Raw genomic sequence first — 100,727 nt, 5'->3', positions numbered from 1 at the left:
AAACAACCGCCCCCCACTCGCGTCCTTCCCTTCTGCCCCCCCCCTCCCCTCCCCCCCCCCCCCCCCCCCCCCCCCCCCCCCCCCCCTCCCCCCCCCCCCCACGCCCGTTTTCGCGGCGGCCATTTACTCCAGGCTGGGGGCCAGCCGCTCGGGCCTGTGCGCCGGATGGGCGCGCAGCTTTTCGCGCAGCTGCCGGGTCTCGTCGGTGAGCCGCTGGGGGCCGGCGAGCGGGGGGACCCCCGAGACGCTCGCGCCGGGCGCGATGGGGGGCTCGTACTGCCGGGGCGCGGTCGCGGCGGTGTACGTGGTCGCGACGGCGATCACGGCGCTCAGGCCGAGGACCGCGCGGGTCCACCGCCTGGCGCGGTGCTCGGCGGCGATGCGTACGGTGGCCGCGGCGCGGGGTTCCAGCCGGACGGCCGGCGTGACCGCGCCGAGCCGCTCGCGCAGCAGCGCGGACTGCCTCTCGGGCGGCGCGGCGGCCAGTTCGGGGATCCGGTCGGCGAGGGTGGCGTGCGCGTGCAGGAGCCGGTTGCCGGCGGTGGGGGTGCTGGCCTCGGTCTCGGCGGCGGTGTCCGGGAGGTCGAGGCCCACGCCGTCGTAGAGCAGGACGGTACGGCGGTGGGCCGGCGGGAGCGCCAGCATGGCGTCCATCAGGATCCGGTCGGCGGGGGCGGCCGGGGCCTTGTCGGGGTGCTTGTGGGCGCGGCGGAACCGGTGCCAGGGGGAGAGGGCGTACTCGTACGCGGCTGCGCGCACCCACCCGACGGGGTCGGGATCGGTGGCCACCTCGGGCCACCGCGTCCAGGCGAGCTGGAACGCCCGCTCGACGGCCTCCTGGGAGAGGCGGCGGCGGCCGGTGAGCAGGTACGCCTGCCGCGTGAGGGCGGGGGCGGCGTACCCGTACAGCGCATCGAACACCTCCCGGGGCCCCAACGGCCCGTCCGTCGCCCCGTCCTCCGGATCCTGCGGATCCCCCTCCGCTTCGGGCTGGGGCGGGGTGTCCCCTCCGGGCGCGTGCCCCTCCGTCCCGGCGGCCGCCGGCTCTGCCCCTCCGGGCTCGGTCGCGGCGGGCGACGGCCCGGGCTGCTCGAGCCCCTCCAGGGTGGCTGTCGTGGCTTCGGTCGGTGCCTTCGGGGACTCCTGGGACGCGGCTGCCGTGGCGTCGGCCGGGGTCTGTTCGGGGTCCTGCGCGGTGTCCCCGGCGCCGGCCTCTGACGGGGTGTGGGGCGGGTCCTGCTCGGACGTGGGTGCGGGGGCCTCGTGCTGCGGGGGCTCCGGCGGGCGGCCGGCCGGGCCTGCGATCGCTCGGCCGGGCCTGCCGATGCCGTGGGCCGCGGCCTTGGCGTTGATCTTGGCCTCGTGCCGGGGCATGGCCGCAGGGGGCCGCGCAGCCCGCTTGGCCGCGACCGGGGGCCGGGTCCGCGGTCCCTGCCCACCCCGGATGCCGCCCGCCATCCGTGGCGCGGTCCCGTCGTGTTCGGCCGCGCGGGTGCGCTGCACGTCCGCGTCGGCCCCATGGGAAGGGTCCGGCGAGGCGTCCTGGCCGTCGGCCGATGATGACGTGCCGTCATCCGTGTCCGGCTCCGGGGAGACCGGGGCCGGCGCGGCCGGGGCCGGGGGCTGGAGGGCCGTCAGGAAGCTCGCGTACGCGTCGCGTTTGCGGCCCCGGGGGCCCGTGCGGCCGGTCTCCCAGGAGCGGACCGTGCTGACCGTGACGCCCACCGCCGTCGCGACGTCCTCGTACGTCAGGCCCGCCGCCTCGCGCAGTCTGCGGCGTTCCTTGGGCGAGGGGAGCCTCGGCTCCTCGACGCTCTCTGTCATGCCACACTCCCCGTGACCTGCCGGCAGCCCTGGGCGTAAAAGTACATAAAACGTATATTGAGCGACACCACGGACATTCGCCTGTTACCCGCCCATAGCGCGTGTCGTTGGCACCATGGCGGGGTGACCCAAGTGACCGAACGCGGCACCTCGTTGCCGACGGCGTTGCCGCCCGCCCCGCGGGCCGGCGGGCGACGCCGTTCGCCGGCCGCCGCGGCCTGTGTGCTGGGCGGGGCCGTGGCCGCAGGGCTGGGGCTCGGCTTCCTCGCCGTGCTCGTCATCGTGCTGTGGATCAGCTCCCCCTACCCCGACAGCGGCCCCGGCGGCGCCCTGCACCTGGCCGCCGGGCTCTGGCTGCTCGCCCACGGCACCGAGCTCGTCCGGTACGAGACCCTCTCCGGGGTCCCGGCCCCCGTCGGGGTGACCCCGCTGCTGCTCGTCGCGCTGCCCGCCCTGCTCATGCGCCGCGCCGCCCGCCTCGGCAGCGCCTCGGGCGACGGCAGCGACGGGGACGAGGTCCTGCCCGCCGGCGCCGTCTTCTCTGCCGTGACCTGCGGATACCTCTCCGTCGGATCGCTGGCCACCGTCTACGCGGCCGGCGGCCCCATGCCCGCCGACCCGCTCAGCGCCGCCTGGCACGTCCCGCTGGTCGCCGTGCTCGCCGCCGGCGGCGGGGTGTGGGCGGCCAAAGGGCGTCCGGTCGGGCCGCTGCCGGAGTGGGTGCCGGGGGGCGTACGGAGGGCCGTCGCACGCCCCCGCTACGCCCTCGCGCTGCGGGCCGGAGCCGCCGGGGCCCTGGTCCTCCTGGGCGGCGGCGCACTGCTCGTCGGGGCCTCGCTCGCCTGGCACGCCGCGGAGGTCCAGGGTTCCTTCCTGGCGCTGACCGAGGTCTGGTCCGGCCGCTTCGCGGTCCTGCTCCTCGCCCTCGCGCTGCTCCCGAACGCCGTGGTGTGGGGCGCGGCCTACGCCCTCGGGCCCGGCTTCGCCCTCGGCGCCGGCGCGACCGCGACCCCGCTCGCCTCCGCCGGATCGCCCGCGCTGCCGAGGTTCCCGCTGCTGGCGGCGCTGCCGCCGGAGGGGCCCGGGACGCTGCTGACCTGTGCGACCGCCGGAGTGCCGCTGGTGGCCGGGCTGGCAGTCGGGTGGTTCGCGGTACGCCGGGCGCGTGAAGTCTCGTACAGGGAAACCGCTCTGACGGCGGCTCTGGGCGCCCTCGTGTGCGCGCTGGTGCTGGCCGGGCTCGCGGCGGCATCCTCGGGGCCGCTCGGCTCACGGGGGCTGGCGAGCTTCGGCCCGGTGTGGTGGGCGACCGGCGCGGCGGCCCTTGTGTGGACGCTGCTCCTGGCGGTGCCGGTGGCGGTGGCGGTGCACTCCTGGCGGACCCGGCCCGCCCGGCAGGCGGACGCGAGCCCCATGGAGGGGGAGGACGAGTGGCACGACAGCGGCGTACGGGAGCTGCGCTGGGAGGCCCTGCGGCGGGCCGCGGGCGCGCTGATCCCCGACCTGACCCCCGACGCGCCCCACGCGCCGGCGGAACCGGAGCCGGCCGCCCCGGCACCGGCCGCACCCGTCAAACCGTCGCGCCGGTTCACCGTCGTGACGGGGCTTCACCTGGACCTGACGCCGACTCCGGTCCCGGCGGAGCAGGCCGCTCCACGGGAACCCGAGCCGTCCGGGCCCCTCGTACCGCCCGTGACCGGCGCCCGCGTGCTGGCGCGCCGCAAGCCCCCGGCCTGAACCGGCGGAGCCGCTACGGCCGGACGGTGCCGACGGGCGCTACTGCTGGACCTTGAGGATCTTGCCCAGCACGTTGTCCGGCAGCAGCGTGTTGCACTGCAGCTCCGCCGACTTCGTGAGGGCGTCCTCGCGGCAGATGTAGAAGTCCTTGTACGCCAGCTGCAAGCCGTACGAGCTCAGGGCCAGCAGGATCGCCAGCGAGGCCGTGACCAGGCCGCCGATCGCCGCCGTCCGCTGGGGACGGGCGGCCGGCCCGAGTGCCGCCAGGCCCCCCTGGGCGGCAGGACCCGCCACGGCGTCGACCCGCGCGTCCGACGGGGATCCGGCCGCAGGCCTTCCGCGCAGCCCGCTGACCCCCCAGTACAGGGCGAGCGCACCCAGCAGCAGCCCCACCGACGGGATCCCGAAGATCCCGAAGAAGAAGCCCCACATACCGGCCAGCAGTGCGTACCGGGCGCGCCGCTGGACCGGGTCCGTCGGGTCCCAGCGCACGGGCCCGCCCGGGCCGGGGCCGGGCTCCTCACCGGGGCGGCCGCCATCGCCGTCGCCACCGCTGCGCGGCTGCCACGGCTGGTCGGGCCGGCCTTCCGGGGGAGCCGCGAAGGGGTTGTCGTCGGTGGAGGAGTCGGGCTGGCGGCGATCCGGCATCGAGTGCGTTTCTTCCCCTGTGTCGTGGCCGTATGCGGCTTGTACGCCAGACGCTACCGCCCGCCCGTCCCCCCGTCCCTCGGGGGCTGTCCGGTGTGCCGGTATCGTTGCAGGCGGTCGGCGGCTTCGTAGGGTCCCCCGTATTTCGGGATACCGAAGTTTTGTCTGATCACACAAGATGTACGGAAGCATTCCCGCAGAAAGGGCCTCCCATGGCCGCCTCCCGCCTGGTCGTGCTGGTCTCCGGTTCCGGCACCAACCTCCAGGCCCTGCTCGACGCCATCGACGCCCACCCCGGCGGATCCGAGGGCTTCGGCGCCGAAGTCGTCGCCGTGGGGGCCGACCGCGAGAACATCGTCGGCCTGGAGCGGGCCGAGAAGGCCGGGATCCCCACCTTCGTGTGCCCCGTCAAGGCGTACGGGACCCGTGAGGAGTGGGACGCCGCCCTCACCGAGGCGACCGCCGCCCACGAGCCGGACCTCGTCGTGTCCGCCGGGTTCATGAAGATCGTGGGCGCGTCGTTCATCGGCCGCTTCGGCGGCCGCTTCATCAACACGCACCCCGCCCTCCTCCCGGCCTTCGCGGGCGCCCACGGCGTACGGGACGCCCTCGCCTACGGCGCGAAGGTCACCGGCTGCACGGTCCACTTCGTGGACTCCGGCGTGGACACCGGTCCGATCATCGCCCAGGGTGTGGTCGAGGTCCGGGACGAGGACGACGAAGCCGCTCTGCACGAGCGCATCAAGGAAGTCGAGCGCCAGCTGCTCGTCGACGTCGTGGGGCGCCTGGCCCGGCACGGCTACCGCATTGAGGGACGAAAGGTAACAATCCAGTGACCGCCGTAGAGAGCAGCACCACCTCGTCGAGCTCGTCGAAGCGACCGATCCGGCGCGCGCTCGTCAGTGTCTACGACAAGACGGGACTGGAGGAGCTGGCCCGCGGCCTGCACGAGGCGGGCGTCGCGCTCGTCTCCACCGGCTCCACCGCCTCCAAGATCGCCGGCGCCGGCGTGCCTGTCACCAAGGTCGAGGAGCTCACCGGCTTCCCCGAGTGCCTGGACGGCCGGGTCAAGACCCTGCACCCGCGCGTGCATGCCGGCATCCTCGCCGACCTGCGCCTGGAGGACCACCGGAGCCAGCTCGCCGAGCTCGGCATCGAGCCGTTCGACCTGGTGATCGTCAACCTCTACCCGTTCCGGGAGACCGTCGCCTCCGGCGCCACGCCCGACGAGTGCGTCGAGCAGATCGACATCGGCGGGCCGTCGATGGTCCGCGCCGCCGCCAAGAACCACCCGTCGGTCGCCGTCGTCACCAGCCCCGCCCGGTACGCCGACGTCCTCGCCGCGGCCCAGGGCGGCGGCTTCGACCTCACCGCGCGCAAGCGGCTGGCGGCCGAGGCCTTCCAGCACACCGCCGCGTACGACGTCGCCGTGGCCTCCTGGTTCACGAATGCGTACGCCCCGGAGCCGGAGGCCGTGCTGCCCGAGTTCCTGGCCGGCGCGTGGGACCGCAAGTCCACCCTCCGCTACGGCGAGAACCCGCACCAGGCCGCCGCGCTGTACACCGACGGCCAGCCGGGCGGGCTCGCCAACGCCGAGCAGCTGCACGGCAAGGAGATGTCCTTCAACAACTACGTGGACACCGAGGCCGCCCGCCGCGCCGCGTACGACCACGACGAGCCCTGCGTCGCGATCATCAAGCACGCCAACCCGTGCGGCATCGCCGTCGGCGCGGACGTCGCCGCCGCGCACCGCAAGGCGCACGCCTGCGACCCGCTGTCGGCCTTCGGCGGCGTCATCGCGGTCAACCGCCCGGTGACCGTCGAGCTCGCCGAGCAGGTCGCGGAGATCTTCACCGAGGTCATCGCCGCCCCGGCGTACGAGGACGGCGCGGTCGAGATCCTGGCCAAGAAGAAGAACATCCGCGTCCTGAAGGTCGACGGCACCCCGCACCAGCCCGGCGACCTGAAGCCGATCTCCGGCGGCGCGCTGCTCCAGCAGTCCGACCTCTTCCAGGCCGAGGGCGACGACCCGAAGAACTGGACCCTCGCGACCGGCGACGCCCTCTCCCCGGAGGAGCTCGCCGAGCTCGCCTTCGCGTGGAAGGCCTGCCGTGCCGTCAAGTCCAACGCGATCCTGCTCGCCAAGGACGGCGCCTCGGTCGGCGTCGGCATGGGCCAGGTCAACCGCGTCGACTCGGCGAAGCTCGCCGTCGAGCGGGCGGGCGCCGAGCGCGCGCAGGGCTCGTACGCGGCCTCCGACGCCTTCTTCCCGTTCCCGGACGGGCTGGAGATCCTGACCGCCGCGGGCATCAAGGCCGTGGTCCAGCCGGGCGGTTCGGTCCGTGACGAGCAGGTCGTCGAGGCTGCGAAGGCGGCCGGAGTGACCATGTACTTCACCGGGACCCGGCACTTCTTCCACTGAGCCCCGGTCACCGGTCCCCGGTCATCGGACACCGAGTACGGCGAAGGCCGCCACCCGCAGCGCTGCGGGTGGCGGCCTTCGCCGTACGGACAGGGCCTTGTCCTGCGGCCTCGTGCTTCGGGCCGGTCCTACGGCTCAGTACTGCGGGCGCCGGAAGTACGCGCCGGCGGCCGAGTTGGCCAGGCCGACGAGGACCCACAGGGCCAGTCCGAACTGGATCAGGGCCAGGAGCAGCGAGAACACGACGGCCCCCGCCGCCGTGTCGCTGCCGAGCGCCACGAAGTTGATGATCAGGCTGATCCCGGAGAAGAGGGTCATCAGCGAGCCGTAGATGATGCCGGAGACCCGGACACCGCCACGGCCCTTGCCCAGCTTGGCGGCGGTCAGGATCGGCCACAGCGCCAGGGCGAGGGCGAAGATGCCGGCGACGACGATCACGCCGCCCGCGAGCGCGCCCGCGTCGCTCGCCGAGGAGCCGTAGTCCGAGGAGCTGGAGGAGCCCGAGAACGCCGAGGCGAACAGCGCCCCGCCGAGGAGGACGACGATCCCGCCCAGGGCCTGGAGACCGCCGACGATGAACAGGATGACGCGGGCGGCCTTCACCCCGCCGGGCATGGGCATCTCGGCGCCCGGGTAGCCGCCGGGACCGGACGGGTACGCCTGGTTCGGGTAGCCCATCGGTGCCTGCTGCGGGTAGGCGTAGCCGCCCTGCGGCGGGACGCCGGGCGGAGCCTGCTGCGGGTAGCCGTAGCCGGGCTGCCCCTGCGGGGCCGGCTGCTGCTGCCCGTACGGGTTGTTCGGGTCGCCGAAGCTCATCTTGGGGTGTTCCTCCGTGGAAGTGCGGGGACGCACGGCACGCACGGAGGAAAATACTGCGATTTGCGGTCCGCCCCCCGGCACTGCCCGCGGCACTCTTTCGGTCATCGTGGTCCGATCGGGCCGGAGTTGTCCAGCCGCGGTGCGACCGGCCCGTCACTTGTTGTGCAAGTGCAATGAATGGTTCAAGCCCGTGACGAACCCGCCGCGGCCCCCACGACTGGAACCGGGGGCGCCCCATCCGGGAGGATGGGACCATGACCGCCCAGATTCTCGATGGCAAGGCCACCGCAGCCGCGATCAAGTCCGAACTGACCGCCCGCGTGGCGGAGCTCAAGGCCCGGGGCATCACCCCCGGCCTCGGCACCCTGCTGGTCGGCGACGACCCGGGCAGCCGCTGGTACGTCAACGGCAAGCACAAGGACTGCGCCGAGGTCGGCATCGCGTCCATCCAGCGCGAACTGCCCGCGACGGCCTCCCAGGAGGACATCGAGGCGGTCGTACGGGAACTCAACGCGAACCCGGAGTGCACCGGCTACATCGTCCAACTCCCGCTCCCCAAGGGCATCGACACCAACCGGGTCCTGGAGCTGATGGACCCGGCGAAGGACGCCGACGGCCTGCACCCGATGTCGCTCGGCCGGCTGGTTCTGAACGAGCCGGGCCCGCTGCCCTGCACCCCGTACGGGATCGTCCAGCTGCTGCGCCACCACGGCATCGAGATCAACGGCGCGCACGTGGTGCTCCTCGGCCGCGGCATCACCGTCGGGCGCTCCATGGGCCTGCTGCTGACCCGCAAGTCGGAGAACGCCACCGTGACCCTGTGCCACACCGGCACCCGCGACCTGCCCGCCCAACTGCGCCAGGCGGACATCATCGTCGCGGCGGCCGGCGTCCCCCACCTGGTCAAGCCGGAGGACGTGAAGCCCGGCGCGGCCGTCCTGGACGTGGGCGTCAGCCGCGACGAGCACGGCAAGATCGTCGGCGATGTGCACCCGGGCGTCGCCGAGGTGGCCGGCTGGATCTCCCCGAACCCGGGCGGAGTCGGCCCGATGACCCGCGCGCAGCTGCTCGTGAACGTCGTCGAGGCGGCGGAACGGACGTCGACCAGTGCAGGCTGAGCACGAAGCGGAAGCCGGGACCGGCGCCGACGCAGGGGCCGGGACCGGGGCCGGGACCGGCGCCGAGGGCGCGGCCACCGCGCCCGCGGGCGGCGCGGAGGCCGCGAAGTCGCGCCGCTTCCCCTCCGTCACCCAGGACACGGCCCGCCCCGAGGGCCACGGCCGCGCCGCGCCCGGGGACGCGCTCGCGGCCCGGCAGTGGCCGATGCTCAGCGTGCTCGCCGCGACCGCGGTCGGCCTGCTCCTGACCGCGCTGGGCCGCCCCCGCGTGGGCTGCCTGGTGATCGGCGTGGCCCTGATCGCGGCCGCCGTGCTGCGGCGCGTACTGCCGCAGGTGGGGATGCTCGCGGTGCGCTCCCGCTTCACGGACATGGTCACGTACGGGCTGCTGGGGGTGGCGATCACGCTGCTCGCGCTGGTCATGGAGCCGCACCCGTGGCTGCACATCCCGTTCTTGGAGAGCGCGGTGCGCTTCACGGTCCGCTGAGGCGCCGGCGCCGACCGAGGTCCGGCGAGCCGTTCGCGCGTCTGCTCGACACCCGTCCGGCAGCGCCGGATGGCTGAAAAGCGGGGGGAATTCCGGCTCCGCGCCTTCGAACTCCCGGTCTGTGTGCCCTGCACCACACGGACCGGGGGATTGGGCCGCTCGAAGGTCGGATAGCCTGACGCCGGATGTCTCTTCACGTCAAGATTCGCAGCGAAGCGGCGTCCGCCAGCACATGGGGCGGGGACGCCCCACCGCCAGCTGTCTAACGGAGAAGGCCATGACCCGCACTCCCGTGAATGTCACCGTCACCGGCGCCGCCGGCCAGATCGGCTACGCGCTGCTCTTCCGCATCGCTTCCGGTCACCTGCTCGGCGCGGACGTGCCGGTCAAGCTCCGTCTTCTGGAGATCCCTCAGGGCATGAAGGCCGCCGAGGGCACCGCCATGGAGCTCGACGACTGCGCCTTCCCGCTGCTCAAGGGCATCGACATCTTCGACGACCCGAACGCGGGCTTCGAGGGTGCGAACGTCGCCCTGCTCGTGGGCGCCCGCCCGCGCACCAAGGGCATGGAGCGCGGTGACCTGCTCTCCGCCAACGGCGGCATCTTCAAGCCGCAGGGCGCCGCGATCAACGCGCACGCCGCGGACGACATCAAGGTCCTGGTCGTGGGCAACCCGGCCAACACCAACGCGCTCATCGCGCAGGCCGCCGCCCCGGACGTACCGGCCGAGCGCTTCACCGCGATGACCCGCCTGGACCACAACCGCGCGATCTCGCAGCTCGCCAAGAAGACCGGCGCCGACGTCACCGACATCAAGCGCCTGACCATCTGGGGCAACCACTCGGCCACCCAGTACCCGGACATCTTCCACGCGGAGATCGCCGGCAAGAACGCCGCCGAGGTCGTCAGCGACGAGCTGTGGCTCGCCGACACCTTCATCCCGACCGTCGCCAAGCGCGGCGCCGCGATCATCGAGGCCCGTGGCGCGTCCTCGGCCGCCTCGGCCGCCAACGCCGCCATCGACCACGTCCACACGTGGGTCAACGGCACCGCCGCGGGCGACTGGACCTCCATGGGCATCCCGTCGGACGGCTCCTACGGCGTCCCGGAGGGCATCATCTCCTCCTTCCCCGTCACCACCAAGGACGGCAAGTACGAGATCGTCCAGGGCCTGGACATCAACGAGTTCTCCCGTACGCGCATCGACGCGTCCGTGGCGGAGCTCGTCGAGGAGCGCGACGCGGTCCGCGAGCTCGGCCTGATCTGATCCGGCAGGGTCCGCTCCGGTCCGCTGCGGCCGAGCTGATCCGATCCGATACGCCCGAACAGGCCCCGGCGCACGCGCCGGGGCCTTTTGGCGTGAACCGCCCTGTCCCGCGCGCCCCGGGCGCCGTACGGTTTCCCTCCTCCCGAACGAGGAGAACCCGTGAGCGGCACACCCGACGGCAGGGCCCCGGTGGACCCGGCGGCGACAGAGGCGGGACGCCTCATGTGCGCCGGCACCTACCTCGACGCCGCCTATCGCGACCGGGTGATCGAGGAGCTGTACGTCCACGAGGAGCGGTTCCCCGCCCCCTCCTACGGCTTCGACGCCGCCCGCGTCCTCGCCCACGCCCTGCGCGCCCTGCGCACCGAAGTGGCCTGGTCGGTGGCCATCGTCGCGGTGTGGGGCCTCGGACTGCTGCTCACCCGTACGTTCTTCGTCTTCCTGCTCGTCCCGGCGCTGCTCCTGAGCGGGGCCGGACGCATCAAGAAGCGCCGCGAGCGCATCGGCCGCGGCGGGCGGATCTTCGAATGGATCCTGCGCGGCTACGCCACCTTCGTCCTCGGCCGGCTCCTGTGGGGGGTGCTCCGCGGGTTCTTCGCGGACGACGCGAGCGGCGGGGGGAACCTGGGGCTGAGCGTCCTCGGCACGTACCTGACACAGGCCTTCCAGGCCGACCCGCTCGGCATCTTCCTCGAGGTGCCCCGGATCGGCCAGGTCTACGGAGAGGCCTACTCGTGGACGGTCGTCCTGATCGCCGTGCTGGTCACGGTGCTCGTCGGCTTCCAGCGGGGCCACTTCGCGCAGATCATCCACTCCTCGCTCGGCCGCTCGCACTACGCGGACCGGTCCGCCGACCCGTCCGCCGGCCGGCGCTTCCGGCGGGTCCGCGCCACGATCGAGCGCACCCAGCACGCGCCGGTGGTCCTGTACGCCGTCGACAATCCGTTCTGCGGCGCCGGCCGGGCCCATCTGCCGTGGCAGCTGGCCGTGGAGCTGCGCCCGCGCGCCGGGGCGGGAGCCCGGCGCCTCGACAACGAGCGGATCATCGAGCAGATCCGGCCCAAGCTGGAGGCCCTCCGGGTCCCCTCGCCGCGCGGCTCGCAGGAGGCGGAGGAGGCCGTACTGGACCGGCTGCGCGAACTGGTCGTCGACGAGTGCGTGTTCCTGCCGGCCGCCGGACTGCTCGACGTGGACGCGGTGGACCTGTCCGCGGACGCCTTCGCCGGGCACCGCGCCGCCGCGGTCGAGGAGGGCGGCGAACGGCGCCGGCACTTCCTGCGCGTCCGGATCGGCGGTTGGGACGAGAACCTCGTCATCACCGTCTTCATCCGCGTCCACACGCAGGGCGGCATGCTGATGCTGGAGGTCGCGCCGCACGTGCTGATGCCGGTGCGGCCCGATTTCCAGCGGGCCGACGACATCGCCCGGCGCCACCGCCGCAACACCCCCGTCGCCAAGGTGCTCCTGGCCCTCGCCGGCGCCCCCGGCTCCCTCGGCGTGGCCCTCGCCACCCTGGGCGGGGCCTGCAGGGTCCCGTGGCGGCTGGCGACCGCCGGACACGGCGTCGCGTACGCGGCGGGCCCGGCCGCCTCCGTACGCGAACTGGCCTCGCAGAAGGACGTGTCGCTGTTCCAGCTGATGGACGTGGACCGGTACCTGAAGACGATCCAGGAGCGGATCGTGGGCGGGGTGACGCTGGCGCTGCACGACGCGGGCTGGCACACCGAGGAGTTCGCGGAGCGCGCCGTCAACGTCGCGGAAGGCGGGGTGTTCATCCAGTCGGTGAGCAACAGCGCCTTCGGGATCCACGGCGTGAGCCACAACAGCACGGTGAACCACGGGACGACGCACAAGGCGGAGCGCAAGGACGGGCGCGTGCGCGCGGGCAAGGAGAGCAGAAGTGGCCAGTAGCGCAGAGCCCGGGCAGCCGCTGCCCCCGGTGCGGATCGGCGACGTGCAGGGCAGTGCCTTCAGCATCGGAGGCACGGAGGTCAGCAACAGCACGGTCAACCACGGGGGTGCGGGCACCGGTACGGGTACGGCCGGCCCGACCGCGGAGCAGCTGCTGGAGGCCGTTCGCGACCTCCGCGCCGCCCTCGTACGGCTGCCCCGCAGCGACGGGCGGGCCGCCCTCGACGCGGAACTGGATGCGGTGGCCGAGGAGTTGGAGGGGCCGGGCGAGGAAATCCGGCCGGGCCCGGCCGCCCGGCTGCGCGGGGCGCTGGAGCGGTGGGCCCCGCTGGTGGACTCGGTGAGCGCGGCCACTGCGCTGGCCGCCCTGCTGGCCTCGTTCGGGGGGTGATCCGTGCCCCCGGGGAGCGGCCCCGCACGCTGGAACCCGCAGTCGCAGCAGTGGGAGCAGCCGGATCCGGGGCCCGAGCGCCCGCAGCGCCCGTCGGGCCCGGAGCTGCCGCCGAAGCCCGCCTACCCGCCCGGGGATCCGGGGGATCCGGCGGGTGGGCGGGCTTCGGACGAGGTACCGCCCGCGCAGCGCGGGGCGCGGCGGTGGTGGCCGCGGGTGGCCGTCGCCGGCGGTCTGACGGTGGTCCTCGGCGGGGCCGCGCTGGCGGCCGTGTTCGTACGGGGGGAACCGCCGGGGCTGCCGGCCGGCTACAAGGTGCTGCGCAGCGCCGGCTCGGGCTTCCGGGTCGCGGTCCCCGACGACTGGCAGCTCAGCACGTCCGAGTCCGGGGCCGGAGCCGGCACGGTGTTCCGCCCCGCACAGGGCCGGGGCAGCCTGCTCCAGGTCTTCCCGGTCACCGATGGCCCCGACGACCCCTGCGAGGTGCTGCACGAGGGAACCAGGGAGCTGAGCGCCCGGGACGGCTACCGGCGGCTGGCCCTGGACCCGAAGGACGGCCGCGGCTGCGAGCTCGTCTACGAAGTCCCCGACCCGGACACGAGCGGAACCGCTCGCGGCATCGGCCGGCTGACCGTCGCCTCCGACGGCAGTCGGTGGGTGCTCATGGTGTTCGGCCCGGCCGGCGAGGCCAAGGCCGTGCGCGCGCACATGGCGGCGGCGCTGGGCTCGTTCCGGCCGGACTGACGGCGGGTCCTGAAGGGCGTCACCACGTGGCCGTGGCTACTTGAACATGCCCGGCGTGTAGTGGCCCGGGACCATGCGGGTGGTCACCGCGAAGCGGTTCCAGACGTTGATCGTCGCGATCACGGCGATCAGCTGGGCGAGCTCCTTCTCCTCGAAGTGCTTCGCGGCGTTCTCGTACACGTCGTCGGGAACGAAACCGTCGGTCAGGACGGTCACGGCCTCGGTCAGCTCGAGCGCCGCGGCCTCCTTCTCGGTGTAGAAGTGCCGGGACTCCTCCCAGGCGGCGAGCTGGACGATCCGCTCGACGGTCTCGCCCGCGGCGAGCGCGTCCTTCGCGTGCATGTCCAGGCAGAACGCGCAGTGGTTGAGCTGCGAGGCGCGGATCTTGACCAGCTCGACGAGGACCGGGTCCAGGCCCTTCTTCGAAGCGATCTCCAGGCCGACGACGGCCTTGTAGACATCGGGAACGTGCTGGGCCCAGCCCATGCGCGGGGCGTGCTCGGGGGCGTGTGCGGCGGTGTGTTCGTGCGTGGTGGTCATGTCTCCACCCTAGGCAGCAGGCGGCCCGCCGATATGGTCCATATCCATGACGGAATCATGGGCCACTTTCGGTGCCGACCTGCATCTGGACCTCTCCGCCGGGCGAGGTCTGCGGGCCGGTCTCGTCGACGCGCTGCGCGAGGCCGCGCGCAGCGGGCGGCTGGCGCCCGGGACCCGGCTGCCGTCCTCGCGGTCGTTCGCCGCCGACCTCGGGATCGCGCGGAACACGGTCGCGGAGGCGTACGCCGAGCTCGTCGCCGAGGGCTGGCTGACGGCCCGGCAGGGCTCGGGCACGCGGGTCGCGGAACGGGCCCGGCCGCGGCGGCCCGCGGGCGCCGCCCGGCCCCGGCATCCCGAGCGGCGCAAGCCCTCGTACAACCTGCAGCCCGGCACCCCGGACCTGGGCGGCTTCCCGCGCGCCGCCTGGCTGACGGCGGCCCGGCGGGCGCTGACGGACGCGCCGAACGAGGCCTTCGGGTACGCGGCCGACGCGCGCGGCCGGGTGGAGCTGCGGGAGGCGCTCGCGGGGTACCTGGCGCGGGCGCGCGGGGTGTACGCGGACCCGGAGCGGATCGTGCTGTGCGCCGGATTCGTGCATGCGCTGACGCTGCTGGCGGGGGTGCTGCGGGCGCGGCGCGTACGGGAGGTGGCCGTGGAGGGGTACAGCCTCGACCTGCACCGGGAGCTGCTGACGGGGGCGGGGCTGCGGACCCGGCCGCTGACGGTGGACGCCTCGGGGGCGCGGACGCCGGACCTGTCCGCGGAGTCGGGGGCGGTGCTGCTGACCCCCGCCCACCAGTTCCCCACCGGGGCGGCGCTGACCCCGTCCCGGCGGGCGGCGGCGGTCGACTGGGCCCGGACCACGGGCGGGCTGATCCTGGAGGACGACTACGACGGGGAGTTCCGCTACGACCGCCAGGCGGTGGGGGCGCTGCAGGGACTGGACCCGGACCGGGTGGTGTACCTCGGCACGGCGAGCAAGTCGCTCGCGCCGGGGCTGCGGATGGGGTGGATGGTGGTGCCGCCGGGGCTGCTGGACGAGGTCGTCGAGGCGAAGGGGCGGACCGACTGGACGTCGAGTGCGCTGGACCAGCTGACGCTCGCGGAGTTCATCCGGTCCGGGGCGTACGACCGGCACGTGCGCGGGATGCGGCTGCGGTACCGGAGGCGCCGGGACGAGCTGGTCGCGGCCGTCTCCGGCCGGGTGGCGGTGTCGGGCATCGCGGCGGGCCTGCACGCGGTGCTGGACCTCCCGGCGGGGACGCAGGCCTCGGTGCTCCGGGCTGCCGCCTGGCAGGACCTGGCCGTGGAGACCCTGTCCCGCTACACCCACCCGGAGGCCGGACTCCCGCCGCGCGAGGCGCTGGTGGTCGGCTACGGAACTCCGTCGACCAGCGCGTGGTCGCCGACGCTGGCGGCCCTGCTTTCCGCGCTGCCGTGACGCGGCTTCGGCCGCGGCGCCGTTGTCGGGGGCTCCGCCCCGAACCCCCGCGCCTCAAACGCCGGCGGGGCCGGGTTTGCCTCAAGCGTCGGCGGGGCCGGGTTCTGTCGGCGGTTCGCCGAAGCGGGTCAGGAGGAGGGCTCCGGCGACCGATACGGCGAAGCCGAGGACGGCCAGCCAGGTCAGGCCCTCGCGGGTGCGGTCGCCGAGCCAGGCCACGCCCACCAGCGCCGGGCCGATCGTTTCGCCGATCACCATGCCCGCCGTGGCCGTCGTCACCGAGCCCCGTTGCAGCGCGGAGGTGAGCAGCAGGAACGCGGCGCCCCCGCCCAGCAGCAGTGCGTACAGCGCCGGGTTCGTGAGCGCCGCCGCCGAGATGTCGTCGATGAGGCGGACCGCCACCTCCACCACCCCGAAGCCCGTCCCCGCCGCCAACCCCAGGACCAGCGCCCGGGAGCGGTCGGGGAGTCCGCCCGCCACGGCCCCCACCAGCAGCACCAGCCCGGCCACCACCAGCAGCCCCAGCTTCAGCGCGAACGAACCCGTTCCCGAGCCCTCCTCGCCCGACGCCAGCCCCAGCATCGCCAGCCCCGCGCACACCATCCCCACCGCGCCCCACTCGGCCCCGCTCAGCCGTACGTGCAGCAGCCGCGCCGAGACCACCGCCGTCACCGCGAGGCTCGCCGCCAGCGCCGCCCCCACCGTGTAGATCGGGATGTTCTTCAGCGCCACGATCTGGAGGACGAACCCGGCCGCGTCCAGCCCCAGGCCCAGCACGTACCGCCACTGCCGTGCCGCCCGCAGCAGCAGCGCCGTGTCCACCCCCGACCCGGTTCCCGGCTCCACCGCCCGCGCGGCCATCGCCTGCAGGACCGACGCCGTACCGAAGCAGACCGCCGCACCGAGCGCGCAAACCATCCCAAGAAGCACGAATTGACTCTAGGTCATGGAGGTGACGAGAGGGTTTCGACGGCCGGATTCCATCGCTTCGCCACCCCGTTCTAGTCTGTCCGCCATGGATGGCATGGACGACAGCAGTAGTAGAAGCAGCAGCAGCACCACCCGACGCCGTATGCGCTCCGGCAGCGTCGCCCTCGGCGGCATGGGCCTGCTCGCCGCCGCCCTCGTGGCCTGCGGCAGCAGCAGCGAGCCCGACAAGCGCTGCGTGGACCGCCTCACCATGGAGAAGCTGAACAGCAAGGAGTGCAAGAGCGGCAGCGGAAGCAGCAGCAGCCGCGGCGTGTACTACTACGGCGGCAGCGTCTCCAACAACCGGGTCAGCGGCGGCAGCTTCGACAAGTCCGCCGTCACCCGCGGCGGCATCGGCGGCCACTCCAGCTCCAGCGGCGGCTGAACCGCGTGCGCCGTCACACCATCGAGCCGCGCCCCGACTGGCAGAAGACCGTCGAGGAGCAGGGGCTCATCTACCCGCTCACCCGCTACCCCGACGACTCCCTGCGCCCCTACTGGGACGAGAGCGCGTACTACTCCTTCTCGCTCCCCGAGGTCGAGGCGCTGGAGAACGTCGTCGAGGAGCTGCACGCCATGTGCCTGGCCGCGGCCGCGCACATCGTCGAGCACGACCGCTTCGCGGACCTCGGCATCACCGACCCGCGCCTCGCGGAGCGCATCGCCGAGTCCTGGCGCCGGCGCGCCGAACAGCCCTCCCTGTACGGCCGGTTCGACCTGCGTTACGAAGGCGACGGCAGCCCGGCCAAGATGCTGGAGTACAACGCCGACACCCCCACCTCCCTCGTGGAGGCGGCCAGTCCGCAGTGGTTCTGGATGGAGGAGCGCTTCCCCGGCGCCGACCAGTGGAACTCCCTGCACGAGCGGCTCGTCGAGGCCTGGCGCCGGCAGGCGGAGCTGCTGCCGCCCGGCCCGCTGCACTTCGCGCACTCCGAGACCGACGAGCTCGGCGAGGACCTGATGACGGTCGCCTACCTCCAGGAGACCGCCGAGCAGGCGGGCCTGGACACCGAGGCGCTGTCCGTGGAGCAGATCGGCTGGGACAGCCTGTCCGGCCGGTTCGTGGACCAGAAGCTCGGCTTCATCCGCAGCTGCTTCAAGCTCTACCCGTGGGAATGGCTGGCCACCGACGCGTTCGGCCCGCAGGTCCTCGGCACGTACGACCACGGCGGCGGCTCCGGGACCACCACCTGGATCGAGCCGCTGTGGAAGATGCTGCTGTCCAACAAGGCGCTGCTGGCGATCCTGTGGGAGCTCTTCCCGGAGCACCCGAACCTGCTGCCCGCCTACCTGGACGGCCCGCGCGAGCTCGCGGAGACCACCGGGTTCGCCGCCAAGCCCCTGCTGGGCCGCGAGGGCGCCGGGGTCACCCTGCACCCGGCCGGCGGCGAGCCGTTCGTACCGGACGAGGACGAGACGTACGTCTTCCAGGGCCTGGCCCCGCTGCCCGACTTCGACGGCAACCGCGTGGTGCTCGGCGCGTGGGTCGTCGAGGAGGAGGCGGCCGGCCTCGGCATCCGCGAGTCGGCGGGCCCGGTCACGGACGAGTACGCCCGCTTCCTGCCGCACGTCATCCTGTAGCCGCAAACGCGGCCGGGAGCTGCCCGGCTCCCGGCCGCGCCCGCGGCGCCGGATCCGGGGTCAGCCGGTGGCCAGCACCGTCCGCAGCTGGTCCAGGCCCCAGTCCAGGTCCTCCTTGCTGATCACCAGCGGCGGCGCGATCCGGATCGTCGACCCGTGCGTGTCCTTGACCAGCACGCCCCGCTCCATCAGCGCCTCGGAGATCTCCCGGCCCGTGCCGTGGCCCGGGGCGATGTCGACGCCCGCCCACAGCCCCCGCCCGCGTACGGCGGTCACCGCACCCCCGCCGACCAGCAGGTTCAGCTCCCGGTGCAGGTGGTCGCCGAGCTCGGTGGCGCGCTGCTGGTACTCGCCGGTCCGCAGCATCGCGATCACCTCCAGGGCGACCGCGCAGGCCAGCGGGTTGCCGCCGAAGGTGGAGCCGTGCTCGCCGGGCTGGAACACCCCGAGCACGTCCCGGTCGGCGACGACGGCCGACACCGGGACGACGCCGCCGCCCAGCGCCTTGCCGAGGACGTACACGTCCGGCACGACGTCCTCGTGCTCGCACGCGAACGTCTTCCCGGTCCGGCCCAGCCCCGACTGGATCTCGTCCGCCATGAACAGGACGTTCCGCTCGCGCGTGAGCTCCCGTACGCCCCGCAGGTAGCCGGCGGGCGGCACCAGGACCCCCGCCTCGCCCTGGATCGGCTCCAGCAGCACGGCCACGGTGTTCGCCGTGACGGCCGCGGCCAGCGCGGTGAGGTCCCCGTACGGCACGATCTCGAACCCCGGGGTGTAGGGCCCGTAGTGGTCGCGGGCCTCGTGGTCCGTCGAGAAGCTCACGATCGTCGTCGTGCGGCCGTGGAAGTTGCCGGACGCGACCACGATCTTGGCCTGCCCGTCCGGGACGCCCTTGACCTGGTAGCCCCACTTGCGCGCGGTCTTCACCGCCGTCTCCACGGCCTCCGCGCCCGTGTTCATCGGCAGCACCATCTCCTTGCCGCACAGCGCGGCGAGCTCGGTGCAGAAGTCGGCGAACCTGTCGTGGTGGAAGGCCCGCGAGGTGAGGGTGACCCGCTCCAGCTGCGCCTTGGCGGCGTCGAGCAGACGCCGGTTGCCGTGGCCGAAGTTGAGCGCCGAGTAGCCCGCGAGCATGTCCAGGTAGCGGCGGCCCTCCACGTCGGTCATCCACGCGCCTTCCGCGGACGCCACGACGACGGGCAGCGGGTGGTAGTTGTGCGCGCTGTGGGCCTCGGCGGAACGCATGGCTTCAGCAGTTGTCGACACGGGGTCTCCGATCGTCGGTCAGGCGGGCCGGGTGACAGGGGTGACGAGGGTGGTGCCACCGGCGTCACATCACCTTGTATACGGCTATACGTCGCTCGTATACCGGACGGGGAAACCTTTCCTGTGGACCGCCCGCTAAGGTGGGCGGCACGCACGGCGACTGGCGTACGGAGAACCAACTCCGGGGGAGTCGTGCGCGCACGACCGCATTCAGGGCCGCTCGCCTGGGCCTCGCGGGGACGAGATCTGACATCGACCCCGGAGGAGCCGCCATGAGCGCGAGCCGCCACCCCGCCCTTCTCGCCACCGATCCCGAGCTGGCGTCCTACGTCACCGCCGAGGAATCCCTGCAGGCGGAGACCCTGCGCCTGATCCCCAGTGAGAACTACGTGTCCGCCGCCGTGCTCGAGGCCTCCGGCACGGTGCTGCAGAACAAGTACAGCGAGGGCTACCCGGGCCGCCGCTACTACGAGGGCCAGCAGAACATCGACCGCGTCGAGGCGCTGGCCGTCGAGCGGGCGAAGGGCCTGTTCGGGGTGGACCACGCGAACGTCCAGCCGTACTCCGGCTCGCCGGCGAACCTCGCGGTGTACCTGGCCTTCGCGAAGCCCGGCGACACGGTGATGGGCATGGCCCTGCCGATGGGCGGCCACCTGACGCACGGCTGGGGGGTCTCGGCGACGGGGTCCTGGTTCCGCGGCGTCCAGTACGGCGTCTCCGCCGAGACGGGCCTGATCGACTACGACGCGGTACGCGACCTCGCGCTCGCGGAGCGCCCGAAACTGATCTTCTGCGGCGGCACGGCCCTCCCGCGCACGATCGACTTCGAGGCGTTCGCCTCGATCGCCCAGGAGGCGGGCTCGATCCTGGTCGCGGACGTGGCCCACATCGCGGGCCTGATCGCGGGCGGGGCGCACCCGTCCCCCGTCGGGCACGTGGACGTGGTCTCCACGACCACGCACAAGACGCTGCGCGGCCCGCGGGGCGCGATGCTGATGTGCCGCGAGGAGCACGCGAAGGCCATCGACAAGGCGGTGTTCCCTGGCCTCCAGGGCGGTCCGCACAACCAGACGACGGCGGGCATCGCAGTGGCGCTGCACGAGGCGGCGCAGCCGTCCTTCGTGACGTACGCGCACGCGGTGGTGGCGAACGCGAAGGCGCTGGCCTCGGCTCTGCTGGAACGGGGCTTCGACCTGGTCTCGGGCGGTACGGACAACCACCTGATCCTGATGGACCTGACCTCGCGGGGGGTGCCGGGCAAGATGGCGGCCAAGGCGCTGGACCGCGCGGGGATCGTCGTGAACTACAACACGGTCCCGTTCGACCCGCGCAAGCCGTTCGACCCCTCGGGCATCCGCATCGGCACGCCGTCGCTGACCTCGCGGGGCCTGGGCGTGGAGCACATGCCGGCGGTGGCGGACTGGATCTCCCGGGCCGTGGACGCCGCCGCGAAGTCGGACGAGCCGGCTCTGGCCGCGATCCGCAGCGAGGTGGCGGACCTCCTCGCGGCCCACCCGGCCCCGGGTCTCCCGGTCTCCTGACCGGTTCGGGCCGCTGCGCGGGGCTCGCCCCTCCCCGCCCTTCTCCCGTTCACCGGGCTCCCCCGGACCTGGTCCTCGAACGCCGGACGGCTGGAATCAGCCCCGCCGGCGTTCGAGGCGCCGGGGTCCGGCGCGGAGCCCCGGGAATCGGTCGGGTGCGGCCCGGCAGGGCTTCGGCACCTGAGAGAATGGGGCCATGGCTTCTGATCGTCCTCGCGCGCTCTCCGGTATCCAGCCCACCTCCGGTTCGTTCCACCTCGGGAACTACCTCGGAGCCATCCGCCAGTACGTCGCCCTGCAGGAGACGCACGACGCCTTCTACATGGTGGTCGACCTGCACGCGATCACCATGCCGCAGGATCCGGTCGCGCTCCGCGCCAACACCCGGCTCTCCGCAGCGCAGCTCCTCGCCGCCGGTCTCGACCCCGAGCGCTGCACGCTCTTCATCCAGAGCCACGTCCCCGAGCACGCACAGCTCGGCTGGGTCATGAACTGCATCACCGGCTTCGGCGAGGCCAGCCGGATGACCCAGTTCAAGGACAAGTCCGCCAAGGGCGGCGTCAACAACGCCACCGTCGGCCTGTTCACGTACCCGATCCTCCAGGTCGCCGACATCCTGCTCTACCAGGCGAACGCCGTCCCCGTCGGCGAGGACCAGCGCCAGCACATCGAGCTGACCCGCGACCTGGCCGAGCGCTTCAACCAGCGCTACGGCCAGACGTTCACCCTGCCCGCCGCGCACATCGTCAAGGAGGTCGCGAAGATCTACGATCTCCAGGATCCGTCGATCAAGATGTCGAAGTCCGCGTCGTCCCCCAAGGGCCTGATCAACCTCCTCGACGAGCCCAAGGTCACCGAGAAGAAGATCAAGAGCGCGGTCACCGACACCGAGGCCGAGGTCCGCTTCGACGCCGAGCACAAGCCCGGCGTCAGCAACCTGCTCACGATCTACTCCACCCTCACGGGGGAGTCGATCACCGCCCTCGAGGCCCGGTACGAGGGCAAGGGCTACGGCGCGCTGAAGACGGACCTGGCCGGCGTGATGGTCGATTTCGTCACACCGTTCAAGCAGCGCACCCAGGAATACCTGGACGACCCGGAGACGCTGGACTCCATCCTGGCCAAGGGCGCGGAGAAGGCCCGCGCGGTCGCCGCCGAGACCCTGGCGCAGGCCTACGACCGCCTCGGTCTGGTCCCCGCGAAGCACTGACCCGGGGCTGACGAACCGGTCAGGGAAAGACGCTCTGGCAATCCGGGGGGTGCTGGCCCCACACTGGGTCGGCAGGACCCGTACGCAACCTGTACGCACCAGACGACGGAGGAGACATACGTGGGGACCGTAACGCTCGGCGTTTCGATCGCGGTCCCGGAGCCGTACGGCAGCCAGCTCCAGGAGCTGCGCACCGGCTTCGGGGACGCTGCCGCGCACGGCATCCCCACGCATGTCACCCTCCTGCCGCCCACCGAGGTGGAGGCGGACCGGCTGCCGGAGATCAGGGCCCACCTGTCCGAGGTCGCGGCCGCCTTCGGCCCCTTCGCGATGCGGCTCGCCGGCACCGGCACGTTCCGCCCGCTCTCGCCGGTCGTCTTCGTCCAGGTCGTCGAGGGCGGTACGGGCTGCACCCGGCTCCAGGGCCTGGTCCGCGACCCGGACGGGCCGCTCGACCGGGAGCTGGCGTTCCCGTACCACCCGCACGTCACGGTCGCCCACGGGATCTCCGAGGAGGCGATGGACCTGGCGTTCACGACCCTCGCCGAGTACGCGGCGCAGTGGACCTGCACGGGCTTCGCGCTCTACGAGCAGGGCTCGGACGGGGTCTGGCGCAAGCTGCACGAGTACCCCTTCGGCAGCGGCCCGGTCAACGGCGTCCCGGCGCAGCTCGGGTCACCGGTCGACGAGGCGGCGGGGGCCGCCGGTGCCGCCGAGACCGCCGTACGACGCTCCTGACGACGCGGCCTGAGCGTGTGGCGGGCGTGGAACCGGAGCGTGCGCAGGACCAGGGTGTGAAACGGACGGTCGTCCATCGGACGCACTTCGCGAAAAGTCACAATCGACGACCGTAGTGCCCAAAACCGGCAATCCCGGCTATTTCCTTCAGCTCCTTTACGGTGACCCCATGGACTGGCTGACGAAACTCCCGGTGATCGGGCCACTCGTGGTCCGGCTGATGCGGACGCACGCGTGGCGTGCCTACGAACGCCTCGACCGGGTCCACTGGAGCCGGCTCGCCGCCGCGATCACCTTCATCAGCTTCCTCGCGCTCTTCCCGCTGATCACCGTGGCCGCCGCCATCGGCGCGGCGCTGCTCAGCCAGGAGCAGCTGGACCGGCTCCAGAAGAGCCTCGCCGAGCAGGTCCCCGGCATCTCCGAGCAGCTCGACCTCAACGGCCTCGTCGCCAACGCGGGCACGATCGGACTCGTCGCCGCCGCCCTCCTGCTCGTCACCGGCATCGGATGGGTCGGCTCGATGCGGGACTGCCTGCGCGCGGTGTGGGAGAAGGACGACGAGGACCTGGGGAACCCCGTCGTCCGCAAGGGCAAGGACGCGCTCGTGCTCGTCGGCCTCGGCGGCGTGGGCCTGTGCTCGGCCGCGGCCTCGATCCTCGGCTCGAGCGCGGTCGGCAAGTTCGGCAGCTGGCTGGGCGTGCCGCAGCAGGGCGCGGGCGGCGTGCTCCTGCGGGTCGGCGCCTTCCTCGTCGGCGTCGTGGCGGCCTTCCTGATCCTGCTCTACGTGCTGACCCTGCTGCCGGGCGTCGAACCGCCGCGCCGCCACCTCATCCAGGCCGCCCTCCTCGGCGCGGCCGGCTTCGAACTGCTGAAACTGCTGCTCAGCGGCTATATGCGCGGGGTCGCCGCGAAGAGCATGTACGGGGCCTTCGGCGTGCCGGTCGCCCTGCTGATCTGGATCAACCTGATGGCGAAGCTGCTGCTGTACTGCTCGGCCTGGACGACCACCCGCGCCGCGGACGGCGACGGCGCGCAGGACGCGCAGGAGCCCGAAGCGCCCGCGAACCGGGAGCAGGCGGCGTAGCGGGCCGGGGAGCTCCAGGAGGCCTGGGAGGCCTACGACACCGGGGAGGCCTAGGACGCCTGGTCGCCGCCGTCGCTGCGGCGGCCGCGCGGGCCGCGCGGCCAGCGTCGGTTGACGGCGTACGCCCCGCCCGCGATCACGGCCAGCGCACCGCCCGCGATGCCGAGCGCGGTGCCGACACCGCCTCCCGCGCCCTCGCCGGCCGCCGAGTGGCTGTTCTCGTGCGACTGGGCGGGGGAGCCGATCGAGGAGGTGTCCGCGCTCTTCGGCGGAACCAGCTCGCCCACCGGCTTGACCTTGCCGATGGCCGCGAAGCCCCAGTCGAAGAGGCCGGCGGTCTCCTCGTAGACGGAGTTCAGGCCGCCCGCGCTCGGGTTCATCACCGTGACCAGCAGCTTCTTGTTGCCCTGCTGCGCAGCGCCGGTGAAGGTGGAGCCGGCCATGGTGGTGTTGCCGTTCTTCACCCCGGCGATGCCCTTGTACGGGGAGAGGCCGCCCGAGCCCGTCATCAGCCGGTTGGTGTTCTGGATCTCGAAGTACTCGCGCGGCTTCCCGGGCTCCTGCAGGCCGGGGAACTTCGCTTCCGCCGTCCCGCAGTACTCGCGGAAGTCCTTCTTCTGCAGGCCGGAGCGGGCGATGAGGGTGAGGTCGTACGCGCTCGACACCTGCTCAGGGGCGTCGTACCCGTCGGGGGACACGACGTGGGTGTCGAGGGCCTGCAGCTCCTCGGCGTGCGCCTGCATGTCCTTGACGGTCTTCTCGATGCCGCCGTTCATGGCGGCGAGCACGTGCACGGCGTCGTTCCCGGACCGCAGGAACACCCCGAGCCACAGGTCGTGCACCGAGTACTCGTGGTCCTCCTTGACCCCGACCAGGCTGGAGCCGGCCCCGACGCCGTCCATGTCCTGATCGGTGACCTTGTGGACCTTGTCCTTCGGGAGGCTGGGCAGCACCGTGTCCGCGAAGAGCATCTTCAGGGTGGAGGCCGGGGGCAGCCGCCAGTGCGCGTTGTTGGCGGCCAGCACCTCGCCCGTCTCGGCGTCGGCCACGATCCACGAACGCCCCGTCAGGTTCGTCGGCAGGGCGGGGGCGCCGGCCAGCGGGTTCACCTGGACCCCCGGCTTGCCGAGCAGGGCTCCGCCGACGGTGGACATCGACGCCGGCGGCCCGCCCGCGGCCGGGGCCTTGGGCGGCTGCCCCTTCCCGTCCGGCAGCGGGGTGGGCGCGGCGTGCGCGGGCACCACGAGCATCGCGGGGACCAGCAGCCCGGCGGAAAGGACCGTCAGCGCGGTCTTCTTGGCAGACACGCAGGTGAAAGTACATCCCGATCGGCTGTCTGCAGCCCGGGACCGGCCAACATGGCCGAACCACCGCCGGTACAGCCCACCCCGACGCGGCCGTCCTGGGGACCAAACCGATACTGGGGGCATGAAACTCAGCCGTGCCGTCTCCTGGTTCCTGCTCGCCTTCGGAGTGTGGAGCTGGTTCATCTGGGTAACTTTCGTCCGGAACCTGTGGAAGGACGCCAGCGGTCTGGCTTTCGACGCGGCGGGCGAACCGACGGCCTACTTCTGGGTCCACCTTCTCCTGGCCATCGCCTCCTTTCTCCTGGGGACGGCCGTTGGTGTGATCGGGTTGCGCGGCGTCCTCGCGCTGCGGCGTGCATCACGCCGGGGTCCGAACGCGTGAAGATCGCGATTTTCGTGGTGATCGCAGGGCTGGTCCTGGCCCTGCTGGTGCTGGTCCACCGCTGGCTGTGGATCCGTCTGGTCCGCGATACGACGCGCCCGCGCGGCACGGCCCGCCGGATCGGCACCACCCTCGCGTTCACCCTGCCGATCCTCTCGCTGGCCGCCCTGACCACGGGCCGCGCCGGCGCCCCCTTCTGGCTCCAACAGTCCGTGGCCTGGCCGGGTTACATGTGGCTCGCGGTCCTCCTGTACCTGAGCCTGGCGATGCTGCCGGCCGAACCGGTCCGAGCCCTCCTCCTCCGCGGCCGGGCCGACCGAATCCCACCCCGCCGGCGTTCGAGGCGCGGGGTCTGGGGCGGAGCCCCGGGGAACGGCGGAAGGGCGGATGGGGGAGCAGCCCCGCAGGGCCCCGCGACCGCCCTCGACGACGACCCGCTCCCGCCCGAGCAGAGCCAGGGCCCGGCGGCCCCGGCCCACGAGCCCGCCGGAGCGACCCGCCGCCAGTTCGTCGCCCGGGCGGTCGGCGGCGCAGCCGCCCTCGCGGCAACCGGAACCGTAGCCACCGGCACGTACGGCGTCCTCCGCGGCCCCCGCGTCAAGCGCGTCCAGGTCCCCCTGGCCAAACTGCCCCGCGCCGCGCACGGCTTCCGGATCGCCGTCGTCAGCGACATCCACCTCGGCCCGGTCCTCGGCCGCGCCCACACCACCCGCATCGTCGAGACGATCAACCGCACGCAGCCCGACCTCATCGCCGTCGTCGGCGACCTCGTGGACGGCAACGTCCACGACCTCGGCAGCGCCGCCGAGCCCCTGCGCCGGCTCCGCGCGCGGCACGGCTCGTACTTCGTCACCGGCAACCACGAGTACTTCTCGGGCGCCCAGCAGTGGATCGACCACGTCCGCGAGCTCGGCCTGACCCCCCTGGAGAACGCCCGCCGGGCGCTCCCGTACTTCGACCTCGCCGGCGTCAACGACGTGCAGGGGGAGACCGAGGGCCACGGCCCGGACTTCACCGCCGCCCTCGGCGACCGCGACCGGGCCCGCGCCGCCGTGCTCATGGCCCACCAGCCCGTCGTCATCCACGAGGCCGTCCGCCACGGCGTCGACCTCCAGCTCTCCGGGCACACCCACGGCGGCCAGCTCTGGCCGGGCAACTACCTCGCCGAGCTGGCCAACCCCACCGTCGCCGGCCTCGAGCGCTACGGCGACACCCAGCTCTACGTCTCCCGCGGAGCCGGTGCCTGGGGACCCCCGGTCCGGGTCGGCGCGCCGTCCGACATCACGGTCGTCGAACTCGCCTCATACCAGGCCTGACCGGTCGCAACCGGTAACGACCCGCCGCGAATCGGCCTTCCCGGGGTCCGATTTCCATGAGGGGATGACCGTTAGGGCGTTCGCACGCCCTGGACGGGGTGGGGCGGGGTGGGGTCAAGGATGCAGGCTGTCCGCACGAAGATCATCGCGGTCGGGCTGGTCGTCGGCGTGGCCGGTGTCGGCGCCTGGCAGCTGCTGCCCGAGGAGGGCCGCGGCAGCGGGACCGCCCTGCGGGTCGGGACGAGCGACGCCGTCTCCTCCCTCGACCCCGCCGGGGCGTACGACGCCGGCTCCTCAGGTCCGGCTCCGGCACCCCCGTCCCGGACGCGGCCTCCGCCTGCAAGTTCCTCGGCCAGAAGCTCACCACGTACCAGTGCGAGCTCCGCCCCGGCCTGAAGTTCGCGGGCGGCCGCGCCGTCACGGCCGAGGACGTCAAGCACTCCTTCGACCGGATCAAGGCGATCAACTCCGACCAGGGCCCGGCCCCGCTCTTCAACACCCTGGAGTCGGTCAAGGCCGAGGACCGCACCGTCACCTTCAACCTCTCCGCGCCCGACGCCACGTTCCCCTTCAAGATCGCGACGGGTGCCGGCTCGATCGTCGACAAGGAGAAGTACCCGGCGAAGGCCCTGCGCGAGGACGGCAAGGCCGACGGCTCCGGTCCCTTCACCCTCGGCGCGTACCGGGCCGGCACCAGCGCCGAGCTCAAGCCCAACCCGGGCTACCTGGGCCAGGACAAGCCCGCCGGGACGGCCGTCACGGTCCGGTACTTCAAGGACTCGGCCCAGCTCGACCAGGCCTGGCAGGACCACCAGATCGAGGTCGCCCACCGCGGCATGCCGCCGGACGTGCTCGCCGGCCTCAACCCTGGCCTGAAACCATCGGCTGGATCGCCGACTTCCCGGACGCGGACAACTTCCTCGCCCCGCTCGTCGGCGCCGACTCCAGCATGAACAACGGCTTCTCCGACAAGGCCGTGGGCGAACTGATCGCCCGTACCCAGTCCTTCTCGGACCGCGCCCAGGCCTCCGGCGACTTCCGCGAGCTCCAGAAGCTGGTCGCCCAGCACGTCCCGATCCTGCCCATCTGGCAGAAGAAGGACTACGTCATGTCCCGCGACGCCGTCTCCGGGGCCCAGTACCTCTCCGACGGCACCGGCGTCTGGCGCCTGTGGGAGCTCAACTGGCTCTAGGGGGTGCCCAGGGGGTGGCGGCGGATCAGGCCGGTCCCTACGCCGGGTCCGGGTCGGAGGCCCGCTTCTTCTTCGACACCACCGTCTGCGCCATCCCCGGCAGGAAGTCCGCGAACAGCTCGTGGACCTCGCGCACCAGCGGCCGCAGCACCCGGAACCGGGCCAGGACGATGCCCCGGGTCGTGAGCTGCGCGCCGCGCTCCGCGAGCCGCCGCGTCTTCTCGCTGTTCGGGGACCGGTCGAAGACCCAGTACAGGACGAGCCCCATCTGCGAGAGCCACATCAGCTCCGGCAGTACGTCGGCCAGCTCGTCCGGGACCTTCGTCTTCGCGCCCGCCAGCACCTCGCGGTGCATGTCGATCGCCGCCTTGCGCGCGGGTTCCGATTCGGGGGAGAAGGGGCTGAGCGGGCTCTCCGGGTCCGCCGCGTTCTTGAAGAACTGCGAAGCGAACTCATGGTACGGCGCCGCGATGTCCAGCCAGCTCGTCAGCACGCCCGCGAGCCGCTTCTGCAGATCGGTCTCGCTGTCCAGGATGGGCCGCACCGCCGACTGGTGTGCGGCGCCGATCCGGTCGTAGAACCCCTGGACGAGGTGTTCCTTCGACGCGTAGTAGTAGTACGCGTTGCCGACCGAGACCCCTGCCTCCTTGGCGATGGCCCGCATGGTCGTCTTGTCGAACCCGCGCTCCTGGAAGAGACGGAGCGCGGTTTCGAGGATGAGCGTGCGGGTCTGCTCGCTCTTGGGAGCCTTCTGATCAGTCACGGTGTACGAGCCTATCCGGGTACGGCGCAGTGGTCGTCACAGGCCGGTGCCTCCGGCTCCACTTCACCCTCCGGCCCGGGCCCGGTCCGTACTGCCTGCCGCCATGCCGAGGCCGTGTACATGGCGGCCCGGGCGAAGGGCCGGCCCGCCGGTGTGGCGAGCCAGTTCGCCTTCGGCCGGTGCTCCACCAGCGCCCACAGGCACACGATGAAGGCGTCGGTACCGGTCCACACCTGCCCCGAGTCCCCGATGACGGTGATCTCGCGGAGCGTCGCCGCATGGTCGAGCTGCGGGTAGCGCCGCTGCGCCTCGTAGGACCCGGCCGGGATCAGCCGGAGCGGTACGAGCCAGCGCTGCCCGAGGAGCCAGTGCCGGATGTGCACGCAGAGCGGGCAGTCGGCGTCGTACAGGACGGTCAGGTGGTGCGTGGCCGTCGTTGCCGTGGCCATCGGTCAGGCCCCGGCCGGAGCGGTCCACGTCTGCGGGGCGACCGGCGGGGTCTGCTGGCGCTCCATGATCCCGCGACGGCGCATCTTGTTCAGCACCCAGACGTTGCCGAGGTGCATGACGCCGAGGACGAGCAGGACGACACCGAGCTTGACCGACAGTGCCTCGAAGAGCTGGCGGGCCGTGTCGATGGCGACGTCCGAGCGCAGGTAGAGCGTCACGAAGCCGATGTTGACGAGGTAGAACCCGACCACCAGCAGGTGGTTCACGGCGTCCGCGAGCTTCTCGTTCCCGTGCAGGACGTCGGCGATGAAGATGCGCCCGTTGCGGCTGAGCGTACGGGCCACCCAGACGGTCAGCGCGATGCTGATGAGCAGGTAGATGACGTATGCGACGACGGTGAGGTCCATGCCCTCGCCCCCCTTGAACGTGTTCAACTTGTTGGCAGGACTGACTGTAGACCTCTTTTTGAACAGGTTCAAGCCGTCGGGGGAGCGTGATCCACGAGATCGGCGGCGCAGCGGCAACCGAGGTCCGGGGGCGTGCTCTTGGAGTGCGCGTGCGAGTGCCGCGTCAGGGGGGAAGGGCCCCGCCGGGCCGTACGCCTGCGACGGCGCCCGGATGGCGGGGCGACGGGGCGGGTGGCAGCCTGAAGGGGCGGGGGCGTGAAAGGGGAGGTGGATCTCCTTGAGCAGGCCCGTTTCACTCGTCTCGAGAACAGCACGGACCCTGGCCGTGGCCGGAATCCTGTCGGCCGCGCTCGTACCCGTCTCGGCGGCGCCGGCGACGGCCGTCACATGTGACGCCGCGGCCGCTGCCCGGGCGCCGACCAGCAGCAACGACAGCGCCGCGCGGAACGCGGTGATCTGCCTCATCAACAACCAGCGCACGCAGCGGGGGCTGCCGGCGCTCACCGTGAACCAGGCCCTGACGAACGCGGCGCAGCAGCACTCGGCCGCGGCCGTGCAGCAGAAGTGGTGGGGCCCGGGCAGGGATTCCCACACCAACCCCCAGACCGGTTCGACACCGGGGACCCGGATCAAGGCCGCGGGCTACTGCCCGAACCCCAGGTCGTGGGGCTACGCCGAGATCACGTACACGGGCTGGGGCGGCTCGGGAACCCCGAACGCCGCGGTCAACTGGTGGGTGAACGTGAGCACGTACGGCCACCGGCAGATCGTCCTCGACCCGTCGATGCGGGAGATCGGCGCCTGGGCCCAGCCGGGCTCGGCGGACCGCGCCGGAGCCGGCGCGAGCCAGGCCGGCACCTACGTGGTGACGTTCGGCCGCTGCCAGCAGTGACCGGTCACTCGGCCTCGGGACCCTGCGGGGCGCGCTTCTTGGGCTGCGGCCGGCCGGCGGCCAGCAGCTCCTCGACATCGAGCGTGACCTTGGCGCCGAGGCTGTCGGGCAGGGTGGCCGGCTCGCCCGGCGCGTAGAAGGTGGCCGGCCCGCCGTGGCCGAGGTCGCGGACCCGGGTGCCGAGCGCGGCGGCGGTGCGCTCGAAGGCGGCCGTCACCTCCCCGGCGGAGAGGGACCGGTCATCGGGCCCGGGGCCCGGTGGCCACCTCGGCGATCCAGGCCGGCATCACTGCAGGAAGTCGAGCAGCAGGGCCGTCGTGTCTTGCGGGCGTTCCAGGGACGGGAGGTGGCCGGCCCAGGGGAGTTCGAGGTGGCGGGCGCCGGGGATGCGGTGCGCGAGGTCGGCGGCGATGTCGCGGAAGTCCTCGACGTCGTGGGCGCCGCCGATCGCGAGGGTCGGGGCGGCCACGGCCCCGAGGTCGACCTCGCGCTCCGGGAGCTCGTGGCCGTCCTCCACGGTCCGCGCGACGTCGTAGATGCGGCCCTGCATGGTCCGTACGAGCGCCCGGACCGCCTCGTCCGCCGACGGGCCGAGCCAGGTGTCCACCATCAGCTCCACCGCCCCCGCGACGTCCCCCGCCTCGAGCAGCGCGTCCTCCGCGTCGGCGACCTTCTGGAGGGCCGGGCCGCGCGTCTGGGCAGGGACGGCGGAGCAGAGCAGGGCCAGTGCGGACACCCGCTCCGGGTGCCGGGCCGCGATCCCCAGGGCGACGCGGCCGCCGTACGAGGACCCGGCGAAGGCGGCCCGTTCGATGCCGAGGGAGTCCAGCAGGTCCAGTACGTCGTCGACGTCGCGGTAGGGCGCGACGGCCGGCGGCGAGTCCCCGCAGGTACGGAAGTCGGCCCGGACGACCCGGAACCCGGCCTCGGCCAGCGGGCCCCACTGCGGCTCCCACATCCGGCGGTCGCAGACGGAGGAGTGCAGGAGGACCAGCGCCGGGCCGTCCGTCGGGCCGGCGACGTCGTGGGCGAGGAGGGGGTTCACGGGGTTCATGGGGTTCGCGGGGCTCACAGGGCTCATGGGGTTCGTGGAAGTCATGGGGGCATCCTGTCCGAGTCGCGGGCCAACCGCCCCTGGATATCGGGCAGCCGATGCGCTGTCAGAGGGCCCCCTTACGCTCCTGGTCTCCCGTCGACCGCGAGCCGGCCGAGGTGGACGCCTGGCAGGACTGGCTCGAACGGCAGGGCATCACGCAGCCGTTCAAGCAGGCCCACCGCGAGGTCTACCCGCTCACCGACGCCGAGCTGCGCACCGGGCCGTACTCCAACCGGTTCGCCGCGCACTTCCTGCGCCAGCACCAGTTCCACTCGCCGGCCGCGGTCCGCGGCCGGCGCAACAAGTTGCGCCTCGCCGTGGACGACAGCACGCCGCCCGCCGTGCGCGAGCTGCCGCAGTGGGGGCTGCGCGCCGAGTACTGGATCGAGGGAGACAGCGGGGACGGCACGTACGAGGACATCACCGACTCGGGCAGCTTCCTGCGGCTGCGCACCGACCAGGTCCGCTTCTACCCGATCGACGCCCCGCAGAACGTGGCGCACGCATGCGGCGGCGACTACACGATGTGGCTGCGGGGCGGCGAGGCGCCGGTCGACCCGGTGCCGCCGGCCGAGGTCCCCGCGCTGGTGCTCAGCGAAGTCCTGCGCGACGTCGACCTGTTCGTCGGAGTGGCGGACGACACCGGCATCACCGACCCGACCGTCACCCGTCAGATACTCAGGGAACGGGCGTAGTTGATCTGGTTCATCACCCAGGGGAACGTTCCCGCGTCGACCGCAGGGATCATCGTGGAGTGGTGGCGGCCGCCGCTGGTGACGGTGACCTGGATGTAGCCGGTGGTGGTCTTCTCCTTCATGAGGAGGAAGAGCAGGCCCAGCAGGCAGAACAGGAAGAAGATGATCGCGAGCACGACCGCGTGCGTCGGGATCTTCGTCTCGGTGCGGGAGAAGTCCGAGGCGTTCCACATCGCGCCCTTGAGCGGCATCGCGCCCGAGGGGGTGATGATCTGGTCCCCGGCGATGGTGATGTCGCCGAGGGACAGGCCGGAACCGCCGGCGCCCTGCGGGGCGGCCGGGTAGGCCGGGGGCTGCATCGGCGGCTGCGCCTGGGCGGGGATGCCCGCGCCGCCGACGGTCGGCTGGTAGCCCGGTGCGGGCGGAGTGGCGGGGTACCCGTACCCGGCGCCCCCGGGGGCCGCGGGATACGGCGGCGGATAGCCATAACCGGGGCTCCCCGGAGCCCCGTTGTCACTCGCGTACGGATTCGGCTGCTGCTCGCTCATGCGCTCGATCTTTCCACAGCCACCCCCGGCCGAGTACCCCGGTCGGGGGAGCCGTCTATTCGCTTTCGGGCTTGCGCTGCGCGGCGGCCAGGACGGCGGCGACGTCCAGGGTCACCTTGGCGCCGATCGACTCGGGCAGGGTGACGAGCTCACCGGGAGCGTGGATGCGGTGGGTGGCGTACTCGTCCGCCGCCGGCTCGGTGAGGACGTGCAGGCGGTTGTGCCTGCGGTCGACGATCACGTACACCGGGACCTTGGCGTTGGCGTACGCGGTGACCTTCGTCCGCAGGTCGGCCTGGTAATTGCTGGAGGTGACCTCCAGCACCAGGCGGAAGACGACGGGGTCGTAGCAGTTGTTCTCGACGTAGTGGTCGTCGGCGTCCGCATCCACCACGGCGAGATCGGGAATGACGTAACCCTCGCGACCGTCCGGGAGCCAGAGGCCGACCCCCTGGAGCACGTCGGTTTCCTCCTCGTCAAGGCCGGCGGCGATGAAGGGGCGCATGAGCTTGGTGAGGGCCCGGGCGTGGCCGCGGTCCGGGGGTGGCGTCACAAGCATGTGCTCTTCGACGATCTCGACGCGGTAGCCGGGATTCCGCTCCATGAGCGCATTGGCCGCATCGAGCAGTGGCCACGTACCGGTGGGGTGCTCAGCGGGTGCTGCGGACATCACGTGCCTCCCGTGGGCTGCTGTCGAGAGCATCATCGTAGGACGGGAACGGGCACCGCGGCGGGAAACCGGGCCCTCACCCGAACGGGCGAGGGCCCCGCCCCGGAACGGATTCCGGGGCGGGGCCCTCGTACAGCTGACTGCCGGGCGGTCAGAAGCGGCGCGTGATCAGGGCGCGCTTGACTTCCTGGATCGCCTTCGTGACCTCGATGCCGCGGGGGCACGCGTCGGTGCAGTTGAACGTCGTGCGGCAGCGCCACACGCCGTCCTTGTCGTTCAGGATCTCCAGCCGCTGCTCGCCGGCCTCGTCACGCGAGTCGAAGATGAAGCGGTGGGCGTTGACGATCGCCGCCGGGCCGAAGTACTGCCCGTCGTTCCAGAACACCGGGCACGACGAGGTGCACGCCGCGCACAGGATGCACTTCGTGGTGTCGTCGAACCGCTCGCGGTCCTCCGCCGACTGCAGACGCTCACGCGTCGGCTCGTTGCCCTTGGTGACCAGGAACGGCATGACGTCGCGGTACGCCTGGAAGAAGGGGTCCATGTCGACGACGAGGTCCTTCATCACCGTGAGGCCCTTGATGGCCTCGACGGTGATCGGCTTCTCCGGGTTGATGTCCTTGATCAGCGTCTTGCAGGCGAGCCTGTTCTTGCCGTTGATCCGCATCGCGTCGGAGCCGCAGATGCCGTGCGCGCACGACCGGCGGAAGGTCAGCGTGCCGTCGAGGTCCCACTTGATCTTGTGGAGACCGTCGAGCACGCGCTCCTTCGGGTCGATCTCGATCTGGAAGTCCTGCCACTGCGCCTCGTCCGAGATCTCGGGGTTGAAGCGGCGGATCCGGAACGTGACCGTGATGTACGGGGAGGCCGCGGCCGCCTCTTCCATCTTGTCCGTCTTGGACAGGGTCGGGGTAGCCATCAGTACTTACGCTCCATCGGCTGGTAGCGGGTCGTCACGACCGGCTTGTAGTCGAGCCGGACCGAGTCCGAGCCATCGGCTCCGACCTCGCGGTACGCCATGGTGTGGCGCATGAAGTTGACGTCGTCGCGGTTCGGGTAGTCCTCGCGGTAGTGACCGCCGCGGGACTCCTTGCGCGCCAGCGCGGACACGGCCATGACCTCGGCCAGGTCGAGCAGGTTGCCCAGCTCGATGGCCTCCAGCAGGTCCGTGTTGAAGCGCTTGCCCTTGTCCTGGACGGACACGTTCTTGTAGCGCTCCCGCAGCTCCGCGATCTTCTCGACCGCGGTCTTGATGGTCTGCTCCGTACGGAACACCATCACGCAGGCGTCCATCGTCTCCTGGAGCTCCAGGCGCAGGTCGGCGACCCGCTCCTTGCCCGTGGAGTTGCGCAGCTGCTCGACCTGGGCGATGACCTGCTGCGCCGGGTTCTCGGGGAGCTCGACGTAGTCGTTCTCCTGCGAGTACTTCGCCGCGGCGATACCGGAGCGCTTGCCGAACACGTTGATGTCCAGCAGCGAGTTGGTGCCGAGGCGGTTGGCTCCGTGCACGGAGACGCAGGCGACCTCGCCGGCCGCGTACAGGCCCGGGACGACGGTGGTGTTGTCCGCCAGGACCTCACCCTCGACGTTCGTCGGGATGCCGCCCATGGCGTAGTGCGCGGTGGGCTGGATCGGGATCGGGTCCGTGTACGGCTCGATGCCCAGGTACGTGCGCGCGAACTCGGTGATGTCCGGGAGCTTCGCGTCGAGCTGCTCCGGCGGCAGGTGCGTCAGGTCCAGGTACACGTGGTCACCGGCCGGACCGCAGCCGCGGCCCTCACGGATCTCGGTGTAGATGGAGCGCGAGACGACGTCACGGGACGCGAGGTCCTTCATGACCGGCGCGTACTTCTCCATGAAGCGCTCGCCGTCCTTGTTGCGGAGGATGCCGCCCTCACCGCGGGCGCCCTCCGTCAGCAGGATGCCCATGCGCCAGATGCCCGTCGGGTGGAACTGGAAGAACTCCATGTCCTCGAGCGGCAGGCCGCGGCGGTAGCAGGCCGCCTGGCCGTCACCCGTGAGGGTGTGCGCGTTGGAGGTCACCTTGAAGAACTTGCCGGTGCCGCCGGAGGCGTAGATGACGGCCTTCGCCTGGAACACGTGGATCTCGCCGGTGGCGAGCTCGTACGCGACCACGCCGGCCGACTTCTTGACACCGTCCTCCTCGACCAGCAGCTGGTCCAGGACGTAGAACTCGTTGAAGAACTCCACGCCCTCCTTGACGCAGTTCTGGTACAGCGTCTGGAGGATCATGTGGCCGGTGCGGTCCGCGGCGTAGCAGGACCGGCGGACCGGCGCCTCGCCGTGGTTGCGCGAGTGGCCGCCGAAGCGGCGCTGGTCGATGGTGCCGTCCGGGGTGCGGTTGAACGGCAGGCCCATCTTCTCGAGGTCGAGGACCGCGTCGATGGCCTCCTTCGCCAGGATCTCGGCGGCGTCCTGGTCGACCAGGTAGTCACCGCCCTTGACCGTGTCGAAGGTGTGCCACTCCCAGTTGTCCTCTTCCACGTTCGCCAGCGCGGCGGCCATGCCGCCCTGCGCGGCACCCGTGTGGGAGCGGGTGGGGTAGAGCTTCGTCAGCACCGCGGTGCGGCTGCGCTTCGTCGATTCGATCGCGGCGCGCATGCCGGCGCCACCTGCGCCGACGATGACGGTGTCGTACTTGTGGATCTTCATTGGATTCGCCTCAGCCCCGTTGCCTAGCGGATGTTCGGGTCGAAGGTGAAGATCACCAGCGTGCCCAGAAGGATGGTGAACACCGTGGCGGTGTAGAGCAGGCCCTTCAGCCACAGCCGCGTGTTGGCACGCTCCGCGTAGTCGTTGATGACGGTACGCAGGCCGTTGGCGCCGTGCAGCATGGCCAGCCACAGCATCAGCAGGTCCCAGACCTGCCAGAACGGGGACGCCCAGCGGCCGGCCACGAAGGCGAAGCCGACCTTGGAGACGCCGCCGTCCAGCACCAGCTGGATGACGAGGTGGCCGATGACCAGGACGACGAGGACGATGCCCGAGAGGCGCATGAAGAGCCACGCGGCCATCTCGAAGTTGCCGCGGGTCGAGCGCGGGGTCTTGCCCGTGCGCTTGCGCGGGGCCTCGATGTACGGCGCCGGGTTGTCGACGTCGTAGAGGCTCACGCCCTCCACGTCGCCGATGGCCTGGGCGGAAGAAGCGTCAGAAACCGTGTTGTTCGAAGACATGGCGCGTGTCACTTCCCGAACAGTTCAGCAGCTGCGTGACCGAGGACGGGGTACAGGGCCCCGGCCATCAGGATGATCCAGACGATCATCACGCCCCAGAGCATCTGCTTCTGGAGACGGGGGCCCTTGGACCAGAAGTCCACGGCGATCACACGGAGACCGTTCAGCGCGTGGAAAAGGATGGCGGCCACGAGGCCGTACTCCATCAGCGCGACGATCGGAGTCTTGTAGGTAGCCACGACATCGTCGTACGCCTCGGGGGAGACGCGGACGAGAGCGGTGTCGAGGACGTGTACGAACAGGAAGAAGAAGATGAGGACGCCGGTGACTCGATGAGCCACCCAGGACCACATTCCTTCCCGGCCGCGGTACAACGTTCCAGCCGGCACGGAAAACCCTCCGGAAGCGGGGCGGGGGCCAGCCGGCTTCTTTGTCGGTCGGGCCCGGCCGGGTACGGTCCTCCGGCCCCGGACATCGTAGCGACGCTTTGTCGGTTCCCTCGCGCCGGGTCCATCGGTGTGATCAAACAGGCACGGACGGACTATCCCACAGGGGCGAATAGCCCTGAATCCGCGGCAGAAACCCCGTCCCGCGAGGTCAGCCAATGTGTCAGATCCGCCAGCCGGACCTGGGCGAGGCGGCGCAGCTCGTCCGCCGAGATCGACCGCTCCTCGTCCGCCTCGAGCTCCATCCGGCGTCGGACCGCGGTCAGCAGCTGGTCCGCCTGCTCCTCCGGCGGATGCCCGTCCAGGCAGATCACGAAGGCGTGACCGAACTTGCGCTCGTACTCCGCATGGGCCGCGTCGAGCGCCAGCAGCGCGGCGTACGGGGCCCCGTGGTCCAGCTCCACCGGGACCTCCGACGCCAGTGCCTCGCTCAGATCCGCCTGGGAGAGGTCGTACGAGGCCTCGTCGGCGGCGGCCAGCAGCGTGTCGGGATCCGGGTAGGGGCGGTGGGTCGCCACCCGCTGGGCCCAGCGACGGCTCCCGCAGCAGTGCAGCAGGACGGCCTCGGCGGCTTCGGGGGAGAGGGCGTTGAACCGCGCCAGCCCGGAGCCGTGAGAAGGATCGGAGCTGCCGCGGGCCTGTGCCGGAAGGTGGCTGGACAGCGGGGGGCTCCTCGGGGCGCGGCGCGGGTGTACCGCCACGCTAGCGACGCGGGGCCGGGTGTGTCGTACCCATCCGAGGTTTTCACCCGGAAGTGAGCCGAAAGGATGACGTGATGAGGGGCGACGCGCCGGAAAGCCGGGATCAACGGCGGTGCACAGAGGGGCGCAGGGGGAGGAGGAAGACGACCGAGGCCGCCACCCCCCACAGGAGAGGCCCCGGTCGCCGTCCGTACGGGCTCGTGCGACAAGCCCGTACCCCTGTCAGCGCCGCGAGTGCGTTTTGTGTCACACCCCGCTTCGCGCACGAATGGTTGCTCCCCGTACACCGCGTGGACGAAGGTACTTGAAAGCCGTAACGTGCTGATTTGCGCCACACGTACAGGACAGTGAACGGGTTGGGGACTTTGCTGGGGGACGACGCGGAGCTGACCGCCGCGGTGCTCGCGGCACAGGGCGGCGACGAGAGCGGGTTCCGTGCTGTGTACCGCGCCGTGCACCCACGCCTGCTCGGTTACGTCCGCACGCTCGTCGGGGACGCCGACGCGGAAGACGTGACCTCCGAGGCCTGGCTGCAGATCGCCCGCGACCTCGACTCCTTCACCGGCGACGCCGACCGCTTCCGCGGCTGGGCCGCCCGGATCGGCCGCAACCGGGCCCTCGACCACATCCGCATGCGCGGGCGCCGCCCCGCCATAGGCGGCGACGAGACCGAACTAACGGGCCGTGCCGCCGACAGCGACACCGCCGGCGAGGCGATGGAGGCCCTGTCGACCGGCCGGACCATGGCGCTGATCGCACAGCTTCCGCAGGACCAGGCCGAGGCCGTGGTGCTCCGCGTCGTCGTCGGCCTGGACGCCAAGAGTGCGGCCGAGACCCTGGGCAAGCGGCCCGGAGCGGTACGCACCGCAGCCCACCGGGGCCTGAAGAAACTGGCCGAGCTGCTCGGCCAGGAGGGCGGCTTCGGGCCGGACCTGGATCCGGGCTCGGATTCGGCGGGGCCGGTCGGCCATAATGCCGGTGGCCAGGCGCAGGACGGCAGGGGCGGGAGGGATCTCGACGCCGTACCCGCTCAGCGCGGCCGGGGCGGTGGCCTCGTGGAGCAAACCGGTGTGACGCATTCACGTTGGCGGACGCAGAAGGACATGTGATGGCCGACGAGCGCAACAGGTGGCTGGACAAGGCCGCGGCGGAACGAGTGCTGCGCGGCGGCCAGGCCGCACCTGGCGCCGACCGGCGCGCCCATGAAGCGGAGGCCCGGCTGCGGGCCGCTCTCGACATGCTGGCCGCGCCCCAGCCGCCCACCGGGGTGGAACTGCCCGGCGAGGCCGCCGCAGTGGCCGCCTTCCGCGCGGCGCGCGGCGGGGCCCTCGCGGGCGGGACGTCCGGGGCGGCTTCGGCGTCGGGGGCGTCCGAGGCGGCTCCGGCGCCCGGGGTGTCCGCGATATCCGCCGTGCCCGCGATGTCCGTACCGGCCGGCGCCGACACCGCGCCCCTCGTGGAACTGGGCACGGCCGCCGTACCCCTCACCGTCGCCGCGTCCCGGCGCGGCCGCCCGGCGCGCTTCGCCCTGGTCGCCGCACTGGCGGGCGTCGCCGTCGGCAGCCTGGCGGTCGCCGCCGGGGCCGGCCTGCTGGACCGGGCCACGAACGACACGGCGGGCCCCGCACCGGCGGTGTCCCTCAGCGCCGACGAGAATCCGACGACGGCCGGCGACACCGCGGGCCCGACCCTCGCACCCCAGCTGCGGCCCACCCCGCTCCGCGGCACGGACGGCTCGGCGCCGAGCCCGGGCACGGCACAGACGCCGGGCGCCGACGCGGGCACGGGCGCGGTCCAGGGATTCGGAACCGGAACGGGAACCGGCCCCGGCACCTCGTCCGGCGGCAGCGCCGGCACGGACGACGCGGGTGGCAAGGACGCGAGGGACGGCAAGGACGCCTTCGCCGGCGGGACCACCTCGCTGAAGGACGCGGACAAGCAGAGCCGCCTCAAGGCGGTGGACCTGTGCGAGGCCTACCGGTCGGGGCACATGACCTCCGACCGCCGCGAGCGGCTCTCGAAGCTGGCGCAGGGCCTGGCGCGCATCCCGCACTTCTGCGAGGCGCTGCTCGACGGGCCCGTCCGGAGCGACGCGCCGACCGTTCCGCGCACGGCCGACGACGGGAGCTCCGTCCTCAAGGCCCCGACGCTCGCCCCGGCGAGCCCGGTCGCACCCGCGTCTTCCGGGGCGCCCCTCAAGCTGCGCTGACGGCTGCGGCCACGGCGGCCGTCGGCTGTCAGGCGTTCCTTCGGGTGGTCCGCGAGCACGCCTCGAGCGGGTCCCGAGCGGCGGGGTGAGCCGGCTGTAACACTTTTCGAACCTGCGGCGCAGTACATAACGAGCCGACTGGTCATCGGCCGCGCATGAGCCGGGGTTCCCCCCGTACCCCTGGGCTCTGCGCACCCGGCGCGGGCGGGGTTCGTTCCCCCGGCCCTGCCCGCGCCTCTACTTCTTCGACCGGATCACCGGGATCCCCGGGATCGCCCGGGGACCATCGGAATCACGCGGATCACGCGGATCATGCGGATCGCCCGGGATCACCAGTAGACGACGACCTTGTCGCCCACGTGCACCTGCTCGAACAGCGACGCGAGCTTGCCCTTGTCCCGGACGTTCACGCAGCCGTGCGAGGCGCCGGCGTAGCCGCGGGCCGCGAAGTCGGCGGAGTAGTGCACCGCCTGACCCTGGCTGAAGAACATCGAGTACGGCATCGGCGTGTGGTAGATGGTCGACGTCCAGTCCTTGGCCTTCCACTCCACCTTGAACTCGCCCTCACGGGTCGGGGTGTTCTCGGAGCCGAAGCGGACGTCCATGGAGGAGACGACCTTGCCGTCGATCATCCAGGCGAGCGTGCGGCTCTCCTTGCTGATGCACATGACGCGGCCCGTCATGCAGCGCGGGTCCGGCGCGTCGACCTCGTTGACGGTCGGCGGGCGCAGCTCGTCGGCGGTGGGCTTCTTGCTCAGGCTCTGGATCTTCTTCCAGGTGGCCTCGTCGACGGCGCCGGATGCCGTCAGGCCGTTCTTCGCCTGGAAGGCCTTGACCGCGGCGGTCGTCTTCGAACCGTAGAAACCGGTGGGCGCGACCGTCATGTACTTGAGCTGCTTCAGGCGGGCCTGGAGCTCGCGCACCTGCTCGCTCTCGTCGCCGTTCGCCATGACGGCCTTGACCGTCGGCGAGGCAGACGCGGACGGCGAGGCCGACTGCGAGGCGGACGGCGAGGGCGAGGCGTCGGCGGGCTTGTTGTCCGTCGACGGGGAGCTCTCGGGGGTGGAACCCGCCGCGGACGCGGACGGAACCGAAGAGGCGGAGCCGGCCGGCTCCGTCTTCTGGGGCCCGCAGGCGGTCGCGGCGAGCGCGACGGCGGTGGCCACCCCGAGCGTGCGGACTATGAATCTCTGGCGGTGCATTGCAGTCCCCCGATTTCTACGTCGTGTATCTAGGTGATGCCTGGCGGGCGTGGAGAGTTGCAGACGGTCCAGGGATGTTGCGCCATTGTGACCAGCGGCCGTCAGGGGACGGCCGAGCCGTCGCGGGGAGGTTGTATCAGCCCCGGGGCCGTTTGCTCCATGGAGGGCTTGGTCACATGGCGAGTACTGAGAGCGGATTTCCGATCGAACCCGTTTACGGGCCGGGCGATCTGACGGGGTGGGATCCCGAGGGCAAACTGGGTGAACCAGGGGCGTATCCGTACACGCGAGGGGTCTACCCGACGATGTACACCGGCAAGCCGTGGACGATGCGGCAGTACGCCGGGTTCGGGACGGCGGCCGAATCCAACGCGCGCTACCGGCAGCTCATCGCCGGCGGCGGCACCGGGCTGTCCGTCGCCTTCGACCTGCCGACGCAGATGGGGCACGACTCCGACGCGCCGCTCGCGCACGGGGAGGTCGGGAAGGTCGGCGTCGCGATCGACTCGGTCGAGGACATGCGGGTGCTGTTCGACGGGATCCCGCTCGACCGGGTCTCCACGTCCATGACGATCAACGCCCCCGCGGCGCTGCTGCTGCTGATGTACCAGCTGGTGGCCGAGGAGCACGGGATCGACGGCGGGCAGCTGACCGGGACCGTCCAGAACGACGTGCTCAAGGAGTACATCGCGCGGGGCACGTACATCTTCCCGCCCGAGCCCTCGCTGCGGCTGACGGCCGACACCTTCCGCTACTGCAAGGCCGAGATCCCCCGCTGGAACACCATCTCCATCTCCGGCTACCACATGGCCGAGGCCGGGGCCTCGCCCGCGCAGGAGATCGGCTTCACTCTCGCGGACGGGATCGCGTACGTACGGACGGCGCTGGCCGCCGGGATGGAGGTCGACGAGTTCGCCCCGCGCCTCTCCTTCTTCTTCGTCGCCCGCACCACGCTGCTCGAGGAGGTCGCGAAGTTCCGGGCCGCACGGCGGATCTGGGCCCGGGTCATGCGCGAGGAGTTCGGGGCCCGGAACCCGAAGTCGCTGATGCTGCGCTTCCACACCCAGACCGCCGGGGTCCAGCTGACGGCGCAGCAGCCGGAGCTGAATCTCGTACGGGTGGCCGTGCAGGCGCTCGGGGCGGTGCTGGGCGGCACGCAGTCGCTGCACACCAACTCCTTCGACGAGGCGATCGCCCTGCCGACGGAGAAATCGGCCCGGCTGGCGCTGCGGACGCAGCAGGTGCTGGCGTACGAGACGGACGTGCCGCACACCGTCGACCCCTTCGCCGGCTCGTACGCGGTGGAGCGGATGACCGACGAGGTCGAGGCGGCGGCGCTCGCACTGATGCGGCGGGTCGAGGACCTGGGCGGGGCGGTGGCCGCGATCGAGGCCGGCTTCCAGAAGGGGGAGATCGAGCGGAACGCGTACCGCATCGCGCGGGAGACGGACGAGGGCGAGCGCGTGGTGGTCGGGGTCAACCGGTTCGCGCTGGAGCAGGAGGAGCGGTACGAGCCGCTCCGCGTCGACCCGGCGATCGAGGACCGACAGCGGGAGGCGCTGGCGGTCCTGCGCGCGAGCCGCGACGCCGGGGCGGTGTCGGCGGCGCTGGCCGCGCTCCGCGAGGCGGCGGCGGGTACGGCGAACGTCCTCCCTCCGATGAAGGAGGCCCTGCGCGCCCGCGCCACGGTGGGCGAGGTCTGCAACGCCCTGCGGGAGGTGTGGGGGACGTACGAACCGACTGATTCCACATGGTGATATCCACATGGTGAAATCCAGCCACGACAGGTGCATGCCTATGGGACACTCCTGCGCATGCTGGGTGTCATCGATCTGCCGACCTACCTCGTCGGGCTCATACTGATCATTTTGTTGCCGGGGCCGAACTCGCTGTACGTGCTCTCCGTCGCGGCGCGACGCGGCGTGCGCACCGGGTACAAGGCCGCCGCCGGCGTGTTCACCGGGGATGCGGTCCTGATGGTGCTCGCCGCCGCCGGGGCGGGGGCGCTGCTCCAGGCCAGTCCGGTGGCCTTCGGCGTCGTCAAGCTGCTCGGTGCCGGGTACCTGACCTGGCTCGCCGTCGGGATGATGCGCGGTGCGTGGGCGCTGTGGCGCTCTCGCGCCGAGCGGGCCGAGCGGGACGAGGCCCCGGACGCAGCCCCGGCCGAGGGGGAGCGGCCGTACCGGCGGGCGCTGCTGATCAGCCTGTTCAACCCGAAGGCGATCCTGTTCCTCGTCTCCTTCTTCGTGCAGTTCGTGGATCCCTCGTACGCCTACCCGGCGCTCTCGTTCCTCCTGCTGGGCACGCTGCTCCAGCTCGGCAGCTTCCTGTACCTGACCCTGCTGATCTTCGGCGGCACCCGGCTGTCCGCGGCCTTCCGCCGCCGCAAGCGGCTCTCGGCCGGGGCCACCTCGGCGGCGGGCGTGCTGTTCCTCGGCTTCGCCGCCAAGCTCGCCGTCAGCTGAGCCGGCTGCCGCGGGCCGCGCGCAGCCGCCGGAGCCGACGGACCACGCGGCGGACGGCCGGGTTGTGCGGCAGGAAGGACAGCTGGGCCGGGATGCCGCCGGGCAGCCCGAGGGTGGTCAGCCGGCGGCGTTTGAAGTAGCGCCAGGTGCGGTCGTCGAGATGCGCGGCCAGATAGCGTTCGGCGTCCGTGCGGCGCGGGGCCAGGATCTGCGGCTGCATGGAGAACCCGACCGCGGTGAGCAGCCCGGCCAGGCCGTCGCGGACCTCGTCGGGGCCGGGCGCGGTCCAGTCGGCCACGGCCCCGGCGTCCGCGAGGGCGGGGAGCAGCGCGTCGACCACCGTGAGCGGGATCCGGTTGCTGTTCTGGTACGGGGCGAGGCGGGCCAGTATGGCCTCGGTCCCGGTGCGCGCGACCGGCAGCCCGTACAGGGTGGCGGCGGTCAGCAGCCCGGTGGAGAAGCAGCCGACGACCAGGGCGGGGCGCAGCCGCTGGTAGAGCGTCTCGGCCAGGACCGGGGTGGCCATGACGGTGAGGCGGACGCCGAGTCGCTCGGCTTCGGCCTCGGCGCGGCGGGAGTACGCGGCGGGGGCGCTGGGGTGGGGCTTGAAGACGAGCTCGCGGTGGCCGAGGGCGTGCGCGCCCCGGACCATCTCCGCGTGGAGGTCTTCCTCCTCGTGCGGGGAGAGGAGTTCGAGGGCCGAGAGGTATTGGCCCAGAAGCAGCGCCGGCGCCTCGCCGATCCCGTCCAACTCGGGTCCGTGCGAGGGGAGTTCGCCGAGCACCTTGAGGAACTCCGGAGTAGGGACCAGCTCCGGCGGTACGTCGAACTCGGTGAGCAGCAGCGGTTCCAGACCCGGCACCAGGTCCAGGTGCAGGACGCGGCGCACGCGCATGCCGAGCTGCGGGTCGAGGCGGAAGCGGGTGGGGCCGTAGCTCATCAGCCCGTCGGCGTAGACGTCGACGGCGGCGCCGGGGAACAGCGTGCACAGGGTCCGGGCGGGCGGGACCTGGATCGACTCCACGATGATCTCGATGCGGTCCTCGCCCAGTCCCCAGATCGCCCGGAGCTGGCGCTCCCACAGGGGGACGTCCTCGGGGCGCGGGGCCCAGGCGCTGGGGTGCTGCGGGGCGATGGCGGCGTTCCAGTCGAGCACCTCGTCGAAGCGGGTGCGCAGCGCGGCGAAGCCCGGCATGTCGGCGAGGCCGGGGGAGACCTCGGCGGTGAGGGCGTGGTTGCTGGTGAGCAGGATGCGGCGGCCGGCCGGCGGGAAGCTGCCCGCGTCGATGCCGGCGGCGAGCGTGGCCGTCCCGTAGAGCGTGGAGGCGAGGAAGATCTGCGTGCAGGGAGGGGTGTCGTGAGGGGCCATCAGAGCGCGGCTCCCGCTCGTGCGGGCCGGCGGCGCAGTCGGCGCAGCACTCCGGCGCGGTCGGCGTCCATTGCGTTCAGGGCCTGGTCGAGTACGTCCTGGGGCATGCGTCCGAGCGCGGCCGTGCTCATCGAACGGAGTTTCTTGGCCACGGCCGGTTCGTACCTTTCGATGGTCCCGATATGGTGCGCGATAATTGCACAATATGTTCGGACGGCTTTCGGGAGAAGAAGATCGCTTTCCCGGTCTTCTGCCGTATCGGCCAGAACCTGGTCGAAAGCCCTGATGAAATCGAGCTGGCGCTCGTCCTTGATCTGCGTGAGCGAGGTCGCGACCCCGCGCCGGTAGAAGATCCCCGGTAGTCCGACCGCCGCGAACGAATCCGCCCCCCGGTGCAGCCGCCAGATCCACGGCCGGTCCTCCGCCGTCCGCAGTCCGTCGGTGAAGTGCAGCAGCCCGCGGTCGAGCAGCCGTCGGTGGTACATGCCGGCCCAGGCGTACGGGTAGTCGACCGAGGTGGCCCGCGAGGCGGGCAGGATCCCGCCCCGCGGATCGCCGACGACCAGCTGCGGACCGTACGGGACGCGCTGCACGGAGCGGGTGCGGCCGGTCACCTGGACATGGTCGTTGCGGACGAAATCGCAGCTCAGCGCCTCTATGGCGGCCAGAGTTCGGGCCAGGTGGCCGGGCGCCAGCCAGTCGTCGCCGTCCAGGAACGTCACGTACTCGCCGCGGGCCGCGTCCAGGCCGGTGTTCCGGGCGGTGGCCAGGCCGCCGTTCCGTTCATGTCTGAGGAGCACCGCCCCCGGCAGCTCGCGCGCCGCCCGCTCCAGGAGTTCGGGCGTCCCGTCCGTCGAACAGTCGTCGACGAGCAGGAACTCGAAATCGTCCCGGGCGTTCAGTTCGAGGCTTTTCAGGGCATCCGGCGCGTATGTCTGCACGTTGTAGAACGGCACGACAACAGAGAGCTTGAGCACCCGCGAGACGTTAAGGCGCCGTCCGGCATTCACCGTGGCCCGTGTGCGGATTCCATGTGAACGAAGAAGGGCGGGCGCGTTAACCCGTGCGGTTTCGCGTGACGTAGACGGGTTGTTAACCCGCTGTTGTACGTTCGTTGGGCCGATCACCGAAATTGCGGAATAGCTTCTGCCGGGTGCCAGCCAGTCATCGTGCCGCCACTCGTACTCGTACTGCCCTTCGCGTCGCCGTACTCGCCGATTCCGATACGCGATGGAAATGGGGCGCACTCACCGCCCGCCGCCTCGCGGCGGAGGCATCCCCGGCGGTGGCCGGGGGAGAGCCGCATCTCACCGGATACCTGCTCCGCGGCCGGGCCACCCCGACCGCGCGCCAGCTCGGCGAGGTGGGCGTCCGCGCCGACCGGCTCTCCGAGGTGACCTGCGCGCAGTTCCTCGCGGAGCTCGAGCGCGAGCGGTACGACGTCGTCGTCCTCGCCCTCGTCGGCGGAGCCGTCCAGGCCGTCCTGCACGGGGTCCGCGCCCTGTGGCCCGAGCCCGCCGCCCGCCCCGTCCTCGTCACCGGGTACGTGGGCGTCGTATACGAGAAGCTCGCCGACGGGCTGCTGCTGCGACACGGGGCCGACCTCGTCCTCGCCAACTCCCGGTACGACGCAGGACGCTTCCGCGCGGTGTACGAGGGCGTCGGCGCGGACGCCGGCGCCGTCACGGAGACGGCCCTGCCGTTCCTGGACGGAGCGGCGTACGAAAGGGCCGGCAGCAGCGCCCGCACCGTGGTCTTCGCCGTCCAGCCGTCCGTCCCCGAGCGCCGCTCCGACCGTGCGTACCTGCTGGAGCGGGCCGCCCGGCACGCCCGGCTGCACCCGGAGCGCGAGGTGCTGATCAAGCTGCGCAGCCGGCCCGGGGAGCACACCACGCACCTGGAGGAGCAGCCCTACCAGCGGCTCGCCGAGCGGATCCCCGGCGGACTGCCCGCCAACTGCCGGCTGGTGTACGGGAACATGGGCGAGGTCTTGGACGGCACGGACCTGCTGGTCACGGTGTCCTCCACGGCCGCGCTGGAATCCCTGCACCGCGGGATCCCGACGGCCGTCCTCACCGACCTCGGCATCCGCGAGGTGCTCGGCAACCACCACTTCCTCGGCTCGGGCTGCCTGGCTTCCTGGGACCAGCTCGACGCCGGACTGCTGCCGCAGGGCGACCCGGACTGGCTGGCCGACCAGGGCGTGACGGGTGCGTCCGGCGCCCCGGACCCCTTCGCCGCCGCCCGTGCCCGGCTCGGCGAACTGCTGGACCTCCCGGTCCTCCCCGCCGTCGCCCCCTACTACACGCAGGTCACCGCGCCCGGGTACCTGCCCGGGATCCTGGCCCGGCACCATCTCGCCCCCGACGGAACCCCGCTGCCCGGCGCCGTCCGGGAGAGCGGCGGGGAGTCCCGGCTGCGCCGCCGGCTCCGCTCGCACCTGCGCGAGGCCGCCCGCGGGGCGTACCGGCACGGGGTCCAGCGCGTGGCTCCGATGATCCGCCGGATGGGGGAGCTGTGAGCCCCACCGCGCGGACCGCCGTGAGCCCAGCCGTGCGTACCGCCGTGAGCCCCGCCGCGCGGACCGCCGTGAGCCCAGCCGTGCGTACCGCCGTGAGCCCCGCCGCGCGTACCGCCGCGGACCCTGGCGTGCGTACCGCCGCGAGCCCTGGCGTGCGTACCGCCGCGGACCCTGCCGTGGGCCCTGCCGATGCCTCCGCCGCGGACCCCGCGAGGCGCCCCCGCGTCCTGGCCGTGATCCCGGCCCGCGGCGGCTCCAAGGGCGTCCCGGGGAAGAACCTCGCCGAGGTGGCCGGAGTCCCGCTCGTCGTCCGGGCCGTCCAGGCCTGCCGGGGCGCGGCCACCGTCACCGACGTCGTGGTCTCCACCGACGCAGGCCCCATCGCCGACGCCGCCCGCACCGCCGGGGCCGACGCGATCCGCCGGCCCGCGGCGATCTCCGGGGACACCGCGAGCAGCGAAGCCGCCGTGCTGCACGCGCTCGACGCCTTCGAGGAACTGCACTCCCTCACCGTGGACGTCGTCCTCCTCGTCCAGTGCACCAGCCCCTTCCTGACCTCCTCCGACGTCGAGTCCGTCGCCGCAGCCGTCGCATCCGGCGCGGCCGACTCGGCCCTGACCGTCGCCCCCTTCCACGGCTTCCTCTGGCGGGAGGCCGCCGACGGCGCCGGCAACGGCGTCAACCACGACAAGGCCGTACGCCCCCGCCGGCAGGACCGCCCCCAGGACCTGCTGGAGACCGGCGCCGCCTACGCCATGGACGCCACCGGCTTCCGCACCGCCCGGCACCGCTTCTTCGGGCGCACCCTCCCCGTCGCCACCGACCCCGCGCGGGTCCTGGAGATCGACGACCCGCACGACCTGGCCCGCGCCCGCCTCCTCGCCCCCCTGTTCGCACCCCCTCCGCACCCCCACGCACCGAACGAAGGACCTGAGCTGCCATGACCGTCGCCACCCCCAACTCCCGCCTGCGCCCCTTCGGCTCGCGCACCGCCGGCCCCGGCCGCCCCGTCTACGTCGTCGGCGAGATCGGCATCAACCACAACGGCGACCTCGGCAACGCGTTCGCCCTCATCGACGCCGCCGCCGAAGCGGGCTGCGACGCCGTGAAGTTCCAGAAGCGCACCCCGGAGATCTGCACCCCGCGCGACCAGTGGGACATCGAGCGCGACACCCCCTGGGGCCGGATGACGTACATCGACTACCGCCACCGCGTGGAGTTCGGCGAGGCCGAGTACCGCTCCATCGACGAGCACTGCGCCAAGCGCGGCATCGACTGGTTCGCCTCCCCGTGGGACACCGAGGCCGTCGCCTTCCTGGAGAAGTTCGACGTGCCCGCCCACAAGGTGGCCTCCGCCTCCCTCACCGACGACGAGCTGCTGCGCGCCCTGCGCGCCACCGGCCGTACGGTCGTCCTGTCCACCGGCATGTCCACCCCGCAGCAGATCCGGCACGCGGTGGAGGTGCTCGGCAGCGACAACATCCTGCTCTGCCACGCCACTTCGACGTACCCGGCCAAGGCCGAGGAGCTCAACCTGCGGGTGATCAACACCCTCCAGGAGGAGTACCCCAACGTCCCGATCGGCTACTCCGGCCACGAGACGGGCCTGCAGACCACCCTCGCGGCCGTCGCCCTCGGCGCCACCTTCGTCGAGCGGCACATCACCCTCGACCGCGCCATGTGGGGCTCCGACCAGGCCGCCTCCGTGGAGCCTGGCGGCCTCGCCCGCCTCGTCCGCGACATCCGCACCATCGAGACCGCCCTCGGCGACGGCGTCAAGCGCGTCTACGAATCCGAGCTCGGCCCCATGAAGAAGCTCCGCCGGGTCCAGGGCGCACTCGCCTCCGTCTGAGCTGCGGTCTTCCGCTCTTCGGCCTCTCCGCCGTCCCGCCCGGTGTCCGTCCGGCATGACGCTCCGCCCCCGCCCCTGACGAGGAGTACGTGGTGACCCCCTCAGCCTCCACCCTGGCTTTCGTCGAGAGTCCGGTCCAGCTCCTGAACGTGCTGGAGTGGGCGTACGCCGAAGCCGTGGCCACACCGGGCGGCGCCGTCCGGCTGGCCGGCGTCCCCCGCCAGCCGGGCCCGCTCGCCTCCCGCGGACCCGAAGAGGGCGGCTCTCCCCGCCCCGCCCCGGGCCGGCCCGGCCGGTTCACCGCCGCAAGCCCGGCCTCGGAAACCGAACGGTCTGCGCTCGGCTCCGGTTCGGCGAGCGCGGGGTCCTGGCTGCGGATCGTCGTACTGCCCCCCACCGACCCCATGTCCCGCGGCCAGCTCCGCCGGATGGCGGGCCTCGCGCGGGACGAGGGGCACGAGGTCGCCTGGCAGGAGGCCCGCGGCGGCCGGCTCGCGCCCTTCAGGGCGCTCGCCGCGCTCGCCCGGGACGTGCGCGCGGCCCGCCGGGTCGTCGTCGGCGACCCCTTCTCCCGGTACGTGCAGCTCCTGCTCACCCTCGTACGGGCCGAAGAGCTCGTGGTGGTCGACGACGGGACCGCCACCATGGAGTTCGTCGCCCAGACCGGCCGCGGCGAGCGCCTCGTGCGCTGGCACCGGGTCGGCGGCGGCGGCCTGCCCGGCCGCGTCCGCGAGCTCGCGTACGCGCCGGTCTCGGCCACCGCCCGGCGCCGCTTCACCCCGGCCGCCGGCAAGGGGCGCCGCGTCGAGGTGTTCAGCTCGATGCCCGTCACCGTCCACGGCGCGATGACGCTGCGGGTCAACGAGTTCGCCTGGACCCGCTCCCGGTTCGGCCCGCCGCGCCTGACCAAGGGCACCGACCTGGTGGGCACGTCCCTCGTGGAGACCGGCGTGGTCGACCCGGCCCGCTACCTGGACGCCGTACGCGCCCTGACCCTGGAGCACGGAGCCACCCGCTACTTCGCGCACCGCCGGGAGTCCGCGGAGAAGCTGCGCGCGCTCGGCGAGGCGACCGGGCTCGAGATCGTCCGTCCGGACCTGCCGCTGGAGCTGATCGCCCGGCGCGGACCGGTCGGCCGAACGATCGTCAGCTTTCCGTCCACCGTCGTCCACACCCTGCCGTACGCGCTGACCGGAACCGGTGTGACCGTCGCCGTATGCAATGTCGACCCGGCCTGGCTCACCGGCTCCGCCTCGCCGCGGGCCCGCAGCTTCCTCGCCGGAGTCACCGAGACCGCCCGCGATGTGCACAGACTCCCTGCCCAGACGGCCTCTGCGGCCGGATGAGCGGGCGAGTGTACCCCCAGGTGCATCCGGTCATGCGTCCAGAGGTCTGGTTTTTTTCCCCTAACGGCATGAACTTTTGGTGATCTCCAGCCACTTGGCCCATAGGTGGGCCTACCCTTCAACGGGTGAACCAGTTGATGTCCCGCGAGTCCCAGACCGCCCTGCCCGGCACGCCCGACCGGCCCGAGCTGCCCGGCAAGCTTCCGGACCACCTGCGTGCCGAACTGATCGCCTTCCGCCGGGACTTGCACATGCACCCCGAGCTAGGACACCAGGAGTTCCGCACCACGGCGGCGCTCAAGGCCCGGTTGGAGAAAGCCGGCCTGCGCCCCCGCGTGCTGAAGTCCGGAACAGGCCTGATCTGTGACGTGGGCACCTGGGACGGGGGCCGGCCGATGCTGGCCCTCCGCGCGGACATCGACGCCCTGCCCATTCCGGACACCAAGACCCACGTGGCGTACCGCTCGACCTTCCCCGACCGCGCCCACGCCTGCGGCCACGACGTGCACACCGCCGTCGTCCTCGGCGCGGGGCTGGTCCTCGCCGACCTCGACCGGCAGGGCCTGCTGCCCCGCCCCGTGCGGCTGCTGTTCCAGCCCGCCGAGGAGGTGCTGCCCGGCGGGGCCACCGACGCCATCGAGTCCGGTGTCCTGGACGGCGTGGGCCGGATCGTCGCGGTGCACTGCGACCCGCGGGTCGACGCCGGGAAGATCGGACTGCGGACCGGGCCCATCACGTCCGCCTGCGACCGGCTGGAGATCACGTTGGCCGGCCCCGGCGGGCACACGGCCCGCCCGCACCTGACCACCGACCTGGTGACGGCCGCCGCGCGCGTCGCCGTCGACCTGCCGGCCGTGATGTCCCGCCGGATGGACGCCCGCTCGGGGATGTCGATCACCTGGGGCCGGATCGAGGCCGGGCACGCCTGCAACGTGATCCCGATGCACGCCGAGCTGTCCGGGACCATCCGCTGCCTGGACATCAACGCCTGGCACGAGGCACCCGACCAGATCCACGCCGCGATCGACGAGATCGCCGGGATGCACCGGGCCAAGTCGGAGATCACCTACGTCCGCGGGGTCCCGCCGGTCGTCAACGACCCGGTGGTCACCGAGCTGCTGCGCGAGTCGATGGCGGCCCGGCTCGGGAAGGACTCCGTCGAGGACACCGAGCAGAGCCTCGGCGGCGAGGACTTCTCCTGGTACCTCGAGCACGTGCCCGGAGCCATGGCCCGGCTCGGCGTGCACACTCCCGGCGCGAGCGCCAAGAGGGACCTGCACCGGGGCGACTTCGACGTCGACGAGTCCGCGATCGGCGTCGGCGTGGAGTTCTTCACGGCCGCCGCACTGCTCGACGGGCGGCGTTCCAGGCCGATCGGGTAAAAATTTCTACAACATCTGAGCGCCTGCCGTCACACCTGTCCAGCCCTTGGTACACAAGGGCTGGACGTCCGGGCAGTTACCAATCGGTCACTGTCCGATTCGCGACGATCCGATAACGACTCATGAACGGCCTCTTAACTGACATCTACGCGCGTTACGATCGCCGCGAAACCAGCGCCGGTCGTGGCGCTTCGGTCAGGTTTTGAAGGAGCCTCCCCTTGCGCCGGATCACCAGGATCGCCACCGTGGGCATCGCGTCCGCGGCGCTGGCCCTCTCGGCCACCGCCTGTGGCGGAAAGAAGTCGTCCGACTCCTCCGCGTCCTCGTCGGAGTCGTCGTCGGGCCAGAAGTCCGCAGCCATCGCGTACGACATCGGCGGCCGCGGTGACCAGTCCTTCAACGACGCCGCGTTCGCGGGTCTGGAGAAGGCCGAGAAGGACCTCAAGATCAAGGGCGCCGAGGCCGAGCCCACCGAGGGCGAGAGCGAGGCCGACAAGGTCCAGCGCCTCACCGAGCTCGCGCGCAAGGGTAACAACCCGGTCATCGGTGTCGGCTTCGCCTACGCGCCGGCCATCAAGAAGGTCGCCGCGAAGTTCCCGAACACCACGTTCGGCCTCATCGACGACACCTCGGTGACCGACAAGAACATCGCCAACCTGGTCTTCAACGAGGAGCAGGGCTCCTACCTGGCCGGCGTCGCCGCCGCCAAGGCGTCGAAGACCGGCAAGGTCGGCTTCATCGGCGGTGTCGAGGTTCCGCTGATCAAGAAGTTCGAGGCGGGCTTCGCGCAGGGCGTCAAGGACACCAACCCCAACGCCGAGGTGCTGTCGACCTACCTGACGCAGCCCCCGGACTTCTCCGGTTTCGCCAAGCCCGACCTCGGCAAGGCCGCCGCCCAGGGCCAGCTGGCCAAGGGTGCCGACGTGATCTACTCCGCCGCCGGTCTTGCCGGTTCGGGTGCGATCGAGGCCACCGCCGCCGCCGGCAAGTGGGCCATCGGCGTCGACTCCGACCAGTACAACCAGGCCGGTCTGGCGAAGTACAAGGACCACATCCTGACCTCGGTCACGAAGGACGTCCCGGACGCGGTCTTCAACCTGATCAAGTCGGTCGAGGACGGCCAGCCGCAGAACGGTGAGATCCGTTACGGTCTCGACAAGGACGGCGTCGGCCTGGCCGACTCCAACCCCGAGTACAAGAAGATGACGGACGTCACCGCCGCGGTCGAGAAGGCGAAGGCCGAGATCATCGCCAAGAAGATCAACGTCAAGATCGCCCCGTAAGGCAGTCTCTGACATGCAGTAATGGTCTCCGGGGTCCGGGAAGCGGTCTCTATCGCTCCCGGGCCCCGAGCCGTGTTCCGTGATCCTTGTGGCCAGTTGGCCGCAAGTTTTCACTTTCGACAGTGCTACGCGCGTAGAGGCATCGTGGACGCGATACCTTCTCTCCCCGCCCTGTCCCCCTGCCAACTTGGCTTTCCAGCTCCTTCCGCGCCAAGGAGAGTGCGTCATCAACGCGTCCAGCCCCCCCGCCGTAGAACTGCACGGCATCACCAAGCGTTTCCCCGGCGTCGTCGCCAACAAGGACATCGCCATCACCGTCCGCAAGGGCACGGTCCACGCCCTGATCGGTGAGAACGGTGCCGGCAAGTCGACCCTGATGAAGATCCTCTACGGCATGCAGAAGCCGGACGAGGGCACCATCGCCATCGACGGGGAGCAGGTCACCTTCGCCAACCCCGGCGAGGCCATCGCACGCGGCATCGGCATGGTGCACCAGCACTTCATGCTCGCCGACAACCTCACCGTCCTGGAGAACGTGGTTCTCGGCGGCGAGAAGCTGTACGGCATCGGCGCCAAGGCCCGCAAGAAGATCCTGGAGATCTCGGACGCGTACGGCCTCGGCGTGCGCCCCGACGCCCTGGTCGAGGACCTCGGTGTCGCCGACCGGCAGCGCGTGGAGATCCTCAAGGTCCTCTACCGCGGTGCCCGCACCCTCATCCTCGACGAGCCCACCGCGGTGCTCGTGCCGCAGGAGGTGGACGCACTCTTCGACAACCTGCGCGGGCTCAAGGCCGAGGGCCTGACCGTCATCTTCATCTCGCACAAGCTGGGCGAGGTGCTGAAGGTCGCGGACGACATCACCGTCATCCGCCGCGGCACCACGGTCGGCACCGCCGACCCCAAGACCGCGACGACCAAGCAGCTCGCCGAGCTGATGGTCGGCAGCGAGCTGCCCTCACCGGAGACGCGCGAGTCGACGGTCACCGACGTCCCGATGCTGCAGGTCCAGGACCTGCGCCTGGCCGCCACCGACCCCGACGGCGTCGTGCGCGAGGTGCTGGCCGGTATCGGCTTCACCATCCACAAGGGTGAGGTGCTCGGCATCGCCGGCGTCGAGGGCAACGGCCAGACCGAGCTCATCGAGGCGCTCATGGGCATGAGCATCCCGGACGGCGGTGTCATCTCCCTCGACGGCGACGACATCTCCACCACGCCGACGCGCAAGCGCCGCGAGGGCGGCATCGGCTACATCCCCGAGGACCGCCACCGCCACGGGCTTCTGCTGGAGTCCCCGCTCTGGGAGAACCGCATCCTCGGCCACGTGACCGAGCAGCCCAACTCCAAGCGCGGCATCCTCGACCCCAAGGCCGCCCGCAAGGACACCGAGCGGATCGTGCGCGAGTACGACGTCCGCACCCCGGGCATCGAGGTCACCGCGGCCTCCCTCTCCGGCGGCAACCAGCAGAAGCTGATCGTCGGCCGCGAGATGAGCCACAACCCGAAGTTCCTCATCGCCGCCCACCCCACCCGCGGTGTGGACGTCGGCGCGCAGGCCCAGATCTGGGACGCCATCCGCGAGGCCCGCCGCGAGGGCCTCGCCGTGCTCCTGATCTCCGCCGACCTGGACGAGCTGATCGGCCTGTCCGACACCCTGCGCGTCATCTACCGCGGCCGCCTGGTCGCGGACGCCGACCCGGCGACCATCACGCCCGAGGAACTCGGCACCGCCATGACGGGTGCCGCCCGCGGCCACCTGGAAGCCACCGACAACCCTTCCGACGCTGCCGACGGTGACACGACGGAGGACGAGGCCCGATGAAGAAATTCGACAAGGACCGGCTGCTCCTCGCGGTCGCCGGACCGGCGCTCGCTCTGGTCAGCGCCTTCCTCCTGACCATGATCGTGCTGGCCGCCTCGGGCGTCGACCCGATCGACCCGCTGCGCGTGATGATCGACCAGGCCAGCTATGAGGACGTCCAGGTCCTCATCGTCAACCAGGCCGGCATCTACTTCCTGGCTGCCCTGGCCGTCGCCATCGGCTTCCGGATGAACCTCTTCAACATCGGCGTCGACGGCCAGTACCGGCTCGCGGCGATGCTCTCCGCCGTGGTCGGTGCCTCGATCTCGCTGCCCGGTCCGCTGCACATCCTCGTGATCGTGCTCGTGGCCATGGCCACCGGTGCCTTCTGGGCCGGCATCGCCGGCGTCCTCAAGGCCAAGCGCGGCGTGAGCGAGGTCGTCTCCACGATCATGCTCAACGCCATCGCCACCGCCGTGATCGCCTGGCTGATCCTGCCGAAGAACCTCGGCGTCCAGCCGCCCGGCTCGAACAACCTGACCACCGGCGACATCCCGGAGTCCGGCTGGTTCCCGGCCCTGACCATCGGTGACGGCCTGCAGGTCTACGGCTTCACCTTCGTGGCGTTCGCCCTCGGCGTCGTCTACTGGTTCGTGCTCAACCGGACCCGCTTCGGCTTCGACCTGCGTGCCACCGGCGCCAGCGAGTCCGCCGCTCAGGCCTCCGGCGTGGACGCCAAGAAGATGATCATGACCTCCATGCTCATCTCGGGCGCGGTCGCCGGTCTGACCGGTATGCCGCTGCTGCTCGGCGAGTCCTACACGTACAACCTGTCCTTCCCCCTGGGCATCGGCTTCACCGGCATCACCATCGCGCTGCTCGGCCGCAACAGTCCGATCGGCATCTTCTTCTCCGCGTTCCTGATCGCCTTCATCGACAAGGCCGCCGCCGGTCTCGACACCGCCGGTTACGCCAAGGAGATCGGCACGATCATGCAGGGCCTGATCGTGATCGCGGTCGTCGTCAGCTACGAGCTCGTCCGCCGCTACGGCATCCGCCGCCAGCAGCAGAAGGTCGGCCGGGAGCTGGCCGCCGGGCACGCCCTCAAGACCGACAACAAGGAGGTCGCGGCGTGAGCACCAGCACCGTTTCCGCGACGAGCGCCGCGCCCAAGAAGGACGGCGGCCGACGCAAGCTCACCCTGCCCTGGATCCTCCTGCTGATCGCGGGCGGTCTCGCCCTGATCTCGCTGGTCCGGGTCATCTCCGGCGCCGACGACCTGACCTCCGCGGGCCAGATCTCCGGCGCGCTCCAGCTCGCCGTCCCGATCGGCCTCGCCGGCCTCGGCGGTCTGTGGGCCGAGCGTGCGGGCGTCGTCAACATCGGCCTCGAGGGCATGATGATCCTCGGCACCTGGTTCGGTGCCTGGGCCGGATACCAGTGGGGTCCGTGGACCGGTGTCCTCATGGGCATCGTCGGCGGCGCCATCGGCGGCCTGCTGCACGCGATCATCACCGTGACGTTCAACGTCAACCACATCGTCTCCGGTGTGGCGGTCAACATCCTGGCCGTCGGCTTCACCCAGTACCTGTCGAACTTCACCTTCGACAAGGCCCCGGGCGGCTCCTCCAAGCAGTCCCCGCGCATCGACCCGATCACGGAGATCACCGTGCCGGGGTTGTCGGACTGGATGGCCACACTGCAGGGCAAGCACTGGTTCCTGATCTCGGACATCGCCGGTGTGATCGGCGGCCTGGTCACCAACCTCTCGCCGCTGACCATCATCGCCGTCCTGCTGGTCCCCGCCACCTGGTGGGTGCTGTGGCGGACCGCCTTCGGCCTGCGCCTGCGCTCCTGCGGTGAGAACCCGGTCGCCGCCGAGTCCCTCGGCGTCAACGTCTACAAGTACAAGTACATCGCCGTGATCATCTCCGGCGCGATGGCCGGTCTCGGCGGCGCGTTCCTCGCGATCGTCTCCACGGGCATCTACCAGGAGGGCCAGACCGGCGGCCGCGGCTACATCGGCCTCGCCGCGATGATCTTCGGTAACTGGATGCCCGGCGGCACGGCCCTCGGTGCCGGCCTCTTCGGCTTCACCTACAGCCTCAAGCTGCGCGGTGGCGCCGAGAACGTCCACGCGATGCTGCTGCTCCTGGCGATCCTGCTCGTCGTGGCCTTCGGCTGGTACCTGTACAAGAAGAAGCACGTCCAGGCCGGCGTCGCGGCGGTCTGCTCGGCCGGTCTGTTCCTCTGGTACGTCCTGACCGACGCCGTCCCGAGCCAGTTCGTCGAGGCGGCCCCGTACGTCACGACGCTGCTGGTGCTCGCCCTGTCGGCGCAGCGCCTGCGCATGCCCAAGGCCGACGGCATGCCCTACCGCAAGGGCCAGGGCAAGTGACCGACGTGGACTGGGAGGCCCTGCGGGCCGCCGCCCGGGAGGCCATGTCCCGGGCGTACGCCCCGTACTCCGGCTTCGCGGTCGGGGTCGCCGCCCGCGTCGACGACGGCCGCACCGTGGTCGGCTGCAACGTGGAGAACGCCAGCTACGGGCTCAGCCTGTGCGCCGAATGCGGGCTGGTGTCCGCGCTCCAGGCCACGGGCGGCGGCCGCCTGACGCACTTCACGTGCGTGGACGGCAAGGGCGAGAGCCTCGTCCCGTGCGGGCGCTGCCGCCAGCTGCTCTTCGAGTTCGGCGGGCCGGAACTGCTGGTGGAGACCCCGACGGGGATCCTCCCGCTGGCCGAGATGCTGCCCCAGGCCTTCGGGCCGGACCACCTGAGATAGCCGTGCCGACGGCCCTTCGCCCTGCCGGGCGGAGGGCCGTCTCCCTTCCGTCTTTCTTTCCCCTCATCTCTATGCGCGTAGAAGGAAGCACCACATGGACGTCATCTCCGTCATCCGCACCAAGCGGGACCGCGGCGAGCTGAGCCCCGAGCAGATCGACTGGGTCATCGACGCGTACACGCGCGGTGTCGTCGCCGACGAGCAGATGTCGGCGCTGGCGATGGCCATCCTGCTGAACGGCATGAACCGGTCCGAGATCAAGCGCTGGACCGCCGCGATGATCGCCTCGGGCGAGCGGATGAACTTCGACTCCCTGTCCCGCCCGACCGCGGACAAGCACTCCACGGGCGGCGTCGGCGACAAGATCACCCTCCCGCTGGCCCCGCTCGTCGCCGCGTGCGGCGCGGCCGTGCCGCAGCTGTCGGGCCGCGGCCTCGGCCACACCGGCGGCACCCTGGACAAGCTGGAGTCGATCCCCGGCTGGCGCGCGCTGCTCTCCAACGAGGAGATGCTGCACGTCCTCGACACCACCGGCGCGGTCATCTGCGCGGCGGGCGACGGCCTGGCCCCCGCCGACAAGAAGCTCTACGCCCTGCGCGACGTGACGGGCACCGTCGAGGCCATCCCGCTGATCGCCTCCTCGATCATGTCGAAGAAGATCGCCGAGGGCACCGGCTCGCTCGTCCTCGACGTGAAGGTCGGCACCGGCGCGTTCATGAAGAACATCGAGGACGCGCGCGAGCTCGCCTCGACGATGGTCGCCCTCGGTACGGACAGCGGCGTCAAGACGATCGCCCTGCTGACCGACATGTCCACCCCGCTCGGCCTGACGGCCGGCAACGCGCTGGAGATCCGCGAGTCGGTCGAGGTCCTGGCCGGCGGCGGCCCCTCCGACGTCGTCGAGCTGACCCTGGCGCTGGCCCGCGAGATGCTGGAAGCGGCGGGCATCAAGGACGCCGACCCGGCCAAGGCGCTGGCCGACGGCTCCGCGATGGACGTCTGGCGCCGGATGATCGCGGCCCAGGGCGGCGACCCGGACGCGGCCCTCCCGGTGGCCCGCGAGCAGCACGTCGTCACCGCCCCGTCCTCGGGCGTCCTGACCCGCCTGGACGCGTACGGCGTCGGCGTGGGCGCCTGGCGCCTGGGCGCCGGCCGCGCGCGCAAGGAGGACCCGGTGCAGGCGGGCGCGGGCATCGAGCTCCACGCGAAGCCGGGCGACACCGTGACCGCGGGCCAGCCCCTGATGACCCTGCACACGGACACCCCGGAGAAGTTCGAGTACGCCCTGGCCTCCCTGGAGGGCACGTACGACATCGCCCCGGCCGGCACGGCGTTCTCCGCCACGCCGATCGTCCTGGACCGCATCGCGTAGCACCGCACGCTCACCCGTACGGCTGAACGGGACCGGTGGACCCCCGCCGGTCCCGTTCGGCATGCTGGGATCGGTGACGACGGATTGAGGAGCACACCATGAGCGCACTCACCGTCCAGCAGGAGCCGTACGGCGAGAGCTGGGACGCGCTTGTCCGCCTCAGGGAGGAGACGGACACGCGGAAGGGCTGCAAGGTGGAGATCATCGAGGGGATCATCACCGTGGCGCCCACGCCGTCGAACAGGCACAACGCCATCACTGAGGCTGTACAGCGCAAGCTGTACACGGTCATCCCGGATGGCTGGGGCATCTACCAGGTGCAGAGCGTGGCCGTTCCTTCCCGCAAGGGAATGTTCATCCCGGATCTTCTGGTCATGCCCGTGGACGTCCTCTCGGAGTCCGAGCAGTACGTGCCCGCCGCAGCGGCGGAACTCGTCGTCGAGGTGACTTCGCCCTCGAACGCCTCGCACGACCGCATTGCGAAGGCTGCCGGATACGCGCAGGCCGGGGTGCCGCTCTATCTCCTCATCGACGCCTTCGCCCCGGGCGGGCCGACCGTCACGCTCTACGGAGAGCCCGTCGGCGGCGTCTACCGGGTGCTCCAGGCCGGCAAGTTCGGCGAGACCTTCCAGCTGCCCGCGCCGTTCGACTTCAAGCTGGACACCTCCGTTTTCCCCACGCCGTGACGTGATCGTCCGGAACCGATGAGTTCCGGGCCGCCGGGCGGTCAACCCCTCGTGGAGATCACCCGACTCGTGCTGCCCGGACCCAGCCTCACCGAGCGGGACGCGGCCGTGCTGTGCGTGTGCCTGGCGCGGCTGTACGAGGACGGCGCGCGCGAGGTGGAGTGCGACATCGGCGCCGTCACCGTGCCGGACCTCGGCGCCGTCGAGGCCCTGGCCCGGCTGCGGCTCACCGCGCGGGGGCGGCCGTTCCGGGTGACCGGGGCCGGGCCGCCGCTACGGGCGCTCCTGCACCTCGTCGGACTCCTCGAGCTGCTCGGGGAGGCCGAAGAGGGGGAACCAGCGGGAGGTGTCCAGGAAGGCGTTCAGGCCGGTGATGCGGCCCCCTGAGATCTCCAGGACCTGGAGCGCCCACGGCGTCCAGCCCGGCTTCCCGTCCTCCCGGGGCCGGTACTGGCCGAAGGCCGGCAGGCCGTTCGCCGTGGTCGGGATCAGCCGGGAGCCCTTGCAGCCGATGCCCTGGTTCAGATGCCACGCCGCGATGTCCGCATGCCCCTGCAGCCACAGGTCGAACGGCGGCATCGACAGCACCGCGTCCTCGTGCAGCAGGGTGGTCAGCCGCGAGATGTCGTACGCCTCGAAGGCCGAGAGGTACTGCTCCAGCAGCTTCACCTGCTCCGCGTCCAGCGGGTCCGCCGCCTCGCTCTCGCGCATGCGCGTGGCCGACATCGTGGCCCGGGCCCGCTGCAGGGCGCTGTTCACCGAGGCCACCGTCGTGTCGAGCAGGGTCGCGACCTCGTCCGCCTTCCACGCCAGCACCTCGCGCAGGATCAGCACCGCCCGCTGCTTCGCCGGCAGGTGCTGCAGCGCCGCCACGAACGCGAGCCGTACGGATTCCTTCGCCAGCGCCATCTCCGCCGGATCGGCGGTCTGCGGCAGCACCCGCCCGTCCGGGACCGGCTCCAGCCACGTCGCCTCCGGCGACCGGCTCAGCACCGCGGACGCCTGGTGCTGCGGGGCGCTGAGGTCCATCGGGCGGGCCCGCTTGTTCCCCGCGCTCAGCAGGTCCAGGCAGACGTTGGTGGCGATCCGGTACAGCCACGAGCGCAGCGAGGACCGGCCCTCGAACTTCTCGAAGCTGCGCCAGGCGCGGACGTACGTGTCCTGCACCGCGTCCTCGGCGTCGAAGGAGGAGCCGAGCATGCGGTAGCAGTAGCCGGTGAGCTCGACCCGGTAGCGGTCCATCGCCGCATCGAGGTCGGAGTCGATGCCGGTTCCGGTGCCGGTCGCGAGGTCACTCATGGCTGTCTTCCCCCAGTCGTTCCGATACCTCGAAAACTACCGGAGGGGTCTGACAACGGCAGCCGGAAAGCCCGGCTAGGTACCGGGCTTGCGGCCGTACACGTACACGTCGTCGCCCTTGACCAGCAGGTTCCAGTAGGCCTTCGCATCCGCGGGCGTCATGTTCACGCAGCCGCCGGATCCCGGCGGGTTCCACATGCTCTTCTCGACGGAGTGGAAGGCGATCCCGCCGTCGAAGAACTGCGCGTACGGCATCGACACGTCGTAGATCGTCGACCAGTGGTCGATGCTGCGGTAGTAGATCCGGTTCAGCCCGGTCCGGGTCTCGGTGCCGTCCTTGCCGGTGCGGACCGGCACCGGGCCGTACTTCAACGTGGCGCCGTCCTGGACCCAGCTGAGCTGGCGGGTCAGATCGACGCAGGCGATCCGGCCCAGGTTCACCGGGCACCTCCCGTCCTTGTTCGGCGTCGTGCCCGCCGCCCGCTGCGCCAGCATGGTGCTCATCGTCTGCCAGGTCAGCGGCCCGGCGTACCCCGCGGTGGGGGTGATGCCGTGCTTGGCCTGGAACGCCTTGACCGCCTGGCAGTCGGCTGCGGACTGCCACCCGTCGACCGGCCGCCCCAGGAACTGCTCCACCTGGCGCTGGTACGGCCCCGTGGTCACGTTGCACGAGCCGGCGGCCTGCGCCGCCCCGCCCCCGCCGACCATCAGCGGGGCCGCGAGCACCACCGCCCCGCAGACCACCGCCGCCGCACGTCGCCGCGTACACATCCGTCCCGTACGCATCCGCCTCGTACGCATCCGCCCCGCAAGCATCCGCATGGATTTCACGTCGGACTCCCTCCCACCTCCCCATGCCTTCCCGGCGGGGAGGGGCAACGCGCCGGAGCCCGGGGCGGCTTGTGCCTCCGGGCTCCGTAATTCCGCTCGTACCGATGCCGTACGGGCGATCCGCGCACAGCCGTATCAGCGTGCGGCGGCCAGCGTGCCGTGCCGCCGCTCCGCGCGGGCCGCGTGCGAGCCGTACACGGTGATCGACACGACGCCGAGCACGGCCAGCAGCGCGATGCCCACCGTGGCCGCCCAGCCCGCCGAGTGGTAGGCGAGCGCGCCGAGCGTGCCGCCCGCGCTGGAGCCCAGGTAGTACGCCGACTGGTACAGGGCCGAGGCCTGCGCGCGGCCCGACGTCGCGGTCCGGCTCACCGCGGCGGACGCGACCGCGTGGCCCGCGAAGAAGCCGGCGGTGATCAGGACCAGTCCGACCAGGATCGCGGCGAGCGAGTCCGCCAGGGACAGCAGCAGGCCCAGCGCGGTCGTGGTCACCGCCAGGTACAGCGCACCGCGCCGCCCCGTCCGGGCCACCAGCTGCCCGGCGGCGGCCGAGGAGACGGTACCGACCAGGTAGATCAGGAAGATCGACCCGATCACGCCCTGCCCGAGCGAGAACGGCTCGTCGACCAGCCGGTAGCCGATGACGGTGTACACGGCCCCGAAGACGGTCATGAACAGCGCGCCGATCCCGTACAGCCGCATCAGCAGCGGGTCGCGCAGATGCCCGGCGACGGTACGGCCCACCGCGCGCGGGTTCAGCGAGGCCGGGCGGAAGAACCGGGCCCGGGGCAGCAGCACCAGGAAAGCCGCCGCGCAGGCCAGGGACATCAGGCCGACGGCCAGCAGGCCGCCCCGCCAGCCCCACACCTGGGCCGCCCAGCCGGTGACGAGGCGGCCGCTCATGCCGCCGATGGAATTGCCCGCCACGAACAGGCCGATCGCGCCCACCAGCGCCTTCGGCTTGACCTCCTCGGCCAGGTACGCCATCGCGGAGGCCGGGATGCCGGCGATCGCCGCGCCCTGGACGGCGCGCAGCGCGACCAGCCACTCCAGGTTCGGAGCGAACGGCACGAGGAGGCCGACGCCCACGGCGACCAGCATGGAGACCGTCATCATCCGGGTCCGACCGAAGCGCTCGGAGAGCGCGCTGAGCGGCAGGACGAACAGGGCGAGTGCGCCCGTGGCCGCGGACACGGTCCAGCTGGCCTGACCCGCCGTCACCCCGAACCCGTCGGAGATCGCGGGCAGCAGCGCCTGGGTGGAGTAGAGGAGGGCGAACGTCGCGAGTCCGGCGGCGAAGAGCGCGAGGCTCATGCGGCGGTAGCCGGGGCGGCCGGGGGAGCGGGGTTCCGGTGCGGCAGGGGACGACGGGGTGGAGGCACCCGTGGTGACGGGCGCCCCGGTATGAACGGGAGGCATGCAACGACCGTAGCCCCGGCCGGTTTCATGCGTCCAATGCACAGAATCGCGATAATCAATCCACTGGTGCATGACTGCAGCTCAGAGGGGTGCCTGTAAATGAACCGTTACGAAGAAGACATCGCGGTGACAGGTTTGCTGGCCCCGCGCCTGGCGTACTTCGCGGCCGTCGCCCGCCACGAGCACGTCACCCGCGCCGCGCACGAGCTGGGCGTCCCGCAATCCACCCTGTCCCGGGCCATGGTCCGGCTCGAACAGGACCTCGGCGTCACGCTGTTCGCCCGCAAGGGCCGCACCGTGGCGCTCACCACGGCCGGCCGGACCTTCCTCGCCTCGGCCGAGCGGGCCCTCGCCGAAATCGCCCGCGCCGCCGAGTCGGTGCAGCAGGACGCCGACCCGGCCTTCGGCAAAGTGGCGTTCGGCTTCCTGCACACCCTCGGCCCCGAGACCGTACCCGGCCTGATCCGCGCCTTCCGCGCCGACCATCCGCGGGTGCGCTTCTCCCTGGTGCAGAACTACGGCGAGGCCATGCTCGAGAAGCTGCGGGCCGGCGAGCTCGACCTCTGCCTCACCTCACCGCTCCCCGACGCCCCCGACCTGGTCGCCCGCCGCCTGGACGTGCAACGGCTGCGCCTGGTGGTCCCCGACGACCACCGCCTCGCCACCCGCAAGCGCATCCGCCTCGCCGAGGCCGCCGAGGAAACCTTCGTCACCCTGGAGGCCGGCTACGGCCTGCGCCGCATCACCGACGACCTGTGCGCGGAAGCCGGGTTCACCCCGCGCGTGGCCTTCGAGGGCGAAGAGGCCGAGACCCTGCGCGGCCTGGTCGCGGCCGGCCTCGGCGTGGCCCTGCTGCCGCCGCCGGCCGTGGCCCGCCCCGGTGTGGTCGAGCTGACGGTGACGGCCCCGCGCGCGGTCCGCGAGATCGGCGTCGCCTGGCTCGACGGGCACCCCGACACCCCGCCGGTCGCCGAGTTCAAGCGTTTCCTGCTGTCCCGCCGCGGCCGACTCATTCCGGAGCTGCACGGAGGGCATCCCGGTCAGGATCCGACGTCGTTCCCTGAGGCGACGGCAGGGGCCGCCGAGGAGAGCAAGTAGCCGGCCTGGAAGCGGGACTTGGCGCCGACCGCCCGCATGATCTCCGCGATGTGGCGCTGGCAGGTCCGCTCCGACATGCCCAGCCGGCGCGCGATCACCTTGTCCTCCAGCCCCTCCGCCAGCAGCCGCACGATCGTCTGCCGCAGCTCGTCCGAGAGCGAGCGGGCCGCGTCCGGGCTCACCGTCGTGGGGAACGGCTCCGCCTCCACCCAGCACCGCTCGAACGCCGAGGTCATGAAGTGCACGACCGCCGGCTCCCGCACCACCAGCGCCGCCCCGCTGCGGTCCGGCACCGCCATCAGCCCCGTGTGCCCGTCGAAGACCAGCATCCGCATCAGGGCGTCGCCCAGCGTCCGCACCTGCGCGCCCAGCGCCGTCACCCGCTCCACGTACGCCGCCGTGGGCCGCGAGTAGCGCGCCGTGTGCTGGTAGATCGTGCGCATCCGCACCCCGCGCGCCAGCAGCGACTCGTCCCGCCCGATCGCCTCCTCCAGCGTCTCCACCGGCCGGCCCCCGCCCGGCTGGGAGGTCAGCAGCTCCCGCCCGCACCCCGCGACCAGCTCCGCGATCAGAGCGCGCACCGCTCCCAGGTCGGTGACCAGCTCCAGCTTCGTCCGCCCCGACCCGTTCCGTTCGAGGTGCGCCGCCCCCGCCTCGTACGTCGGGACCAGCGCCTCCAGCCGCCCGCGCAGCCGGTCCATCTCGTCGTGGGTCTCCCGTACGAGCAGGGTCAGCGGGGCCAGCGCCCGGGCCGCCGCCGCCCGCGGCGCCACGGCGCTCCACCGCTCCGGACCGTCGCCGGAGGCCCGCTGGAGCAGGTGCGCGGCGGCCAGCTCGGTGATCGCCGCGGCCGCGCGCGCCCCGAGGGCCTCGATGGCCTCGGCCTCGGCGAACGAATGCCGCTCGACGGCGTACGCGTACAGCCGCCGGGCGGCGCGGCTCAGGTCGCCCCCGCGCGGCTGGTCGGCTTCGTCGGCTGGCATACGCGTATTCGTCCCGGCTTGTGGATGTTTATAAACCCCTCGTGTTCCCGCAAGGCGGCAAGACGACCCCCGATCGGGCGCCTTGTGCACATGGCGAACCGGCACAGTGGTCACACCGGGTGAAGGGGGAAACGCGGTGACGGGGGAGCGGGAGCGGGTTCGCAGGACCGGGAGGGGGCCCATGGCGGTCCTGCCGGGCCCGCGCCCCGCCGTGGTGGCCGCCGACCGACGGGTCGGCGCGCGCACCGGGTGGTCGCGCCGGGTCCGCCGGTGCCCTCCGACCGTGAGGGGACGGAGCGGCGGGTACGGACGGACCGGCGCGACCACGCCGCCTGAGCGGCGCCGCCGGCCGGCTCGGCGCTGGACAGCCGGGACCCCTCACCCCGGATTCGCGCGGGATTCACGCACCGCCGCCACCGTGGAGACACAGCCTTCACCCGACGTGAGTTCTGGCGACCGGTGCCTCCGGCGCCGCCGCAGCCGCCACCCCGCACCTGTCCGCCCCTCGCCGGACACCCGGATCTGACCGGCACGATTCCCCCCCCGGGGCCCCCGACTTCGTCGAGATACCCCTCGATGTGCCGTGCGGCGTAAGCGATTCGAGAGCGGCCTACGCGTACGGGAAGCCGCCCGTACCGCCCGGCACCGCCCTCGGCGGCCGCGGCTTCCGCGGCTTCCGCGGCTGGTCCGGCGGCCCGCAGCGAGTTCTTCCTGCGCGCCGACGGCGCGACCCCCGGCTACGTGCCCGGGCCCGATAGACGCCGGCCGCTGGCACGTACTGCTCGGCCCGTACACCGTGGCCCGCAGGGGCTCCCGTACGAGATCACCGCACGCTTCACCTTCGGGGCCCCGGGCCGCACCCCGCCCCGTCCACCCGCCCCAGCGGGCCCGCGGCCGCGGCCGGGCCTGGTATCGGGGCGACTGCCCCATCCACTCGGTGCACTCCGACGGGCACCGCACCCCGGCCGAGATCGCCGGCCTCGCCCGGGCCGCCGGCCTGGACTTCATCAACTCCTCGGAGCGCAACACCCACACCGCGCACGCCGCTTGGGCCGACGCGGTCCCGACCGGACCTGCTGATCCTGACCGGCGAGGAGATCGCCACCCGCACCGGCCACGTCCTCGCGGTCGGCACCGACCCGGGGACCTTCGTCGACTGGCGCTACCGGGCGCGCGAGGGCCGCTTCGGCCGGTTCGCCCGTGCGATCCGGAGTGCGGGCGGCCTGGTCGTGCCCGCCCACCCGCACGCCACCTGCATCGGCTGCGCCTGGAAGTTCGGCTTCGGCGAGGCCGACGCGGTCGAGGTCTGGAACGGCCCGTGGACCCCGGACGGCGAGGTCTCCCCGGCCTCCTGGGACGCCACCCTGCGGGGCGCCGACGGCGAGCGGTGGCTGCCGGCCGTGGCGAACGGCGACCACCACCGCGACCCGGACCGCACCGGCGGCCCGCAGACCGTGGTCCCCGCCGAGGACCTGACGCGGGAGGCCGTCCTCGCCGGGATACGGGCCGGCCGGTCCTACGCCGCGGAATCCGCGCAGGTCACAGTCGGCTTCGAGGCCGTCGGAGGGCGCGGGGAGCACGCCGGTACAGGAGAGCGCCTGCGGGCGGCCCCGGACGCGGACGTGCTGATCCGGCTCACCGTCACGGGCGCCCCGGCGGCGTTCACGCACCCGGTGTGGCTGCCCGTCGGCTGATGCTGCGGACGTCAGGTGGTCGGCTTCGCGTACTGGCCGAAGCCGGTCCAGTCCACCGCGATGCACTGCTCGTCGCCGACGACCCAGGCGTCGTGTCCGGGGGCGATCTCCATGAGGTCGCCCGGGCCGTACTCCTCGCTGCTCCCGTCGTCCATGACGACCTTCATCCGGCCGCTCACCACGTAACCCGTGTGCGCGGCTTCGCAGCTGTCCGTGCCCACCAGCGGCTTGATGTGCTCCGACCAGCGCCAGCCCGGCTCGAAGACCGCGCGGCCCACGGAGCCGCCGTCCGTCTGGATCACGTCGAGCCTGCCCTTGCCGTCTCCGAACGGACGGGTCTCGTCCGCCTGGTCGAAGCTCTTGCGCACGATTCCGGCCATGCCGAATCGCCTCCCGCGGAGGAAGGACCCCGAGTCCACTCCTCACGATACGCTCGGGCGGCCGTCCGCTCGCGTCTTCGTCCCCGCAGGTCAGCCCCGCAGCGACCGGCCGAATCCGGAGGCGAGCGGCATCCGCAGCCCCAGCGGCGGCGGCGCCGCCAGAGCGTCCGTCACCGGCCGCGAGTACCGCCCCGAGAACAGCGCCCCCAGGACGAAATCCACGGACAGCGCCACGACTTCCGCCTGGTGCTCCCGCAGCCCGTGCCCGTCCGAGTGCACCTCGAACCGGCACGTCGCCCGGTTCGCCTTCTTCGCCTGCGCCGCCAGCCGAAACGATGCTTCAGGATCGCTGCGCGCGTCGTTCGTCCCGTGCACGATCAGCACCTGCCGCCCCGACAGCTGCTTCACCGGTTCCGGGGAATCCGCCGAGACCGCCTCGCCTAACGAAGGGGCAAGCGCCAGCACCGCGTTGACGGCGTCGTGGCCCGCCGCCCGCAGCGCCGCCCGGCCGCCCGCGTCGTAGCCGACGAGGCACACCGGCACGTCCCCGTACCGGCGCACCACCTCGTCGGCCGCCCACCGGGCGTCGTCCTCCCGGCAGGCTCCCCTGGCGTGCAGGACCGTGTGCGCGACCAACCCGTCCGCCCCGCCCGCCCGGACCAGTGCCCGCGCGAGCGGGCGCACCGGACCGGGGGACAATCTGGACGCTCCGGGGAGCAGGAGGACCGCTCCGTTGACTGTGCTTCCCGTCGAGACCGAGCCGTTCGCGCCGGCTGCCCGCCCGAGGCGGGCCCCGCGCGCCGGCGGCGCATGCTGTGCCATGGCGGAACATTCTCAGACTGACAGGTGTACGCGACCTGTCCGTACGGTCTCTGTTACGTATCGACCCCTGTCGCCGACGCGCTGCTCTACGCGCGTAGGAGTAGAGTGCCCGGATGACGAGCGAGACCCCCAACCTGCCGACCCCGGATCAGATCCGCCGCTCCCCGAAGGTGCTGCTCCACGACCACCTCGACGGAGGCCTGCGCCCCGGGACCATCATCGAGCTGGCCCAGGAGGCCGGCTACGAGAGCCTTCCCGAGACGGACGCCGACAAGCTCGGCATCTGGTTCCGCGAAGCCGCCGACTCCGGCTCCCTGCCCCGCTACCTGGAGACGTTCGCGCACACGTGCGCCGTCATGCAGACGAAGGCGGCGCTGTTCCGCGTCGCCGCCGAGTGCGCCGAGGACCTGGCCGAGGACGGCGTCGTGTACGCCGAGATCCGCTACGCCCCCGAGCAGCACCTGGAAGCCGGCCTGACCCTCGAAGAGGTCGTCGAGGCCGTCAACGACGGCTTCCGCGAGGGCGAGCGGCGCGCGAAGGCCGGCGGCCACCGCATCCGCGTCGGCGCGCTGCTCACCGCGATGCGCCACGCCGCCCGCGCCCTGGAGATCGCCGAGCTGGCGAACCGTTACCGCGACAACGGCGTGGTCGGCTTCGACATCGCCGGCGCCGAGGCCGGGTTCCCTCCCACCCGCCACCTCGACGCGTTCGAGTACCTCAAGCGCGAGAACAACCACTTCACCATCCACGCGGGCGAGGCCTTCGGTCTGCCGTCGATCTGGCAGGCCCTGCAGTGGTGCGGCGCCGACCGCCTGGGCCACGGCGTGAAGATCATCGACGACATCGAGGTCGCCGCCGACGGCTCCGTGAAGCTGGGCCGGCTGGCCTCGTACGTCCGGGACAAGCGCATCCCCCTGGAGATGTGCCCCACCTCGAACCTGCAGACCGCCGCGGCCGCCTCGTACGCCGAGCACCCGATCGGCCTGCTGCGCAAGCTGCACTTCCGCCTGACGGTCAACACCGACAACCGGCTGATGAGCGGCACCAGCATGAGCCGCGAGTTCGAGCACCTGGTCGACACCTTCGGCTACACGCTCGACGACATGCAGTGGTTCACCGTCAATGCAATGAAGTCCGCGTTCATTCCTTTCGATGAACGACTGGCCATGATCAACGAGGTCATCAAGCCCGGTTATGCGGAGCTGAAGTCGGAATGGCTGTTCCAGCAGACCGCTTCGACCAGCGGTTCCGTCTCGGCCTAGGCCACGGCCTGACGCAAGGAAAGCGCCCGAGGAGAACAATTCCCGGGCGCTTTCTCATATTTACGTATGTTTGCGGCCGGGGGTTTGAAGTGACTAGTTTGCGGAGCCGCTCAATTCCCCGTCGCAAGGACTAAATCTTCATGAAGAAGTCAGCTGCCAAGACTCTCGGTGCCGCCGCCCTCGGTGCCGTCTTCGTCGCCGCCGCCGCGGGTTCCGCGTCGGCCGCCGTGCCCGCGATCGGCCTCTCCGACGCGCTGGGCACCGTCACCGGCGCCACCCAGGGGCTCACGAGTCAGCAGAAGGTCACCCCCGAGGACGGCCAGCAGAGCGACGTGGCCAGCCCCCTCAACCAGCTCACCGACGCGGTCGGCCCCACGCTCGGCGGCCTGCCCGTCGGTGGCGCGCTCGGCGGCTGATCCCCGCCGGATCCGCACACGGATCCGTCCGCGGATTTTTCGTACACGCACGCACGTGGCGCACGCCGGTTCGGTTAGGTGTGTGCCACGTCGTGCGGTGTGCCACGATCACCACCAACTGCCCGCCGACGCACTGGGTATGAGGTCATCGGTCATGCGCTTGAACGCACGAGTCACGGTCGGAGCGGCCACCGCCGCCCTGCTCCCCGCCCTCCTCCTGGGAACCGCGGGATGCAGCAGCAAGGGGGCCCCCGCGGCCGGCAAGGCGCCCGACCCGAAGGGCTCCGCCGCCACCGACTCTCCCGCCGCATCCGCGGGCGGCGCCCCGAGCGGCTCGGCCGCGCCGAAGGCCGGGGCGAGCAAGCTGGAGCGCTCCGCGCTCGAACAGGGCGATCTGCCCGGCTACCAGGTCTCCGCGCAGGGCAAGAACCCGAACGCCCCCGACGGCCAGCCGCAGGCCGACCGCAAGGCCTGCCAGCCCCTGGCCGACATCATGGGCGACAAGCCCGACCCGGCCGCCCGCGAGACCGTCAACCGCGGCGTCGGCTCCCAGAAGCAGGTCGGACTGGCCGTCTCCGCCTCCGTCAGCTCCTACGCCGAGAGCGACGCCAAGACGCTGATCGCCCGGCTGAGGGACGCGGTCGCCGCCTGCGGTACGGGCTTCTCCGCCACCGTCGACAAGCAGAGCGGCAGCTACCGCGACGTGCGGTCGGCCGAGTACAAGACGGCCGGCGACGAGAGCGTCAGCTGGACCACGACCGCGGCGGCCCAGGGCGTTTCCGCGCAGGTCCACGTGGTCGTCGTACGCCAAGGCGCCACCATCGTGCGGCTGATGGCCCTCAACGTGGCGGCGGCAGCGGCCCAGCAGAAGGCGCAGGTCCCGCACGAGGTGGCGGACAAGCAGCTCGAGAAGGTCCGCAGCGCGGGCTGAGCCGCCCCGGACGCGCGACGCGCTACCAGGCGTTGGAGGCGGACTTCTCGTTCGGCAGGAGCACCCACAGCGCCAGGTAGATCAGGAACTGCGGTCCGGGCAGCAGGCACGAGACGACGAATATCAGGCGCATCGTATTCGCGGAAATTCCGAAGCGGCGCGCCAGTCCGGCGCAGACGCCGCCGATCCAGCGGCCGTCACGGGGGCGGGCAATGGCGCTCATGAGTTCTCCTCTGTGGGCTCTGCGGGCCGCCAAATCGGTAATCGGCGGGCTCCCGCGATACCTCAATACTCCCGCGGCACTGCCGACAGAACGTCGGTCCACGGACCGAGGCCGACCCTGGGAATTCTCGGGGTGGACCCCTGAGAGGAGCGCTGCGACCGCCGTGAGCGCCGCAGCCGCGCACGCAGCGCCGGTACGACGGCCGCGTGCGCGAGCACCACGCCGAGGCCGTTCAGCAGGACCGAGTCCACGTCCACCACCTGCCCCGGCACCCCGCTCTGGAGCATCTCGATGCTGAGCGAGACCAGCGCACCCGCGGCGGCGGTCCGGCCCAGCGAGGACCACGCGGCCAGCGGCGACGGCGCGAGGTTCCCGTTGACGAGCGGCAGCAGCACCCCGAGCGGGGCGAGCAGCGCCAGCCCCTCCCCGATCCGCCGGGCCGCCTCGAGCGGCCCGTACGAGAGGTCCGCCCGGATCCCCTCCAGCGGGGTCAGATTGGCGGCGGCCGCCCAGGGCACGTCCAGGGGCCGCAGGGTCAGCCAGCCGACGAGGAGGAGATGTGCGACCAGCATCCCCCCGCCCAGGAGCCGGAGCCGGAGGTGAATGGCGGTGGCGGCACTGCGGCCGACCTCATTGCGCTGCACACCTGCGAGGACGCAGCGCCCGGTGGCTGCGGTTCCGGTCGGATCCGGCGAGCGGGAGGCATATGACGATCCGATCGGATGAAACCGCGGCGGGTCGGCGACGCACCCGCCCCTGCCGCCGCTGCGGACCCGCACAGTGGGCGCGGCCCACCGGTGGCAGCCGAAGGAGAACAGCCATGCCCGCACGACGCAGCCCCGAACGACCCACAGCAGCGAGCAGCGGCGGCGGACGACGGCCGCTGCACACGGTCGTGGCCGGGTTCTGCGGCCGCGCACTGGCCGCGGCCCTCGCCGGCCTCGGCATCCCCCGCGCTTAGCGGCCGGGGCCGCCGTCAGCGGATGGCGAAGAGGACGATCAGGAACACCGCGCCCGCGACGGCGGGCGCGATCACCTCGTACGACCACCGCACGCGCACGCTGCCCTGGGCGCCCGCCCGCGAGGCGCCGCGCTCGGCCAGCTCCCGCAGCTCGTCCACCACCTGGTCCGCGTGGGCCCGCTGCGGTTCGACGGCGGCGGCCGGCTCGCCGCCCTCGGGCGAGGCGAGTCCCTTGCCGGCGACCCCGCCGCGACGGCTGAACTGCTGCCGGCTCGCCTTCTTCCGCTCGCGCAGCGAGACCGGGACGGACCACAGCTGGTACTTCGACCCCTCGGCCAGCACCTCCGCCGAGTACCCGGCACGTACCGCGTCCACGGCGGCCCACGGCAGCTCGATGATCCGGAACGGGTTCCGCACGCGCATCCGGTCGTCGTTGGCGAAGACGGCCGGGCGGATGGTGAAGGCCACGGTGAGCGGTACGGCCAGCAGGGCGATCGCCGCGGCGAACCACCGGGCGTTCCCCGAGCCCCGCACGATGGCGTCCCCGCAGAGCCACGCGATGAGCGCGAGCAGCAGAACGCCGGTGACGACGGCCATGGGGGAGCGGTAGACCCGGTCGTCGTACACCGGTTCGTCAGTGGGCTGCTGGCTGCTCATGCGCCCGATTCTGCCTCAAGCCGTCTCAGCCCACGAGATCGGCGTACACGATGATGTTGTCGGGGCGGTGGCCGTCGGTGATCTCGCCGCCGCAGGTGATCAGCCGCAGCTCGGGGCGCGCGGTGTTCCCGTACACCTTGGCGGTCGGGAAGCTCTTCTTGTCGACCTGTTCCAGCTCGCGCACCCGGAAGACGGCGGTGGTGCCGTCCGCCCGGGAGACGGTGATCCCGTCGCCGGTGCGGATCTTCGACACGTTGCGCAGGACGGCCGGGCCGCGTGCGGTGTCGAAGTGCCCGATCAGGACGGCCGGGCCGGTCTCGCCCGGGGTGACGGCCTTGGTGTACCAGCCGATCCGGTCCCCGTCCGCGACGGAGGGCACCTCGACGGTCCCGTCGGCGGCCAGGCCCAGTGCCAGCAGCGGGCCCGCGTCCACCCCGGCCGCGGGAATCCGTACCCCTACGGGCTCCGAGGCGGGCAGCGGGGCGACGGGCGCAGCCGCCGCCGGAGCGGACGGGGCCGCGGCCGGCGCGGGCGCGGTGGCCGCGGCGATGTGCGGCGGGGGCGTCGGCGCGGCCGGTGCTCCGCCGCAGCCGGTCAGGGCGGCGAGGGCGAGCGGGCCGAGGAGGGTGGCGGCGAGCGGGGTACGGAGGCGGCGGGCCATGGGGATGCTCCGGGGAAACGGGCCCGGCGGGCCACCGCGGAGGGTGGCCCGCCGGAGGCAGGGACGGGAGGGCGCGGGTCGGGAAGGGAAGGTCAGCCCCGGCTGCGGCCGGCGCGGCGGGCGCGGGCCATCAGGGCCGCACCGAGCCCGCCGAAGATCGCGACGAGACCCGCGCCGGCGGCCACGGTGGTGCTGTCGTCGGTGTCCTCCGCGGCGAGCTCGGCCCCGGCGGCCACGCCCCCCTTGGGCACGACCACGGTCTGCGCCCCGCCCTGCGGCTTCACGTCGGCAACCGGCTTGACCGTCACGGTCGGCTCGGGCTTCGGCGCGGGCTTGTCGGCGGCCTGGTCCTCGGTGACCTTGTGGTTCAGCTTGCAGCCCTTGGGCAGCGCCGGGAAGGAGGTCCGGCCGAGCGGGGTGCCACCGCCCTGGGTCTTCCACTCGAAGCCGGGCGCGGCGCCGCTCGGGTTCACGATGCGGGCGATGATGCCGGCCGACTCGGGCAGTGCGGGGTAGCCGCGGTCCAGGAGCCGCCAGGCGGTGTCCTCGCCGGCGACCCACAGCTCGGCCCGCGGGCCGTCGGAGGACATGAACAGCTTGGCGGTCACGCCGGCGCCGATGTCCTGCGCCTTCTCGGCCGAGCAGACCTGGCCGGCCTTGCCCGCGGGCAGCGGGTAGGACTTGGCGGCGCCCTTCGTGGTGACGACGAGCACCGGGGCGGTCGTCTCCGCCTTGGTGAGCTCGAAGGACGCCCCGTACGCCTCGGCGGTCGTCTGCCCGCGGGTGACCAGGCCCACGACGTGGAGCATGTAGTCCTCGCCCGGCTTCCACTGGTCGCCGACGTAGCGGATCCAGGCCTCCGGGCCCTCGGCCCCGTTGCGCAGCACCGCGACCATCCCGTTGCCGACGTAGACCGGCCGGCCCTCGTAGCGGCCGTCGTCGTCCGAGGACGCGACCGCCCGGGTCGACGGCACGGGCTGCGGGGCGGGCGCGGCGAGTGCCGTCGCGGCCGGCGCGAGCAGGGCCCCGGCGAGGGCGGCGGTGACGATCGAGGTGCGGAGGGCGGTACGCATAACGACTCCAGGAAGCATTGTCGCGCGGAAGGTGGGAGAGTCGCATGCCCCTTTTCTCTACGGGTTCTCTGCCGAAGCTTTCATCCGGTGAGGTCTGGCGGGCTGCTGAAGAGAAATTTACGGATCTTGTTCGACCGGGTGATGAGGTTCCTGTCTTCGCCGCGTAACAAGAAAAGCGGAGGTCAGCGGTCCGCAGGCGCGGACCCGGCCCGACCCCTGCCGCGCCCGGATGTGGCCAAGCCCGCACAGATGTGCGGCCGCGGGGGGTGACAGGTCGCTACGCGCGTAGATATGCTCATCTTGTGACCATGCCCACCACCCTCTCCGCATTCGCTGACGTGACGACGTCCGACAGCGCGCTGCGCCGCTTCCTGCACGGGCTGCCCGGCGTAGACGCCGTCGGCCTGGAGGCCCGCGCGGCCGCGCTCGGTACCCGTTCGATCAAGACCACGGCCAAGGCGTACGCCATTGACCTGGCCATTTCGATGATCGACCTGACCACGCTTGAGGGTGCGGACACCCCGGGCAAGGTCCGAGCGCTCTCCGCCAAGGCCGCCAATCCCGATCCGACCGACCGTACGACGCCCATGACCGCCGCGGTCTGCGTCTACCCCGACATGGTGGCCACCGCCAAGGCCGCCCTGAACGGCGCCGACGTCAAGGTGGCCTCCGTCGCGACGGCCTTCCCGGCCGGCCGCGCCGCGCTGCCCGTCAAGCTCGCGGACACCCGTGACGCCGTCGCCGCCGGCGCCGACGAGATCGACATGGTCATCGACCGTGGCGCCTTCCTCGCCGGCCGCTACCTGGAGACGTACGAGCTGATCAAGGCGGTCAAGGAGGCGTGCGTACGCCCCGACGGCAGCACCGCCCGCCTCAAGGTCATCTTCGAGACCGGCGAGCTGTCGACGTACGACAACATCCGCCGGGCCTCCTGGATCGGCATGCTCGCGGGCGCCGACTTCATCAAGACCTCCACCGGCAAGGTCGGCGTCAACGCCACCCCCGCCAACACGCTGCTGATGCTCGAGGCCGTCCGCGATTTCAAGGCGCAGACTGGAATCCAGATCGGCGTGAAGCCGGCCGGCGGCATCCGGACCACCAAGGACGCCATCAAGTTCCTCGTCCTGGTCAACGAGACCGTGGGCGAGGACTGGCTGACCAACCACTGGTTCCGCTTCGGCGCCTCCAGCCTGCTCAACGACCTGTTGATGCAGCGCCAGAAGCTGAGCACCGGCCGTTACTCCGGTCCCGACTACGTGACGGTGGACTGATCACCATGGCATCTGCATTCGAGTACGCACCGGCACCCGAGTCCCGCTCGGTCGTCGACATCGCCCCCTCGTACGGGCTCTTCATCGACGGTGAGTTCACCGACGCCGCCGACGGCAAGGTCTTCAAGACCGTCTCGCCGTCGTCCGAGGAGGTCCTCTCCGAGGTCGCCCAGGCCGGCGCCGCCGACGTCGACCGCGCCGTCAAGGCCGCCCGCAAGGCATTCGCGACCTGGTCCGCGCTGCCCGGCTCCGAGCGCGCGAAGTACCTCTTCCGCATCGCCCGGATCATCCAGGAGCGCAGCCGCGAGCTGGCCGTCCTGGAGACCCTGGACAACGGCAAGCCGATCAAGGAGACCCGCGACGCGGACCTCCCGCTGGTCGCCGCGCACTTCTTCTACTACGCGGGCTGGGCCGACAAGCTCGACCACGCCGGCTACGGGCCGAACCCGCGCCCGCTGGGCGTCGCCGGCCAGGTCATCCCGTGGAACTTCCCGCTGCTGATGCTGGCGTGGAAGATCGCCCCGGCGCTCGCCGCCGGCAACACGGTCGTCCTCAAGCCCGCCGAGACCACCCCGCTCTCCGCCCTGTTCTTCGCGGACATCTGCCGCCAGGCGGGCCTGCCCAGGGGCGTCGTCAACATCCTCACGGGTTACGGCGACGCGGGAGCGGCCCTCGTCGAGCACCCGGACGTCAACAAGGTCGCCTTCACCGGCTCGACCGCGGTCGGCAAGGCCATCGCCCGCCAGATCGCCGGTACGGACAAGAAGGTCACCCTGGAGCTGGGCGGCAAGGGCGCCAACATCGTCTTCGACGACGCCCCCATCGACCAGGCCGTCGAGGGCATCGTCAGCGGCATCTTCTTCAACCAGGGCCAGGTCTGCTGCGCGGGTTCGCGCCTGCTGGTCCAGGAGTCGATCCACGACGAGCTGCTGGACTCCCTCAAGCGACGCCTGAGCACCCTGCGCCTGGGCGACCCGCTGGACAAGAACACCGACATCGGTGCGATCAACTCCGCCGAGCAGCTGGCCCGGATCACCGCGCTCGCGGAGACCGGCGAGGCCGAGGGCGCCGAGCGCTGGTCCCCGGCGTGCGAGCTGCCGTCCTCCGGGTACTGGTTCGCCCCGACGCTCTTCACGAACGTCACCCAGGCGCACACCGTCGCCCGCGACGAGATCTTCGGCCCGGTGCTGTCCGTGCTGACGTTCCGTACGCCGGACGAGGCCGTCGCCAAGGCCAACAACAGCCAGTACGGCCTGTCCGCCGGCATCTGGACGGAGAAGGGCTCGCGCATCCTCGCGGTCGCGAACAAGCTCCGTGCCGGTGTGGTGTGGGCCAACACGTTCAACAAGTTCGACCCGACCTCGCCCTTCGGCGGCTACAAGGAGTCGGGCTTCGGCCGCGAGGGCGGTCGCCACGGCCTGGAGGGCTACCTCGATGTCTGAGTCGTCGACCCGTCTGAACGTTTTCAAGACCTACAAGCTGTACGTCGGGGGCAAGTTCCCCCGTTCCGAGAGCGGCCGGGTGTACGAGGTGCAGGACTCCAAGGGCAAGTGGCTGGCCAACGCCCCGCTGTCCTCCCGCAAGGACGCGCGTGACGCGGTCGTCGCGGCCCGCAAGGCCTTCGGCGGCTGGTCGGGCGCCACCGCGTACAACCGCGGGCAGATCCTCTACCGCATCGCCGAGATGCTGGAGGGCCGCCGCGAGCAGTTCGTCCGCGAGGTCGGCGAGGCCGAGGGCCTGTCGAAGTCGAAGGCGGCCGCGGTCGTCGACGCGGCCATCGACCGCTGGGTCTGGTACGCGGGCTGGACCGACAAGATCGGCCAGGTCGTGGGCGGGGCCAACCCGGTCGCGGGCCCGTTCTTCAACCTCTCCACCCCGGAGCCGACCGGTGTCGTCACGGTCGTGGCCCCGCAGGACTCGTCCTTCCTGGGCCTGATCTCCGTGATCGCCCCCGTGATCGCGACGGGCAACACGGCGGTCGTGATCGCGAGCGAGAAGGCGCCGCTCCCGGCCCTCTCCCTGGGCGAGGTGCTGGCCACCTCCGACCTGCCGGGCGGCGTCGTCAACATCCTGTCCGGCAAGGCCGGCGAGATGGGCCCGCACCTGGCGTCCCACCAGGACGTCAACGCGATCGACCTGGCGGGTGCCGATGCGGCGCTGGCCAAGGAGCTGGAGATCGCGGCGGCCGACAACCTCAAGCGCGTCCTGCGTCCACAGCCTGTGGACGACTGGAGCGCCGACCCGGGCACGTCGCGCATGACGGCGTTCCTGGAGACGAAGACGGTCTGGCACCCCACGGGTTCGCTGGGCTCGGGCGGGTCCTCGTACTAAGGGATCCCCCTGCGAAAACCGGCCCCGGCAGCGTCCCCCGCGCTGCCGGGGCCTCTTCGTGCCCTCTCGCGGCTACTGCGGCAGCAGCGGGCCGAGCAGCGAGGCCGCGGTCGCCTCGGGCAGCTCGCCGATGGAGGGCCCCTGCGTCAGGATCCCCGTGACCATGGTGGTGCCGACCGCCGGGAAGTCGGCGACCTTGGTGGCCACTCCGTTGTCGAGCGGGTCCACGCCGGTGTGCGCGAGGGGGTTCACCTTGAGGTTCGCGAGGGGGTCGGTGACCCCGGCGAGGGCCGCCGGGACCGAGAGCTCACCGGCCTGGGCGCCACCGGCGGCCATGGCCAGGGCCGCGCCGGCCATGGAGAGCGTGAGGCCTGCGGAGCGGAGCGTGGAGCTGCCGGGGGCTGCGTGACGTGCCATTGGGATTCCCGCCTGAGGTCGTAGTCGCGTGCGCACGCAGCGTAGTTGAGGTGTGATCCTGGATACCAACCGGCCACCGGAGGCATCCCCTGCGCGGGGGAATGGTTCAGACTGGTGTCCCGTGAGCTCTTCCTCTCCTTTGCCTACGCGTGTCGTCCTGTTGACCGGGCCTTCGGGCTCCGGCAAGTCCCGGTTGGCCGCCCGTTCCGGGCTGCCGGTGCTGCGCCTGGACGACTTCTACAAGGAGGCTGACGACCCGACCCTCCCGCTGGTCGAGGGCAGCTCCGACATCGACTGGGACTCCCCGCTGTCCTGGGACGCGGACGTGGCGGTCGCCGCGATCGTGGAACTGTGCGCGGTGGGGCGGACCGACGTCCCCGTCTACGACATCGCGACGAGCTCCCGCACGGGCACCGAGAGCCTCGACATCGCCCGCACCCCGCTGTTCATCGCGGAGGGCATCTTCGCCGCCGACGTGGCCGCCCGCTGCCAGGAGCTCGGCCTCCTCGCGGACGCCATCTGCCTGCGCGGGCGCCCCTCGACGACCTTCCGCCGCCGGCTGGCCCGTGACCTGCGGGAAGGCCGCAAGTCCGTGCCGTTCCTACTGCGTAGGGGCCTGCGGCTGATGCGCGCCGAACGCAGCATCGTGGCCCGCCACGTCGCCCTGGGCGCGTACGCCTGCGCCGCCGACGAGGCCCTCGGCCGCCTGGCGGCAGCCGCGGCGGGACGCCACCGCACGACGACCCCGGCGTAGCCGCCGGACGTCCCTCACCGGCGGGACCAGCGGTCCGTCAGGGTGGTGATCGCGGCCGCGGCCCGGTCGAGGCCGTGGTCGTCGCCGCGGAGCGTCTTGTTCAGCTCGACGTGAAGGAAGCGGGACTGCCGGTCGGCGGCGGTCCTGCCCTGTTCGTTCTCCCGGCCGGCGAGCTTGCAGCGTGCGGAGTACGCCGTGCAGACCTCCAGGCCGTCGCGCCGCAGCGCGGCGGTCAGCAGTTCCGCGTCCGCCACGGCGCTGTCGCCGGCTCCTGTGGAGACGACCGCGTCGCGCCCCTGGAACGACTCGTCGGCGAAGCCGTGCAGCTGGACCCCCGGCAGGTTCCTCCGTGCCAGCTCCTCCACCACGCCGTGGAAGACCGAGTCGGCGCGGTGTGCCACGTCCGCCGCCCCGTCCTCGCCCGCATCGCGGTGGGCCCCCGCGAGCACGAGCACCCCGCCGGGTGCGCCGCGCAGCACCCGTGCCCCCAGGAGTTCGGTGCGGGCGTCGGCGACGGGGTGGGGGACCTGGACCGACCACCGTGCGGGCCGGTCCAGGTCGACGTACACCCGGCCCCAGCCGCGGCTGGTGTGGCCCGATTCACTCACCCCGTCCGCCACCTCGGCGTACCGGCGTCCGGTGGCGGCGTCCGTGACGGTGCGGAGGGTGAAGTCGATCTCGGACAGGCCGGCCCGCGCCGCTTCCGGATCGCCGTCGAGCAGGTGGGCGAACGCCCTGGTGAACGCCAGTCGTTCCTGGTCCGTGGGGGTGCGGTACCCGCCGCGCTCGCCGAAGCCGGCGGTGAAGCGGGCGATCCGCTGCTCCAGGTCGGTGTCGGCGGAGCGCTGGGGAACGGGGCCGGCCGGGCGGGCCGGCGGTGCGTTTTCCGGGCTCGCCGCCCAAAGCATCAAAACAGCACAAAAGGCGACGAAGGCTCCGCACAGAACCGCAATCGTTATTCGCCTGGTCGGTGGAGCGCTCATAGTCATACGAAAATAACGGAGTGGCGCACTCCGTTTCCCGTCCCTCCGCTGTTCGTTCTGGGCCGCCCGCCCCCGTGTCCGGAACCCGCCGGCGGACCGGCCCGCGCTGACGGGACGCGCCGAGGCGTTCGCGGCACTCCCCGCGCGCCCCGTACGCCCAGATCATCACACTCCCCAGGCCGCACCGGCTCCAGGGCAGAACGAAGAGGAGCCCGCGTTGGCCGCGTCGCGATCGAAGCGGCGGCACCGGACCCGCCGTCGGGCTGACATGTCGCTGCTCGGCGGCATCCGTCCGCCCATCGCGGCCCTGTCCGCCGTGCTGCTGGCCCTCGCAGCCCTCACCGCGTTCCAACTCGGCCACGTGGGCAAGGAGACCGTAGCGCCGGCCGTCCTCACCTCACAGCAGTACTTCGCGGAGGACGGCGCCATCGCCCTGCGCGCCTCCCTGGACGAGAGCATCACGGACATCGGCAGGACCGCCGCCCTGTTCAGCTCCGGCGAACCGGTCTCGCCCGACTCCGTGCTCGACAAGCTCGGCAGCGTCTACCAGAAGTGGCGCGGTACGGCCGTGATCGAGATCAAGTCGGGCCGCCTGGAGGCACAGCGCGGCGAGAACCTCCCGCTGACCGCCCTCGACCTGACCGCGCTGGGCGGGGAGTCCGGCCTCGCCCCCCGCATGGTCCGGCTGGAGAACGGCGAGACCCGCCTGCTCACCCTCGCCCTGCTGTCCTGGCCCGACCACCCCCAGCAGCTCCTGGTCGCCTCCAGCAGCCTGAAGGTCCCGGGCATCAGCCTGGGCAAGTCCCGCGCCATCGCCGTCCTCGACTCCTCCGGCCAGGTCCTCGGCAGCGACGGCGTCGGTGCTTCCGGGCAGGAGAAGAAGCAGCTCGGGAAGTTCGCGAAGACCGTCGCCCAGAAGGCCGAACAGCACCCCCTCCAGGCCAAGGAGCCCGGCTCCGGCGGCTTCGCCGGCGTCAGCGGCAGCCTGCTCGGGGACGCCCGGGACGGTCACCGCTCCGTGGCCGGCTACGCGAAGCTCACCGGTTCGCAGCCCGGTGTGGGCACCGACGCGACCGCCCTCGGCCTCACCGTCGTCTCGTTCGTCGGCGTCGCCGAGGAGCGTTCCGCCGCCGTCGACTCCTTCTTCTGGATCGCCGCGTCCGCCGCCCTGCTGGTGGTCGGGGCACTGGTCGTGGCCCTGCTCGTGACCACCGTCCAGCGCCCGCTGCTCCGGCTGTTCCTGGAGAGCCGCCGGATCGGCCGCGGCGACCTGAACCGCCCGGTCACCGTGCCCAAGTACGGCGAGGCCGCCCGCATCGGCGCCGCACTCGACCGGCTGCGCCGCCAGCTCCTCGGCGAACCCGCGGCGGAAACCGAGGGCCCGCGCGGCGGACGCCGCGCCCGGATCGGGACCCGCGCCCTCCTCGCGGTGTGCGGGATCCTGCTCCTGGTGTGGTCGGCGCCGCTCCTGCTGACGCTCAACCGCGCCGGGGCCTCCGTAGCCGTGCCCAAGTCGATCGTCGACGACCAGCGCGAACGCACCGACACCCTGGCCGACCGGGTACGCCGCGCCCTCAACGAAGGACACGCCGACCTCACCTCCGTCGCCTCCGTCATCGGCGACAAGACCACCCCCGCCGAGCTGACCAAGCTGCTGGAGCGCACCCGGAACCAGCACGGACGCTACGAGTCCCTCTACGTCCTGAACGCAGACGGCACCGTCCTGGCCCGCACCGGCGGCAAGCCCCACCACCCCGCCGGCAAGGGCCCCTCGAAGCAGCCCGTGACCCTCGTCGACAGCGGCAACCGGCCGGTCATCACCGAGTACGCCGAGGCACCCGGCCTGGTCGGCGCCGCCGTGGTCGGCGAGCTGCGCATCGACTTCCTCAACGCCATGCTCAAGCGGCCCGGCCTGGGCGAGGTCCGCGTCGTCGACGCAGGTCACCGGGTGATCGGCGGCAACAACGGCTACCTGGCCTTCGCATCGCTGTCGGACGCCAAGCTCGACGCCCTGGTGAGCGCCGCGAACGAGAAGAACGGCGCGAACGAGAACAGCGGCGCGAACGAGAAGGACGCGAAGAGCCCGCGCGCCAAGAGCGCCCTGCTCCGCGACGGCGGCGTCTCCGTCGCCGCCGCGGCGCCGATGACCGGCGGCGGCGTGGCTCAGCCCCTGGACTGGACCGTCGTCACCTGGCAGCCGGCCAAGGGCCTGGAGATCCCCGCGTACACCGCGCAGAACCGCACCGTCCTGGCCGGGCTGCTCGGCCTCACGGGCGCCGCGGCCTGCCTCGGCTGGATGCACGTCATCGTGGTCCGGCCCCTGCGCGACCTCGCCCGGCGTGCGGAGGCCCTGGCCGACGGCGACCGCCGCAACGTCCTCTACCCGACCCACCACGACGAGGTCGGCGCCGTCACCCGCAGCCTCGAAGTCATCCGCCTGCACCTGCTGGAACAGCGCAAGCGGGACGCCTCCGGCGCCGCCACCGGCCGGACGCCCGGCCGTGCCACCCCGGCCGGAAGGAACTGATCCCCCGTGCTCTTCCTCTACTGCGTGCTGCTCTTCTGCTGCCTGGTCATGCTCGTCGCGGGCGTCGTCGAGCAGCGCAGGCACTACGCCAACCTCGCGCAGATACCGAACCGGGTGCTGGTCAACGGCATCCGCGGCAAGAGTTCCATCACCCGGCTGTGCGCGGGCGCCCTGCGCGGCGGCGGGCTGCTGACCGTCGCCAAGACCACCGGCACCGCGGCCCGCTTCATCCACCCCGACGCCACCGAGGAGCCCGTCTACCGGAAGTTCGGCATCGCCAACGTCGTCGAGCAGATCGGCATCGTCCGGCGCGCCGCCGCCTACCGGCCGCACGCACTGGTCATGGAGTGCATGGCGGTCATGCCCGCACTTCAGGAGATCAACCAGTCGAAGCTGATCCAGTCGACCATCGGCGTGCTGTGCAACGTCCGCGAGGACCACGTCGCCGAGATGGGACCCACCCTCGACGACATCGCGCGCTCCCTGTCGCGCTCGATGCCGCACGGCGGAATCTGTGTCACCGCCGAGAAGGAGCGCTTCCACGTGCTCCAGGAGGAGGCCGACGCGAGGAACTGCACGCTCGTCTACGCCGACCCCGACACGGTCAGCGACGATGAGCTGCGCGGCTTCAGCTGGTTCACCTTCAAGGAGAACGTCGCCATCGCGCTCACCGTCGCCGACCTCCTCGGCATCGACCGCGAAACCGCCCTCCAGGGGATGTACGACGCCCCGCCGGACCCCGGGGTGCTCTCCGTCGAGCGGTACGTGGCCCCCGGCGGCAAGCGGGTGCGCTTCGCCAACGTCTTCGCCGCGAACGACCCCGAGTCGACGCTGATGAACATCAACCAGCTCCTCGACCTCGGCGCCGTCGACCGCCCCCTCAACGTCGTGATCAACTGCCGCCCCGACCGCGTCGAGCGCAACGGCCAGATGGGCGCGATCGTCCCGGACCTGATGCCCGACAAGGTCTTCGTCATCGGGCACCCGGCCAAGAGCGCCATCGACGCGATCCCGGCCGAGTGGCGCGGGCGCGCCGTCGACCTCGGCGGCGACCAGCGCGACGGCGAGGAGTTCATGAACGAGCTGCTCGGCCATCTGGGCGAGAGCTCCTCGCTGGTCGCCATCGGCAACATCCACGGCCAGGGCGAGATCCTCCTGGAACACCTGGCGGAACTCCCCGGCTTCGAGGACGAGCCCGACCGGGAGGAGCCCCGCGGGGCCGCCCCGGACCACGAGCCCGCCGTGCCCCGGCGGACCGCCCCCGCGCAGCCGCTGTACGTGCCGCACCTCGACCCGTACGCCGAACTCACCCCCGCCCAGGAGGCCCGGTTCGCGCAGCCCCCCGTGCCGCGGCAGTACGTCCACCCGCCGCAGGGACACGCTCTGCCCGCCCCCCAGGGCCGACCGCCGTACGAGGGGCAGGGCCCGTACCCGCAGCAGCCGCACGGGCAGTGGCACCAAGGCCCCCACCCGCAACAGCAGCCGCACGGGCAGTGGCAGCAGGCCCCCTACCCGCAGCAGCAGCCGCACGAGCAGCAGCCGCCCTGGCCGCCCCACCCGTACGAGCCCCACCCGAACCCGCAGTGGCAGAGCCCAGGAGACCCCCGTTGATCCCCGCAGTCCTCACCCCCGAGATCGCCGCGATCGGCATCGCGCTGGGCCTGCTGTTCTCCCTGCTGTGCTACCTGACGACGAACCTCTCGCCCGGCGGCATGATCACCCCCGGCTGGCTCGCGCTCACCCTCATCGAGGACCTGCAGCGCGCCGCGCTCGTCGTCGGCATCACCGCCCTGACGTACGCGCTCACCCTCGTCACCCAGAAGTTCGTCATCCTCTACGGCAAGCGCCTGTTCGCGGCCGTCGTCCTCATCGGAGTGCTCCTCCAGGCCACGGTGGTCATCGTGCTCCAGATGAAGTTCCCCCTGCTGTACGCGAACCAGACCCTCGGCTTCATCGTCCCCGGACTGATCGCCTACCAGCTCGTCCGCCAGCCCAAGGGCGCCACGCTGCTCGCCACCGGCTCCGCGACCCTCATGACGTACGTCGTCCTGACCTCGGGCATCCTGCTCGGCTTCATGCCGCACGCCTGACCGACGCCAGCCCGATCACCCGCACCGCCCGGAGCGCACCGATGACCGCCAAGCCCGCCCGCCGCACCCATCCCGTCCTGCACGCCGCCGTCGTGCTGCTCCTGCTGGCCGGCAGCGCGTACTTCACCTACGAGCTGCGCAAGGAAGAGCAGGCCAAGGCCCCCGCGGTGCTGCGCGTCACCGACCAGGCGCACCAGGGCGGCGCCCAGGAGGGCGCCCAGAAGTGGGACCGGTTGAAGAACCCGGAGCGCTCGGTCCTGAGGGGCGCGGACGGCGCCGTCCTCGCCACCTTCACGGACGGCGCGCGCACCGCGTCGCTCACCGGCAAGAGCCGTACCTTCACCGAGCCGGCCACCACCCGGACCCGCGTCGTCACCGACAACTGGGTCCGCCTGCTGCCGGAGAGCTGGCGCAGCGGCGCGGAGCGCGAGCAGTGGTTCCAGGACTGGTTCAAGAAGTACTACGGGAGCGAGGAGGACGACCTCTTCGCCATCGCCTTCCAGTACGCGGACCAGGCACCGGTCAAGAAGGACGCGGCCGGCGTCCAGTACGCGGGCGACGCGGCCTTCGGGCCGCTCAACCCGAACGGCTCCGTGGGCAACGACCTCCGCCTGGAGCAGTCGGACTTCTACGACTACCTCGGTATCCCGTACACCTTCCGCAACGGCACCACGGAACAGCCGGAGAAGGCCAAGCACCGGGCCCTGGACTGCTCCGGCTTCATCCGCACGGTATTCGGCTACCGCGGCCGCTTCCCGCTGATGGCCTCCGACACCGGCGGCAACGGACTGCCGCGCACCGCCAACGGAATGGCCCGCTCGAAGGCCGGCGTGGACATCCTGGCCCTCAAGGACGTCGGCCCGCAGGGCCGGCCGGCCTCCGTCGACGTCCTCCAGCCGGGCGACCTGGTGTTCTTCAAACTCGACGGGCGCACCGGCGACCGCCTGGACCACGTCGGCATGTACCTCGGCAACGACACCGACGGGCACAAGATCTTCATGTCGAGCCGCGAAGAGGCCAACGGCCCCACCATCGGCGACAAGGGCGGCGCCTCCCGCCTCGACGGCAACGGCTACTACGCCGCCGCCCTGCGCAGCGCCAAGCGCCTTTGACCCGACCGCCCGTGCGGCCCGCAGGCGCGCCGGACATACGAGAAGGCGGGACCATGCGGACCCCCGGCCGCCTGATCCCGCCCTCTCCCCCCGCAGGCCCCCGTCCCACCCCCGTAGGACGGGCCCCCTGGCCCATGGTCTGTGGTGTGCCGCGTTACGCGACGAGCTCCTCGAAGGACTCCGCCTCGTCGCGGCCGAAGCTCAGCACCTCGTCGTCCCGCAGGCGCCGCAGCGACCGCCAGATGCTCGACTTCACGGTGCCGACGCTGATGCCCAGGATCTCCGCGATCTCCGGGTCCGTACGGCCCTCGTAGTAGCGCAGCACCAGCATCGTGCGCTGCGGCTCCGGAATGCGGGCCAGTGCCTGCCACAGCACCGCGCGCAGCTCCGTACCCCGCATCGCGTCCGTGTCCGAGGCCGTCTCCGGGAGCTCCTCGGTCGGGTACTCGTTCAGCTTCCGCCGGCGCCACGCGCTGATGTGCAGGTTCGTCATCGTGCGCCGCAGGTACCCGCCGACGGCCGCCTTGTCGCTGATCCGGTCCCAGGCGCGGTACGTGGAGAACAGCGCGCTCTGCAGCAGGTCCTCGGCCTCGTAACGGTCACCGGTCAGGTGGAAGGCCGTCGCGTACAGGGCGGCCCGCCGCTCCTGGACGTACGCCGTGAACTCGGCCTCCGAGGTGGAGGAGAGCTCGGGCGTGTGCTGCTCCGCGACGGAAGACCGGTACGTGTTCGCGTCGATGGCCACCGTGTGCGCCGGCCGCGGACGGGCGACCGTCACCGACCGGACACCTGCCCGGCGGTTCACATCGTGCAGCCGCGTGACAACCGCGCTGGTGGTGGTGCTGTGCAGCGTGTTCATCTCGCGCCCCCCGTCGTGGAGTCTGCTTCGGATCCTGCTCGGTTTCGTTGGTAGAAGACTGCCCGGCCGACTTAACCGGGGTGTCCGCCGACTGTCACAGGCCTGTCACAGCGACCCCCGTGTGATCCCGTGCACCCGGCGGTCGAACTCCGAACGGTCGATGGGACAGAATGAGCCCGTGCCTTTCCTGTTGCTGATCGAGGACGACGACGCCATCCGCACGGCCCTCGAACTCTCCCTGACTCGCCAGGGCCACCGTGTGGCCACCGCGGCGACGGGCGAGGACGGCCTGAAACTGCTGCGCGAGCAGCGGCCGGACCTGATCGTGCTGGACGTGATGCTGCCCGGGATCGACGGTTTCGAGGTGTGCCGGCGGATCCGCCGCACCGACCAGCTGCCGATCATCCTGCTCACCGCGCGCAGTGACGACATCGACGTGGTGGTGGGCCTGGAGTCCGGCGCCGACGACTACGTCGTCAAGCCCGTCCAGGGCCGGGTGCTCGACGCCCGGATCCGGGCCGTGCTGCGCCGCGGGGAACGGGAGGCCACCGACTCCGCCGTCTTCGGGTCCCTGGTCATCGACCGGGCCGCGATGACGGTCACGAAGAACGGCGAGGACCTCCAGCTGACGCCGACCGAGCTGCGGCTGCTGCTGGAGCTCAGCCGCCGACCCGGGCAGGCGCTCTCCCGGCAGCAGCTGCTGCGGCTGGTCTGGGAGCACGACTACCTCGGCGACTCCCGGCTCGTGGACGCCTGCGTGCAGCGGCTGCGCGCCAAGGTCGAGGAAGTGCCGTCCTCGCCCACCCTCATCCGGACCGTCCGCGGTGTCGGATACCGGCTGGACTCGCCGCAGTGATCAAAGCTCTGTTCGCGGGCCGGCGCTGGACCAGCCTGCGGCTGCGGCTCCTGATGGTGTTCTGCCTGGTCGCGCTGGTGGCCGCGGTCTCCGCGTCCGGCATCGCGTACTGGCTCAACCGCGAGGCGGTGCTCACCCGTACCCAGGACGCGGCCCTCGGCGACTTCCGCCAGGAGATGCAGAACCGGGCCGCGGCGCTGCCCGCCGACCCGACGCCCGAGGAGATGCAGCGCACCGCCGAGCTGATGGCGGGCAGCAGCCCCGGCTACAGCGTGCTGCTGGTCGACGAGCGGGGCGGCCGCAAGGTGTTCGGCGCGGCAGGTCCCGACTCCTTCGGACTGGACGACGTACCGGCCTCGCTGCAGCGTGCGGTGAACGACCGGCAGAAGGCGACGGCGGCCAACGACTCCGAGTACCACGTGTACTGGCAGCGGACGAAGCCGCGCGGCAATCCGTACCTGGTCGGCGGGACGCGGATCGTGGGCGGCGGGCCGACCGGCTACATGTACAAGTCCCTGGCGCAGGAGCGGGACGACCTGAACGCGCTGGGCTGGTCGCTGACCATCGCCACGGGTCTCGCGCTGCTCGGGTCGGCGCTGCTGGCGCAGGCCGCGGCCCGGACCGTGCTCAAGCCCGTACAACGGCTGGGGGACGCGGCGCGGCGCCTGGGCGAGGGCGAGCTGGACACCCGGCTGGAGGTGTCGGGGACCGACGAACTGGCCGATCTCTCGCACACGTTCAACAAGACGGCCGAGGCGCTGGAGAAGAAGGTCGCCGACATGAGCGCCCGGGAGGAGTCGAGCCGGCGCTTCGTCGCGGACATGTCGCACGAACTGCGCACTCCGCTGACGGCGTTGACGGCGGTCGCCGAGGTGCTGGAGGAAGAGGTCGAAGACCTCGATCCGATGATCGCACCGGCGGTCGCGCTGGTCGTCAGCGAGACCCGGCGGCTGAACATCCTGGTGGAGAACCTGATGGAGGTCACCCGCTTCGACGCGGGGACGGCCCGGCTCGTGCTCGACGACGTGGACGTCGCCGACCAGGTGACGGCGTGCATCGACGCGCGGGCGTGGCTCGACGCGGTCGAACTCGACGCCGAGCGCGGCATCGTGGCGCGGCTCGACCCGCGCCGGCTCGACGTCATCCTCGCCAACCTGATCGGCAACGCGCTCAAGCACGGCGGCTCGCCGGTGCGGGTCTCGGTGGTCGTCGAGGGCGAGTGGCTGGTCATCGCGGTCCAGGACAACGGGCCGGGCATCCCGGAGGAGGTGCTGCCGCACGTCTTCGACCGTTTCTACAAGGCGAGCGCCTCGCGGCCGAAGTCGGACGGCAGCGGGCTCGGCCTGTCGATCGCCGTGGAGAACGCGCACATCCACGGCGGTGACATCACCGCCGCCAACGGGCCGGAGGGCGGCGCGCTGTTCACGCTGCGGCTGCCGATGGACGTGGGGAAGGTGATCGCCGGTGACGCGGACGCGTAGGGCGGCAGTGCTCCTGCTGGTGTCGGGCCTGGTGTCCGGATGCGGGATCAGGGCGACGACGGTGCCGGTGGACGTCGGCCCCGCGCCTTCGCGGGTGTCGTGCGACACCCCCGAACTGCAGACCGGGGTACAGGGCTTCCGGGCCACGGTGGAGCTGGTGTGCGGATCGCAGCTGGTCGGCGTGGAACGGGTGGTGCCGGTGCCGGAGAAGAAGCCGGTACGCGACCCCGTGGTGCTGGTCGCCGAGGCACTCCTGGAGGCACTGGAGCGGGAGCCGTCGGCGGAGGAGCGGGACGCGGGCTTCACGACGTCCGTCCCCGACGGGCTGACGGTCGCGCCGGCCCGCCCGGGCGATCCGGCGGGCACGATCCGCCTCAGCCGCAAGCCGGAGGACCTGCCGCCGGTCGCGCTGTCGCAGGTGGTGTGCACGCTGGCGGGCAGCGAGGCCGTCTCGGCGGGCCCGGGCCCGGTGGTCCTCGGCGGCCCGGACGCGGATCCGCCGCGGGCGTGGGAGTGCACGGAAGCGGTCCGCTCCCGCCCCGAATCGGTCCCCACCCTGGGCGAACTGGTCCGCCCGACGCCCACTCCTTCTTGACGCGCGGCTCTCCTTCTCGACGCGCCGCTCTCCTTCTCGACGCGCCGCTCGCGCGGCTCGGCGCCGGGGCGCCTCCCCGGCTTCGCGCCGCTGCGCCGGCCTCCGACCGGCGGGTGCGGGCCGGGGGCTTCGGCCCCTGCCCGGCCCTGAGCGGCGCCAAGGTCCCTGCGGGGCCATGGCGCCGGAAGGGGCACGGCTCCGATGCCCTTCCAGGGCTGATCGTGGTCGGGGCGATGGCGACGGCCGATTCAGAAGCGTCGATGTGACCGGCGGGCACGCCCCAGACGGCCGACGGACGCCAAGACCAGAGGAGCGCGTAGCGATCTGACGCGCTTGGGTGGCCCGGAGGGGGCTCTGGTCGCCGTCAGGTGCGGGTAGCCGCGCCCTGGTCCGGGATCTGGGGGTCTGAAGGCCCGGCTGCCCGGCGTGCCGGAGACCGGCCCCTCGCCTGGTCTCTGACACGGCGTCCCCCCGACGATGGACCGTGCCGTTCCTTTCGGGGGTTTCCCGGCAGTCCTTGTCTTTCCGGGGCGGGTCGGTCGGTCAAGGGTCGCCGAAGGCGATCGCGCAGCGACGCGAACGAAGTGAGCGCCCTTGACGGGCCGGCACGAACCGGAAGGACGATGGGACTGACGGGAAGCCCCCGAACCCACTCCGATACGGGCCAGGGGGCTACGGCTCCCCACCCCCGGACCCGCACCCGGGGGACACGCAACCCGGACCGAGCCCGGCACCTCGAGGGGAGACGGCCGGCCCGCGCCGCAGACGACGTGCGCACCCCGGAAACGACGTACGCACCCCGGAAACGACGTACGCACCCCGGAAACGACGTACGCACCCCGAAACGACGTACGCACCCCGGAAACGAAGCACGCACCCCCGAAGCGACGTACGCACCCCCGAAACGGCGACGGCCCCCCGAGCCGGAGCTCAGGGGGCCGAGGGCCGGGCCCCGGTGGACGGACCGGGGCCCGGCAGGGGCCGAAGCCCCTGGACTGCACCCGACGGACGGAGTCCGGCGCAGCGGCGCGTGAGGGATCAGATGCCCGCGGCTGCCGACAGGTCCTTCTTGATCGCGTCCAGGATCTCCTGGCCGCGGGTACGGGCCGGGGCGAGGTCCGCGGCGTCCGCCACCGGGACCACGACCTCCAGGTAGCACTTCAGCTTCGGCTCCGTGCCCGACGGCCGCACGATCACCCGGGCCTTGTAGTCGCCCTCGAGGTAGTAGCGCAGCCCGTCCGTGGGCGGCAGCGTCGCAGTGCCCCGGTTCAGGTCCTCCGCCGAGGAGACCCGCAGGCCCGCCAGCGACACCGGCGGCTCCGCCCGCAGCGCAGCCATCGCCGAGGCGATGACCGAGAGATCCGAGACGCGGACCGACAGCTGGTCGGTGGCGTGCAGGCCGTGCTCCATCGCCAGGTCGTCCAGCAGATCGCTCAGCGTGCGGCCCTGCTCCTTGAGCTCCGAGGCCAGCTCCGCGACCAGCAGGGCGGCGGTGATGCCGTCCTTGTCGCGGACGCCCTCGGGGTCCACGCAGTAGCCGAGCGCCTCCTCGTAGCCGTAGCGCAGGCCCTCGACGCGGGCGATCCACTTGAAGCCCGTGAGGGTCTCCTCGTAGCCGACGCCCGCCGCCTCCGCGATCCGGCCCAGGAGGGAGGACGACACGATCGACTCCGCGAAGACGCCCTGCGCGCCCTTGTGGACCAGGTGGGCCGCCAGCAGCGCACCGACCTCGTCGCCGCGGAGCATGCGCCACCCGGTCGCCGAAGCGTCGTCCGGGACGGCCACCGCGCAGCGGTCCGCGTCCGGGTCGTTCGCGATCACGATGTCCGGCTCGGCCTCGGCGGCCTTGGCGAAGGCCAGGTCCATGGCCCCCGGCTCCTCCGGGTTGGGGAAGGCCACCGTCGGGAAGGCCGGGTCCGGCTCAGCCTGCTCGGCCACGAGGACCGGCTCCGGGAAGCCGGCGCGGGCGAAGGCGGCCAGGACGACGTCCTTGCCGACGCCGTGCATGGCCGTGTAGACGGTGCGCACGCCCCGGGGCGAGCCGGGGGTCAGGACGGCGTCCGTACGGGCCAGGTAGGCCTCCAGGACCTCGTCGCCGAGGTCCTCCCAGCCGGACTCCGGACGGGGGACCGAGGCGAGGGTCTCCACGCGCCCGATCTCCGCCGCGATCTCGACGTCCGCCGGGGACACGATCTGCGAGCCGTCGCCGAGGTAGACCTTGTAGCCGTTGTCCCGGGGCGGGTTGTGGCTCGCGGTCACCTCGACGCCGGCGACGGCACCCAGGTGCCGTATGGCGTACGCGAGGACGGGCGTCGGCAGGGGGCGGGGCAGGACGGCCGCGCGCAGGCCCGCGCCGGTCATGACGGCGGCGGTGTCGCGGGCGAAGTCCGCCGACTTGTACCGCGCGTCGTAGCCGACGACGACCAGGCCGCCGGCGTGGCCCTGGGCCTTCAGGTAGGCCGCGAGGCCCGCCGCGGCCCGGATGACCACCGAGCGGTTCATCCGCATCGGGCCCGCGCCGATCTCGCCGCGCAGTCCGGCGGTGCCGAACTGGAGGGTGCCGGAGAACCGGTCCGCGAGGTCGGTGGTGTCACCGGCCTCGATGATCTTGGCGAGCTCGGCCGCCGTCTCCGGGTCCGGGTCCTCCGCCAGCCAGGCCTGGGCCCGGGTGATCAGGTCGTCCTGTTCCTGCACTACTTCCGCCTTGTCTCTCGTACGGTCGTTTCTCGTACGGTCGTTTCTCGTACGGTGCCGGTGCCTCAGATGCGGGCGAGGACCTGGGTCAGCAGCTTGCCCATGCGGGCGGCCGAGTCACGGCCGGCCTGGAGCACCTCTTCGTGGTTCAGCGGCTCGCCGGAGAGGCCCGCCGCCAGGTTGGTGACCAGGGAGATGCCGAGCACCTCGGCGCCGGCCTCGCGGGCGGCGATCGCCTCGAGGACCGTGGACATGCCGACCAGGTCGGCGCCCATGACGCGGATCATGTTGATCTCGGCCGGCGTCTCGTAGTGCGGGCCGGGGAACTGGACGTAGACGCCCTCTTCGAGGGTCTCGTCGATCTCCTTGCACATCGCGCGCAGGCGCGGCGAGTACAGGTCGGTCAGGTCCACGAAGTTCGCGCCGACGATCGGCGAGGCGGCCGTCAGGTTGAGGTGGTCGCTGATCAGGACGGGCTGGCCGGGCTTCATGCCCTCGCGCAGACCGCCGCAGCCGTTGGTGAGGACGATGGTCTTGCAGCCGGCGGCGACGGCGGTGCGCACGCCGTGGGCGACGGCGGCGACGCCGCGGCCCTCGTAGTAGTGGGTCCGGCCGAGGAAGAGCAGCGCACGCTTGTCGCCGATCTTGTACGAGCGGATCTTGCCGCCGTGGCCCTCGACCGCGGGCGGCGGGAAGCCGGGCAGCTCGGTGACGGGGAACTCGGCCTCGGGCGCGCCCAGCGCCTCTGCGGCGGGGGCCCAGCCGGAGCCCATGACGAGGGCGACATCGTGGGTTTCGGCGCCGGTCAGCTCACGCAGGCGGGCGGCTGCGGCGGTGGCGTCGGCGAAGGGGTCGGTAACAGATGCGTTCACGCAGACGAGCGTAACCGAGCATTGCCTACGCGCGTAGATGGCGCAGCTCACGGTGTTCGGATCGTTGCCTTGTCGTTTCCACCGAAACGTCCCCCGGCCACCGCTCAGCAGGGCCGCTTGCGCAGTTCCATCACGTAGTCGTGCGGCGCGCCCGCCGATTCGGCCGCGTCGGCGATCTCACCGAGGTAGCGCGCCGAGGGCAGACCGCCCTCGTACCCGTTCAGTACGTAGCACCACGCCGCCTCCTCGCCGTCCAGCGTGTGGACGCGGATCCGCATTCGGCGGTAGATGTCGAGCCCGACACCCTCCCACCGGTCCATGGAGTCCTCGTCCAGCGGAGCGATGTCGTACAGGGCGACGAACACCTGGTGCCGCGGGGCCTCGACGATCGTGGCGAGGGCGCCCTCCCACCCCATCTGCTCACCGCCGAAGGTCAGCCGCCAGTCGTTGATCCAGCCCGTGCCGCGCAGCGGCGAATGCGGAGCGCGGCGCGTCATCAGCCGCGGGTCGAGGTTGCCGGCGTACGCGGCGTAGAGCGACATGAGGTCGAGGGTACGGGAGGGGCGGGGATGGCCGCGTGCCCGGATGGTGCCCGGACGGCGCCCGGATGGCCGGACCGGGGGAGAAGCACCTTGAAGCGTGCGGGACAATGGGGCACGGAATGCATCCCCCGGGGAGACCCCCCGGAAGCCCCGGCCGGGGCGGCAGCCGGCCGGGTAGACGTGAGGCGGAGTTTTCGTGACCCGGATCGTGATCATCGGCGGCGGACCCGGCGGGTATGAGGCGGCCCTCGTGGGGGCCCAGCTCGGCGCGGAGGTGACCGTCGTCGACTGCGACGGTCTGGGCGGCGCGTCGGTGCTCACCGACTGCGTGCCCTCCAAGACTCTCATCGCGACCGCCGAGGTCATGACGACCTTCGACTCGTCGTACGAGGAGCTCGGCATCGTCGTCGCCGACGACACCCCGCCGCTGGAGCAGGCCGCGCGCGTCGTCGGCGTCGACCTCGGCAAGGTGAACCGGCGCGTCAAGCGCCTCGCCCTCGCCCAGTCGCACGACATCACCGCCTCCGTCACCCGGGCCGGCGCCCGTGTCGTACGGGGCCGCGGCAAGCTCGGCGGCCCGCAGGGCATCGACGGCACGCGCGACGTCATCGTCACCGCCGCCGACGGCACCGAGACGATCCTGACGGCCGACGCCGTGCTGATCGCGACCGGCGGCCACCCCCGCGAGATCCCGGACGCCATGCCCGACGGCGAGCGGATCCTGAACTGGACCCAGGTCTACGACCTGGACGAGCTCCCCGAAGAGCTCATCGTGGTCGGCTCCGGTGTCACCGGCGCCGAGTTCGCCGGCGCGTACCAGGCCCTCGGCTCCCGGGTGACCCTGGTCTCCTCCCGCGACCGCGTGCTGCCCGGCGAGGACCCGGACGCGGCCGCCGTCCTCGAGGACGTCTTCCGCCGCCGCGGCATGAACGTCATCGGCCGCTCCCGCGCCGAGTCCGCCAAGCGGGTCGGCGACCGGGTCGAGGTCACCCTCTCCGACGGCCGCGTCATCACCGGCACGCACTGCCTGATGGCGGTCGGCGCGATCCCGAACACCAGGGACATGAACCTGGAGGAGTCCGGGGTCCGGCTCAAGGACTCCGGCCACATCTGGACCGACAAGGTCTCCCGTACGTCCGCGCCCGGCGTGTACGCGGCCGGCGACGTGACGGGCATCTTCGCGCTGGCCTCCGTCGCCGCCATGCAGGGCCGCATCGCGATGTACCACTTCCTCGGCGACGCCGTGGCCCCGCTGAACCTCAAGACGGTCTCCTCGAACGTCTTCACCGACCCGGAGATCGCCACCGTCGGCTACACCCAGGCCGACGTGGACGCCGGGAAGATCGACGCCCGCGTGGTGAAGCTGCCGCTGCTGCGCAACCCGCGCGCCAAGATGCAGGGCATCCGGGACGGCTTCGTGAAGCTGTTCTGCCGCCCCGGCACCGGGATCGTGGTGGGCGGCGTGGTCGTGTCGCCGCGCGCGAGCGAGCTGATCCACCCCATCTCGATCGCCGTCGACAACAACCTGACCGTCGAGCAGATCGCAAACGCGTTCACGGTGTACCCCTCGCTGTCGGGATCGATCGCCGAGGTGGCGCGCCAGCTGCACACGCGGAAGGCCGCCGGCGAGGCGTGAGAACGGCAACCGCCCCACGTCGCAAGGGGACTTGGGGCGGGCCGCCGGGGAGTGAAGAGACGTTCACTCAACCGACCGGACGCGTATACCACTAGTCGCCCTGTTTTATGGACAACTTCGGTATTCCGGCGCAAGGAGCTGAAACAAGACGGTCGTTGGGGTTACTGTCAGTTTCGTGTTCGCTGCAGAACGTCGCCAATTGATTCTCGAAATGGTGCGGGCCAACGGAGCGGTATCGCTCCGGGAGCTCGCCCGCGTCGTCCAGACCTCCGAAGTGACCGTACGGCGGGACGTGCGGGCGCTGGAGGCAGAAGGACTCCTCGACCGCCGACACGGCGGTGCGGTTTTGCCGGGCGGTTTCACGCGAGAGTCCGGGTTTCCGCAAAAGTCCCATCTCGCGACGGCGGAAAAGACCGCCATTGCCGACGTAGCGGCCGGCCTTGTCGAAGAAGGCGAGGCCGTCGTCGTCGGCGCGGGCACCACGACCCAGGAGCTGGCCCGCCGGCTCGCCCGGGTGCCCGGACTGACCGTCGTCACCAACTCGCTGCTGGTCGCGCAGGCTCTGGCCCACGCGAACCGGGTGGAGGTGGTCATGACCGGCGGGACCCTGCGGGGCTCCAACTACGCGCTGGTCGGCAGCGGTGCCGAGCAGTCCCTCCAGGGGCTGCGGGTGTCGCGGGCCTTCCTCTCCGGGAGCGGCCTGACCGCCGAGCGCGGGCTGTCCACGTCCAACATGCTCAGCGCGAGCGTGGACCGGGCGCTGGTGCAGGCCGCGGCGGAAGTGGTGGTGCTGGCCGACCACACGAAGCTCGGGACCGACACCATGTTCCAGACCGTGCCGACGGACGTGATGACCCGTCTGGTCACGGACGAGCCGCCGCCGCACGACGACCGGGCGGCGACGGAGCTGCAGGCGCTCGCCGACCAGGGCGTGCAGATCACCGTGGCCGGGGCCGTGGCCTCCGGTGGTGAGGGGATGGTGGGCCGGCGCCCGCGCAGGGAGTCCCCGCTGCCGGTGCAGAGGCGTGGGGGGCCGTCGGCCCAACTGCGCAGCGCGCCCGCGTCGCTGCTGGAGCAGGCTGCCGGCGGGGACCGCCCCCGCGTCGCGGACATGAGGCGTCGCTAGCCGCGGTCTGGGCCTGCCGGTGCGGCGCCGTTGCCGGGGCTCCGCCCAGACCCCGCGCGTCAAACGCCGGCGGGGCCGGGTTGTGCCTGGCGGCCGCCGGCACGATCCGCCCCGCCGGCGTTTGACGCGCGGGGGTTCCGGGGGCAGCGCCCGCCGGAGCGGCGCCGCTCGTGAGAAACGGGGTCCCCGGGGCTCGAGCCCCGGGAACCCCGGTCAAGGACGTCAGTCCTTGATCTCGCAGATGGTGGCGCCGGAGGTGAGGCTGGCGCCGACCTCGGCCGTCAGGCCGACGATCGTCCCGGAGCGGTGCGCGTTCAGCGGCTGCTCCATCTTCATGGCCTCGAGCACGACGACCAGGTCGCCCTCGTTGACCTGCTGGCCCTCCTCGACCGCGACCTTGACGATCGTGCCCTGCATCGGGGACGCGAGGGTGTCGCCGGAGGCCGCCGGGCCGGACTTCTTCGCCGCGCGGCGCTTCGGCTTGGCACCGCCCGCAGCGGCCGTGCGCGCCAGGGTCATGCCCAGCGAGGACGGCAGCGAGACCTCGAGGCGCTTGCCGCCGACCTCGACGACCACCGTCTCGCGGCCCGGCTCGTCCTCGGCGTCGTCCGCAGCCGGAGCCGCGAACGCCGGGATCTCGTTGACGAACTCGGTCTCGATCCAGCGGGTGTGCACCCGGAACGGGTCCGAGGTGAACGCCGGATCGGCGACGACCGCGCGGTGGAACGGGATGGCCGTGGCCATGCCCTCGACCTCGAACTCGGCCAGCGCGCGGGCGGCACGCTGGAGCGCCTGCTCGCGGGTGGCGCCGGTGACGATCAGCTTGGCCAGCAGGGAGTCCCAGGCCGGGCCGATGACCGAGCCGGACTCGACGCCCGCGTCCAGGCGCACACCGGGGCCCGACGGGGCGGCGAACTTCGTGACCGTGCCCGGGGCCGGCAGGAAGCCGCGGCCCGGGTCCTCGCCGTTGATGCGGAACTCGAACGAGTGGCCGCGCAGCACCGGGTCGCCGTAGCCGAGCTCCTCGCCGTCGGCGATGCGGAACATCTCGCGCACCAGGTCGATGCCGGTGACCTCTTCGGTGACCGGGTGCTCGACCTGGAGGCGGGTGTTGACCTCGAGGAAGGAGATCGTGCCGTCGGTGCCGACGAGGAACTCGACGGTGCCGGCGCCGACGTAGCCGGCTTCCTTCAGGATCGCCTTGGACGCGGCGTACAGCTCCGCGTTCTGGGCCTTGGAGAGGAACGGCGCGGGGGCCTCCTCGACCAGCTTCTGGTGCCGGCGCTGCAGCGAGCAGTCACGCGTGGAGACGACGACCACGTTGCCGTGGCTGTCGGCCAGGCACTGGGTCTCGACGTGCCGCGGCTTGTCGAGGTAGCGCTCGACGAAGCACTCGCCGCGGCCGAAGGCGGCGACGGCCTCGCGGACGGCGGAGTCGTAGAGCTCCGGCACCTCTTCGAGGGTGCGGGCGACCTTCAGGCCGCGACCGCCGCCGCCGAAGGCGGCCTTGATCGCGATCGGCAGGCCGTGCTCCTTGGCGAACGCCACGACCTCCTCGGCGCCCGAGACCGGGTCCGGCGTACCGGCGACCAGCGGGGCGCCGGCGCGCTGCGCGATGTGCCGGGCGGCGACCTTGTCGCCCAGGTCGCGGATGGCCTGCGGCGGCGGGCCGATCCAGGTCAGGCCGGCGTCGAGCACGGCCTGCGCGAAGTCGGCGTTCTCGGAGAGGAAGCCGTATCCGGGATGGATGGCGTCCGCGCCGGAATCGGCTGCGGCCTGCAGGACCTTGGAGATGTCCAAGTAGCTGGCGGCCGGGGTGTCACCGCCCAACGCGAAAGCTTCGTCGGCCGCGCGGACATGCAGAGCGTCCCGGTCCGGATCGGCGTAGACGGCTACGCTTGCGATTCCGGCATCCCGGCAGGCCCGAGCAACGCGGACAGCGATTTCGCCACGGTTGGCGATGAGCACCTTGCGCACGATGGCTCCCTCCTTGAAACAAGCTGAGTTTAGGGACAGCCCACACGGCGTTTCGACCCTTCCCTGGTGGTGACCTTGCCCACACGCAGTGTGATTCGAGTCCACCTCCAAGGAGGAAAGCCCTTGTGGCGCCCCAGGTCAGGGGGATCCCCAACTGCACAGTAACCCCGTCACGTATCCAAGGTCTCTGTCCGCCGGGTCAGCGGCCCCATGTGATTCTTTGTCGAGTCCCTACGAACGGCCCACACATTCTTTGCGTGTCCGCGCCTCGGGGGCCCTTCGCGTAACGAAGCTGCCCGGACCCCTTGTCCGTACGTTTACCCGTTAGTAGCCTCCAGGCGTCGAACAGGCTTGTGGCCGGGGACGTGTGGGGAGGGGTGGATCGTGGGCGTCGTGCTGCGCAGACTCGTGGCCGGGCTGGCCGCGATCGTGCTCGTCGCCGAGGCGGCGGTGCTCGTTCTCGTCCACTTCGTGCTCGGCCGGACCACCCACAACCAGTCGATGTCCATCGCGGGCATGGATCCGGATGTCATGTCCCTGGCGACGTACGGGATGGGGGCCGGCATCGGCGCCTTCCTGCTCGTGTCTGCCGTACTGCTCGCCGTGGCGGCCGTACGCGACCGGGCCCCCGGCACCTTCGCCCGCATCGTGCTCGTCACCGCCGCCGTCACCCACGGGCTGCTCGGCGCCCTCGCCGTCGGCCTGGTCGGCTGGGGCGCCTTCGCGGTGCTGATGCTGATCCTCTGCCTGCTCGTCCTGACCCTGGTGCTCTACGCGGCCCAGGGCGGGGCCGGGACGCCCTCAGGAGGCACCCAGGGCACCCCGGACGGCCAGGACGGGCGGGACGTCCAGGACACCCCGCCTCCGCCCTTCGGGGAGCTCAAGCCCACAAATCCGTGATGGACACGCCCAATTCGGCCAGCAGGGAGCGCAGCAGCGGCATCGACAGCCCGATGACGTTCCCGGGGTCGCCGTCGATGCCCTCGATGAACGGCGCCGACAGCCCGTCCAGGGTGAACGCCCCGGCCACGTGCAGCGGCTCGCCGCTCGCCACGTACGCCGCCACCTCCGCGTCCGTCGGCTCGCCGAACCGGACCGTCGTGGACGCCGTCGCCGAGACCTGACGCCCCGTCGCCGTGTCGATCACGCAGTGCCCGGTGCGCAGTACGCCGGCCCGCCCGCGCATCGACTTCCAGCGGGCGGTCGCCTCCTCGGCGTCCGCCGGCTTGCCGAGCGCCTCGCCGTCCAGCTCCAGCACCGAGTCGCAGCCGATCACCAGGGCGCCCGCGGCCTCGTCCAGGGCCGCCACGACGCCCGCCTTGGCCTCGGCCAGCGCCAGCGCCAGTTCGGCCGGCGTCTCCGCACTGAGCGCGTCCTCGTCGAAGTTGCTGACGATCACGTGCGGGGCCAGCCCGGCCTGCCGCAGCAGGTTGAGCCGGGCGGGTGAGGCGGAGGCGAGGACGAGGGCGTGGGCCGGGGCCTGGGCAGCAGCAGTCATGCCGCCATCGTAGGGGCGGGAATCCGGAGCCCGGCCCGCGCCGGGACACCCCGGAAGTCCCGCCCGGAAGCCCGGCCTGGAAGCCCACGCCTAGAAGCCCACGCCCAGCACGTACACGACCACCACCATCGCGAGGACGACCACCAGGGTCATCCGCCGGACCATGGCCTGCACGTCGCGCATGTCCTTCGGCGGCTCGTTCTTCGGGTCTGACCAGAGCATGCCTCGATCCTGGCCCCGGAGACCGGAGCGGGGGGGGGGGGGGGGGGGGGGGGGGGCGAGATGTACGCGGGCGGAGGTACTCGCGCACGCAGGACGCCCATAGAG

At 72.0% G+C, this 100,727-nt stretch carries 97 protein-coding genes, 3 pseudogenes and 1 riboswitch; of the genes and pseudogenes, 58 read left to right on the top strand and 42 right to left on the bottom strand.

The features are described from left to right. Positions 1-123: 123 nt before the first annotated feature. A complete protein-coding gene (locus ACZ49B_RS06990; RefSeq protein ID WP_468301271.1) occupies positions 124-1,824 on the bottom strand; it encodes a helix-turn-helix domain-containing protein in 1,701 nt (566 codons plus the stop codon). A gap of 123 nt (positions 1,825-1,947) precedes the next feature. Here ACZ49B_RS06990 and ACZ49B_RS06985 point away from each other — a divergent pair, with 123 nt between their 5' ends. Then, positions 1,948-3,561 carry a cell division protein PerM gene (locus tag ACZ49B_RS06985; protein WP_468301268.1) on the top strand — a complete coding sequence of 538 codons (1,614 nt, stop codon included), beginning with the start codon at positions 1,948-1,950 and terminating at the stop codon, positions 3,559-3,561. A gap of 39 nt (positions 3,562-3,600) precedes the next feature. Here ACZ49B_RS06985 and ACZ49B_RS06980 read toward each other — a convergent pair whose 3' ends face one another. Next, positions 3,601-4,209: a hypothetical protein gene (locus ACZ49B_RS06980; RefSeq protein WP_468301265.1), complete on the bottom strand. Its 609-nt coding sequence runs from the start codon at positions 4,207-4,209 to the stop codon at positions 3,601-3,603. Between the two features lie 212 nt (positions 4,210-4,421). Between ACZ49B_RS06980 and purN the strand changes: the two genes are divergently transcribed. Together purN and purH are read left to right on the top strand one after the other, a co-directional pair. After that, positions 4,422-5,045: a phosphoribosylglycinamide formyltransferase gene (gene purN / locus ACZ49B_RS06975; protein ID WP_468301262.1), complete on the top strand. Its 624-nt coding sequence runs from the start codon at positions 4,422-4,424 to the stop codon at positions 5,043-5,045. After that, complete coding sequence (gene purH / locus ACZ49B_RS06970; RefSeq protein ID WP_468301259.1) at positions 5,042-6,631, top strand: bifunctional phosphoribosylaminoimidazolecarboxamide formyltransferase/IMP cyclohydrolase; 1,590 nt, start codon at positions 5,042-5,044, stop codon at positions 6,629-6,631. The genes purN and purH overlap by 4 nt, the downstream gene beginning before the upstream one ends. Before the next feature lie 135 nt (positions 6,632-6,766). Here purH and ACZ49B_RS06965 read toward each other — a convergent pair whose 3' ends face one another. Further along, on the bottom strand, positions 6,767-7,447 hold the full coding sequence (locus ACZ49B_RS06965) for a hypothetical protein (protein WP_468301257.1): 681 nt from the start codon (positions 7,445-7,447) through the stop codon (positions 6,767-6,769). 257 nt (positions 7,448-7,704) lie between these two features. Here ACZ49B_RS06965 and ACZ49B_RS06960 point away from each other — a divergent pair, with 257 nt between their 5' ends. The 6 genes from ACZ49B_RS06960 (at position 7,705) to ACZ49B_RS06935 (ending at position 13,368) form a co-directional block, all read left to right on the top strand. Further along, positions 7,705-8,568, top strand: a complete 864-nt coding sequence (locus ACZ49B_RS06960) for a bifunctional methylenetetrahydrofolate dehydrogenase/methenyltetrahydrofolate cyclohydrolase (RefSeq protein WP_468301254.1) — start codon at positions 7,705-7,707, stop codon at positions 8,566-8,568. Continuing rightward, on the top strand, positions 8,558-9,055 hold the full coding sequence (locus ACZ49B_RS06955; protein ID WP_468301251.1) for a DUF3017 domain-containing protein: 498 nt from the start codon (positions 8,558-8,560) through the stop codon (positions 9,053-9,055). The genes ACZ49B_RS06960 and ACZ49B_RS06955 overlap by 11 nt, the downstream gene beginning before the upstream one ends. Before the next feature lie 277 nt (positions 9,056-9,332). Continuing rightward, positions 9,333-10,322, top strand: coding sequence for a malate dehydrogenase (locus ACZ49B_RS06950; RefSeq protein WP_468301248.1), 990 nt, complete (start codon positions 9,333-9,335; stop codon positions 10,320-10,322). 159 nt (positions 10,323-10,481) lie between these two features. Continuing rightward, a complete protein-coding gene (locus ACZ49B_RS06945; protein ID WP_468301245.1) occupies positions 10,482-12,233 on the top strand; it encodes a hypothetical protein in 1,752 nt (583 codons plus the stop codon). Beyond that, entirely contained in the window at positions 12,223-12,624 is a 402-nt protein-coding gene (locus ACZ49B_RS06940) for a hypothetical protein (protein WP_468301243.1), read from the top strand. The genes ACZ49B_RS06945 and ACZ49B_RS06940 overlap by 11 nt, the downstream gene beginning before the upstream one ends. Positions 12,625-12,627: 3 nt before the next feature. Then, a complete protein-coding gene (locus tag ACZ49B_RS06935; protein WP_468301240.1) occupies positions 12,628-13,368 on the top strand; it encodes a hypothetical protein in 741 nt (246 codons plus the stop codon). Between the two features lie 36 nt (positions 13,369-13,404). Here the strand turns inward: ACZ49B_RS06935 and ACZ49B_RS06930 are convergent, their stop codons facing one another. Beyond that, entirely contained in the window at positions 13,405-13,908 is a 504-nt protein-coding gene (locus ACZ49B_RS06930) for a carboxymuconolactone decarboxylase family protein (RefSeq protein WP_468301237.1), read from the bottom strand. A gap of 46 nt (positions 13,909-13,954) precedes the next feature. Between ACZ49B_RS06930 and pdxR the strand changes: the two genes are divergently transcribed. Next, positions 13,955-15,349: a MocR-like pyridoxine biosynthesis transcription factor PdxR gene (gene pdxR / locus ACZ49B_RS06925; RefSeq protein WP_468301234.1), complete on the top strand. Its 1,395-nt coding sequence runs from the start codon at positions 13,955-13,957 to the stop codon at positions 15,347-15,349. Between the two features lie 81 nt (positions 15,350-15,430). Here the strand turns inward: pdxR and ACZ49B_RS06920 are convergent, their stop codons facing one another. Further along, positions 15,431-16,267, bottom strand: coding sequence for a DMT family protein (locus tag ACZ49B_RS06920; protein ID WP_468301582.1), 837 nt, complete (start codon positions 16,265-16,267; stop codon positions 15,431-15,433). Between the two features lie 97 nt (positions 16,268-16,364). On the opposite strand from ACZ49B_RS06920, the gene ACZ49B_RS06915 reads away from it, so the two are divergent. Then, entirely contained in the window at positions 16,365-16,703 is a 339-nt protein-coding gene (locus ACZ49B_RS06915; protein WP_468301231.1) for a hypothetical protein, read from the top strand. 5 nt (positions 16,704-16,708) lie between these two features. Continuing rightward, the gene (locus tag ACZ49B_RS06910) at positions 16,709-17,899 is read left to right on the top strand and encodes a glutathionylspermidine synthase family protein (RefSeq protein WP_468301228.1); all 1,191 of its coding nucleotides are present in this window, start codon (positions 16,709-16,711) and stop codon (positions 17,897-17,899) included. A gap of 60 nt (positions 17,900-17,959) precedes the next feature. Here ACZ49B_RS06910 and rocD read toward each other — a convergent pair whose 3' ends face one another. Then, positions 17,960-19,147, bottom strand: a complete 1,188-nt coding sequence (gene rocD, locus ACZ49B_RS06905) for an ornithine--oxo-acid transaminase (RefSeq protein WP_468301579.1) — start codon at positions 19,145-19,147, stop codon at positions 17,960-17,962. 167 nt (positions 19,148-19,314) lie between these two features. Further along, positions 19,315-19,405, top strand: a riboswitch (ZMP/ZTP riboswitch). 35 nt (positions 19,406-19,440) lie between these two features. Here rocD and ACZ49B_RS06900 point away from each other — a divergent pair. The 4 genes from ACZ49B_RS06900 to ACZ49B_RS06885 all read left to right on the top strand — a co-directional run bounded on the left by ACZ49B_RS06900 (position 19,441) and on the right by ACZ49B_RS06885 (position 23,741). Beyond that, positions 19,441-20,709 carry a serine hydroxymethyltransferase gene (locus ACZ49B_RS06900; RefSeq protein ID WP_468301224.1) on the top strand — a complete coding sequence of 423 codons (1,269 nt, stop codon included), beginning with the start codon at positions 19,441-19,443 and terminating at the stop codon, positions 20,707-20,709. A 196-nt stretch (positions 20,710-20,905) separates the two neighbouring features. After that, positions 20,906-21,919 (top strand): tryptophan--tRNA ligase, encoded by a 1,014-nt coding sequence (trpS, locus tag ACZ49B_RS06895; protein ID WP_468301221.1) that lies wholly within the window; start codon positions 20,906-20,908, stop codon positions 21,917-21,919. A 120-nt stretch (positions 21,920-22,039) separates the two neighbouring features. After that, positions 22,040-22,657, top strand: coding sequence for a 2'-5' RNA ligase family protein (locus tag ACZ49B_RS06890; RefSeq protein WP_468301218.1), 618 nt, complete (start codon positions 22,040-22,042; stop codon positions 22,655-22,657). Positions 22,658-22,826: 169 nt separating this feature from the next. Continuing rightward, positions 22,827-23,741: a YihY/virulence factor BrkB family protein gene (locus ACZ49B_RS06885; protein ID WP_468301215.1), complete on the top strand. Its 915-nt coding sequence runs from the start codon at positions 22,827-22,829 to the stop codon at positions 23,739-23,741. A gap of 50 nt (positions 23,742-23,791) precedes the next feature. Here ACZ49B_RS06885 and ACZ49B_RS06880 read toward each other — a convergent pair whose 3' ends face one another. Continuing rightward, positions 23,792-25,048 carry a D-alanyl-D-alanine carboxypeptidase family protein gene (locus ACZ49B_RS06880; protein WP_468301213.1) on the bottom strand — a complete coding sequence of 419 codons (1,257 nt, stop codon included), beginning with the start codon at positions 25,046-25,048 and terminating at the stop codon, positions 23,792-23,794. A 121-nt stretch (positions 25,049-25,169) separates the two neighbouring features. Here ACZ49B_RS06880 and ACZ49B_RS06875 point away from each other — a divergent pair, with 121 nt between their 5' ends. The 3 genes and pseudogenes from ACZ49B_RS06875 (at position 25,170) to ACZ49B_RS06865 (ending at position 27,938) form a co-directional block, all read left to right on the top strand. Continuing rightward, the gene (locus ACZ49B_RS06875; RefSeq protein ID WP_468301210.1) at positions 25,170-25,430 is read left to right on the top strand and encodes an SCO4848 family membrane protein; all 261 of its coding nucleotides are present in this window, start codon (positions 25,170-25,172) and stop codon (positions 25,428-25,430) included. Continuing rightward, complete coding sequence (locus ACZ49B_RS06870) at positions 25,427-26,746, top strand: metallophosphoesterase (RefSeq protein ID WP_468301207.1); 1,320 nt, start codon at positions 25,427-25,429, stop codon at positions 26,744-26,746. The genes ACZ49B_RS06875 and ACZ49B_RS06870 overlap by 4 nt, the downstream gene beginning before the upstream one ends. A gap of 120 nt (positions 26,747-26,866) precedes the next feature. Further along, positions 26,867-27,938: pseudogene (locus ACZ49B_RS06865) on the top strand (ABC transporter substrate-binding protein). 37 nt (positions 27,939-27,975) lie between these two features. On the opposite strand, the gene ACZ49B_RS06860 reads toward ACZ49B_RS06865, so the two are convergent. From ACZ49B_RS06860 to ACZ49B_RS06850, 3 genes are read right to left on the bottom strand one after another with little or no spacing between them, the layout of a single operon-like run. Next, positions 27,976-28,701, bottom strand: coding sequence for a TetR family transcriptional regulator (locus tag ACZ49B_RS06860; RefSeq protein ID WP_468301204.1), 726 nt, complete (start codon positions 28,699-28,701; stop codon positions 27,976-27,978). Between the two features lie 11 nt (positions 28,702-28,712). Next, positions 28,713-29,150, bottom strand: a complete 438-nt coding sequence (locus ACZ49B_RS06855; RefSeq protein WP_468301201.1) for a thiol-disulfide oxidoreductase DCC family protein — start codon at positions 29,148-29,150, stop codon at positions 28,713-28,715. 3 nt (positions 29,151-29,153) lie between these two features. Further along, positions 29,154-29,558, bottom strand: a complete 405-nt coding sequence (locus tag ACZ49B_RS06850; RefSeq protein ID WP_468301198.1) for a hypothetical protein — start codon at positions 29,556-29,558, stop codon at positions 29,154-29,156. Positions 29,559-29,835: 277 nt separating this feature from the next. On the opposite strand from ACZ49B_RS06850, the gene ACZ49B_RS06845 reads away from it, so the two are divergent. Beyond that, on the top strand, positions 29,836-30,450 hold the full coding sequence (locus ACZ49B_RS06845) for a CAP domain-containing protein (RefSeq protein WP_468301194.1): 615 nt from the start codon (positions 29,836-29,838) through the stop codon (positions 30,448-30,450). 4 nt (positions 30,451-30,454) lie between these two features. Here ACZ49B_RS06845 and ACZ49B_RS06840 read toward each other — a convergent pair whose 3' ends face one another. After that, a complete protein-coding gene (locus tag ACZ49B_RS06840) occupies positions 30,455-30,667 on the bottom strand; it encodes a hypothetical protein (RefSeq protein ID WP_468301191.1) in 213 nt (70 codons plus the stop codon). A 69-nt stretch (positions 30,668-30,736) separates the two neighbouring features. Further along, positions 30,737-31,549, bottom strand: coding sequence for an alpha/beta fold hydrolase (locus ACZ49B_RS06835; protein WP_468301188.1), 813 nt, complete (start codon positions 31,547-31,549; stop codon positions 30,737-30,739). Positions 31,550-31,602: 53 nt separating this feature from the next. Here ACZ49B_RS06835 and ACZ49B_RS06830 point away from each other — a divergent pair, with 53 nt between their 5' ends. After that, a complete protein-coding gene (locus tag ACZ49B_RS06830) occupies positions 31,603-32,241 on the top strand; it encodes a DUF4132 domain-containing protein (RefSeq protein WP_468301185.1) in 639 nt (212 codons plus the stop codon). On the opposite strand, the gene ACZ49B_RS06825 is transcribed toward ACZ49B_RS06830, so the two are convergent. From ACZ49B_RS06825 to ACZ49B_RS06795, 7 genes are all read right to left on the bottom strand, one after another. Next, positions 32,217-32,789 carry a hypothetical protein gene (locus ACZ49B_RS06825; RefSeq protein WP_468301182.1) on the bottom strand — a complete coding sequence of 191 codons (573 nt, stop codon included), beginning with the start codon at positions 32,787-32,789 and terminating at the stop codon, positions 32,217-32,219. The two genes, ACZ49B_RS06830 and ACZ49B_RS06825, sit on opposite strands and share 25 nt — an antisense overlap. Positions 32,790-32,844: 55 nt before the next feature. Then, positions 32,845-33,459, bottom strand: coding sequence for a Uma2 family endonuclease (locus ACZ49B_RS06820; protein ID WP_468301179.1), 615 nt, complete (start codon positions 33,457-33,459; stop codon positions 32,845-32,847). A 151-nt stretch (positions 33,460-33,610) separates the two neighbouring features. Beyond that, entirely contained in the window at positions 33,611-34,378 is a 768-nt protein-coding gene (locus tag ACZ49B_RS06815) for a succinate dehydrogenase iron-sulfur subunit (RefSeq protein WP_030290692.1), read from the bottom strand. Then, positions 34,378-36,132 (bottom strand): succinate dehydrogenase flavoprotein subunit, encoded by a 1,755-nt coding sequence (gene sdhA / locus ACZ49B_RS06810; RefSeq protein WP_468301175.1) that lies wholly within the window; start codon positions 36,130-36,132, stop codon positions 34,378-34,380. The genes ACZ49B_RS06815 and sdhA overlap by 1 nt, the downstream gene beginning before the upstream one ends. A 23-nt stretch (positions 36,133-36,155) precedes the next feature. Then, positions 36,156-36,653 (bottom strand): succinate dehydrogenase hydrophobic membrane anchor subunit, encoded by a 498-nt coding sequence (locus ACZ49B_RS06805; protein ID WP_053786358.1) that lies wholly within the window; start codon positions 36,651-36,653, stop codon positions 36,156-36,158. Between the two features lie 8 nt (positions 36,654-36,661). Continuing rightward, positions 36,662-37,042, bottom strand: a complete 381-nt coding sequence (sdhC, locus tag ACZ49B_RS06800; protein WP_078987295.1) for a succinate dehydrogenase, cytochrome b556 subunit — start codon at positions 37,040-37,042, stop codon at positions 36,662-36,664. 152 nt (positions 37,043-37,194) lie between these two features. After that, positions 37,195-37,800, bottom strand: coding sequence for a 2-oxo-4-hydroxy-4-carboxy-5-ureidoimidazoline decarboxylase (locus tag ACZ49B_RS06795; RefSeq protein ID WP_468301170.1), 606 nt, complete (start codon positions 37,798-37,800; stop codon positions 37,195-37,197). 365 nt (positions 37,801-38,165) lie between these two features. Between ACZ49B_RS06795 and ACZ49B_RS06790 the strand changes: the two genes are divergently transcribed. Continuing rightward, the gene (locus tag ACZ49B_RS06790) at positions 38,166-38,909 is read left to right on the top strand and encodes an RNA polymerase sigma factor (protein ID WP_468301576.1); all 744 of its coding nucleotides are present in this window, start codon (positions 38,166-38,168) and stop codon (positions 38,907-38,909) included. Beyond that, positions 38,909-40,009, top strand: a complete 1,101-nt coding sequence (locus tag ACZ49B_RS06785; protein WP_468301167.1) for a hypothetical protein — start codon at positions 38,909-38,911, stop codon at positions 40,007-40,009. Before ACZ49B_RS06790 ends, ACZ49B_RS06785 begins: the two co-directional genes overlap by 1 nt. Before the next feature lie 329 nt (positions 40,010-40,338). On the opposite strand, the gene ACZ49B_RS06780 is transcribed toward ACZ49B_RS06785, so the two are convergent. Further along, positions 40,339-41,211 carry a L,D-transpeptidase family protein gene (locus tag ACZ49B_RS06780; RefSeq protein ID WP_468301164.1) on the bottom strand — a complete coding sequence of 291 codons (873 nt, stop codon included), beginning with the start codon at positions 41,209-41,211 and terminating at the stop codon, positions 40,339-40,341. Between the two features lie 176 nt (positions 41,212-41,387). Between ACZ49B_RS06780 and ACZ49B_RS06775 the strand changes: the two genes are divergently transcribed. Both ACZ49B_RS06775 and leuE read left to right on the top strand, forming a co-directional pair. Further along, on the top strand, positions 41,388-42,968 hold the full coding sequence (locus ACZ49B_RS06775; RefSeq protein ID WP_468301162.1) for an acyl-CoA mutase large subunit family protein: 1,581 nt from the start codon (positions 41,388-41,390) through the stop codon (positions 42,966-42,968). 57 nt (positions 42,969-43,025) lie between these two features. Next, complete coding sequence (gene leuE, locus ACZ49B_RS06770) at positions 43,026-43,676, top strand: leucine efflux protein LeuE (RefSeq protein ID WP_468301159.1); 651 nt, start codon at positions 43,026-43,028, stop codon at positions 43,674-43,676. On the opposite strand, the gene ACZ49B_RS06765 is transcribed toward leuE, so the two are convergent. Then, entirely contained in the window at positions 43,669-45,045 is a 1,377-nt protein-coding gene (locus tag ACZ49B_RS06765) for a polysialyltransferase family glycosyltransferase (protein WP_468301156.1), read from the bottom strand. The two genes, leuE and ACZ49B_RS06765, sit on opposite strands and share 8 nt — an antisense overlap. Next, positions 45,045-46,022 carry a glycosyltransferase family 2 protein gene (locus tag ACZ49B_RS06760; RefSeq protein WP_468301154.1) on the bottom strand — a complete coding sequence of 326 codons (978 nt, stop codon included), beginning with the start codon at positions 46,020-46,022 and terminating at the stop codon, positions 45,045-45,047. Before ACZ49B_RS06760 ends, ACZ49B_RS06765 begins: the two co-directional genes overlap by 1 nt. Before the next feature lie 176 nt (positions 46,023-46,198). Between ACZ49B_RS06760 and ACZ49B_RS06755 the strand changes: the two genes are divergently transcribed. The 13 genes and pseudogenes from ACZ49B_RS06755 (at position 46,199) to ACZ49B_RS06695 (ending at position 60,456) form a co-directional block, all read left to right on the top strand. After that, positions 46,199-47,566 (top strand): DUF6716 putative glycosyltransferase, encoded by a 1,368-nt coding sequence (locus ACZ49B_RS06755; protein ID WP_468301151.1) that lies wholly within the window; start codon positions 46,199-46,201, stop codon positions 47,564-47,566. Positions 47,567-47,742: 176 nt separating this feature from the next. After that, positions 47,743-48,477, top strand: a pseudogene (locus ACZ49B_RS06750) (acylneuraminate cytidylyltransferase family protein); the annotation flags it as partial. Between the two features lie 29 nt (positions 48,478-48,506). Next, positions 48,507-49,418, top strand: a complete 912-nt coding sequence (locus ACZ49B_RS06745; protein ID WP_468301149.1) for an N-acetylneuraminate synthase family protein — start codon at positions 48,507-48,509, stop codon at positions 49,416-49,418. Positions 49,419-49,510: 92 nt separating this feature from the next. Continuing rightward, positions 49,511-50,764: a hypothetical protein gene (locus ACZ49B_RS06740; RefSeq protein ID WP_468301146.1), complete on the top strand. Its 1,254-nt coding sequence runs from the start codon at positions 49,511-49,513 to the stop codon at positions 50,762-50,764. Between the two features lie 137 nt (positions 50,765-50,901). After that, the gene (locus ACZ49B_RS06735; RefSeq protein WP_468301573.1) at positions 50,902-52,146 is read left to right on the top strand and encodes an amidohydrolase; all 1,245 of its coding nucleotides are present in this window, start codon (positions 50,902-50,904) and stop codon (positions 52,144-52,146) included. Between the two features lie 218 nt (positions 52,147-52,364). After that, a complete protein-coding gene (locus ACZ49B_RS06730) occupies positions 52,365-53,429 on the top strand; it encodes a BMP family lipoprotein (RefSeq protein ID WP_468301143.1) in 1,065 nt (354 codons plus the stop codon). A 187-nt stretch (positions 53,430-53,616) separates the two neighbouring features. Beyond that, positions 53,617-55,248, top strand: a complete 1,632-nt coding sequence (locus ACZ49B_RS06725; protein WP_468301140.1) for an ABC transporter ATP-binding protein — start codon at positions 53,617-53,619, stop codon at positions 55,246-55,248. Further along, positions 55,245-56,363 (top strand): ABC transporter permease, encoded by a 1,119-nt coding sequence (locus ACZ49B_RS06720; RefSeq protein ID WP_468301137.1) that lies wholly within the window; start codon positions 55,245-55,247, stop codon positions 56,361-56,363. Before ACZ49B_RS06725 ends, ACZ49B_RS06720 begins: the two co-directional genes overlap by 4 nt. Then, positions 56,360-57,625, top strand: coding sequence for an ABC transporter permease (locus tag ACZ49B_RS06715; protein WP_468301134.1), 1,266 nt, complete (start codon positions 56,360-56,362; stop codon positions 57,623-57,625). Before ACZ49B_RS06720 ends, ACZ49B_RS06715 begins: the two co-directional genes overlap by 4 nt. Next, positions 57,622-58,011: a cytidine deaminase gene (locus tag ACZ49B_RS06710; protein WP_468301132.1), complete on the top strand. Its 390-nt coding sequence runs from the start codon at positions 57,622-57,624 to the stop codon at positions 58,009-58,011. Before ACZ49B_RS06715 ends, ACZ49B_RS06710 begins: the two co-directional genes overlap by 4 nt. 94 nt (positions 58,012-58,105) lie before the next feature. Beyond that, positions 58,106-59,383, top strand: a complete 1,278-nt coding sequence (locus ACZ49B_RS06705; RefSeq protein ID WP_468301130.1) for a thymidine phosphorylase — start codon at positions 58,106-58,108, stop codon at positions 59,381-59,383. 98 nt (positions 59,384-59,481) lie between these two features. Further along, the gene (locus ACZ49B_RS06700; RefSeq protein ID WP_468301127.1) at positions 59,482-60,069 is read left to right on the top strand and encodes a Uma2 family endonuclease; all 588 of its coding nucleotides are present in this window, start codon (positions 59,482-59,484) and stop codon (positions 60,067-60,069) included. A gap of 18 nt (positions 60,070-60,087) precedes the next feature. Then, on the top strand, positions 60,088-60,456 hold the full coding sequence (locus ACZ49B_RS06695; protein ID WP_468301124.1) for an STAS domain-containing protein: 369 nt from the start codon (positions 60,088-60,090) through the stop codon (positions 60,454-60,456). On the opposite strand, the gene ACZ49B_RS06690 is transcribed toward ACZ49B_RS06695, so the two are convergent. From ACZ49B_RS06690 to ACZ49B_RS06680, 3 genes are all read right to left on the bottom strand, one after another. Further along, positions 60,343-61,368, bottom strand: coding sequence for a sigma-70 family RNA polymerase sigma factor (locus ACZ49B_RS06690; protein ID WP_468301121.1), 1,026 nt, complete (start codon positions 61,366-61,368; stop codon positions 60,343-60,345). The two genes, ACZ49B_RS06695 and ACZ49B_RS06690, sit on opposite strands and share 114 nt — an antisense overlap. A 75-nt stretch (positions 61,369-61,443) precedes the next feature. Next, positions 61,444-62,139 (bottom strand): L,D-transpeptidase family protein, encoded by a 696-nt coding sequence (locus ACZ49B_RS06685; protein WP_468301119.1) that lies wholly within the window; start codon positions 62,137-62,139, stop codon positions 61,444-61,446. A 195-nt stretch (positions 62,140-62,334) separates the two neighbouring features. Further along, a complete protein-coding gene (locus ACZ49B_RS06680; RefSeq protein ID WP_468301116.1) occupies positions 62,335-63,618 on the bottom strand; it encodes an MFS transporter in 1,284 nt (427 codons plus the stop codon). Positions 63,619-63,717: 99 nt separating this feature from the next. On the opposite strand from ACZ49B_RS06680, the gene ACZ49B_RS06675 reads away from it, so the two are divergent. Continuing rightward, a complete protein-coding gene (locus ACZ49B_RS06675; RefSeq protein ID WP_468301113.1) occupies positions 63,718-64,716 on the top strand; it encodes a LysR family transcriptional regulator in 999 nt (332 codons plus the stop codon). Here ACZ49B_RS06675 and ACZ49B_RS06670 read toward each other — a convergent pair. Further along, on the bottom strand, positions 64,659-65,699 hold the full coding sequence (locus ACZ49B_RS06670) for a helix-turn-helix transcriptional regulator (protein ID WP_468301110.1): 1,041 nt from the start codon (positions 65,697-65,699) through the stop codon (positions 64,659-64,661). The two genes, ACZ49B_RS06675 and ACZ49B_RS06670, sit on opposite strands and share 58 nt — an antisense overlap. Positions 65,700-66,193: 494 nt before the next feature. On the opposite strand from ACZ49B_RS06670, the pseudogene ACZ49B_RS06665 reads away from it, so the two are divergent. After that, a pseudogene (locus ACZ49B_RS06665) lies at positions 66,194-67,354 on the top strand (CehA/McbA family metallohydrolase); the annotation flags it as partial. A 50-nt stretch (positions 67,355-67,404) separates the two neighbouring features. Here ACZ49B_RS06665 and ACZ49B_RS06660 read toward each other — a convergent pair. Then, positions 67,405-67,773 carry a cupin domain-containing protein gene (locus tag ACZ49B_RS06660; protein ID WP_468301107.1) on the bottom strand — a complete coding sequence of 123 codons (369 nt, stop codon included), beginning with the start codon at positions 67,771-67,773 and terminating at the stop codon, positions 67,405-67,407. Between the two features lie 90 nt (positions 67,774-67,863). Then, the gene (locus ACZ49B_RS06655; RefSeq protein ID WP_468301105.1) at positions 67,864-68,595 is read right to left on the bottom strand and encodes a dienelactone hydrolase family protein; all 732 of its coding nucleotides are present in this window, start codon (positions 68,593-68,595) and stop codon (positions 67,864-67,866) included. Positions 68,596-68,708: 113 nt separating this feature from the next. On the opposite strand from ACZ49B_RS06655, the gene ACZ49B_RS06650 reads away from it, so the two are divergent. The 3 genes from ACZ49B_RS06650 to ACZ49B_RS06640 all read left to right on the top strand — a co-directional run bounded on the left by ACZ49B_RS06650 (position 68,709) and on the right by ACZ49B_RS06640 (position 71,204). Beyond that, positions 68,709-69,857, top strand: a complete 1,149-nt coding sequence (locus ACZ49B_RS06650; RefSeq protein ID WP_468301102.1) for an adenosine deaminase — start codon at positions 68,709-68,711, stop codon at positions 69,855-69,857. Between the two features lie 140 nt (positions 69,858-69,997). Further along, positions 69,998-70,273, top strand: coding sequence for a hypothetical protein (locus tag ACZ49B_RS06645; protein ID WP_468301100.1), 276 nt, complete (start codon positions 69,998-70,000; stop codon positions 70,271-70,273). A gap of 154 nt (positions 70,274-70,427) precedes the next feature. After that, positions 70,428-71,204, top strand: coding sequence for a hypothetical protein (locus ACZ49B_RS06640; RefSeq protein ID WP_468301097.1), 777 nt, complete (start codon positions 70,428-70,430; stop codon positions 71,202-71,204). 22 nt (positions 71,205-71,226) lie between these two features. Here ACZ49B_RS06640 and ACZ49B_RS06635 read toward each other — a convergent pair whose 3' ends face one another. Beyond that, the gene (locus tag ACZ49B_RS06635) at positions 71,227-71,427 is read right to left on the bottom strand and encodes a PspC domain-containing protein (protein ID WP_266664468.1); all 201 of its coding nucleotides are present in this window, start codon (positions 71,425-71,427) and stop codon (positions 71,227-71,229) included. Positions 71,428-71,489: 62 nt separating this feature from the next. Continuing rightward, entirely contained in the window at positions 71,490-72,071 is a 582-nt protein-coding gene (locus tag ACZ49B_RS06630) for a VanZ family protein (protein WP_468301094.1), read from the bottom strand. 176 nt (positions 72,072-72,247) lie between these two features. On the opposite strand from ACZ49B_RS06630, the gene ACZ49B_RS06625 reads away from it, so the two are divergent. Then, positions 72,248-72,388, top strand: coding sequence for a hypothetical protein (locus ACZ49B_RS06625; RefSeq protein ID WP_468301092.1), 141 nt, complete (start codon positions 72,248-72,250; stop codon positions 72,386-72,388). A 15-nt stretch (positions 72,389-72,403) separates the two neighbouring features. Here the strand turns inward: ACZ49B_RS06625 and ACZ49B_RS06620 are convergent, their stop codons facing one another. The 3 genes from ACZ49B_RS06620 to ACZ49B_RS06610 form a co-directional block, all read right to left on the bottom strand. Continuing rightward, positions 72,404-73,045 carry a PH domain-containing protein gene (locus ACZ49B_RS06620; RefSeq protein ID WP_468301089.1) on the bottom strand — a complete coding sequence of 214 codons (642 nt, stop codon included), beginning with the start codon at positions 73,043-73,045 and terminating at the stop codon, positions 72,404-72,406. 25 nt (positions 73,046-73,070) lie between these two features. Further along, entirely contained in the window at positions 73,071-73,706 is a 636-nt protein-coding gene (locus tag ACZ49B_RS06615; protein WP_468301086.1) for a class F sortase, read from the bottom strand. A 92-nt stretch (positions 73,707-73,798) separates the two neighbouring features. Next, positions 73,799-74,779 (bottom strand): hypothetical protein, encoded by a 981-nt coding sequence (locus ACZ49B_RS06610; protein ID WP_468301084.1) that lies wholly within the window; start codon positions 74,777-74,779, stop codon positions 73,799-73,801. Between the two features lie 308 nt (positions 74,780-75,087). On the opposite strand from ACZ49B_RS06610, the gene deoC reads away from it, so the two are divergent. Genes deoC through ACZ49B_RS06595 form a run of 3 tightly spaced genes read left to right on the top strand, consistent with a single transcriptional unit; the run spans position 75,088 to position 78,381 of the window. Continuing rightward, positions 75,088-76,050 (top strand): deoxyribose-phosphate aldolase, encoded by a 963-nt coding sequence (gene deoC / locus ACZ49B_RS06605; RefSeq protein ID WP_468301082.1) that lies wholly within the window; start codon positions 75,088-75,090, stop codon positions 76,048-76,050. A gap of 5 nt (positions 76,051-76,055) precedes the next feature. Further along, complete coding sequence (locus ACZ49B_RS06600) at positions 76,056-77,492, top strand: aldehyde dehydrogenase family protein (RefSeq protein ID WP_468301079.1); 1,437 nt, start codon at positions 76,056-76,058, stop codon at positions 77,490-77,492. Next, the gene (locus ACZ49B_RS06595; RefSeq protein WP_468301076.1) at positions 77,485-78,381 is read left to right on the top strand and encodes an aldehyde dehydrogenase family protein; all 897 of its coding nucleotides are present in this window, start codon (positions 77,485-77,487) and stop codon (positions 78,379-78,381) included. The genes ACZ49B_RS06600 and ACZ49B_RS06595 overlap by 8 nt, the downstream gene beginning before the upstream one ends. A 72-nt stretch (positions 78,382-78,453) precedes the next feature. Here the strand turns inward: ACZ49B_RS06595 and ACZ49B_RS06590 are convergent, their stop codons facing one another. Beyond that, positions 78,454-78,798, bottom strand: coding sequence for a hypothetical protein (locus tag ACZ49B_RS06590; protein ID WP_468301074.1), 345 nt, complete (start codon positions 78,796-78,798; stop codon positions 78,454-78,456). A gap of 55 nt (positions 78,799-78,853) precedes the next feature. Between ACZ49B_RS06590 and ACZ49B_RS06585 the strand changes: the two genes are divergently transcribed. Further along, on the top strand, positions 78,854-79,552 hold the full coding sequence (locus ACZ49B_RS06585) for a uridine kinase family protein (protein ID WP_468301570.1): 699 nt from the start codon (positions 78,854-78,856) through the stop codon (positions 79,550-79,552). Positions 79,553-79,566: 14 nt separating this feature from the next. On the opposite strand, the gene ACZ49B_RS06580 is transcribed toward ACZ49B_RS06585, so the two are convergent. Continuing rightward, the gene (locus ACZ49B_RS06580) at positions 79,567-80,460 is read right to left on the bottom strand and encodes a hypothetical protein (protein ID WP_468301071.1); all 894 of its coding nucleotides are present in this window, start codon (positions 80,458-80,460) and stop codon (positions 79,567-79,569) included. Positions 80,461-80,803: 343 nt separating this feature from the next. On the opposite strand from ACZ49B_RS06580, the gene ACZ49B_RS06575 reads away from it, so the two are divergent. The 4 genes from ACZ49B_RS06575 to ACZ49B_RS06560 are packed head-to-tail and all read left to right on the top strand — an operon-like array spanning position 80,804 to position 86,264. After that, positions 80,804-83,062: a HAMP domain-containing protein gene (locus ACZ49B_RS06575; RefSeq protein WP_468301567.1), complete on the top strand. Its 2,259-nt coding sequence runs from the start codon at positions 80,804-80,806 to the stop codon at positions 83,060-83,062. Positions 83,063-83,068: 6 nt separating this feature from the next. Beyond that, positions 83,069-84,673 carry a poly-gamma-glutamate synthase PgsB gene (gene pgsB / locus ACZ49B_RS06570; RefSeq protein ID WP_468301069.1) on the top strand — a complete coding sequence of 535 codons (1,605 nt, stop codon included), beginning with the start codon at positions 83,069-83,071 and terminating at the stop codon, positions 84,671-84,673. Further along, positions 84,670-85,152 (top strand): poly-gamma-glutamate biosynthesis protein PgsC/CapC, encoded by a 483-nt coding sequence (locus ACZ49B_RS06565; protein WP_030009641.1) that lies wholly within the window; start codon positions 84,670-84,672, stop codon positions 85,150-85,152. Before pgsB ends, ACZ49B_RS06565 begins: the two co-directional genes overlap by 4 nt. Positions 85,153-85,193: 41 nt before the next feature. Next, the gene (locus tag ACZ49B_RS06560; protein ID WP_468301066.1) at positions 85,194-86,264 is read left to right on the top strand and encodes a C40 family peptidase; all 1,071 of its coding nucleotides are present in this window, start codon (positions 85,194-85,196) and stop codon (positions 86,262-86,264) included. A 154-nt stretch (positions 86,265-86,418) separates the two neighbouring features. Here ACZ49B_RS06560 and ACZ49B_RS06555 read toward each other — a convergent pair whose 3' ends face one another. Continuing rightward, positions 86,419-87,123, bottom strand: coding sequence for a SigE family RNA polymerase sigma factor (locus ACZ49B_RS06555; protein WP_468301063.1), 705 nt, complete (start codon positions 87,121-87,123; stop codon positions 86,419-86,421). 178 nt (positions 87,124-87,301) lie between these two features. Between ACZ49B_RS06555 and afsQ1 the strand changes: the two genes are divergently transcribed. Genes afsQ1 through ACZ49B_RS06540 form a run of 3 tightly spaced genes read left to right on the top strand, consistent with a single transcriptional unit; the run spans position 87,302 to position 90,055 of the window. After that, entirely contained in the window at positions 87,302-87,979 is a 678-nt protein-coding gene (gene afsQ1, locus ACZ49B_RS06550; protein WP_030290789.1) for a two-component system response regulator AfsQ1, read from the top strand. Positions 87,980-88,032: 53 nt separating this feature from the next. Then, positions 88,033-89,460, top strand: a complete 1,428-nt coding sequence (locus tag ACZ49B_RS06545) for a sensor histidine kinase (RefSeq protein ID WP_468301564.1) — start codon at positions 88,033-88,035, stop codon at positions 89,458-89,460. After that, on the top strand, positions 89,444-90,055 hold the full coding sequence (locus tag ACZ49B_RS06540; protein WP_468301059.1) for a hypothetical protein: 612 nt from the start codon (positions 89,444-89,446) through the stop codon (positions 90,053-90,055). Before ACZ49B_RS06545 ends, ACZ49B_RS06540 begins: the two co-directional genes overlap by 17 nt. Positions 90,056-91,093: 1,038 nt before the next feature. On the opposite strand, the gene ACZ49B_RS06535 is transcribed toward ACZ49B_RS06540, so the two are convergent. From ACZ49B_RS06535 to ACZ49B_RS06525, 3 genes are all read right to left on the bottom strand, one after another. Continuing rightward, on the bottom strand, positions 91,094-92,749 hold the full coding sequence (locus ACZ49B_RS06535) for a phospho-sugar mutase (protein ID WP_468301057.1): 1,656 nt from the start codon (positions 92,747-92,749) through the stop codon (positions 91,094-91,096). Positions 92,750-92,814: 65 nt separating this feature from the next. Next, the gene (locus tag ACZ49B_RS06530) at positions 92,815-93,621 is read right to left on the bottom strand and encodes a purine-nucleoside phosphorylase (RefSeq protein WP_399245177.1); all 807 of its coding nucleotides are present in this window, start codon (positions 93,619-93,621) and stop codon (positions 92,815-92,817) included. 104 nt (positions 93,622-93,725) lie between these two features. Beyond that, positions 93,726-94,163, bottom strand: a complete 438-nt coding sequence (locus tag ACZ49B_RS06525) for a gamma-glutamylcyclotransferase family protein (protein ID WP_053786320.1) — start codon at positions 94,161-94,163, stop codon at positions 93,726-93,728. 196 nt (positions 94,164-94,359) lie between these two features. On the opposite strand from ACZ49B_RS06525, the gene ACZ49B_RS06520 reads away from it, so the two are divergent. Continuing rightward, complete coding sequence (locus ACZ49B_RS06520) at positions 94,360-95,799, top strand: NAD(P)H-quinone dehydrogenase (protein WP_468301052.1); 1,440 nt, start codon at positions 94,360-94,362, stop codon at positions 95,797-95,799. 211 nt (positions 95,800-96,010) lie between these two features. Then, complete coding sequence (locus ACZ49B_RS06515) at positions 96,011-96,925, top strand: DeoR/GlpR family DNA-binding transcription regulator (protein WP_468301561.1); 915 nt, start codon at positions 96,011-96,013, stop codon at positions 96,923-96,925. 222 nt (positions 96,926-97,147) lie between these two features. Here the strand turns inward: ACZ49B_RS06515 and ACZ49B_RS06510 are convergent, their stop codons facing one another. Then, the gene (locus ACZ49B_RS06510; RefSeq protein ID WP_468301049.1) at positions 97,148-98,902 is read right to left on the bottom strand and encodes an acetyl/propionyl/methylcrotonyl-CoA carboxylase subunit alpha; all 1,755 of its coding nucleotides are present in this window, start codon (positions 98,900-98,902) and stop codon (positions 97,148-97,150) included. A gap of 393 nt (positions 98,903-99,295) precedes the next feature. On the opposite strand from ACZ49B_RS06510, the gene ACZ49B_RS06505 reads away from it, so the two are divergent. After that, positions 99,296-99,802 (top strand): hypothetical protein, encoded by a 507-nt coding sequence (locus tag ACZ49B_RS06505; protein WP_468301046.1) that lies wholly within the window; start codon positions 99,296-99,298, stop codon positions 99,800-99,802. On the opposite strand, the gene ACZ49B_RS06500 is transcribed toward ACZ49B_RS06505, so the two are convergent. Then, positions 99,783-100,400, bottom strand: a complete 618-nt coding sequence (locus ACZ49B_RS06500) for a Maf family protein (RefSeq protein ID WP_468301044.1) — start codon at positions 100,398-100,400, stop codon at positions 99,783-99,785. The two genes, ACZ49B_RS06505 and ACZ49B_RS06500, sit on opposite strands and share 20 nt — an antisense overlap. A 90-nt stretch (positions 100,401-100,490) precedes the next feature. Further along, the gene (gene mmpB, locus ACZ49B_RS06495; protein WP_267882133.1) at positions 100,491-100,622 is read right to left on the bottom strand and encodes a morphogenic membrane protein MmpB; all 132 of its coding nucleotides are present in this window, start codon (positions 100,620-100,622) and stop codon (positions 100,491-100,493) included. Positions 100,623-100,727: the final 105 nt, after the last annotated feature.

It is taken from the genome of Streptomyces sp. NPDC031132, from assembly GCF_055570595.1.
This window is presented reverse-complemented; position numbering and strand designations above follow the sequence as displayed.

Bases quoted from the DNA above. Each gene is read 5' to 3' on its own strand.
- ACZ49B_RS06990 (WP_468301271.1), bottom strand. From the start codon at position 1,824: ATGACAGAGAGCGTCGAGGAGCCGAGGCTCCCCTCGCCCAAGGAACGC.
- ACZ49B_RS06980 (WP_468301265.1), bottom strand. From the start codon at position 4,209: ATGCCGGATCGCCGCCAGCCCGACTCCTCCACCGACGACAACCCCTTC.
- purN (WP_468301262.1), top strand. From the start codon at position 4,422: ATGGCCGCCTCCCGCCTGGTCGTGCTGGTCTCCGGTTCCGGCACCAAC.
- ACZ49B_RS06965 (WP_468301257.1), bottom strand. From the start codon at position 7,447: ATGAGCTTCGGCGACCCGAACAACCCGTACGGGCAGCAGCAGCCGGCC.
- ACZ49B_RS06960 (WP_468301254.1), top strand. From the start codon at position 7,705: ATGACCGCCCAGATTCTCGATGGCAAGGCCACCGCAGCCGCGATCAAG.
- ACZ49B_RS06950 (WP_468301248.1), top strand. From the start codon at position 9,333: ATGACCCGCACTCCCGTGAATGTCACCGTCACCGGCGCCGCCGGCCAG.
- ACZ49B_RS06930 (WP_468301237.1), bottom strand. From the start codon at position 13,908: ATGACCACCACGCACGAACACACCGCCGCACACGCCCCCGAGCACGCC.
- pdxR (WP_468301234.1), top strand. From the start codon at position 13,955: ATGACGGAATCATGGGCCACTTTCGGTGCCGACCTGCATCTGGACCTC.
- ACZ49B_RS06920 (WP_468301582.1), bottom strand. From the start codon at position 16,267: ATGGTTTGCGCGCTCGGTGCGGCGGTCTGCTTCGGTACGGCGTCGGTC.
- ACZ49B_RS06915 (WP_468301231.1), top strand. From the start codon at position 16,365: ATGGATGGCATGGACGACAGCAGTAGTAGAAGCAGCAGCAGCACCACC.
- rocD (WP_468301579.1), bottom strand. From the start codon at position 19,147: ATGCGTTCCGCCGAGGCCCACAGCGCGCACAACTACCACCCGCTGCCC.
- ACZ49B_RS06900 (WP_468301224.1), top strand. From the start codon at position 19,441: ATGAGCGCGAGCCGCCACCCCGCCCTTCTCGCCACCGATCCCGAGCTG.
- trpS (WP_468301221.1), top strand. From the start codon at position 20,906: ATGGCTTCTGATCGTCCTCGCGCGCTCTCCGGTATCCAGCCCACCTCC.
- ACZ49B_RS06885 (WP_468301215.1), top strand. From the start codon at position 22,827: ATGGACTGGCTGACGAAACTCCCGGTGATCGGGCCACTCGTGGTCCGG.
- ACZ49B_RS06875 (WP_468301210.1), top strand. From the start codon at position 25,170: ATGAAACTCAGCCGTGCCGTCTCCTGGTTCCTGCTCGCCTTCGGAGTG.
- ACZ49B_RS06855 (WP_468301201.1), bottom strand. From the start codon at position 29,150: ATGGCCACGGCAACGACGGCCACGCACCACCTGACCGTCCTGTACGAC.
- ACZ49B_RS06850 (WP_468301198.1), bottom strand. From the start codon at position 29,558: ATGGACCTCACCGTCGTCGCATACGTCATCTACCTGCTCATCAGCATC.
- ACZ49B_RS06835 (WP_468301188.1), bottom strand. From the start codon at position 31,549: ATGACTTCCACGAACCCCATGAGCCCTGTGAGCCCCGCGAACCCCATG.
- ACZ49B_RS06830 (WP_468301185.1), top strand. From the start codon at position 31,603: ATGCGCTGTCAGAGGGCCCCCTTACGCTCCTGGTCTCCCGTCGACCGC.
- ACZ49B_RS06825 (WP_468301182.1), bottom strand. From the start codon at position 32,789: ATGAGCGAGCAGCAGCCGAATCCGTACGCGAGTGACAACGGGGCTCCG.
- ACZ49B_RS06820 (WP_468301179.1), bottom strand. From the start codon at position 33,459: ATGTCCGCAGCACCCGCTGAGCACCCCACCGGTACGTGGCCACTGCTC.
- ACZ49B_RS06815 (WP_030290692.1), bottom strand. From the start codon at position 34,378: ATGGCTACCCCGACCCTGTCCAAGACGGACAAGATGGAAGAGGCGGCC.
- sdhA (WP_468301175.1), bottom strand. From the start codon at position 36,132: ATGAAGATCCACAAGTACGACACCGTCATCGTCGGCGCAGGTGGCGCC.
- ACZ49B_RS06805 (WP_053786358.1), bottom strand. From the start codon at position 36,653: ATGTCTTCGAACAACACGGTTTCTGACGCTTCTTCCGCCCAGGCCATC.
- ACZ49B_RS06785 (WP_468301167.1), top strand. From the start codon at position 38,909: ATGGCCGACGAGCGCAACAGGTGGCTGGACAAGGCCGCGGCGGAACGA.
- ACZ49B_RS06780 (WP_468301164.1), bottom strand. From the start codon at position 41,211: ATGCACCGCCAGAGATTCATAGTCCGCACGCTCGGGGTGGCCACCGCC.
- ACZ49B_RS06775 (WP_468301162.1), top strand. From the start codon at position 41,388: ATGGCGAGTACTGAGAGCGGATTTCCGATCGAACCCGTTTACGGGCCG.
- leuE (WP_468301159.1), top strand. From the start codon at position 43,026: ATGCTGGGTGTCATCGATCTGCCGACCTACCTCGTCGGGCTCATACTG.
- ACZ49B_RS06765 (WP_468301156.1), bottom strand. From the start codon at position 45,045: ATGGCCCCTCACGACACCCCTCCCTGCACGCAGATCTTCCTCGCCTCC.
- ACZ49B_RS06745 (WP_468301149.1), top strand. From the start codon at position 48,507: ATGACCGTCGCCACCCCCAACTCCCGCCTGCGCCCCTTCGGCTCGCGC.
- ACZ49B_RS06735 (WP_468301573.1), top strand. From the start codon at position 50,902: ATGTCCCGCGAGTCCCAGACCGCCCTGCCCGGCACGCCCGACCGGCCC.
- ACZ49B_RS06720 (WP_468301137.1), top strand. From the start codon at position 55,245: ATGAAGAAATTCGACAAGGACCGGCTGCTCCTCGCGGTCGCCGGACCG.
- ACZ49B_RS06705 (WP_468301130.1), top strand. From the start codon at position 58,106: ATGGACGTCATCTCCGTCATCCGCACCAAGCGGGACCGCGGCGAGCTG.
- ACZ49B_RS06700 (WP_468301127.1), top strand. From the start codon at position 59,482: ATGAGCGCACTCACCGTCCAGCAGGAGCCGTACGGCGAGAGCTGGGAC.
- ACZ49B_RS06695 (WP_468301124.1), top strand. From the start codon at position 60,088: ATGAGTTCCGGGCCGCCGGGCGGTCAACCCCTCGTGGAGATCACCCGA.
- ACZ49B_RS06690 (WP_468301121.1), bottom strand. From the start codon at position 61,368: ATGAGTGACCTCGCGACCGGCACCGGAACCGGCATCGACTCCGACCTC.
- ACZ49B_RS06685 (WP_468301119.1), bottom strand. From the start codon at position 62,139: ATGTGTACGCGGCGACGTGCGGCGGCGGTGGTCTGCGGGGCGGTGGTG.
- ACZ49B_RS06680 (WP_468301116.1), bottom strand. From the start codon at position 63,618: ATGCCTCCCGTTCATACCGGGGCGCCCGTCACCACGGGTGCCTCCACC.
- ACZ49B_RS06675 (WP_468301113.1), top strand. From the start codon at position 63,718: ATGAACCGTTACGAAGAAGACATCGCGGTGACAGGTTTGCTGGCCCCG.
- ACZ49B_RS06670 (WP_468301110.1), bottom strand. From the start codon at position 65,699: ATGCCAGCCGACGAAGCCGACCAGCCGCGCGGGGGCGACCTGAGCCGC.
- ACZ49B_RS06660 (WP_468301107.1), bottom strand. From the start codon at position 67,773: ATGGCCGGAATCGTGCGCAAGAGCTTCGACCAGGCGGACGAGACCCGT.
- ACZ49B_RS06655 (WP_468301105.1), bottom strand. From the start codon at position 68,595: ATGGCACAGCATGCGCCGCCGGCGCGCGGGGCCCGCCTCGGGCGGGCA.
- ACZ49B_RS06650 (WP_468301102.1), top strand. From the start codon at position 68,709: ATGACGAGCGAGACCCCCAACCTGCCGACCCCGGATCAGATCCGCCGC.
- ACZ49B_RS06645 (WP_468301100.1), top strand. From the start codon at position 69,998: ATGAAGAAGTCAGCTGCCAAGACTCTCGGTGCCGCCGCCCTCGGTGCC.
- ACZ49B_RS06640 (WP_468301097.1), top strand. From the start codon at position 70,428: ATGCGCTTGAACGCACGAGTCACGGTCGGAGCGGCCACCGCCGCCCTG.
- ACZ49B_RS06635 (WP_266664468.1), bottom strand. From the start codon at position 71,427: ATGAGCGCCATTGCCCGCCCCCGTGACGGCCGCTGGATCGGCGGCGTC.
- ACZ49B_RS06625 (WP_468301092.1), top strand. From the start codon at position 72,248: ATGCCCGCACGACGCAGCCCCGAACGACCCACAGCAGCGAGCAGCGGC.
- ACZ49B_RS06620 (WP_468301089.1), bottom strand. From the start codon at position 73,045: ATGAGCAGCCAGCAGCCCACTGACGAACCGGTGTACGACGACCGGGTC.
- ACZ49B_RS06615 (WP_468301086.1), bottom strand. From the start codon at position 73,706: ATGGCCCGCCGCCTCCGTACCCCGCTCGCCGCCACCCTCCTCGGCCCG.
- ACZ49B_RS06610 (WP_468301084.1), bottom strand. From the start codon at position 74,779: ATGCGTACCGCCCTCCGCACCTCGATCGTCACCGCCGCCCTCGCCGGG.
- deoC (WP_468301082.1), top strand. From the start codon at position 75,088: ATGCCCACCACCCTCTCCGCATTCGCTGACGTGACGACGTCCGACAGC.
- ACZ49B_RS06600 (WP_468301079.1), top strand. From the start codon at position 76,056: ATGGCATCTGCATTCGAGTACGCACCGGCACCCGAGTCCCGCTCGGTC.
- ACZ49B_RS06595 (WP_468301076.1), top strand. From the start codon at position 77,485: ATGTCTGAGTCGTCGACCCGTCTGAACGTTTTCAAGACCTACAAGCTG.
- ACZ49B_RS06590 (WP_468301074.1), bottom strand. From the start codon at position 78,798: ATGGCACGTCACGCAGCCCCCGGCAGCTCCACGCTCCGCTCCGCAGGC.
- ACZ49B_RS06580 (WP_468301071.1), bottom strand. From the start codon at position 80,460: ATGCTTTGGGCGGCGAGCCCGGAAAACGCACCGCCGGCCCGCCCGGCC.
- ACZ49B_RS06575 (WP_468301567.1), top strand. From the start codon at position 80,804: ATGTCGCTGCTCGGCGGCATCCGTCCGCCCATCGCGGCCCTGTCCGCC.
- ACZ49B_RS06560 (WP_468301066.1), top strand. From the start codon at position 85,194: ATGACCGCCAAGCCCGCCCGCCGCACCCATCCCGTCCTGCACGCCGCC.
- ACZ49B_RS06555 (WP_468301063.1), bottom strand. From the start codon at position 87,123: ATGAACACGCTGCACAGCACCACCACCAGCGCGGTTGTCACGCGGCTG.
- ACZ49B_RS06545 (WP_468301564.1), top strand. From the start codon at position 88,033: ATGGTGTTCTGCCTGGTCGCGCTGGTGGCCGCGGTCTCCGCGTCCGGC.
- ACZ49B_RS06525 (WP_053786320.1), bottom strand. From the start codon at position 94,163: ATGTCGCTCTACGCCGCGTACGCCGGCAACCTCGACCCGCGGCTGATG.
- ACZ49B_RS06515 (WP_468301561.1), top strand. From the start codon at position 96,011: ATGGTGCGGGCCAACGGAGCGGTATCGCTCCGGGAGCTCGCCCGCGTC.
- ACZ49B_RS06500 (WP_468301044.1), bottom strand. From the start codon at position 100,400: ATGACTGCTGCTGCCCAGGCCCCGGCCCACGCCCTCGTCCTCGCCTCC.
- mmpB (WP_267882133.1), bottom strand. From the start codon at position 100,622: ATGCTCTGGTCAGACCCGAAGAACGAGCCGCCGAAGGACATGCGCGAC.